Source organism: Ruegeria sp. CJ2 (assembly GCF_056536745.1).
Genome location: NZ_JBQFQF010000013.1, coordinates 1 through 100,353, shown reverse-complemented (window position 1 = coordinate 100,353; position 100,353 = coordinate 1). Strand labels below are relative to the sequence as shown.

91 protein-coding genes are annotated in these 100,353 nt (G+C 57.7%); 37 read left to right on the top strand and 54 right to left on the bottom strand.

Translation table 11 applies throughout. The features are described 5' to 3' along the window. Window positions 1-108: 108 nt before the first annotated feature. The 4 genes from ACR0MS_RS17575 to ACR0MS_RS17560 form a co-directional block, all read right to left on the bottom strand. A complete protein-coding gene (locus ACR0MS_RS17575) occupies window positions 109-888 on the bottom strand; it encodes a CaiB/BaiF CoA transferase family protein (protein WP_480576332.1) in 780 nt (259 codons plus the stop codon). Next, the gene (locus ACR0MS_RS17570; protein ID WP_480576336.1) at window positions 885-1,529 is read right to left on the bottom strand and encodes a glutathione S-transferase family protein; all 645 of its coding nucleotides are present in this window, start codon (window positions 1,527-1,529) and stop codon (window positions 885-887) included. Before ACR0MS_RS17570 ends, ACR0MS_RS17575 begins: the two co-directional genes overlap by 4 nt. A 4-nt stretch (window positions 1,530-1,533) precedes the next feature. Next, on the bottom strand, window positions 1,534-2,283 hold the full coding sequence (locus tag ACR0MS_RS17565; protein ID WP_480576339.1) for an SDR family NAD(P)-dependent oxidoreductase: 750 nt from the start codon (window positions 2,281-2,283) through the stop codon (window positions 1,534-1,536). A gap of 203 nt (window positions 2,284-2,486) precedes the next feature. Next, window positions 2,487-3,059 carry a TetR/AcrR family transcriptional regulator gene (locus ACR0MS_RS17560; protein WP_480576342.1) on the bottom strand — a complete coding sequence of 191 codons (573 nt, stop codon included), beginning with the start codon at window positions 3,057-3,059 and terminating at the stop codon, window positions 2,487-2,489. Between the two features lie 248 nt (window positions 3,060-3,307). Between ACR0MS_RS17560 and ACR0MS_RS17555 the strand changes: the two genes are divergently transcribed. The 9 genes from ACR0MS_RS17555 to ACR0MS_RS17515 all read left to right on the top strand — a co-directional run bounded on the left by ACR0MS_RS17555 (window position 3,308) and on the right by ACR0MS_RS17515 (window position 13,588). Further along, window positions 3,308-5,191 (top strand): AMP-binding protein, encoded by a 1,884-nt coding sequence (locus ACR0MS_RS17555; RefSeq protein ID WP_480576346.1) that lies wholly within the window; start codon window positions 3,308-3,310, stop codon window positions 5,189-5,191. Beyond that, window positions 5,188-5,655 (top strand): MaoC family dehydratase, encoded by a 468-nt coding sequence (locus ACR0MS_RS17550; RefSeq protein ID WP_480576349.1) that lies wholly within the window; start codon window positions 5,188-5,190, stop codon window positions 5,653-5,655. The genes ACR0MS_RS17555 and ACR0MS_RS17550 overlap by 4 nt, the downstream gene beginning before the upstream one ends. A 37-nt stretch (window positions 5,656-5,692) precedes the next feature. After that, window positions 5,693-6,559 (top strand): acyl-CoA thioesterase, encoded by an 867-nt coding sequence (locus ACR0MS_RS17545; RefSeq protein WP_480576352.1) that lies wholly within the window; start codon window positions 5,693-5,695, stop codon window positions 6,557-6,559. Between the two features lie 241 nt (window positions 6,560-6,800). Next, the gene (locus tag ACR0MS_RS17540; RefSeq protein ID WP_480576355.1) at window positions 6,801-7,583 is read left to right on the top strand and encodes a crotonase/enoyl-CoA hydratase family protein; all 783 of its coding nucleotides are present in this window, start codon (window positions 6,801-6,803) and stop codon (window positions 7,581-7,583) included. Window positions 7,584-7,614: 31 nt separating this feature from the next. Then, window positions 7,615-9,393, top strand: coding sequence for an acyl-CoA dehydrogenase C-terminal domain-containing protein (locus ACR0MS_RS17535; protein WP_480576358.1), 1,779 nt, complete (start codon window positions 7,615-7,617; stop codon window positions 9,391-9,393). Between the two features lie 17 nt (window positions 9,394-9,410). Beyond that, window positions 9,411-10,181: an SDR family oxidoreductase gene (locus ACR0MS_RS17530; RefSeq protein ID WP_480576361.1), complete on the top strand. Its 771-nt coding sequence runs from the start codon at window positions 9,411-9,413 to the stop codon at window positions 10,179-10,181. Between the two features lie 44 nt (window positions 10,182-10,225). Further along, on the top strand, window positions 10,226-10,840 hold the full coding sequence (locus tag ACR0MS_RS17525) for a DsbA family protein (RefSeq protein ID WP_480576365.1): 615 nt from the start codon (window positions 10,226-10,228) through the stop codon (window positions 10,838-10,840). 47 nt (window positions 10,841-10,887) lie between these two features. Then, a complete protein-coding gene (locus tag ACR0MS_RS17520) occupies window positions 10,888-11,616 on the top strand; it encodes an SDR family NAD(P)-dependent oxidoreductase (RefSeq protein WP_480576368.1) in 729 nt (242 codons plus the stop codon). Window positions 11,617-11,731: 115 nt separating this feature from the next. Then, window positions 11,732-13,588 (top strand): AMP-binding protein, encoded by a 1,857-nt coding sequence (locus ACR0MS_RS17515; protein WP_480576371.1) that lies wholly within the window; start codon window positions 11,732-11,734, stop codon window positions 13,586-13,588. Between the two features lie 5 nt (window positions 13,589-13,593). Here ACR0MS_RS17515 and ACR0MS_RS17510 read toward each other — a convergent pair whose 3' ends face one another. Further along, window positions 13,594-14,328: a TetR/AcrR family transcriptional regulator gene (locus ACR0MS_RS17510; RefSeq protein ID WP_480576374.1), complete on the bottom strand. Its 735-nt coding sequence runs from the start codon at window positions 14,326-14,328 to the stop codon at window positions 13,594-13,596. A 154-nt stretch (window positions 14,329-14,482) separates the two neighbouring features. Between ACR0MS_RS17510 and ACR0MS_RS17505 the strand changes: the two genes are divergently transcribed. Then, window positions 14,483-15,334, top strand: a complete 852-nt coding sequence (locus ACR0MS_RS17505) for a TauD/TfdA dioxygenase family protein (RefSeq protein WP_480576377.1) — start codon at window positions 14,483-14,485, stop codon at window positions 15,332-15,334. A gap of 42 nt (window positions 15,335-15,376) precedes the next feature. Here the strand turns inward: ACR0MS_RS17505 and ACR0MS_RS17500 are convergent, their stop codons facing one another. From ACR0MS_RS17500 to ACR0MS_RS17490, 3 genes are all read right to left on the bottom strand, one after another. Next, a complete protein-coding gene (locus ACR0MS_RS17500; protein ID WP_480576380.1) occupies window positions 15,377-15,865 on the bottom strand; it encodes an acyl-CoA thioesterase in 489 nt (162 codons plus the stop codon). Window positions 15,866-15,884: 19 nt separating this feature from the next. Then, complete coding sequence (locus ACR0MS_RS17495) at window positions 15,885-17,516, bottom strand: GMC family oxidoreductase (protein ID WP_480576383.1); 1,632 nt, start codon at window positions 17,514-17,516, stop codon at window positions 15,885-15,887. 63 nt (window positions 17,517-17,579) lie between these two features. Then, entirely contained in the window at window positions 17,580-18,641 is a 1,062-nt protein-coding gene (locus ACR0MS_RS17490; protein WP_480576387.1) for an alcohol dehydrogenase, read from the bottom strand. 441 nt (window positions 18,642-19,082) lie between these two features. On the opposite strand from ACR0MS_RS17490, the gene ACR0MS_RS17485 reads away from it, so the two are divergent. The 6 genes from ACR0MS_RS17485 to ACR0MS_RS17460 are packed head-to-tail and all read left to right on the top strand — an operon-like array spanning window position 19,083 to window position 25,783. Next, window positions 19,083-20,783, top strand: coding sequence for a class I adenylate-forming enzyme family protein (locus ACR0MS_RS17485; RefSeq protein ID WP_480755401.1), 1,701 nt, complete (start codon window positions 19,083-19,085; stop codon window positions 20,781-20,783). After that, window positions 20,780-22,075: a 3-hydroxyacyl-CoA dehydrogenase gene (locus ACR0MS_RS17480; protein ID WP_480576393.1), complete on the top strand. Its 1,296-nt coding sequence runs from the start codon at window positions 20,780-20,782 to the stop codon at window positions 22,073-22,075. The genes ACR0MS_RS17485 and ACR0MS_RS17480 overlap by 4 nt, the downstream gene beginning before the upstream one ends. A gap of 10 nt (window positions 22,076-22,085) precedes the next feature. Next, on the top strand, window positions 22,086-22,862 hold the full coding sequence (locus ACR0MS_RS17475) for an enoyl-CoA hydratase-related protein (protein ID WP_480576396.1): 777 nt from the start codon (window positions 22,086-22,088) through the stop codon (window positions 22,860-22,862). Between the two features lie 54 nt (window positions 22,863-22,916). Continuing rightward, window positions 22,917-24,203, top strand: coding sequence for an acyl-CoA dehydrogenase family protein (locus tag ACR0MS_RS17470; protein WP_480576600.1), 1,287 nt, complete (start codon window positions 22,917-22,919; stop codon window positions 24,201-24,203). A gap of 10 nt (window positions 24,204-24,213) precedes the next feature. Next, window positions 24,214-24,987, top strand: a complete 774-nt coding sequence (locus ACR0MS_RS17465) for an SDR family NAD(P)-dependent oxidoreductase (RefSeq protein ID WP_480576399.1) — start codon at window positions 24,214-24,216, stop codon at window positions 24,985-24,987. A gap of 10 nt (window positions 24,988-24,997) precedes the next feature. After that, the gene (locus tag ACR0MS_RS17460) at window positions 24,998-25,783 is read left to right on the top strand and encodes an SDR family oxidoreductase (protein WP_480576402.1); all 786 of its coding nucleotides are present in this window, start codon (window positions 24,998-25,000) and stop codon (window positions 25,781-25,783) included. Between the two features lie 42 nt (window positions 25,784-25,825). On the opposite strand, the gene ACR0MS_RS17455 is transcribed toward ACR0MS_RS17460, so the two are convergent. The 15 genes from ACR0MS_RS17455 to ACR0MS_RS17385 form a co-directional block, all read right to left on the bottom strand. Beyond that, window positions 25,826-26,839 (bottom strand): amidohydrolase family protein, encoded by a 1,014-nt coding sequence (locus ACR0MS_RS17455; RefSeq protein ID WP_480576405.1) that lies wholly within the window; start codon window positions 26,837-26,839, stop codon window positions 25,826-25,828. A 63-nt stretch (window positions 26,840-26,902) separates the two neighbouring features. Further along, window positions 26,903-28,882, bottom strand: coding sequence for an acetoacetate--CoA ligase (locus tag ACR0MS_RS17450; RefSeq protein WP_480576408.1), 1,980 nt, complete (start codon window positions 28,880-28,882; stop codon window positions 26,903-26,905). Next, on the bottom strand, window positions 28,879-30,099 hold the full coding sequence (locus ACR0MS_RS17445) for a serine hydrolase domain-containing protein (RefSeq protein ID WP_480576411.1): 1,221 nt from the start codon (window positions 30,097-30,099) through the stop codon (window positions 28,879-28,881). The genes ACR0MS_RS17450 and ACR0MS_RS17445 overlap by 4 nt, the downstream gene beginning before the upstream one ends. Further along, a complete protein-coding gene (locus ACR0MS_RS17440; RefSeq protein WP_480576416.1) occupies window positions 30,096-30,845 on the bottom strand; it encodes an enoyl-CoA hydratase/isomerase family protein in 750 nt (249 codons plus the stop codon). The genes ACR0MS_RS17445 and ACR0MS_RS17440 overlap by 4 nt, the downstream gene beginning before the upstream one ends. 132 nt (window positions 30,846-30,977) lie before the next feature. Next, window positions 30,978-31,682: an ABC transporter ATP-binding protein gene (locus ACR0MS_RS17435; RefSeq protein ID WP_217354435.1), complete on the bottom strand. Its 705-nt coding sequence runs from the start codon at window positions 31,680-31,682 to the stop codon at window positions 30,978-30,980. Beyond that, window positions 31,679-32,434 (bottom strand): ABC transporter ATP-binding protein, encoded by a 756-nt coding sequence (locus ACR0MS_RS17430; protein WP_480576419.1) that lies wholly within the window; start codon window positions 32,432-32,434, stop codon window positions 31,679-31,681. Before ACR0MS_RS17430 ends, ACR0MS_RS17435 begins: the two co-directional genes overlap by 4 nt. Then, window positions 32,431-33,717 carry a branched-chain amino acid ABC transporter permease gene (locus ACR0MS_RS17425; protein ID WP_480576422.1) on the bottom strand — a complete coding sequence of 429 codons (1,287 nt, stop codon included), beginning with the start codon at window positions 33,715-33,717 and terminating at the stop codon, window positions 32,431-32,433. The genes ACR0MS_RS17430 and ACR0MS_RS17425 overlap by 4 nt, the downstream gene beginning before the upstream one ends. Then, window positions 33,714-34,670 carry a branched-chain amino acid ABC transporter permease gene (locus ACR0MS_RS17420; protein ID WP_480576425.1) on the bottom strand — a complete coding sequence of 319 codons (957 nt, stop codon included), beginning with the start codon at window positions 34,668-34,670 and terminating at the stop codon, window positions 33,714-33,716. Before ACR0MS_RS17420 ends, ACR0MS_RS17425 begins: the two co-directional genes overlap by 4 nt. Before the next feature lie 88 nt (window positions 34,671-34,758). Further along, on the bottom strand, window positions 34,759-36,000 hold the full coding sequence (locus tag ACR0MS_RS17415) for a branched-chain amino acid ABC transporter substrate-binding protein (protein WP_480576428.1): 1,242 nt from the start codon (window positions 35,998-36,000) through the stop codon (window positions 34,759-34,761). Window positions 36,001-36,268: 268 nt separating this feature from the next. Further along, window positions 36,269-37,075, bottom strand: a complete 807-nt coding sequence (locus ACR0MS_RS17410) for an IclR family transcriptional regulator (protein WP_480576431.1) — start codon at window positions 37,073-37,075, stop codon at window positions 36,269-36,271. 10 nt (window positions 37,076-37,085) lie between these two features. Next, window positions 37,086-38,123: a phosphotransferase family protein gene (locus ACR0MS_RS17405; protein WP_480576434.1), complete on the bottom strand. Its 1,038-nt coding sequence runs from the start codon at window positions 38,121-38,123 to the stop codon at window positions 37,086-37,088. A 140-nt stretch (window positions 38,124-38,263) separates the two neighbouring features. After that, window positions 38,264-39,268 (bottom strand): NAD(P)H-dependent flavin oxidoreductase, encoded by a 1,005-nt coding sequence (locus ACR0MS_RS17400; RefSeq protein ID WP_480576437.1) that lies wholly within the window; start codon window positions 39,266-39,268, stop codon window positions 38,264-38,266. Continuing rightward, window positions 39,269-40,465 (bottom strand): acetyl-CoA C-acyltransferase, encoded by a 1,197-nt coding sequence (locus tag ACR0MS_RS17395; RefSeq protein ID WP_480576440.1) that lies wholly within the window; start codon window positions 40,463-40,465, stop codon window positions 39,269-39,271. It lies immediately after the preceding gene. Between the two features lie 99 nt (window positions 40,466-40,564). Beyond that, window positions 40,565-41,680, bottom strand: a complete 1,116-nt coding sequence (locus ACR0MS_RS17390; protein ID WP_480576443.1) for an acyl-CoA dehydrogenase family protein — start codon at window positions 41,678-41,680, stop codon at window positions 40,565-40,567. Window positions 41,681-41,726: 46 nt separating this feature from the next. After that, window positions 41,727-42,899, bottom strand: coding sequence for an acyl-CoA dehydrogenase family protein (locus ACR0MS_RS17385; protein ID WP_480576446.1), 1,173 nt, complete (start codon window positions 42,897-42,899; stop codon window positions 41,727-41,729). 142 nt (window positions 42,900-43,041) lie between these two features. Here ACR0MS_RS17385 and ACR0MS_RS17380 point away from each other — a divergent pair, with 142 nt between their 5' ends. After that, window positions 43,042-44,040, top strand: coding sequence for an NADPH:quinone oxidoreductase family protein (locus ACR0MS_RS17380; RefSeq protein WP_480576449.1), 999 nt, complete (start codon window positions 43,042-43,044; stop codon window positions 44,038-44,040). Between the two features lie 44 nt (window positions 44,041-44,084). On the opposite strand, the gene ACR0MS_RS17375 is transcribed toward ACR0MS_RS17380, so the two are convergent. Beyond that, entirely contained in the window at window positions 44,085-44,741 is a 657-nt protein-coding gene (locus ACR0MS_RS17375) for a histidine phosphatase family protein (RefSeq protein WP_480576452.1), read from the bottom strand. A gap of 91 nt (window positions 44,742-44,832) precedes the next feature. Between ACR0MS_RS17375 and ACR0MS_RS17370 the strand changes: the two genes are divergently transcribed. After that, window positions 44,833-45,837 carry an NADP-dependent oxidoreductase gene (locus tag ACR0MS_RS17370; protein ID WP_480576455.1) on the top strand — a complete coding sequence of 335 codons (1,005 nt, stop codon included), beginning with the start codon at window positions 44,833-44,835 and terminating at the stop codon, window positions 45,835-45,837. 369 nt (window positions 45,838-46,206) lie between these two features. Here ACR0MS_RS17370 and ACR0MS_RS17365 read toward each other — a convergent pair whose 3' ends face one another. From ACR0MS_RS17365 to ACR0MS_RS17355, 3 genes are read right to left on the bottom strand one after another with little or no spacing between them, the layout of a single operon-like run. Next, window positions 46,207-46,401, bottom strand: a complete 195-nt coding sequence (locus ACR0MS_RS17365; protein ID WP_480576458.1) for a hypothetical protein — start codon at window positions 46,399-46,401, stop codon at window positions 46,207-46,209. Beyond that, a complete protein-coding gene (locus tag ACR0MS_RS17360) occupies window positions 46,402-47,325 on the bottom strand; it encodes a hypothetical protein (RefSeq protein ID WP_480576461.1) in 924 nt (307 codons plus the stop codon). After that, a complete protein-coding gene (locus ACR0MS_RS17355; RefSeq protein ID WP_480576464.1) occupies window positions 47,322-47,954 on the bottom strand; it encodes a hypothetical protein in 633 nt (210 codons plus the stop codon). The genes ACR0MS_RS17360 and ACR0MS_RS17355 overlap by 4 nt, the downstream gene beginning before the upstream one ends. Before the next feature lie 79 nt (window positions 47,955-48,033). Here ACR0MS_RS17355 and ACR0MS_RS17350 point away from each other — a divergent pair, with 79 nt between their 5' ends. Then, a complete protein-coding gene (locus tag ACR0MS_RS17350; RefSeq protein ID WP_480576467.1) occupies window positions 48,034-49,101 on the top strand; it encodes a hypothetical protein in 1,068 nt (355 codons plus the stop codon). 1 nt (window position 49,102) lies between these two features. Here ACR0MS_RS17350 and ACR0MS_RS17345 read toward each other — a convergent pair whose 3' ends face one another. Continuing rightward, window positions 49,103-49,759 (bottom strand): hypothetical protein, encoded by a 657-nt coding sequence (locus ACR0MS_RS17345; protein WP_480576471.1) that lies wholly within the window; start codon window positions 49,757-49,759, stop codon window positions 49,103-49,105. Between the two features lie 1,018 nt (window positions 49,760-50,777). Next, complete coding sequence (locus ACR0MS_RS17340) at window positions 50,778-51,701, bottom strand: aldose epimerase family protein (RefSeq protein WP_480576475.1); 924 nt, start codon at window positions 51,699-51,701, stop codon at window positions 50,778-50,780. A gap of 227 nt (window positions 51,702-51,928) precedes the next feature. On the opposite strand from ACR0MS_RS17340, the gene ACR0MS_RS17335 reads away from it, so the two are divergent. From ACR0MS_RS17335 to ACR0MS_RS17325, 3 genes are all read left to right on the top strand, one after another. Next, a complete protein-coding gene (locus ACR0MS_RS17335; protein ID WP_480576479.1) occupies window positions 51,929-53,596 on the top strand; it encodes a sulfatase-like hydrolase/transferase in 1,668 nt (555 codons plus the stop codon). Between the two features lie 63 nt (window positions 53,597-53,659). Further along, the gene (locus ACR0MS_RS17330; RefSeq protein ID WP_480576482.1) at window positions 53,660-54,901 is read left to right on the top strand and encodes a DUF3179 domain-containing (seleno)protein; all 1,242 of its coding nucleotides are present in this window, start codon (window positions 53,660-53,662) and stop codon (window positions 54,899-54,901) included. Window positions 54,902-54,938: 37 nt separating this feature from the next. Beyond that, entirely contained in the window at window positions 54,939-55,691 is a 753-nt protein-coding gene (locus tag ACR0MS_RS17325; protein ID WP_480576485.1) for an outer membrane protein, read from the top strand. A gap of 69 nt (window positions 55,692-55,760) precedes the next feature. On the opposite strand, the gene ACR0MS_RS17320 is transcribed toward ACR0MS_RS17325, so the two are convergent. Together ACR0MS_RS17320 and ACR0MS_RS17315 are read right to left on the bottom strand one after the other, a co-directional pair. After that, on the bottom strand, window positions 55,761-56,207 hold the full coding sequence (locus ACR0MS_RS17320) for a hypothetical protein (RefSeq protein ID WP_480576488.1): 447 nt from the start codon (window positions 56,205-56,207) through the stop codon (window positions 55,761-55,763). A 130-nt stretch (window positions 56,208-56,337) separates the two neighbouring features. After that, on the bottom strand, window positions 56,338-57,237 hold the full coding sequence (locus tag ACR0MS_RS17315; RefSeq protein ID WP_480576491.1) for a LysR substrate-binding domain-containing protein: 900 nt from the start codon (window positions 57,235-57,237) through the stop codon (window positions 56,338-56,340). Window positions 57,238-57,419: 182 nt separating this feature from the next. On the opposite strand from ACR0MS_RS17315, the gene ACR0MS_RS17310 reads away from it, so the two are divergent. Beyond that, window positions 57,420-58,394, top strand: coding sequence for an alpha/beta fold hydrolase (locus ACR0MS_RS17310; protein WP_480576494.1), 975 nt, complete (start codon window positions 57,420-57,422; stop codon window positions 58,392-58,394). Window positions 58,395-58,531: 137 nt separating this feature from the next. Here the strand turns inward: ACR0MS_RS17310 and ACR0MS_RS17305 are convergent, their stop codons facing one another. The 11 genes from ACR0MS_RS17305 to ACR0MS_RS17255 all read right to left on the bottom strand — a co-directional run bounded on the left by ACR0MS_RS17305 (window position 58,532) and on the right by ACR0MS_RS17255 (window position 67,282). Continuing rightward, a complete protein-coding gene (locus ACR0MS_RS17305; protein ID WP_480576497.1) occupies window positions 58,532-59,089 on the bottom strand; it encodes a TetR/AcrR family transcriptional regulator in 558 nt (185 codons plus the stop codon). Window positions 59,090-59,411: 322 nt separating this feature from the next. Continuing rightward, the gene (comE, locus tag ACR0MS_RS17300; protein ID WP_480576500.1) at window positions 59,412-59,966 is read right to left on the bottom strand and encodes a sulfopyruvate decarboxylase subunit beta; all 555 of its coding nucleotides are present in this window, start codon (window positions 59,964-59,966) and stop codon (window positions 59,412-59,414) included. Further along, window positions 59,963-60,469 (bottom strand): sulfopyruvate decarboxylase subunit alpha, encoded by a 507-nt coding sequence (gene comD / locus ACR0MS_RS17295; RefSeq protein ID WP_480576503.1) that lies wholly within the window; start codon window positions 60,467-60,469, stop codon window positions 59,963-59,965. Before comD ends, comE begins: the two co-directional genes overlap by 4 nt. Window positions 60,470-60,516: 47 nt before the next feature. Further along, on the bottom strand, window positions 60,517-60,927 hold the full coding sequence (locus ACR0MS_RS17290) for a universal stress protein (protein WP_480576506.1): 411 nt from the start codon (window positions 60,925-60,927) through the stop codon (window positions 60,517-60,519). A gap of 9 nt (window positions 60,928-60,936) precedes the next feature. Continuing rightward, window positions 60,937-61,917: a zinc-dependent alcohol dehydrogenase gene (locus ACR0MS_RS17285; protein ID WP_480576509.1), complete on the bottom strand. Its 981-nt coding sequence runs from the start codon at window positions 61,915-61,917 to the stop codon at window positions 60,937-60,939. Next, window positions 61,914-62,675, bottom strand: coding sequence for an SDR family NAD(P)-dependent oxidoreductase (locus tag ACR0MS_RS17280; protein WP_480576512.1), 762 nt, complete (start codon window positions 62,673-62,675; stop codon window positions 61,914-61,916). The genes ACR0MS_RS17285 and ACR0MS_RS17280 overlap by 4 nt, the downstream gene beginning before the upstream one ends. Continuing rightward, on the bottom strand, window positions 62,668-63,975 hold the full coding sequence (hisD, locus tag ACR0MS_RS17275) for a histidinol dehydrogenase (protein ID WP_480576514.1): 1,308 nt from the start codon (window positions 63,973-63,975) through the stop codon (window positions 62,668-62,670). The genes ACR0MS_RS17280 and hisD overlap by 8 nt, the downstream gene beginning before the upstream one ends. Window positions 63,976-63,987: 12 nt before the next feature. Beyond that, entirely contained in the window at window positions 63,988-65,316 is a 1,329-nt protein-coding gene (locus ACR0MS_RS17270) for a TRAP transporter large permease (protein ID WP_480576517.1), read from the bottom strand. 11 nt (window positions 65,317-65,327) lie between these two features. Next, window positions 65,328-65,840: a TRAP transporter small permease gene (locus ACR0MS_RS17265; protein WP_171123452.1), complete on the bottom strand. Its 513-nt coding sequence runs from the start codon at window positions 65,838-65,840 to the stop codon at window positions 65,328-65,330. 86 nt (window positions 65,841-65,926) lie between these two features. Further along, window positions 65,927-67,072 carry a TRAP transporter substrate-binding protein gene (locus ACR0MS_RS17260; protein WP_480576521.1) on the bottom strand — a complete coding sequence of 382 codons (1,146 nt, stop codon included), beginning with the start codon at window positions 67,070-67,072 and terminating at the stop codon, window positions 65,927-65,929. 24 nt (window positions 67,073-67,096) lie between these two features. Beyond that, on the bottom strand, window positions 67,097-67,282 hold the full coding sequence (locus ACR0MS_RS17255) for a hypothetical protein (protein WP_480576523.1): 186 nt from the start codon (window positions 67,280-67,282) through the stop codon (window positions 67,097-67,099). A gap of 138 nt (window positions 67,283-67,420) precedes the next feature. Between ACR0MS_RS17255 and ACR0MS_RS17250 the strand changes: the two genes are divergently transcribed. Further along, window positions 67,421-68,446, top strand: a complete 1,026-nt coding sequence (locus tag ACR0MS_RS17250) for a LacI family DNA-binding transcriptional regulator (protein WP_480576526.1) — start codon at window positions 67,421-67,423, stop codon at window positions 68,444-68,446. Here ACR0MS_RS17250 and ACR0MS_RS17245 read toward each other — a convergent pair. Continuing rightward, window positions 68,443-69,414, bottom strand: coding sequence for a LysR family transcriptional regulator (locus tag ACR0MS_RS17245; RefSeq protein WP_480576529.1), 972 nt, complete (start codon window positions 69,412-69,414; stop codon window positions 68,443-68,445). The two genes, ACR0MS_RS17250 and ACR0MS_RS17245, sit on opposite strands and share 4 nt — an antisense overlap. 90 nt (window positions 69,415-69,504) lie before the next feature. After that, window positions 69,505-71,940, bottom strand: coding sequence for a GcvT family protein (locus ACR0MS_RS17240; RefSeq protein ID WP_480576532.1), 2,436 nt, complete (start codon window positions 71,938-71,940; stop codon window positions 69,505-69,507). 183 nt (window positions 71,941-72,123) lie between these two features. Between ACR0MS_RS17240 and ACR0MS_RS17235 the strand changes: the two genes are divergently transcribed. Together ACR0MS_RS17235 and ACR0MS_RS17230 are read left to right on the top strand one after the other, a co-directional pair. Next, a complete protein-coding gene (locus tag ACR0MS_RS17235) occupies window positions 72,124-73,641 on the top strand; it encodes a trimethylamine methyltransferase family protein (protein WP_480576535.1) in 1,518 nt (505 codons plus the stop codon). A 60-nt stretch (window positions 73,642-73,701) separates the two neighbouring features. Further along, window positions 73,702-74,670, top strand: a complete 969-nt coding sequence (locus ACR0MS_RS17230) for an agmatinase (RefSeq protein WP_480576538.1) — start codon at window positions 73,702-73,704, stop codon at window positions 74,668-74,670. Here ACR0MS_RS17230 and ACR0MS_RS17225 read toward each other — a convergent pair. From ACR0MS_RS17225 to ACR0MS_RS17205, 5 genes are all read right to left on the bottom strand, one after another. Beyond that, on the bottom strand, window positions 74,667-75,641 hold the full coding sequence (locus tag ACR0MS_RS17225) for an arginase family protein (RefSeq protein WP_480576541.1): 975 nt from the start codon (window positions 75,639-75,641) through the stop codon (window positions 74,667-74,669). The two genes, ACR0MS_RS17230 and ACR0MS_RS17225, sit on opposite strands and share 4 nt — an antisense overlap. Window positions 75,642-75,689: 48 nt before the next feature. Next, entirely contained in the window at window positions 75,690-77,279 is a 1,590-nt protein-coding gene (locus ACR0MS_RS17220; RefSeq protein WP_480576544.1) for an ABC transporter permease, read from the bottom strand. Further along, complete coding sequence (locus ACR0MS_RS17215) at window positions 77,272-78,309, bottom strand: glycine betaine/L-proline ABC transporter ATP-binding protein (RefSeq protein ID WP_170385692.1); 1,038 nt, start codon at window positions 78,307-78,309, stop codon at window positions 77,272-77,274. The genes ACR0MS_RS17220 and ACR0MS_RS17215 overlap by 8 nt, the downstream gene beginning before the upstream one ends. 84 nt (window positions 78,310-78,393) lie before the next feature. Continuing rightward, a complete protein-coding gene (locus ACR0MS_RS17210) occupies window positions 78,394-79,344 on the bottom strand; it encodes an ABC transporter substrate-binding protein (RefSeq protein ID WP_480576547.1) in 951 nt (316 codons plus the stop codon). A 222-nt stretch (window positions 79,345-79,566) separates the two neighbouring features. Next, window positions 79,567-79,956 (bottom strand): winged helix-turn-helix transcriptional regulator, encoded by a 390-nt coding sequence (locus ACR0MS_RS17205; RefSeq protein ID WP_480576550.1) that lies wholly within the window; start codon window positions 79,954-79,956, stop codon window positions 79,567-79,569. A 124-nt stretch (window positions 79,957-80,080) separates the two neighbouring features. Here ACR0MS_RS17205 and ACR0MS_RS17200 point away from each other — a divergent pair, with 124 nt between their 5' ends. Next, entirely contained in the window at window positions 80,081-80,689 is a 609-nt protein-coding gene (locus ACR0MS_RS17200) for an NAD(P)H-dependent oxidoreductase (protein WP_480576553.1), read from the top strand. Continuing rightward, window positions 80,676-81,401 carry a glutathione S-transferase family protein gene (locus ACR0MS_RS17195; RefSeq protein WP_480576556.1) on the top strand — a complete coding sequence of 242 codons (726 nt, stop codon included), beginning with the start codon at window positions 80,676-80,678 and terminating at the stop codon, window positions 81,399-81,401. Before ACR0MS_RS17200 ends, ACR0MS_RS17195 begins: the two co-directional genes overlap by 14 nt. Here the strand turns inward: ACR0MS_RS17195 and ACR0MS_RS17190 are convergent. Further along, a complete protein-coding gene (locus tag ACR0MS_RS17190; protein ID WP_480576559.1) occupies window positions 81,398-82,267 on the bottom strand; it encodes a LysR family transcriptional regulator in 870 nt (289 codons plus the stop codon). The genes ACR0MS_RS17195 and ACR0MS_RS17190 overlap by 4 nt on opposite strands. A gap of 101 nt (window positions 82,268-82,368) precedes the next feature. Between ACR0MS_RS17190 and ACR0MS_RS17185 the strand changes: the two genes are divergently transcribed. The 5 genes from ACR0MS_RS17185 to ACR0MS_RS17165 are packed head-to-tail and all read left to right on the top strand — an operon-like array spanning window position 82,369 to window position 88,120. Next, window positions 82,369-83,814: an aldehyde dehydrogenase family protein gene (locus tag ACR0MS_RS17185; protein ID WP_480576562.1), complete on the top strand. Its 1,446-nt coding sequence runs from the start codon at window positions 82,369-82,371 to the stop codon at window positions 83,812-83,814. Beyond that, window positions 83,814-84,791 carry a membrane dipeptidase gene (locus tag ACR0MS_RS17180; protein WP_480576565.1) on the top strand — a complete coding sequence of 326 codons (978 nt, stop codon included), beginning with the start codon at window positions 83,814-83,816 and terminating at the stop codon, window positions 84,789-84,791. The genes ACR0MS_RS17185 and ACR0MS_RS17180 overlap by 1 nt, the downstream gene beginning before the upstream one ends. Beyond that, entirely contained in the window at window positions 84,788-86,473 is a 1,686-nt protein-coding gene (locus ACR0MS_RS17175) for a hypothetical protein (RefSeq protein ID WP_480576568.1), read from the top strand. The genes ACR0MS_RS17180 and ACR0MS_RS17175 overlap by 4 nt, the downstream gene beginning before the upstream one ends. Beyond that, on the top strand, window positions 86,470-87,099 hold the full coding sequence (locus ACR0MS_RS17170; protein WP_480576571.1) for a DUF3726 domain-containing protein: 630 nt from the start codon (window positions 86,470-86,472) through the stop codon (window positions 87,097-87,099). The genes ACR0MS_RS17175 and ACR0MS_RS17170 overlap by 4 nt, the downstream gene beginning before the upstream one ends. 10 nt (window positions 87,100-87,109) lie before the next feature. Next, window positions 87,110-88,120, top strand: a complete 1,011-nt coding sequence (locus ACR0MS_RS17165; RefSeq protein ID WP_480576574.1) for an Ldh family oxidoreductase — start codon at window positions 87,110-87,112, stop codon at window positions 88,118-88,120. Between the two features lie 18 nt (window positions 88,121-88,138). Here ACR0MS_RS17165 and ACR0MS_RS17160 read toward each other — a convergent pair whose 3' ends face one another. The 4 genes from ACR0MS_RS17160 to ACR0MS_RS17145 all read right to left on the bottom strand — a co-directional run bounded on the left by ACR0MS_RS17160 (window position 88,139) and on the right by ACR0MS_RS17145 (window position 92,820). Beyond that, window positions 88,139-89,872 carry a pilus assembly protein TadG-related protein gene (locus tag ACR0MS_RS17160; RefSeq protein WP_480579000.1) on the bottom strand — a complete coding sequence of 578 codons (1,734 nt, stop codon included), beginning with the start codon at window positions 89,870-89,872 and terminating at the stop codon, window positions 88,139-88,141. A gap of 289 nt (window positions 89,873-90,161) precedes the next feature. Then, complete coding sequence (locus ACR0MS_RS17155; RefSeq protein WP_480576579.1) at window positions 90,162-91,514, bottom strand: sensor histidine kinase; 1,353 nt, start codon at window positions 91,512-91,514, stop codon at window positions 90,162-90,164. Next, entirely contained in the window at window positions 91,511-92,170 is a 660-nt protein-coding gene (locus ACR0MS_RS17150; RefSeq protein WP_480576582.1) for a response regulator transcription factor, read from the bottom strand. Before ACR0MS_RS17150 ends, ACR0MS_RS17155 begins: the two co-directional genes overlap by 4 nt. A 38-nt stretch (window positions 92,171-92,208) precedes the next feature. Continuing rightward, complete coding sequence (locus ACR0MS_RS17145) at window positions 92,209-92,820, bottom strand: hypothetical protein (protein WP_480576585.1); 612 nt, start codon at window positions 92,818-92,820, stop codon at window positions 92,209-92,211. Between the two features lie 173 nt (window positions 92,821-92,993). Between ACR0MS_RS17145 and ACR0MS_RS17140 the strand changes: the two genes are divergently transcribed. From ACR0MS_RS17140 to ACR0MS_RS17125, 4 genes are all read left to right on the top strand, one after another. Further along, window positions 92,994-94,040 carry a hypothetical protein gene (locus ACR0MS_RS17140; RefSeq protein WP_480576588.1) on the top strand — a complete coding sequence of 349 codons (1,047 nt, stop codon included), beginning with the start codon at window positions 92,994-92,996 and terminating at the stop codon, window positions 94,038-94,040. Between the two features lie 1,846 nt (window positions 94,041-95,886). Next, on the top strand, window positions 95,887-99,093 hold the full coding sequence (locus ACR0MS_RS17135; RefSeq protein WP_480576591.1) for a caspase family protein: 3,207 nt from the start codon (window positions 95,887-95,889) through the stop codon (window positions 99,091-99,093). Next, window positions 99,074-99,478, top strand: a complete 405-nt coding sequence (locus tag ACR0MS_RS17130) for a hypothetical protein (protein ID WP_480576594.1) — start codon at window positions 99,074-99,076, stop codon at window positions 99,476-99,478. The genes ACR0MS_RS17135 and ACR0MS_RS17130 overlap by 20 nt, the downstream gene beginning before the upstream one ends. Further along, on the top strand, window positions 99,478-100,035 hold the full coding sequence (locus tag ACR0MS_RS17125) for a hypothetical protein (protein WP_480576597.1): 558 nt from the start codon (window positions 99,478-99,480) through the stop codon (window positions 100,033-100,035). The genes ACR0MS_RS17130 and ACR0MS_RS17125 overlap by 1 nt, the downstream gene beginning before the upstream one ends. The last annotated feature ends 318 nt before the right edge of the window (window positions 100,036-100,353 follow it).

The window sequence follows — 100,353 nt, the reverse complement described above, 5'->3', positions numbered from 1 at the left end:
CCCACAGTGCACTGGGCTATCGCCCGCCAGCACCTGAAACCATCATCCCAATGGATTACAGGCCGACGATGCACTAACAATCAATTTGGACCAGTCAGATGAGGCTGCTCAGCACAGGCCGACCCATTCCTTGTTCGAAATCGCCCCGATCGTGACAAAACCGTCAGCGGTGGGAAAGATCATGTCATGGGGTGTATTGCTGGGCTCTTCTTCCTGACCCACGACCGAGATCGTCGTCATTCCGTCAATCCAGTTGTAGTTCAGCATCGCATCCAGCATCGCTACCTGAACATGTTGACCTTCCCCGGTCTGTGAACGACTGAACAAAGCAGCGGTCGCGGCTTGTGCAGCATAAAGCGCCGTCGTCTTGTCGGCGATAACACTGCGGATCATCTTGGGCCGTTTGGTCAACGGGTCCTGTTGAATATCAGCCAGCCCCGACAGCGATTGCACCACCGGATCATAAACGCGCTTACCCACATACGGCCCACTGTCCCCGACACCACTGATGGACAGATAGATCAGGCGCGGGTTTCGCTTCAGCGCCTCGTCCACACCGAAACCCAACCTGTCGATCACACCGGGGCGGAAGTTCTGCACGAAGACATCCGCGTCTTCGATCAGCTTCCAGAGGATTTCTTTCGCTTCGGGTTTCTTGAGGTCCAGTGTGACCGACCGCTTGCCGCGATTGCAGGACACAAATGAGGGCGTAAAGCCCGAAACCTTACCACGGGCGCGCATGATATCGCCGCTTGGGGGTTCGACCTTGATCACCTGCGCCCCCTGATCGGCCAGCATCCCTGTTGCGCATGGGCCAGAGATCACGCTGGACACATCGACCACTTTCACGCCTGCCAGCGGCCCCTTGCCATTTGCTTGTTCTGTCATGGGTAATTTGCCCTTTCTGCGGCCTGAAACACGGGCCGTTCCGCCAGCATTTTGAAATAAGTGTCGAACTCCGCCGGACGCTGCACGCCCATTCGGTCGGCAAATCGCAGACAGGTAAACAGCAGAATGTCCGGCAATGTGAACTGATCACCCAGTAGGTAGCGCTGACCCGAAGCCAGCACCCGGGCTGGCTTCTGCACCATTCGTAGGAAATAGTCCCCGGCAGAGTCCACAGCGATGGGCGCGCTGCCATAGATATGCTCAAGATCCTGATGCTTGCGGATGGTATAAAGAGAAGCCGCATCCAACTCGGTCGAGATGAACGACATCCATTCGAAAACCCGCGCCCTTTGCATTCTGTCTTTGGGGATCAGTCCCGGCGCACGGTCTGAGTAGGTTTCCGCCAGATAGATCATGATCGCGCTGCTTTCCACCAGCGTCAGATCGCCATGTTGCAGCACCGGAACTTTCTTGTCCGGATTGACGGCCAGAAAATCGGCCCTTTCCATCGTGTCGGTGCGGGGTTTGACGGCCTGGGTTTCATACTCGATGCCAAGCTCGTTCAGCACCCAATGCGCCCGCAGGGTGCGTACCGTGCCGACCCCCCACAAAAGCGGTTTGCTCAACATATCACGGGCCATCAGATCACCAGTTTTCCCCGTATGGCCGCAGATCCAGCTCGTGGGTCCATGCATCCTTAGGCTGCTGGACGAGCATATGGAAAGCCTCGGCCACGCTGTCGGGTTTAACGAGAATATTCTCTTCATCCACGTGGTCATCCCCAAATTTCTTGCGGCGACGTTCGTGAATGGCGGGCATATCGACCCCGGCATCAATCACCAGATGCACCACGTGAACACCTTTGGGACCAATCTCGCGGGCAAGGCTTTGCGCCAATGCCCGCAACCCATGCTTAGCACTGGCAAATGCACCAAACCCCGCCTTGCCACGTAAACTGGCAGAGGCACCGGTCACCAAAATCGTCCCCTTGCCGCGCGGCACCATTCGGGCTGCGGCTTCGCGCATGGTCAGGAAGCCGCCGAAACAGGCCAACTCCCAGATTTTGCGAAAGATTACTGGGTCGGTTTCCAGGAAAGGAAACGGAGAATTCGACCCGGCGTTGAACAGGACCACCTCGATTTCCCCAACCTCTTGCTCAACCTTGTCAAAAAGCGAGGAAAGCTGTTGAGGGTCACGGGCATCCAGCGATACCGCCTGCATACTGTGGCCCTCGGCCGCCAATGTATTGATCAGGCCCTCGGATTTACTTGCATCCCGGCGCGCGACGACGACGCTGTAACCGCTGCGGGCAAATTTTCTGGCAAAGGCCGCGCCAATCCCGTCTCCGGCGCCAATGGCCAAAGCCACCGGCTTGCGTTGCGTGTCTGAACTCATGATGACCCGTCCTCCCAACGGTATGTGTCAGGCCCTAGGGTATGGCAGGCGGGTCGATCATGAGAACCGCAAAGAACCAATACTTACGATGCAAAAATGCATGAATGAAGAAGGTGTTGGGACGGATGGCAAGGTCTGCACCGCAGCACTGACCCTATCCACGCAATTTTCATCAGAGCTATGGGTAAGAACGAAAGCTGGGCTCAACCCTGTTTTTCGTCATCCTCAAGCGCCAGCAAATAGGCCTTGGTTGCTTTCAGCATTTCTGACGCTTTGGCTTCATCCGTCATGACGCGGGACAGGGCAATCGAGCCGACCATGGCCGCCACCGCCACATTTGCTTTGCTGCGGTCCCCTTCAAGATAATCGGCCACGGTATTCACAAAGTCATCTATATGGCTTTGCATGATGTCCCGCGACGCTTTGGGTCTGCGCGACACATCCGACACAAGCGCGGGGATCGCGCAACCGCTGCTTTTGAGATCGCGATGCTTCGGGCTGACATAGCTGCCGACAAAGCGCGCAAAGGATGGCTTTTTCGGGCTTGCGGCCAGCTTTTGGGTCAGACGCCCTTCGCACAGCGCACGTTCAAGCGCCTGATCCAGCAAATCTTCCTTGTTGTCGAAATGACCGTAGAACCCCCCGTGCGTCAGCCCTACAGATTTCATCAATGACACGACATTGATCGCCGAAAATCCACCGCTACGCAGTTGCTCTCCTGCGTTCGAGAGGATTTCTTCGCGATGACGTTCCTTTTGCGCTTGAGAATATCCCATTGTTACTGGCCTTCGGAATCCATTGCCTCGGTTCGTGCGTCGATGGCCCCAGACAGGGTCATTCTGCATTGGACTCATAATACAGAATTCCGCTCTGCGGTCCAGTTTTCGCGCGGTATTCCGGCACCCATTGACTTGCATGATGCCTATCATACACAATCCGCACGCAGATAAGGCAGCATGGCGGTGATTTCTGATTGCACAGCGCCATGCGGCCTGCCCCGAAGATACCAAAGCCAGGACATGCCGTGATCACCAATACAACGACCGACAGAACTCTCAGCCCGTCCGGCGAATTGGAAACCCACGAAGACCCGGTTTTTGGACCTCTGACCTATCTCCCGGCAAAACCAGTTCTGCGGCGGGGTGACGACGCCATTTATCTTCGTCAGGATTACAAACTGCCGGACTATCCAACCAGCATCATCGACTATCTGATGGCGGCGGCACACGCCCACCCGGACCGCATGGCCCTTGCGGAACGACAGGAACAGGGCTGGGAAGGTCCTACGTTTCGACAATTGAAAGCGAATTGCGAATCCATCGCACAGGCATTGCTCAACCGCGGTTTGAAACAGGGGGATTGTATCGCGGTCCTGTCCCGCAACAGCATTATCCACGCCCAGATCCTGTTCGGGGCAATGATGGCGGGCATCACTGCCGCGTCGATCTCGCCAAGCTATGCCAAGTTCACAGAAGCCTTTCCGCGTCTACAAAGCACCTTTGCCCAGTCCAAAGCGAAGCTCTTTTTTGTCGACGACGCGAAAACGCTATCGGCGGCGTTGGACAAGCTTGATCTGAGCGGGTGTGAACTGGTGTCCGAGCATCCCAGATCTGGGGATACCGAAGTCGCAGAGTTGCTGAGCACGAAGGCCACAGACGCCGTTGCCGCCGCCCATGCAGCGGTGACCGCAGAGACCGTTGGCAAGATTCTGTTCACCTCTGGCTCGACAGGCAATCCCAAGGGCGTAATCAACACCCAGCGCATGATGTGCGCAAACATCGCCATGTCGCAGACGGTCGGCATCCGCATTCCACATGCCCATCGGCGGCGGCTATGCTGGTTGCCATGGCACCATACGTTTGGGGGCAATCATATCCTGCACGAAATGCTGTTTCACGCCTCAACGCTGTATATCGACTCGGGCCGTCCTGTGTCCGGGCCAGATTTTGAACGCAGCCTGACCGCTATCCGCGAGGTTCGACCGACCAATTTCTCGAACGTGCCCTTGGCTTACGGCATGTTGGTGGATGCAATGGAACAGGATGCAGAACTGGCCGAGGCGTTCTTTTCGAACCTGACCTTTGTTCATTATGGCGGAGCAGGATTCCCCGGTGAAACCTATAAACGGCTGCAAAAACTGGCCGTGACGCATCGCGGTTATCGAATTCCGCTTGCCGGGGGGTTTGCCATGACCGAGGCGGCGCCTTCGGTCACGACGGTGCATTGGCCTTATGACGGGGTTGGGCGCATCGGCATGCCCGCGCCCGAAGTGGAAATCAAGCTGATCCCGCTTAGCGATGACCGGTATGAGCTGCGGATCAAGGGGCCGAATGTCTTTCCCGGTTACGTCGATCAGCCCGAACTGAACAAACGTCTGTTCGACGATGAGGGGTTCTTTATCACCGGTGACGCGATCCGCTTTGATGACGTCGACACCATCGCCAATGACCTGCGCTATGCCGGGCGGGTCAGCGAAGACTTCAAGCTCGACAGCGGTACATTTGTGCAGGTTGGGGCGATCCGCACGGGGTTGAATCTGGAATGCGGCGGGCTGGTGCGCGACACGGTAGTCGTTGGTGAAGGCCGTGCGCATATCGTCGCGATGGTCTGGCTGAACGATGCGGCGCGTGCCAATGCTGCAAAGGTGGATGGGGCGCTGATTGAACCTGCACCCGAAGACCTTGCGCAGTTGCAGGCAGCCTTGGATCAGTGGAACCGGAACAATGGCGGTTCAAGTCGGCAAGTGCGCGCGATAGGCATATTGGCAGAGCCTCCATCCCTGTCGGAAAACGAAATCAACGACAAAGGTTACGTCAACCAGCGCCAAGTTCTAAAACGCCGCGCAGACACGGTTGACGCCCTTTACAACGGGACCTGCGAAGAACTTCTGGTGGTGGCGCAAAAATGAAAGAGACATCTTTGGAAGTCAGCCTCGACGCCTATCGCGAAATGGTCGGAACAGAGATTGGCGTGTCAGACTGGCTGACGGTGGATCAGGCGCGGATCGACAAATTTGCAGACGCGACAGAAGATCACCAGTTCATTCACGTGGACCCGGAACGGGCCGCAAAAACGCCTTTTGGCGGTACGATCGCGCATGGGTTTCTGTCGCTGTCACTATTGGTTCCGCTGGTGCAGAACGCCGTCCCGAGGATCGTGGGCCGGACGATGGGCGTGAACTACGGCTTCAACAAGATCCGCTTTGTTGCGCCGGTGCGCGCAGAGGCACGTATTCGTGGACGTTTTCACCTTGCGGGACTGACGGACAGGGACGATGGATCCATCCAGACCCGAATGAACGTCACGGTCGAAATCGAAGGAGGCGACTCGCCCGCATTGGTCGCCGAATGGCTTGGGCTGTCCTATTTCTGACCCGTTCTTTCACCGCACATCCCATCAGGAACCCAAGATGACGCAAATGCCTTCTCTGGCGGATATACTTCAGCCGGAACAAGTTGAGCAGGACCTGTTTCGCGCGGCCGCCTTTTCTGGCAAGGCCGTTCCCACGCGCCTTTTTGGGGGGCAGGTCATTGCTCAATGCCTTGCGGCGGCGCGCCATACTGTGTCGGCAGACCGGCGCTGCCATTCCATCCACTCTTACTTCCTGCGCGCGGGCGACCCAAGCCAACCGATAATGTTTCATGTCGAAAATGCACGGGACGGTGGATCGTTCAGCACGCGCCGGGTCATCGCCACGCAGGGCGGCCGGCAAATACTGAATTTCACAGGGTCATTTCATGTGCCTGACGAGGGCTGGGACTACCAGCACGAAAGGCCGGACGCTCCGGGGCCACAAGATTGCGCCCCCGACCAGAGCACATCGGCCGCCCGATCAACGAACGGCTCGGCCGAAGCGGGCAACAGGAGCATCCATCGGGCGCAGTTCGAAATTCGCGACGTCGATCCGATGAATGAGGCCAATCCCGTGCCCGTCAGTGATCGACACGGGTTCTGGTTTCGTATGCCCGCTGCCGAAAACGGCGAAGCCAGCTTGCAGCAGCTTTACCTGACCTATGCCTCCGATGTTGGCTTGATGAGTGTTGGGTTGCGCGCCCATGGGCTGACCTGGTCACAGAACAAGGCGCAAGGTGCCAGTCTGGACCACGCGATCTGGTTTCACGCACCTGCCCGTTTGCAGGATTGGCACTTCTACGCGATGGATGGCCCCTGGACGGGCAGCGGCCGCGGACTGGCCCGCGGCATGATCTTTTCCGAAGACGGCAAGCTGGTCGCAAGCACGGCCCAGGAATCGCTCCTGCGGCGTAAGCGAAGTTAAGCCACGTCATATTTGAATGACGACCCCTTTCAACACCTTGGGCGGCTCACCGTCCGTGTCACATTCCTGATGACCACCGGGTTTCATCTGGAATCTGCATGACAGCTATAATCTTAAATCGCGCGATCCCACAAGGATCAGCAACACTGTAGACTTGACATCTGTATGATGGTCGTCATTCTGACAGGGCTCAAACGAGGCGGATTGCCGACCTTGTTTAACGGCAGCGGAGGAGGATGGAATGCAAGACGTTCAGGGCACAGTCAGACACGAGGTCCTGGGCCGTGTGCTCAAGATCACCATCGACAACCCGGCAAAGAAAAACGCCTTTCACCCTCAGATGATGGAGCAGATGTCAAACGCTCTGACCCTGCTCGAGCAGACACCCGACCTGTGGGCAGGCGTTATCTGTGCCGAAGGCGACGACTTTACAGCCGGGCTGGATATGCCGAAGTTCTTCGGCCCCAAAGGAAAGCCTGCAGACATCCCCGAGGGAAATATCGACGCGTTCGGCCTGCGCAAACAGTGCAGCAAGCCGGTTATCACCGCCGTAAAGGGGATTTGTTACACAGTTGGGATCGAAATGATGCTGGCCGGAGACATCGTCGTTGCGGCCGATGACACCCGGTTTTGCCAACTGGAATCGAAACGCGGCATCGCACCGTTTGGTGGTGCGCATTTCCGATATATCAGCCGGGCCGGTTGGGGGAATGCCATGTATCACCTGATGCTATGTGACGAATTCAGCGCGGAAGAAGCCCATCGCATCGGTCTGGTTCAGGAAGTTGTGGCCAAAGGGCATGAAACCGCACGCGCATTAGAGATCGCCGAAACGATCTGCCGCAATGCTCCGCTTGGCATTCAAGCCATGAAAGTGGCCGGTCGCAAATTCATTGAACACGGGGAACAAGCTGCGATTGCCTGCATACCGGAACTTCGCGAACGCATGCTTGCGACCGAGGACATGCGAGAAGGCATAGCGTCGTTCGTGGAGCGGCGCGAGGCCGTTTTCAAGGGCCGCTGACGCAGACGCACTTAGCTTTCGGGACAAAAACATGACTCTGACTTACAAGGCTCCGGCCGAAGATTACGGGTTTTTGTTGCGCCACGTATTCGCGGTGGCGGACCCGGATGAGTGCGACGCCGTATTGACTGCTGCGGCGCGCTTTTTTGAGCAAGAGGTCGCGCCGACAGTTGATCTGGGCGACACTTTGGGCTGCCGCTTTGAGAACGGCCGGGTCCATGTGCCCGAACCGTTCCACGCAGTCTATGAGGCCACGCGCGCAGCGGGCTGGAATGGAACTGCGGATGAAACCGGTCTGCCCAACACGGTCCACACGGCCATTAAGGAATATTTCTCGGCCTCGAATATGGCGCTGGCGTTGTATTTCACGCTCACCAACGGGGCAAAGGCGGTGCTAAACCGCACTGGTACCGAGTGGATGAAGACACATGTTGTGCCGCGCATGTCCAGCGGCGAATGGGCCGGCACGATGTGCCTGACCGAACCTCACTGCGGCACTGATCTGCGGCAGATGAAAACCCGCGCAGTGCCAAACGGTGACGGAAGTTACAGTATCTCGGGCACCAATATTTTCATCACTGGCGGAGATCAGGATCTGACCGGCAACATCGCCCATCTGGTTCTGGCCAAGTTACCGGACGATCAGGGGGCTTATCACGATGACATCTCAACCGTTGCGCTGTTTCTTGTACCCAAGCTTCTTGTGGACCCTGACAGCGGAGAGTTGGGCGCGCCCAACGCGGTAAAAACCGGTGGAATCGAACGTAAGATGGGCATCAAGGGCAGCGCCACGTGTGTGCTGAATTTCGAGGGGGCAACCGGCTATCAGTTGGGTCAATCCCGCGCCACGAACGAGGCGGGGCGCGCCTCCAAAGGCGCGCATATGAGCGGGATGTTCGACATGATGAACAACGCGCGCCTTGGGACAGGGCTTCAGGGGGTGGCGCTGACGGAACGCGCCTTGCAGAACGTAGCCGAATACGCCCGCGAACGGGTTTCCGGGCTGGCGATTGACCCGGCAGACCGCACAGGCGGCGTGGCTGATCCGATCATCGTGCACCCCGACATTCGGCGAACGCTGCTAGGCATGGCCTCCTTCGTTGAAGGCGGGCGCGCATTGACAACTTGGGTCAGCGGACTTTTGCACAGTGAGGATGACGGGACTGTCGAGGATGGCGCGCGCGTCGGAGCGGTGCTTACACCCGTAATCAAGGCATATCTGTCCGATCGGGGTTTTGAGGCGCTCAACGCAGGTTTGCAGGTTCTGGGTGGCCATGGGTTCATTGCCGACAACGGCATCGAACAGCTTGTGCGCGATGCCAAAATTCTGCAGCTCTACGAAGGCGCAAATGGCGTGCAGGCTTATGACCTGATCGCCCGCAAGCTGCCGCTGGGCGGCGGGAAGCCCTTTGAAAGCCTGTGCAGCCAGATCCGTCTTGAGGTAAAAAACAGCGCCGCCCTGTCCGAACTGGCCGACTACGCCCAACAGTTGGATCGGGCGCTTGATTTGATGAGCGAAGGCGCAGCGCATCTGACATCAAACCAGGCCGGAACAATCTACGATCCAGCGGGGGCGGCCTATGACTTTCTGAACATGATGGGCATCACGGTCCTTGCGTTCATGTGGTTGAAATCCGCACGGGCCGCGCTTGGTGCAAGGGAAACCGGACTGGCAGAGGATTTCGTTCAACGAAAGCTGGTTCTGGCGCGCTACTGGTTCGAACGCGAATTACCCAAGACCGAATTTCTGAACACCCTCGTCCACACGCCCGCGCAAGGGCTGATGGACCTGCCCGCCGACGCGATCTGACGAAAAAGGAAAGAAAGATGACCAAGGCAAATGAGCTTTTCGACCTGAGCGGCAAGACCGCCCTGATCACAGGCGGCTCGCGTGGGCTGGGCCTACAGATCGCCGAAGTGCTGGGTGACAACGGCGCACGGCTGGTGATCTCGTCCCGCAAGGAAACGGATTTGCTGGAAGCCAAGGCACACCTTGAAGCACGCGGGATCGCCGTGGACTATATCGTGGCGGATAACCGCAAAGATGAAGACCTTGAGGCATTGTCCGCTCAGGCCATCGCAAAGCTGGGTCGGGTCGATATCCTGGTCAACAATGCAGGGGCCACCTGGGGCAGCTCTGCCGTCGATTATCCGATGGAAGCCTGGGACAAACTGATGGACCTCAACGTCCGCTCAGTCTTTCGCCTCAGCCAGTTGATTGCACGGGACTCGATGATCCCGAATGGCGGTGGCCGCATACTGAACCTTGCGTCGATCGCCGGGCTGAAGGGCAACAAGGGGGTCGTGGCATACAACACCTCTAAGGCGGCTGTGGTGAACCTGACCCGCGCATTGGCCCATGAATGGGGCGAGCATGGCATCACCGTGAATGCGCTGGCACCTGGCATGTTCGAAAGCAAGATGACCAAGGGCACGCTGGACGCGCTGGGGCGCGAAAATGTTGCCGCCAAGAACCCGTTGGGCCGGATTGGTGGCAGTGAAGACCTTAAAGGGGCAGCACTGCTTTATTGCTCGGACGCAGGCAGCATGATCACCGGCACCACGTTGGCGGTTGATGGCGGGCTGACCGCGATCTGAAAACGCCCGGCCCACCCGTTGGCCATTTGAAAAAGGAAAGTCTGATGCAAAAACAGGTCTCGTTTCATTTCGATTTCGGCAGCCCGAACTCTTATCTCGCGCATCTTCTGATACCCGGGCTCGCGCAGACCTATGGCGCCACGTTCACTTACGTGCCTGTGCTTTTGGGCGGCATCTTCCGAGCGACCGGCAACCGGGCGCCGGGTGAGACCAATGCCGGGATCGAGAACAAGCTGCGGTATGAACGGCGCGACCTGTTGCGCTTTACCGAACGCAACGGGATCGCCGACGAGTTCGCGTTTAATCCCTATTTCCCGATCAACACCTTGCAAGTGATGCGCGGTTGCATAGCGGCAAAACAGTTGGACGTATTCGAGCCGTATGTGGAACACGTCTTCCGTGGCATGTGGCAGTTCGAACAGAACCTGGGCGACCCCGAAGTGCTGGCACGTTGGCTGACTGAAGGTGGACTAGACGCTGAACCGCTGCTTGCGCTGACGCAAGACCCAGAGGTCAAAGCGCAATTGATTTCGAACACGGAAAAGGCAGTTTCCGCTGGCGATTTTGGCGCACCGACCTTTCACTATGACGGTGAAATCTATTTCGGAAAGGATCGTATCCGCGATCTCGAGCAGCATCTGGCCGGTCTGGACAACTGACAAATGAATTTGGGTCAGCCGACCCACCCTAAAGAAGGACACTCCTCATGGAACAAAGAGCAGAAACCGTTGTCGTTGTCGGAGCCGGTGATTTCATCGGCGCGGCCATCTGCAAGGCCTTTGCCGCCGAAGGCTTTACGGTGATTGCCGGTCGCCGCAACGGGGACAAGCTGCAACCGCTGGTGGATGAGGTCACTGCAGCCGGGGGCCGCATGATCGGCAAAAGTCTGGATGCTCGCGACGAAGATCAGGTCATCGACTTCATCAAATCCGCCGAAGAGGTTGGCCCGATCGAAGTCTGCATCTTCAATGTCGGCGCGAATGTGAATTTCCCGTTCACGGAAACCACGGAACGGGTTTTCCGCAAAGTCTGGGAAATGGCCTGTTACGCCGGATTTCTGACCGGGCGCGAAGCCGCCAAAGCGATGCTGCCGCGCGGAACCGGGAATATCTTTTTCACTGGCGCGACCGCCGGACTGCGCGGCAATCCAGGCTTTGCCGCCTTTGCCAGCGCCAAGTTCGGTATCCGTGCCGTTGCCGAATGCGCCGCGCGTGAATTGATGCCCAAAGGCATCCATGTGGCGCATCTGGTCATTGATTCCGGAGTTGATACCCAATGGGTGCGCGAGATGATCACCGCCCGCGGAGGCGACCCAGATGACCGGGTTCTGATGAATCCCGAGTCTGTGGCCAAAACCTATATCCAGCTATGGAAACAGCCCAAGGACGCATGGATGTTCGAAACGCAGATACGCCCAAGCTCGGAAACATGGTAAAGCGGAAAGCGTCGTAACAGGCGAAAGGACCAAGGCGGTCGTGGTGCGTTTGTGTCGGCCAGACGCGAAGAAAATAGCAGGGAGGCCCGCACACAGAAGGCGCGGGGTGGCGACTATGGATAGCAGGCAAGCGCTGGAGGACGCGAAGGCGCTGAAACGCCAGTTGGAAAGTATGCCACCTGAAAAGGCAGTGGGTCTGACGTCGACCTACGACCTTTTGTGCCAATCGGCACGGAAATACGGACCGCAAACCGCCTTGCGATTTCTGGAAACGGCCGAGCCCGGCGGCACCAGCCGGACATGGAGCTACTCTGAGCTTTTGTCCCAATTGCACCGCTGCGCGAATGTCCTGACTTCGCTTGGGGTCGGACCCGACGATGCGGTTGGACTCATGCTGCCCGGATGTCTCGAGTATTACTCGGCGCTGTGGGGCGCTGAGGCGGCGGGCATCGCCGCACCTCTCAACCCGATGCTGAAGGCTGAAAAGCTGATCAGCCTGCTGCGCGCGGCGCAGGCAAAGGTCTTGATCACCTATGGCGGGCAAGGTGATTGCGGCTATTGGGATAAGGCATGCGCCATTCAAAAGGCCCTGCCCGACCTGAAGATCCTGACCGTTGCGCCTTTGGGCGAACCAGATCTCGGCGCAGAGTTGGCCACAAGTTTTACGCGAGCCTGTGCTGCCGCACCGGATGACAAATTGATTTCAGGCCGCCAGATTTCCGGCGACGACATCGCTGCCTATATCCACACGGGCGGCACCTCAGGGACGCCGAAACTGGCAAAGCATACGCATTTCGGGCAGGTTTGCGTGACGTGGGCGCATGCTTCCCTATCAAAAATCCCTGAAAGCGGATGCATGATTGCAGGCTTCCCCATGTACCATGTCGCCGGGATCTTGCCGAACGGCCTGTCCCTCCTCTTTCGCGGTGTCGAAGTGATCATCCCCACCCCCCTTTTGATGCGAAACAAGGGGATGGTCCGCAATTTGTGGAAACTTGTTGAGCGTCACAAGATCACCGGCTTCACTCTTGCGCCAACATCCTTTGCCGCTTTGTCCAATGTGCCCGTGGGTGACGCCGATATTTCCTCATTGCGCACAATTCGCACAGGTTCTGCTGCGATCCCCGCTGAACTGGCCACTCGGTTTCGCACGCAATTCGGGCACTCGATCCTCGAAGCCTATGGCATGACCGAAATGACCGGCCTTTCGGCTTTTGTACCTGCCGGAGTTCTTGCCCCGCCCGGATGTTGTGGATTGCCCCTGCCCTTTGCGCGGATACGCATCGGCGACATGGGTTCACGGCAAGGGAACAGCTTCCGGGACGCCCCGCAGGGCGAGACCGGCATGATCCTGTATAGTGGGCCCTGCACCTTTGCCGGATATGTCGATGACAGTATGAATTCCGAAGCATTCACGCCTGAAGGCGAACTGATCTCGGGCGATCTTGGGTTTTTCGACGAAAACGGGCTGCTCAACATCACCGGGCGTGCCAAGGATCTGATCATACGCGGTGGCCACAATATCGAACCCAAAATGATCGAAGACGCCATGTGCCGTCACCCGGATGTGGAACATGCGGCTGCCGTCGGCGCGCCGGACGCTTATGCCGGGGAACTGCCCGTGGTATTCGTAACCCTGCAGGAAGGCGCGACGGCGACCGAAGCCGAGTTGCTGGAATTCGCGCGTGCCGTTGTCGATGAGGGCCCGGCCCGACCCAAATCTGTGACCGTTTTAGAGGCCATGCCGATGACGAATGTTGGCAAGATCTTCAAGCCCGAGATCCGCGAAAAAGCGGCCGCAAACGTCGTGCGCACCATATTGGCCACTGCGATGGACCCGAATGACGTTCCATCTGTCACAGCACAGATTGATCCCCGCGGCCGGATGCAAGTGCAGCTTCAGGGTACGCCGGTCCCGGCAGACCTGATGGAGGAATTGCGCAAGCTTCCGGTCGTCCTTAATCAGGACTGAGGCCTTTAGTGCGGGGCTGGCGGCTTTAGCAACACCATCGCGGCGTCCTGAGTGCGGGCGACCTGTTCGTCTATATTAATCGTGTCCGGCTCCAGCAGCGCCTGCATGGTCACACCACGCAGCAAACCGACTATTGCGATGGCTGCATTTTGAATGTCGATATCGCCTGGGTATTCACCGGTCTGAATCCCCGCCTCGATCAGGTTGGCGATACGCAGGCGAAACAGCCTGTTTGCCTTGACAATATCGCCCTGAATTTCAGGCACGGCCCCCAATGCTTCGCCCATGATCACATGCAGGGCCCGCACCCTGCTTTGTTTGCGCACCACATCCCCAAGGTAAAGCCGGATGAACGCGCGCATCAATTGCTGGGCGGAATCATTGCTGGCACGGGTCTCACCAAACCCGGTTCGTTTGGCGTGATCCAGTGCAGCATCCTCAAGTGCGGCAGGATCCGCGCTTTGATCCTCACCGGTGAACATGTCTTCGACCTGCTGCACATAGGTGGGGTTATTGGCAAATCTGTTCATGATCGTTGCAAGCACCGCCCTGAGCAAGCCAACCTTCGATCCGTATCGCGTGCTTATCAGGGCCCCGGTGCAGCCTGCCGCGTCGCCAATCTGATTCAGGGTCGTTTTCATATAGCCCTGCCGGGCATAGAGCTCGATGGCAGATTCGATGATCCGGGCGTCGCTTTGCGAGCGGCGTTCTTTCTGGGTGAGTTTTGGTTGATCATTCATTTGGATATCAGTGCTCAGATCCTGAAACTTGTCTACCGCTTGGGCCACTATTTGTTTGTAGCTGGGTTACCAGCATCATTATCACAATAATAGTTGTTGGCCAACAACTATTATTGTGATAATGTGCGCTCCATATCAAAAAGGGAAGCCACAGATGATTGAAATTGTTCCTACCGGCGCACCATGTGGTGCCGTGGTAACCGGAATTGACCTTTCGCAACCGCTGGACAAAGACAGCCTGAACAAGCTGCGCGAGGCATGGCTGGAACACCATGTTCTGATCTATCCGAACCAGAAACTGCAGCCTGAAGAATTCGAAGCCTTCGTCGAACAATTCGGCCCCATCGCCGACGACCCGTACATCAAGCCGGTGCCCGGTCAGAAACGCATCGCGGCAATCCAGCGCAGGGCCGATGAAACGGGCGGGATTTTCGCCGATGTCTGGCACGCGGATTGGAGCTTTAAGCCTGTGCCGCCCTCTGGCACGTTTCTCTATGGCATCACCATTCCGCCCAAAGGGGGTGACACGCTGTTTTGCAACGAACAGAAAGCGGCGCAGGCCATGCCAGCAGAACTGCGTGCCAAAGTCGAGAAACTGAGTGGCATTCACTCAGCCCGCAAAGCCTATTCGCGGACAGGTGGAAAATACTCCAACTACACGGGCTCGATGCAGGTGACCACTTCGGACGATGCAGATACCGAGGTAAAGCACGACATCCTGCGCCAACACCCTGAATCAGGCGCCGAGGGCCTGTTCGTCGGTTCTTACCTGCTGGATGTCGTTGGGTTGTCAGAAGACGAAGCCACCCAACTTATCGCCGAGGTCAACGCATGGGTTCAGCGCCCCGAATTTGTCTACACCCACAAATGGGAAGCGGACATGTTGGTGCAATGGGACAACCGCGCTGTTCTGCACAAAGCTACAGGCGGGTTTGAAGGGTACGATCGGCTTTTGCATCGGCTGACGGTTGAAGATGACAAAAGCTATCACGTCACTGCCGCGTAGTGCCGTCACAGGGGCATTTTTGTGCCCCTGTTGACCACAGCTTTAGCGGAGTTGCGCCCCGTCTCTCTCGATCATGTGGCTACGCAACACTCCTGGAAGGCCCGACTTTGCCCCATGTTGGTCCAGAAAAACCAGAACCGCCGTAGCTGTGGCGATCTGGCCACCTCCCCAGATCGCATACTCCATCGTACAGCTTGATCGCCCCACCTGCGCAGTACGACCTGTCACGATCACGTCGTCATCCAGATGAACCGGTTTTAGATAGTCGATCTGAAACCGGCGGATCACCATCAAACTGGCCCCCGGCGTCGCGTATTCCGGCCAGCCATAGGCGCGCAGATAGGCCATGCGGTACGCCTCGATCCAACGCAGGTATTTCACGTTCGAAACATGGTTCTGCGCATCCAAATCCCCGAACGTCGCCCGAAACCCAACCCCAAAGCTCCAAGGCTCGGGCACCCCGCAACCGCGCAACTCGGCGGCTTGCATCGGCTCATAATGCTTTGAAATTCTGAACTTTTGCTCGCTCATAACTTACTGTCTTTGCCTGTTATTCTGCCATTATCATTCTGCTGGCCTTCTCTGCGATCATGATAGTCGGTGCGTTGGTATTGCCCGAAATCAGCTCGGGCATGATCGAACAATCGACGACGCGTAACCCCGCAATCCCGTGCAGTTTCAACTGCGCATCCACCACGGCATCCGGCCCCGGCCCCATCTTGCACGTCCCAGACGGATGGAAGATCGTCACCGCGTGACCGCGCGCCCAGTCCAACATCGCGTCGTAATCGTCGCTTTCGATCGTGCTGCCCGGCTGGAATTCGGACGCAATATAGTCCGCCAGCGGTGATTGCGCCGCAATGGAACGGGCGATGCGAAGTCCTGCGACCATTGTGCGGCAATCGGTTTCCGTCGACAGATAGTTGGGGTGAATTTTAGGATAAGTGGCAGGGTCAGGACCGTTCAACAGAATCTGTCCGCGGCTTTCGGGGCGCAACTGGCAGACGGTCGAAGTAAAGCCGAAGAAGTCGTGCAAGTTCCCTTCCACATCATACGAAAAGGGCTGGACGTGAAACTGGATGTCCGGCGTTTCCAGATCAGGGTGCGTTTTCAGAAACGCGGTTGCATCTGCCGCAGGCATCGACAAGGGCCCGTTCCGGCCCGAAAAATAGTATTGGACGGCCACGACCGCCTGACGCAGCAGCGAAGTCCCCTCGCGGTTATAAGTGGGCACCGACATCCGATGCACCATCTTGGCCTGTAGATGATCCTGCATCGCCTGCCCGACGCCCGAAAGCTGATGACGAGGTTGCACCCCGTTTTCAGACAAGTGATCGGGGTTTCCGATCCCGGACAACATCAATATCTGAGGTGAACCGATCGACCCCGCCGACAAGATCACCTCTCGTCCGGCCCTGAGCGACATCACTCTACCCGAGCGATCCTTGTAAGTAATGCCGGTACAGCGTTTACCGTCCAGATCCACGTGCTGCACAAGGGCATGAGTGATCACGCGCAGATTGGGGCGCGATCTGATCGGTTTCAGAAAAGCACTCGCCGTTGAATGACGTTTGCCATAGGCGATGGTTGTTTGAAAAAAGCCGACCCCTTCCTGCTGCTCTGCATTGTGGTCAGGGTTGAAAGGGTAGCCCGCCGCAATAGCGGATTCGACCCATTTCTCACTCAGCGGATGGCGCGAACGCGGGGTGCTGACCGTCAACTCTCCTTCACTCCCCCGCAGGTCAGAGCTGTATTGATCCTCCGCACCGTCCTCGCGTCCCTCGGTCGCCTTGAACAATGGCAGAACGTCATCCCAGCCCCAGCCTTCGTTGCCCAATTGCCGCCAACGGTCATAGTCGGATGGCTGCCCGCGCACGTACAGCAACCCGTTGATTGACGATGACCCGCCGAGCGTTTTGCCGCGTGGCCAGAAAAGCCGCCGCCCGTTTACGCCGGGATCAGGCTCGGTTGAATAGCACCAGTTGTATTTCTCATTGCGCAGCATCTTCACAAAGCCCGCAGGCGCATGAATGAACGGGCTGTTATCCTTCCCCCCGGCCTCCAGCAAAATGACCTTGTTTGTAGGGTCTGCACTCAGCCGGTTGGCCAGCACACAGCCCGCTGAACCTGCCCCAACGATGATGTAATCAGCGTCCACTTGTCCGGCACCTCCCAATACCATCCAATGAAACTCGGCACGAAGGCTTGTTCAGCCTTAAAGCTGTGGGTCGCGTTCAGGCCAAAGTCACGGAGTCAGGACGACCCGACCGATAACCTTCCCGTCCTTGAGGTCCATCAGCGCATCATTGGCGTCCTGCAGCGGACGGCGCGTCACTGGCGCCAAGTCCAACTTGCCAGATTTGGCCAGTTCAAGCAGTTCGGACAGTTCGTTCAGATTGCCCACATACGACCCGATCACCGCCATGGCGCGCATCGGGAAATAGACGGTGGGGATTTTCACCTGACCGCCAAACAAGCCGACCACGACAATCCGCACGCCCTTGCGCCCAGCAGCCAGTCCCAAATTGATCGTGGTCTCGGCCCCGACCAAATCCAAAACCAATAGGGCCCCACCCCCGTTGGCGGCTTTGATCTGCTCGTCCGCATCCGGCGCATTGGCGTCAATGGCAGCAAGCGCCCCGGCCTCGAGCACGGCCTTGCGTTTCGCCTCATCAAGATCGACGAAAATGGCCCCTTTGCCCCCAAGTGCACGGATCACCCGAAGCGCCATATGTCCAAGACCACCCGCGCCCAGGATCACCACCGGCGTGTCGCGGATATCGTCCCCGAATTTCTTGAGCGCACTATAGGTGGTGACACCGGAACAGGCCAAAGGCGCGGCTTCTGCCGGATCAAGGTCCCCAAGCGCCAGACAATATTTGGCGCGGGGCACCACCACGTATTGCGCGTACCCACCGGGCGTGAATATCCCCAAGGAACGCGGCGCATTGGGGCACAAATTCTCCTGATCCTTTGCGCAGGTTTCACAGGTGCCGCAACCCAGCCAAGGATGCACCAGATAGCTTTCGCCCAACTCCAACCCCTGCGCGTCAGGACCCAGTGCCACCAGTTTGCCGACAATCTCATGCCCCATGGTCAGGGGCAGTTTCACGCCCCGGTCGGACAGGTTCATTTCTTGGTTGTCGCCCAGATCATAGCCACCTTCCCAGAAATGCAGATCAGAGTGACACACGCCCGAGGCGCGCACTTTCAACAGCACTTCGTCGCCCTTCAACTCAGGAACGTCCTGTACAATTTTCTGTAGCGGCGCCCGGTGTTCCGTCACGCAATAGCACTCGTTCTTCATGGTCTGGCCTCTTGTCGTTGATGTCGCAATCGCTTGGAAATGTTACCATCCAGCCGCATCTGTATGATGGCCATCATCCCACCAAGCCTGCCCGGATGTCAACAAAACTTGACCACCATTGCTGTTGGCCCAATGCGACCTGCATGATGTACGTCATGCATTTGGATTGACGGACGACCCTAGGGTTTAAGGGGCCGCCTGCCGACCCAGCGCATGCAGAAAGCGTCACAACCGCAAAAAAAAAATAATGTTTTTGCGAAACATTGTTCTGCACAGCGGTCTTGGCATAGCTAAAAAACCGCTCTAACATCCTCCGAGGAGGAGTCGTGGGCCTGTCCAATTGGGAGGCCGCGCATATGGGAGGATATCGCTTTGATTTTGACAGGCGCGGTTGATGCGTGGCTAAAAAACTATGCGCATGGCAGTGCCGGAACTTCGGCTATGACGCCTGAACAGGCCGTTCATTACCTGATCGCAAATGAACCGATATTCGAACTGACCCAAACCCGGATTCGCGGGGTCGAGACCCGCATATTCAAAAACATTCCCGGTCACATCCGCGCCCTCATGCAACTCAGCAGGGCAGATCAGGGCGACGGCACGGCGGATTATCTGGTGTTTGGCGACGAGCGCTGGACCTATGATGAGTTTTGTTCCGAAACAAACAGAATGGCGCACGCCCTCACAACCGAACTTGGGGTGCGCAAGGGCCAGCCGGTCGCCATTGCAATGCGCAATTGTCCCGAGTTTCTGTTTCTGTTCACAGCGATCGCGTCGATTGGAGCGGTGACTGTCTTTCTGAATGGCTGGTGGACCACCGAAGAGCTGGATTACGCGCTGCAAGACAGTGGTGCAAAGATCGTGTTCGGCGACCGAAAAAGAGTCGAACGCCTGCTGCCGTTGCAATCCGCAAGGGATGTTCAGGTTATCGGGGTACGGGACGGCAACGATCTCACACCGGTCAGCTACGACACATTGCTGGCCGCCAGCTCAGACGATAACTGGCCAGATGTTGAAATCGACACCGATGATGACATGGGGATTATGTACTCATCGGGGACAACCGGCCACCCAAAGGGCGTTGTTCTGACCCATCGCGGCGCGATGAGTGCCGTGTTTTCCTGGTTGATGGTCATGACTGCGGCCCCGCTGGTCACGCCCCCCGACGCAGATGAACCCGCGCCTTTGCGCCCGGCCACCTTGGTGGTGACGCCGCTTTTCCATGTCACCGCAACCCATCCGGTTTTTCTGTATTCAATTCCGGCCGGGGCCAAGCTTGTGGTGATGGAGAAATGGGAGGCCGACCGCGCCGTCCAGTTAATTCAAGAAGAACAGATCACCCGGTTTCTGGGCGTTCCGACCCAAACCCACGATCTTATGGAGGCCGCTGTGCGCACGGCGCAGCCCCTCGAAACGCTGGACTTTATTAATTCGGGCGGTGCCAAGCGGCCCCCGCCACAGGTGGGTGAGCTGGCTCAGGTCTTTCCCGCTGCTCAAATCGCAACCGGATGGGGCATGACCGAGACCAACGCCCTTGGGATGGGCACCGCAGGGGATGACTATGTCGCGCGCCCCGGATCGGCGGGTCGGCTGTATCCCCCCGTGCAGGACCTGCGCTTTCTCGACGACGACGGGCAGGATGTGCCGCCCGGCGAGATCGGAGAGATCACCGTCAAGGGCCCGACGATCATGCGCTGTTACCTCAACAAACCCGAAGCCACCGCCGAAGTGCTGAACGAAGGCTGGCTGCGCTCGGGCGACCTGGGCTTTATTGACACCGATGGGTTTGTCACCATCGTGGATCGCAAGAAAAACATCATCATCCGCGGGGGCGAAAACATCGCGTGTCTGGATGTCGAAGGTGCCCTGCACAAACATCCCGCTGTGGCCGAAGCCTGCGCGTTTTCCATACCGCATGAAAGGTTGGGCGAAGTCGTAGGCGCCGGGGTGCAGCTGCGCGCTGGCCATCACGCAACGGCGCAGGACATTCAGGACTATCTGGCAGAGCACATCGCCGCGTTCAAAATACCGGAACACTTGTGGCTGCATTCCGACCCCCTGCCGCGCGGTGCCACGGACAAGCTCGACCGGCGCGCTTTGCGCGCTCAGTGTATTAATTCATTAAATGGAACAGATGCATGAACACCCAAGACGACCTCGTCACGTATCACGCCTCGGCAGGCAAAGCTGCCTGGAATGTACCCGATATTGACGCCGCAACGCCCAGACGCCCGGTAAAGACCATCGGCATCATCGGTGCAGGCACAATGGGCGGCGGGATTTCCATGAATTTCGCCACCGCAGGCTATGACGTAAAGATCGTCGAAACCCGGCAAGAAGCATTGGACCGTGGCCTAGCCGTGGTGCGCAGCAACTATCAGCGCAGCGCCGACCGGGGCCGGTTCCCTCAGTCTGAGGTCGACATCCGTATGGCGCGATATGACGGTTGCCTGTCGCTGGAGGATCTGGCCGATTGTGATCTGGTGATCGAAGCGGTGTTCGAGGACATGGAGCTGAAACGCAAGATCTTCACCGATCTGGACCGGATCATGAAACCGGGCGCGATTTTGGCCACCAACACCTCGGCGCTGGACATTGACGAGATCGCCTCGGTGACCAGTCGCCCCCAGGACGTGATCGGGCTGCACTTTTTCTCACCCGCCAACGTCATGAAACTGTTGGAGATTGTTCGAGCAGAGCACACGGCACAAGACGTTCTGGCCACCTGTCTGGATGTCGCGCTTGAAATCAACAAGATTGCCGTTGTCGTGGGCGTCTGCCCCGGATTTGTCGGCAACCGGATGCTGTTCAAACGGCAGGATCAGGCGATGAAGCTGGTCTATCGCGGCGTAATGCCCTGGGATGTCGACGCGGCGCTGAACGCCTTCGGCTTCAAGATGGGACCGTTTCAGATGGCGGACCTTGCGGGCTTGGATATTGGCTGGTCCAAGGGGGCCACAACCGATAACCCGATCCGCGATGCGCTGTGCGAACTGGACCGTCGGGGACAGAAAACCAAGGCCGGGTATTATGACTATGACGAAAGCCGCACGCCGCTGCCCTCGGATGTGACCGCGAAAATCATCTCGGACATTACAGGGGCCGAGCCTTCGCAAATGTCGCAGGACGACATCATTGATGTCTGTATCTGCCCGATGATCAATGAGGCGGTAAAAATCCTTGAGGAAAACAAGGCGCAGCGTCCGTCGGATGTCGATGTGGTCTGGATCAACGGCTATGGCTGGCCCGCGGATAAGGGCGGCCCGATGTATTACGGCGACATGATCGGCGCGGCCAAGGTGCTGGAGGTTATGGAAAAACTGGGGGCCGAAGACCCAGATTTTGCGCCTGCTGAAATGCTGGGACAGCTTGCCGCCGATGGTGGCAAATTTACTGAAATTGATACCGGTGGTCTGAAAACCGCACGCGTCTGAAGGAGACATCATGTCATACGAATTCATCACCACCGAACAGCGGGGTCATGTCCTGCTGGTCACCATGAACCGCCCCGAGGTTTACAATGCCGTCCATGCGCCGATGCATCACGAAATGGCCGATTGCTGGGACAAGTTTGCCGCCGCCGAGGATCAATGGGTCGCCGTTCTGACCGGCGCAGGAGATAAGGCGTTCACGGCGGGCAACGACCTGAAATTCACCGCCAAACATGGGCCGCAACCGATCCCCGAGACCGGGTTTGCGGGGCTGGCAATGCGCTATGACCTGGAAAAGCCGATCATCGCTGCCGTTAACGGCTTTGCCATGGGTGGCGGGTTTGAAACCGCGCTAAGCTGCGACATCATTCTGGCCTCGGACCGCGCGAAATTTGCGCTGCCAGAGGTCAAGGTCGGCTTTTTCGCCGCGGCCTCAGGCGTGCAACGTCTGAGCCGTTATATCGGCCGCCTTGCGGCGCAAGAGATGATGATCACCGGCCGGACCATTGACTCAGACGAAGCCCTGAAACTGGGCTGCGTGAACGAGGTTGTCCCCCATGACGATCTGATGACCCGCGCCATGGCTCTGGCCGAAGACATCTGCAACGTGTCGCCATCGTCGGTCAAAGCCACCAAGCGGGTTCTGAACCGCATGGCGCAGATCGAGGGCTTTGCCGAAAGCATGGAACATTCGCGCGAAGTGCTGAAGGATCTGGCCCAAACCGAAGATTTCAAAGAAGGCGTGCAGGCCTTTGCCGAGAAACGCAAGCCCAACTGGGTCAACCGCTAAGCGAGCCACGCTCGTCAATACAGGAGACCTGACATGGTCCAAACCGTTGCAGATATGAACAACCTGGAAATGTCCGAAGGCGCCAAGCCGCTTTTGGAAAAGGTGATCAAGCATATCGCCGAAAACGTCGATCCCATCACCGAGGAATATCATCGGCTTGGCCACGGCCGCGCCGACCGCTGGTCCTATGCCCCCGGTCAGCTTGAATTGCTGGAAACCGCCAAGCAAAAGGCGCGTGATGCGGGGCTGTGGAATTTTTTCCTGCCCAATGCCGAAACCGGCGAGGGCCTGTCGAACCTCGACTATGCCTATATCGCCGCTGAACTGGGCAAAAACCCCTTGGCATCAGAGACGCTGAACTGCTCGGCCCCCGACACCGGAAACATGGAAGTTCTGGAACGGATCGGAACCGAGGAACAGAAGGAAAAGTGGCTGAAACCCCTGTTGGCCGGAGAAATCCGGTCGGCCTTTGCGATGACCGAACCGGACATGGCCTCGTCTGATGCGCGCAATATCAGCACCCGTGCGGTACTGGAAAACGGCGAATGGGTCATCAATGGCGAGAAATACTATATCTCGGGCGCGGGCGATCCGCGCTGTAAGATCATGATCGTGATGGTAAAAACCTCGCCCGAGGCTGAAACCTTCCGTCAGCAAAGCCAGATCCTTGTGCCGATGGACACACCGGGTGTCGAAATCGTCGGACCAATGCATGTCTTTGGTCAGGATGACGCCCCGCACGGGCATATGCAGATCCGGTTTACCAATGTGCGCGTCCCTGAAAGCAACATCCTTTGGGGCGAAGGACGTGGGTTCGAAATCTCGCAACTGCGGCTTGGGCCGGGGCGGATTCACCATTGTATGCGCTCGATCGGGCAGGCGGAAAAGGCGCTGGACCTGATGATCGCGCGCGGCATCAGCCGCGAGGCGTTTGGCAGAAAACTGCTGGACCTGGGCAAGAACATGGAAACCCTGTCACGCATGCGGATCGAGATCGAGGCGATGCGCCTGATGGTGCTCAAGGCGGCCAAGGCGATGGACACGATGGGCAACAAAGAAGCGCGCATCTGGGTGTCGATGATCAAGGCAATGGTGCCGGAAAAGGCCTGCCAGATCATTGATCAGGCCATACAAATCCACGGTGCGACCGGTATTTCGCAATGGTCGCCCCTGTCCGAGATGTATACCGGCCAGCGCACCCTGCGTTTTGCTGATGGCCCGGATGAAGTCCACCACGCCGTGGTCGCGCGGGCCGAGGTCAAGGATTACCTGGCATCAAACGAACGTCAGGCCGGGGCTTCGTCTGTCACGAAAGGCGGACGTCAGTTCGAGGGACCATAAGGAAAGAACGATGAACAACATGTTTGACCTGACTGGGCGCAACGCCCTGCTGACCGGTGCGTCCCGCGGGATGGGGCTGGAAATGGCCAAGGGACTGGCGCAGCAAGGTGCCAATGTGGTGATCTCGGCGCGAAAGATCGAAGCGCTAGAGGCCGCCGCCGCCGAAATCAACGACGCCGTGGGGCGTCAGGCCGCAACGCCAATGACCTGCAATATCGGCAACAGACAAGAGGTCGAGGCACTGACCAAGGCCGCCCGTGATGCGGTGGGACCGATCTCGATCCTGATCGGAAACGCAGGGGTAAACCCGTTTTACGGCTCGATGCGCGATATCCCGGATGAGGCCTATGAGAAGACCATGCAAGCCAATGTCCAGTCCAACCTGTGGCTGGCCAATGCAGTCTTTCCGGATATGGAGGGGTTGGGCGGTGGCTCGATGCTGTTCACCTCGTCCATTGGTGCGTTCAAACCCTCTGACACGCTGGGCACCTACAACATCTCGAAACTGGCGCTGATCGCTCTGGTCCGCAATCTGGCGATGGAGATGGGTCCGGCGGGGGTACGGGTCAACGCGCTCTGCCCCGGCGTGGTCAAGACCGAGTTCGCGCGCGCCTTGTGGGACAATCCGAAAACGGCCGAGTTCTACCTGCGTCAGGTGCCCCTGCGCCGACTGGGAGAGCCAGAGGATTTCACCGGTATCGCCGCGTTCATGGCCTCGGACGCCAGCCGCTATATCACGGGTCAGGCACTGACCGTGGATGGCGGTGGCGTGATGTGGACGTAAGGGGTAAGCCATGGAGATCGAAGGACAAATCGTCGTCGTTACCGGGGCTGCCAGCGGCATCGGCAAAGCTTTGGCTGCGGCCTTTGCCGAAGCCGGAGCCAGATCGGTCATTTGCGCCGACCTGAACCTGCCCGGCGCGGAAGAGACCGCAAACCAGATCGGCGGCATCGCCATGAAAGCAGATGTCTCGAAGGAGGATGACATCGCCGCGCTGATCGACAGAACCGAAACCGAGATTGGACCCATCGGCATCTTCTGTTCCAACGCGGGCATCCTCAGCATCGGCGGGCCTGAAACCGACAACGACGTCTGGCAAGGTATGTGGGAAGTCAACGTGATGTCCCATATCTGGGCCGCGCGCCATGTGGTGCCGCGCATGATCGAACGCGGAGGTGGGTATCTGCTCAACACCGCCTCGGCCGCCGGATTGCTCAATCAGGTTGGCTCGATGGCTTACGGGGTTACCAAACACGCCGCGGTCGGGGCGGCGGAATGGCTGGCCTTTACCTATCGCGATCAGGGTATCGGGGTATCGCTGCTCTGCCCGCAGGCGGTTCGGTCCGAGATGACACGGGGGCGCGAGGACAGCGTTGCCTCACAGGACGGTCTGTTGGAGGCCGAACCTGTCGCCGAAGCCTGCCTGCAAGCCATCCGGGACGAAACTTTCCTGATCCTGCCCCACCCCGAGGTGCTGGGCTATATGCGCAACAAGACTGACAACTACGACAAATGGCTGGGGGGCATGCGCAAACTCAATCGGTTTTACGGCGCGGCCATGACCCGAGCGCCAAAGTAAAGCCCCCCTCTGACGCCGGGCGATCGGCGTAAGGAACGCCGGTCAGAGATCGTAAACCCTGCGGGCCGTGCCGCTGAACAGCGCGGCCTTTTCTTCTTCCGCGTAGTCCTCCGCAATCTTCTTGAGACCGTTCCACAACACCGAATAGCTGATCGAGATACGGTCAACGGGGAAGTTGCTTTCGAACATGCAGCGCCGGGGCCCGAAACAGGCGATCATATGGTGATACCAGGGGGCCATGACTTCGGCGAATTCATCCGAACCCGGTGGTTGGCTGCGATCATGCCAGCCCCACCCATTATCGGGCATGGCCATACCACCCAGTTTGGCAACCACGTTGGGACAGGCCGCAAGTGCTGCGATGTCATCTTTCCATTGCGCAAAGATGCTGTCGCGTTGGCCAGAAAACCGACCCACACCCAAAGGCACAGACAGATGATCCAACACCAGCGTGGTACCCGGAACCGCTTGGGCCAGATCCGTGAAGGCGGGCAGTTGGTGATGATATTGCCAAGTGTCATAGGTCAGCCCCCGCGCGCCCAAACGGGCCACGCCCCTGCGAAACTCCGGGTCCGAATAAAGGCCTTCCTGCCCCCGGCCGGGCAGGAACAACTGGTCGGGCTCGGCATCTCGGGCTCCGGCGTGGCGGATACCTTTGAACAACCCCTGCCCCTCAGCGATATGAGCATCCAGAACGGCGTCCAGATCAGGGTTCCGCAGATCGGCAAACCCTACAATCCCAGTCAACGGCGCCGGGCCGGTATGGGCGCGGGCCATCGCTGCCACCTGCCGGGTTTCACCGACCGGGGCAAGCGGGTCTGGTGATGTTGGATCGTAGTAAGACCGGCATTCCACATAGACGGTTTCAACCACGTTATGTCCGCTGGAGGTATCGGCCTGCAATTCGGCCATCTCATAGACATATCCGTGCCGGTCCCACAGGTGGTGATGCGGATCGACGATTTCGCGTGCGGGGTCAATGATGTCTTCGGTGACTTGCGCCAGCCAGTCGTCGCGCGCGGCCATACGGGGAATCCATGCTATGTCGACTTTCATGACGCCTCCCTAATTGCAAATCTTCTCGTTCTTCACTGCAGGCTAACCCCGTTTCGCGCAATATCACCCCTGCAACAGATATTCCTCGCGCAGTTTGGTGTATGCGACAAAGAAATCGAAACTGTCAGGGTTCGACATGGAATCCCGGTTGACCACATCGCCCGGGTCACCACCCAGCAGCAGCTTTTTCACCGGAACTTCCAGCTTTTTGCCCGACAAGGTGCGCGGCACTTCGGCGATTTGAACGATCTCATTGGGGACAAAGCGCGCGGATACCGCAGAACGGATTGCACCGTTGATCTTGTCCTTCATAGCGTCGTCCAGCGTCTGACCCTCGGCCAGCACCACGAAAAGCGGCATGAAACTGTCGCGGCCCAGAAACTCCAGATCGACCACAAGTGAATCCATCACCTCTGCCAAGCCCTCGACCGCCTGATAAATCTCGGACGACCCCAGCCGCAGCCCCTTGCGGTTGATCGTGGCATCCGAACGGCCATAGATGACCGACGCACCCTCGGGCGTGATCTCGATCCAGTCGCCGTGGCGCCAGATGCCGGGGTAGGTGTCGTAATAACTGTCATACAGACGCGATCCGTCCTCATCCCCCCAGAAATACAGCGGCATAGACGGCAGCGGTTCCGTGCAGACCAGTTCTCCGACCGTGTCGAACACCTCATTGCCGCCCTCGTCAAAGGCGCGCACGGCATTGCCCAGCATACGGCACTGCATTTCGCCTGCGCGCACAGGCAGCATCGGATTGCCGCCAACAAAAGCGCTGGCGATATCGGTCCCGCCCGAGATCGGGGCCAGCCACAGGTCGGATTTCACGTTGCTGTAAATCCAGTCATAGCCGTCGGCACTCAGCGGCGATCCGGTCGAGCCCAGACCGTTGAGCGAAGACAGGTCCAGATCGGCAGGGCGTATGCCTGCCTTGAGGCAGGCCTCGTAAAAGGCCGCCCCCGCCCCGAGAAAAGACAGCCGATGCCGGGCGGCAAAACGCCAGAAGGCCATCATGTCCGGGTGGTTGGGCGCGGCATCGAACAAGGCGGCAGTCGCCCCTTGGCCAAGTGCAGACAACTGTGTGTTCCACATGATCCAGCCGGATGAGGTCATCCATGCATAGCTGTCGGTCCGCGTCAGGTTCTGGTGCAGGCTGCGCTTGGCGCTTTCAAGCAGCACGCCGCCATGACCATGCACGATGGGTTTGGGATTGCCGGTCGTGCCCGAGGAATAGACGATCCACAGCGGGTGATCGAAGGGAACGGGCGTGCTTTGATACGTCGCGTCGCCTTGCGTCAGCGGGCCGAAAGCGAGCGCATCTTCGGGCACTTCGCCAGCGACCGGCACCCAAAGCGTGTGCTGTACCGAAGGCAACCCGGCGCGGATCTCTTGCAGCAGGGAGCGGCGGTCGATTTCTTTCCCCGCATGGGTATAGCCGTCCTGCACGATCAACACTTTGGGTTCGATCTGTCGGAACCTGTCCAGAATGGCAACACGCCCCATGTCGGGCGCGCAAAGCGACCAGATCGCGCCCAGACTGGCCATTGCGAGACAGGCAATAAGCGCCGTTTCGGTGTTGGGTAGAACTGCGACCACCCGATCACCCTGTTCAACGCCCATTTGTCGCAGGTTCGCCGCAAGGTTCGCCACGCGATCGCGCAGCTCGGCCCATGTCAGGCTCAATGCCCCAAAAGTTTCAGACTCGACGATCAGTGCCGTCGCGTCTGGTTGGACCTCTGCCCACCTCAGCACCTGATCGCTGTAGTTCAGCATCGTTCCCGGGCACCAAACCGCACCGGGCATCTTGCGCTCGGCCATGAATGTCGTGGGCTCCACGCTGGCGCGCAGATCGAAGAACGCCCAGATAGCAGACCAGAACCCCTCAAGATCGGTGACGCTCCAGTCCCAAAGCGCGGGGTAGTCGGCAAATTTCAAACCCCGCTCCGCCTCAAGCCAGCGGATAAACGCGGCCATGGTGGTTGCCTCGGCCTGTTCTGGCGTGGGTTGCCACAGGATCGGACGGCCCGTGTCTTGTGCGGTCATGCGATCAAAGCTCCGTGGATCAGGGCACGCAACTGGGCGCGCGATGGATAGGAAGAACTGGGCGAGAGCTGGGTGAAGAACACGACGCTCAACTTATGCACCGGGTCGACCCAGAACGCGGTCGAGGCCATGCCGCCCCAGGCAAAATCACCAACGCTGCCGGGCACACCGACCCGACCGGGGCTTAGCGTCACTGACCCGCCGATGCCAAAACCCGTGCCCACCATTGGCTGTTCGGCAAAGCTGGGCATTCCCATTTCGGCGATATCACCTTTCAGATGGTTCGACATCATGAAGGCCAGCGTCTTGGGCGACAGGATGCGGTGATCGCCCGCATCGCCGCCACGCCGCAGCATCTCGGCGAAAGCCATGTAATCGTCGATCGTGCCAACCAGCCCGCCCCCGCCCGAGCGTTGCTGGGTGGTGAGGTAGGGCGAGGTTTTGCGATCATCGGTCAAACGCAAGCTGTCCCCTCCGTCCTTGGTCGCATTCAACGCCATCGGATCGTCCAGCGGCGTATAAAGGTTGGCAAACCGGTCGCCCGCATCCGCAGGCACGTTGAACGCGGTTTGCGTCATGCCAAGGGGCTGAAAAATCTCTTCATCAAAGAACTGGTCCAGTGTCTTGCCCGAAACGACTTCGACCACGCGACCCGCAATGTCGATGCCGACCGAATACATCCAGCGTGAACCGGGCTGAAACGCCAGAGGCAGGGCGGCGACCTTGTCGACCACCTCTGCCAGAGTTCCGCGTTTAGGCGTGAAATCCAGCCTTTGGTCCGCCATCGCCTCGGCCACCAGACCGGGGTTAAAGGAATAGCTCAACCCGCTGGTATGGGTCAGCAGTTGCTGCAACGTAGGCGCAGGGGCGGGTTCAGTCTGATCCAAACGCGTGGCACCGGGGATCAGCGCCTGCATCTGTGCAAAACCGGGAATGAACTCGGACACCGGCGCGCCCAAATGGATCAAGCCCCGTTCCACCAGTGTCATCAGCGCCACCGAGGTCACCGGTTTGGTCATCGAGTAGATACGCGCGACGGTGCCGCGGGTGAAGGGCAGGTTCTCTTCGATGTTGCGCTGGCCGCAATCGGCATAGAACACCTCGGCCCCGTTGCGCCGGACCAGAACCGAAGCGCCGGGGTATTTGCGCGCCTCAACATAGCTTTGCATCCACGGCCGGATACGCTCCAGCCGCGCCATGTCGAACCCTTCGGTCATGCCAGCATCCTTTGCATTGCGTCGCGGGTTTCTTCGTTGAACCAAGACCGCTCGTTATCACCTGCCAACCGCTTCATTTCGGTCTCGATCACTTCGATGGCCGGGGCGCGAAGCTGGCGCTTGACCCGGCCGTAGGTCAGTGCGGGCAGGCTGGCCAACTCACGCGCCTTGCTCTGTGTGGCGTCCAACAAGGTTTCAGCCTCGACCAGTTCATCCACAATCCCCTGCGCTGCGGCCACTTCTGCGCGGATCGGCTGGCCGGTCAAAAGAAAGCGACGCAGCGTGTTGGGATCAAGCGTTGCGCGGGCGATCTCAAGCGGGCCTATGGGCAGGTCAGCCCCGACGCGGATTTCGGCCAGACCAAAACTGGCTCGTGGGCCGGCCACGCGCCAATCGGCAGCGAGGACGAAGAAAAAACCACCCGCAATAGCGGCCCCGTTCACGGCCGCGACCAGAGGTTTTGGAAAACAGAACTGGGTCAGAAATGCATGGTTCAACGCATCCACCAGACCATTTTGCGCGTCCCGATCCAGATCCAACGCTTCCTTGAGGTCCAGACCGGCGGAAAAAACCTTGCAGGCACTGTCCAGGACCACGGCGCGCACATCGTCGCGCGCGGCAAAACCGTTTAGCATGTCGACAAAGTCGTACAGCAAATCAGGGTCCAGCGCGTTCACCGGGCCCCGCGCCAGCGTCAGTGCCATCACGCCATCGCCCAGGTCGCGGCTTTGCAAATATTCGGTCATCTTTCCCTCCTTCAACGGGATCAATTCCTGGGGCCTACAATCGGCAAAGAATCTCTACCTGGTTTGCCCCGCAATCAACGTGAAAAAGAGGGCCTCTATCGCCCTCTTTTTCATTCTCGCAGCGTGATGCGCTCAGACCTCCAGCCATTCCTTGCGGATATCGTCGCGCTGTTTCAACTCTTGCGGCGTCCCTTCGAACACCACGTGGCCATGACCCATCACATAGACCCGGTTGGCAATGTCCAAAGCGATGTCCAGCTTCTGCTCGACCAACAAGGTCGAGATGCCGCGCCCGGCGATTTCCTGCAACAGTTCGGCCACGCGTTTGACCATCTGCGGCGACAGCCCCTCGGTCGGCTCGTCGATCATCACCAGATCGGGATCGCCCATCAGGGTCCGGCACATGGTTAGCATCTGCTGCTCTCCGCCGGACAAAACGCTGGCCTCAACGTCGGCGCGGTTATCGAGGTTTTCGAACATATCGAACATATTCTGCATCGACCAGCGGCCTTCACCGTCCTTCTGGCCGGGTTTCAGCCCAAGGATCAGGTTTTGCCGCGTGGTGAGGCCGGGAAAGATATCGCGGTTTTCCGGCACATACCCGATGCCCAGATTGGCAATCTCATAGGCCTTTTTACCGGCGATCTCCTGCCCTTTGAACCGCACAGATCCATGCGGTTCGACATCACCCATCACCGCCTTGCACGTCGTGGACCGCCCCACCCCGTTGCGCCCCAGCAGGGCAACAATCTCACCTTCGGCGATGTTCAGGTTCACACCCTGAAGGATGTGACTTTTGCCGTAATAGGCGTGCATATCCCTGACTTCGAGCATCAGTGATCCTCCATCGCGGTGCCCAGATAGGCTTCTTGAACACGGGGATTGCCGCGCACCTCTTCCGGGGTGCCGGTGGCGATGATCTCACCATAAACCAGAACCGAGATGCGGTCGGCCAGACCAAAGACCACCCCCATGTCATGTTCCACCATCATCAGCGTCTTGTTTTCGGTCACCTGCCGGATCAGATCGACGATATAGTCGGTTTCCGAATGGCTCATGCCTGCGGTGGGTTCGTCCAGCATGATGACATCCGCCCCGCCCGCGATGGTGATCCCGATCTCCAGCGCGCGCTGCTCGGCATAAGACAGAACCCCTGCTGGCAAGTCCCGGCGGTTGGTCAGGTTGATCTGCGCAAGGATTTCATCGGCCGCGTCGGTCAGATCCTGTTTGCGCGACACAAGCGTCCAGAAGGAATACTTGTACCCCCGCGTCCACAGGAGCGCGCAGCGAATATTCTCGAACACCGACATCTTGGGAAAGATGTTGGTGATTTGGAACGATCGGCTGAGCCCAAGGCGGTTGATCTGAAACGGCGCCTTGCCGCGCAGATCCTGCCCGTGCAGTTGCACGGTGCCCGCAGTCTGGGCAAAGCGCCCAGTGATCAGGTTGAACAGGGTGGATTTTCCGGCGCCGTTTGGCCCGATCACCGCGTGGCGTTCGCCCTTGCGCACGCTCAGGTCCACGCCCCGGATGATCTCGGTCTGGCCAAAGCTTTTCCGCAAGTTGGTTATTTCAAGAGCGGAATTCATGCGCCACCTCCATCCAGGCTGGTTGCCGCGTGATAGCTATTGGCCATATCCGGCGCGAACCGTTTGGCCAGCCAGCCGCCGCCGATCAGCATCGCCGCTGACACCGCCCAGGGCAGGACCGTGTGGCTGTCAAAGCTGATCCAGAACAACGTCATCTGATGATCCCCAGCCGGGGCATGACGCAGGTGGAACACCATCTCGATCAGACAGGCCGCGCCGATGATTGCAAACGCGCCGGGGATCAGCACCTTGGCATAAGGCAAGGCCAGCGACCCCAGCCGCTTCATCTTGACCGCAGGCATATGCATCATCAAAAGCCCCGCCAGACCGCCGGGGAAATACATCACCGTGACCAGAAACAGCAGACCGACATACAGCGCCCAAAGTTCAGTTTCCAACCCCAGCACCGTGCGCAGCAGCGTAAACACGATGGCCCCGATGATCGGGCCGAAAAAGAAGCCGACCCCACCCAGAAACGTCACCAGAAGGATCTCGCCCGAGGTGGCGAGGTTCAGGTTCTCTTCCGTCAGGATTTCGTAGTTGACCGCAAACAGCGCCCCTGCAACCCCGGCAAAAAACCCCGAGGCGACAAAGCTGTGGAACCGCACCCACCGCTGGGAATAGCCCAGAAACTCGGCCCGTTCGGGGTTGTCACGCACCGCGTTGGCAATCCGGCCAATGGGCGTGCGCGAGAACAGGAACATCAGCAGCGCCGACAGCATCAGCCAGAAGGCGGTCAGGTAGTAGACCTCGATCTGACGCAGGAATTCGATGCCAAAGAACGGCAGGCCATAGGTCCGGTCGCCGCTGATCCCCTCTTCCCCGCCGAAAAACACGACGATGATGATCGAACAGGCGGCGATCAGCTCGCCCACACCAAGCGAGATCATGGCAAAGACCGTGCCCGAACTGCGGGTCGAGAAACTGCCCACCACAATGGCAAGTGCCATACCCACCAGCCCGCCAAAGATCGGCAAAACCGGCAGCGGCAGCGCGGCAAAGAAGTCGGACATGTTCATGATATGCATACAGGCGAACCCGCCCACACCCATATAGACCGCGTGGCCGAAACTCAGCATACCGCCCTGCCCCAGCAACATGTTGTATGCCAGCGCAAAGATGATGGTGATGGCCATCTGGTTCATGACGGTAATGGCGGAATTGGCCGTAAACACCATCGGCAACAGGATCAGCGCGACGGCGGACAGAAGCCACGGCATTACAACGCCCAGCGAAAGGCCCGGTGCCTGAGTGTTGGCAGAGATTTGAGATGTCTGTGTCATGCCTGCCGCTTTCCGAAAAGACCATAGGGCCGGAACACAAGGATCAGGACCATCAGGATATAAGGCAGAATGTCCGCGATCTGCGGTGAGGTCAGCGTCCAGAGATCGCGCCAGGAGCTGTCCCAGATCGGCTCGGGCTTGGTAAAGCCGATGCCGGTCAGGATATCCTCCATGCGCACGTTATATGCCTTCGAGAATGTGGTCAGCCAACCGATGATCAGTGACGCAACCAACGCACCACCTAGGCTGCCCAATCCGCCGATAACGATGGTGACAAACACGATCGAGCCCAGCACAAAGGCCATGCCCGGGAAGGTCGACAGAACCGGCCCGGCAATCACTCCGGCCACACCAGCCAGCGCCGTGCCAACGCCGAACACACCCATGAAGACAAGCGGCACGTTGTGCCCCAGTGCCTCGACCGTCTTGGGATAACTCAGGGCGGCCTGAATGATCAGACCCACCCGCGTTCTGGTCAAAATATAGAGCAGCACGAGGAAGATCGCGACCGAGGTAAAGATCATGAAAATCTTGTAAGCCGGGATCGCATTGCCCGCGATGGAAAAGGCGGTGAATTGCAGAACCTCGGGAATTTCATAGGGCATCGCGCTTTTGCCCCAGATGAACTGCACCAGTTCTTCTATCAGCAACGCCAGACCGAAGGTAAAGATCAGCTCGGGAACATGGCCATATTGGTGGACCCGGCGCAGGCCATAGCGTTCAACCAGCGCGCCCAGCACGCCGACAATCACCGGCGCGATCAGAAGGCCCATCCAGAACCCAAGAAAGACACTGATCTGAAACGCAAAATACGCCCCCAGCATATAAAAACTGGCATGGGCAAAATTCAGAACACCCATCATGGAAAAGATGAGTGTAAGACCCGCGGACAACATGAACAGAAGCAACCCTGTCACAAGCCCGTCGATCAGGTTGACGGCAATCAATTCCATGCCTGTCCCCTTCTACGAAGAATTTGACAACATCAGACAAGACCAGCCTGCCACGTCACACGCGGCAGGCTGAAAGCACCCACGGGAGTTATGGGCGCTTCATCTTGCAGGTGGTTGCTGCATCAGCGGCGGCCATTGTGACCGTATCTTCCTTCAGCAGCCCAAAGCCCGAATTGTCATAGTCGAACTGGACATCATCGGAATGCGCCTGAATATGAACGTCCTGAATGATCTGGTGGTCGATCTCGCGCATTTTCAGCTTGGTCCCCCAGATGCTGTCATGCTCCATCCCTTCCAGAGCATAGGCGACCTGAGCCATATCCGTTGCGGTGCCCGCCTCGTTGATGGCCTTGGCCAGCATCTCGACCACGTTGGCAATCCGCGGCTGTGCCGGATCGGTATCAGGATAGGCTTCCTTGAAGCCCGTCACAAACGCGGCAGCACGATCCGAAACCGGCGGGTTGATCTGGCCTTCGCCCACGACCCGCAGCGATCCGACACCGGATTCCCCGAACGCAGCGGTAATGCCGTCAGCCGCGCCGTAATAGGTGTAGATCGGGCCATCAAAACCGTTCTCAAGAACCGACTTACCCAGGTTCAGCATGTCTGCGCCCCAGTTGCCGGTGATCACAATATCCGCCTCGGACGCCATGATCTTACGGGCATAGGGGGTGAAATCCTTGACCTTGCCAATCGGGTGCAACTCGTTCCCGACAATCTCGATATCAGGGCGCTTTTCGCCAAGGAACTTCACCGCAGCAGCGGCAACAGCCTTACCAAAAGAGTAGTCCTGCCCGATGATATACACCTTGTCGACGCCGTCATCTGCCGCGATCACATCGGTCAGCGCGTCCATCTTGATGTCTGCATTCGCATCAAAACGGAAATGCCAGAAGTTGCATTTGTCGTTGGTCAGCGCCGGGTCAACGGCCGCATAGTTCAGAAAGATGACCTGATTGTCAGGATTGCGGCGGTTATGCTTGTCGATAGCGTCTGTCAGCGCATTGGCCACACCCGAGCTGTTGCCCTGCGCGATGAAGCGGATGCCCTGGTCGATCGCCACCTGCAACTGAATAAGGGATTCCTTGGGGCTGATCTTGTTGTCGAAAGCCACGATTTCGAAATTCTGACCGTCCAGAACACCGCCTTCTTTGTTGACAAGCTCATCGGCGGCAAACTTGAAGGTCGCGAGCCCCTGGTTGCCCGTTGCCGCAAACGGGCCGGACAGTGGGTCAATAAAGGCAATCTTGATATTCTCGGCATAAACGGCAGTTGTGCTAATTGCCACTGCCAACGCAGCACTCAGGCCGCGCAGTGTAGTATTTTTCATATTTTTTCCTCCCTGATATTTCCCGGCGCTCACCTCCTCTGCGGCACCGGAGAATACAGGATTACAGTGACAGACCTCAGGCAGGAGTCAACAGTTCGTTTAAATTTTATAGCTTGTAATCAATATGTTAAGCGACACAAAGGCGCTGCCCAAAACTTGAGCAGCGTTCCGATCACCGGTGCCATTTTTTTAGTCAATGGCTCTGAAATTGATCAGGCTGGCCTTAAACAACACACGGCACTTGCCGCAAAACCTGACCCCTTAACATTCAAACTCCGAGCAATTGCGATCCCTCGGTCAGACCAAGGTTTTTTCCAGCCTGAACCAGCATTGGGCCATAGACCGTTTCCAGCTCTTTCGGCGTAATGTGAAAAGAGGGACCACCAACATTCAGACCGAACACCCGGTTGTCGATGAACGATCTGAAAGCAACGGCAATGCCGTTCACGTCGGGTCGCCAGTCTCCATAGCCGGTGCAAAAGCCCAGCCGGTCCATCTCTTCCTGTGCGGTGGCAAAGCTGCGCTGTCGAAACTCTTCGGTATCGCTGTCCTGCATCCGCGCTGTTTCAAATGCCTGGGCGCGCTCGTCCTCGTTCATGACGGTCAATATCGCCCGCCCCATGGCAGAGCGGAACAGTGGGAGGCCCGAACCCACGCGGGCGACCAATGAAACCTGCTCACGCGAGGTTTCGGTCGCCAGATAGACAGCGTTCAAACCGTGCCGTTCACCAAGAGCCACAACAATATAAGTGTTGGGGCCATTTCGCAGCTTCAGCATCTCGCGCCGTGCGCGCTCGGCAATGTCCAGACTTGCCAAAACGCCAAACCCCAAAAGCATGACCCCCGCACTTAGACGATAGGTGCCTGTGCGGGTGTCGACCTCAAGATAGTCCAGCTTGCACAGCGTGTGGGTCAGGCGCGAAACTGTCGCTTTCGGCAGACCCGTGCGTTTGGACAGATCGGTGTTGCTTAGCGCGGTGTCTCCTTCGCGAAAGCACCGCAGAACATCCAACCCCCGCGCCAACGCAGTGATGAAGTTGCGGTCCTTCAGTTCCTCTTCGGTGCCTTCGACCATCGTTTACCCTTTATGTCCAACCGCCATCCAACGCACGCAACCCATGGTCGGCAAAGATCGGAACGAACTGCCCCGACTGTCGTGCCCGTTCGGGGTTAGAGGCATTTCCATCCAGCGCTCGTTTGTAAACGCCCTGGATAATGGCGGCCATGCGGAAGAAGCAAAACGCCAGACAATAGCCGAAATGGTCAATGCCATCCAACCCGCGGCGCGCGCAGTAGGCGGCGACAAACTCTTGGTCGGTCATCAAACCTTCGGCGGCGCGATCCACACCAGCCAACCCGCGCCCCATGCCGCCCGGCGGCAACTGCCATTGCATGATCACAGCCGCCAGATCCGCGTAGGGATGGCCGATGGTCGACAATTCCCAATCCAGAACGGCCAGCACATCCGGACTGTCCCTGCAGAACAGCATGTTGTCGATGCGGTAGTCGCCATGCACCAGCGTCCGCTGGCCATCATCCTCGGGTGCCTCATCCACCAGACGCGCCATCAACCTATCCATCGCCGCGATAGTGCCGGTCTCCGAGGCACGGTACTGCTTTGACCAGCGGCCAATCTGACGTTCGAAATAATTCCCCGGCGGTCCATAATCCGACAAGCCCACCTTGCCGATATCAACGCTGTGCAGATCGGCCAATGTCTTGTTCATCGCCTTCAGGATGCCGCCACGTTCTTGCCGGGGTAGCTCGGGCAGTTCGGGAAAGTTGAAATGGCGCCCGTCCATGAAATCCATGACGTAGAACATCGAGCCGATGACGCTGTCATCCTCGCAAAGCACATGCATCTTTGACACTGGCACATCCGTGTCGGCCAACGCCTTTTGAACCCGGAACTCGCGGTCAACCGCATGAGCCGACTTCAACAACTGACCCGGCGGTTTGCGACGCAGAACATATTTGTGCGAAGGCGTACTGAGCAGAAAGGTCGGGTTGGACTGACCGACCTCGAACTTCGTGACCTCGATCGGTCCTTCGAAACCTGCAATCCTGTCAGACAGATAGTCGGCTACGGCCTGTGTATCTAACGTCTGGGTCGAATTGGACATCAAAACTCCTCAGCTTAGTGTATTCTTTTTGGCCCGCGACACAGGGCGCAGATTTGCACGTGTCCGGATCAGGCAACCTGTCATGTTCCTTTGCACCGAACAAGACGTTCGTGGCTGGCAAGCAGAAGCTCAGCCATCACTCAGCCCTGAAACTGCCGCGCGAGATTGGCGCCGGCCGCCAGATACTCATCTGCAATTCGGTCAACCAGCGCTTGGGCAGGCCCGATGCATTTGACGGCCCCGATGCCCTGCCCGGATCCCCAGATGGTCTTCCACGCTTTGGGCTTTTCCCTGTCCGCAGAAAAATCCATCGAGGTCGGGTCCGCCGTCGGCAGGTTTTCGGGGTCCATCCCCGCATTCACAATCGACCCGCGCAGGTAGTTGCCCCAGACACCGGTGAACAGCGAAGAATAGACGATGTCATCCCCGGCGCTGTCCACGATCATTTGTTTGTAACCGGGATCGGCGTTGGCCTCATCCGTGGCGATAAAGGGCGAACCGACATAGCCAAAATCAGCGCCCATCGCCAACGCGCCCAGCAGCGAATTGCCCGACGCAATCGCCCCAGACAACGCAAGCGGCCCGTCGAACCATTCGCGAATTTCACGGACCAGGGCGAACGGCGACAGTGACCCTGCATGCCCCCCCGCTCCGGCGGCCACGGCCACCAGCCCATCGGCCCCTTTCTCGATCGCTTTTTTGGCGAACTTGTTGTTGATGATGTCGTGGAAGACAACGCCACCATAAGAATGCGCGGCCTCGTTCACCTCGACCCGCGCGCCCAACGAGGTGATCCAGACCGGGACCTCGTGCTTCACACAGATATCAATGTCCCGCTGTAACCGCCCGTTTGACCGGTGCACGATCTGGTTCACCGCATAAGGCGCGGCGGGGTTGTCGGGGTTTTCCTGATTGTGCCGGTCCAACTCTTCTTTGATGCGGGTCAGCCAAGCGTCCAACAGCGGCGGCTCACCTTCGGCCTCCCGCGCGTTGAGCGCAGGAAAAGAGCCAATGATGCCCGCCTTGCATTGCGCAATCACCAAATCCGGGTTCGAGATGATGAACAAAGGAGAGCCGATCATCGGAATGCGCAAGCCCCGCAGAGCCTTGGGCAGATGTGAATCGTCGCGAGTCCAAGTGGTCATTTACAGCACCTCGAACAGGCCAGCGCCGCCCATGCCACCGCCGATGCACATGGTGCAAACCACATATTTGGCCCCGCGCCGCTTACCTTCGATCAGGGCGTGCCCCACCATGCGGGCCCCGGACATGCCATAGGGGTGTCCGATAGAAATCGCGCCGCCATCGACATTCATAATCTCGTTTGGAATGCCCAGACGATCGCGCGAATACAGAACCTGCACGGCGAAGGCTTCGTTGAATTCCCACAGGTCGATATCGTCCATGGTCAGGCCATGCGCCTCTAGCAGTTTGGGAACGGCAAAGACGGGGCCAATACCCATCTCATCAGGTTCACACCCCGCCGCCATCACACCGACGTAGCGGCCCAGCGGCTCAAGCCCTTTTTGTTCCGCAAGCTTGGCCTCCATGATCACCGAGGCCGATGCCCCATCCGACAACTGCGAGGCATTGCCAGCCGTGATATGTTTGCCTTCCTTGATATGGATACCGTCCTTGAACACCGGCTTCAGGCCAGCCAGAGACTCGGCCGTGGTCGAGGGGCGGTTGCCTTCATCCTTGTCCAGCGTCACCTCATGCTCGGAGATCTCGCCGGTTTCGCGGTTCTGGATCTTCATCACCGTGGTCATCGGAACGATCTCGGCGTCGAACCGGCCTGCCTGTTGTGCCGCATGGGTGCGCGCCTGAGACTGCGCGGCATATTCGTCCTGATATTCACGGCTCAGCCCATAGCGTTCACCCACGGTTTCGGCGGTTTCCAGCATGGACATGTAAAGTTCGGGCTTGTGGTCGACGATCCACGGATCACGCCCCACGCGCATTTCGGGCGTCTGCACCATCGAGATGCTTTCGACCCCGCCGCCAATCACCACATCCATTCCATCATGCACCACCTGTTTGGCAGCCGTGGCAATCGCCATCATCCCCGAGGCGCATTGACGGTCCAGCGTCATGCCGCCCACGGTTACCGGCAAACCGGCTCGGATGGCGGATTGACGGGCGATGTTCCCGGCCTGATGGCCCTGCTGCATGGCCGCACCCACCACGCAGTCCGCGATCTCGGCCGGTTCGACCCCGGCGCGTTGCACTGCATGTTCAATCGCATGGCTCATCAGCGCCTGCGGCGTGGTGGCATTGAAAGCACCGCGATAAGCTTTGCCAATCGGGGTGCGTGCTGTTGAGACGATCACTGCGTCACGCATTTCGGTTGTCCTTTCGACGGATTATCTTGTCAGTTTCGACGATTTCTCTTTGAGCCACCGGGGGGCGAACGCGACCCGGTGCGATTGGAACCGGAACCATCAGAACCCTCGCAACCCGGCCACGATTTCCGCGTGATAGCTGTAATCCCCTAGCCATTCCGCCGAGACCCGCGCCCGCTTCATGTAGAACCCCATGTCAAATGCATCGGTCATGCCGATGCCGCCATGCATCTGCACACCCTCGATCACCGCCAGCTTTGCGGTCTGGGTCGCGCGCGCCTTGGCCAGAGACACGGCAAGGGTGGCGTCCTTGGGGTTTTCATCCAGCTTGCGGCCCGCGTGCAAAATCGCCGAGCTGGTCACTTCGGTCTCACACCACAGATGCGCAGCGCGGTGTTGCAGGGCTTGAAACGCGCCGATTGGCACGCCGAATTGCTTGCGCTCTTTCAGGTATTGGACCGTCATGCCAAAAGCCCCGGCTGCCAGACCCGCGGCCTCGGCCGCTAATGCAGCCTGACCAGCCTCCAGCGCTGGCTTCAGGATTTCCATGGCATTGCCAACCGTGCCCAGAACATCCTCGCCCGTGGCCTCGACATCCGCAATGCTGATCCGGGCCGAGGAACGTGCGTCGATCATGTCCGAAGCCACGCGTTCAATCCCGGCGCGGTCGGCGGGGATGTCGAAAAGGGTCAACCCTTCGTCGGCCCGGGCCAGCACAAGCAACCGGTCAGCAAAGCCGCCATCCACCACAAAGCTCTTGTCGCCGTTCAGACGGAAACCGTTGCCGTCCTTGGTGGCGGCCAATGCCGTTTTGTCCGGGGCGTGTTTGCGGCCTTCGTCAATGGCCAGCGCATAGGTGCGTTCACCCGCCGCAATCGCCTGCAACGCGGCAGAGGCCCTGTCATCCGCCACTTGCCGCAATGCAGTTGCCGCCATCACTGCGGTCGAGATGAACGGCGTCACTGCAAGGGTCTTGCCCATCTCACCGGCCAGAACCCCGGCTGCGGCATGTCCCATATCCGACCCGCCCTGCGCCTCGGGCACCAGAATTCCGGCCCAACCCATCTGCGCCATTTCAGTCCAAAGCGCGGGGTCATGGGTTTCAGCCGCGTCCCGCATGGCGCGCAGCTTACTGACCGGCGCGGCCTGATCCAGAAAGCCGCGCGCCGCATCTGCCAGCATCACTTCTTCTTCGGTTTTCACCAGCTTGGTCATGCGCGCCCCTTTCTGCCCATCGTCAGCAACCGACATTCCCCCAAAATCACGACGGCAATCCCAGAACCCGCTTGGCCACAATCCCCAGCATTACTTCGGATGTGCCGCCTTCAATGGAATTCGCCTTGGTGCGCAGCCAATCGGACGGGCGCGTGCCCATCGGTCCGTCCCACTCCAGCGCGTCCGACCCGCCCGAGTCCATCAGCACTTCGAACACCCGCTTGTTCAGTTCGGTGCCCATGTATTTCAACATGGCCGAAGCGTCGCCCGCGCCTTGGCCGGCCTCGGCCTGATCCTTGTAGCGTTCCAGCGTCAGCCCGATGGCCAGCGCGTCAATCTCGGTCTGCATCGCGTCGGCGCGCAGGCTGGCATTGAGGGCACCGTCGCTTTCCTCGGTCAGCACGGCCCCCAGAGATCGGCCCGACCCCATCAGCCCCCCGGCCCCGCCCGAGATCATCTCACGTTCATGGGTCAGCAGGTATTTCGCCACGTCCCAGCCTTTGTTGACCTCGTGCACCACCTGTTCTTTGGGCACTTTGACGTCATCAAAGAAGGTCTCGCAAAACGGCGACTCACCCGAAATCAGGCGAATGGGGCTGGTCGACACGCCCGGCGTTTCCATATCAACCAGTATGAAGGAAATCCCCTTGTGCTTGGGGGCATCGCGGTCGGTGCGCACCAACACGAAAATCCAATCCGCCTTGTCCGCATATGAGGTCCAGACCTTCTGGCCGTTGACCAACCAATGGTCACCCTTGTCCTCGCACTTGGTCTGCAAGGACGCCAGATCAGACCCCGCGCCGGGTTCCGAATAGCCCTGACACCACCGTATCTCACCGCGCGCGATTGGTGGCAGATAGTGCAGTTTCTGCTCTTCGGTCCCAAATTGCAGCAGCGCAGGCCCCAGCATCCAGATACCAAAGCTTTCCAGCGGTGAGCGCGCCCCGATACGGCGCATTTCTTCGTGGAACACCTTTTCCCGCGCCCGGTCCAACCCGGCCCCACCATAGGCGCGCGGCCATGTGGGGACTGTCAGCCCCTGTGCAGCACACCGCTCCAGCCAGTCTTGCTGCGCCTGCGATTCAAACGTCCAGCGCTTGCCGCCCCAGCAGATGGTTGCTTCGCTGGAATTCCGGTCGCGCATTTCGGTCGGGCAGTTTTCTTCCAGCCACGCACGCAAAGCGGCACGGAAAAGCTCCGGTTCGGTGATATCGTGCATCAAGTCCTCCCACGGTTCGCAGAACCCAAGCCCTGCGATATCGTTCCGCTGTGCAGAATTACATTTCATTTTCGAGTTGACAACCCCTCTCTACACCCGATGATGCTCGCCAAGAGCGCACAGGCGTTGCGAGGAGGACCCCATGAAAGCCATGTTAAGCACCGCCGCGGGCGGCCCCGAAACACTGGAACTGACCGAACTGCCAGACCCGACGCCGGGCAAAGGGCAGGTTGTGATACGCGTCCACGCAGCGGGGCTGAACTTTCCCGATACGCTGATGATTCGGGATCTCTACCAGATAAAACCGCCCCGCCCCTTTGCCCCCGGCGGCGAAATCGCGGGCGAGGTCATTGCCTTGGGCGAAGGCGCAAGCAATCTGGCGATCGGCGACCGGATCCTCGCGCTGACCTCGTATGGCGGCTTTGCCACCCATGTCGCAATTGACGCGTGGCGCGCGGTGAAAATCCCCGATGCGATGCCCTTTGAAGATGCTGCCTGTTTCGTTTTCACCTATGGCACGTCCTATCACGCGCTAAAGGACCGCGGCTATCTGGCCAAGGGCGACACCCTGCTGATTCTGGGCGCCGCCGGTGGTGTGGGGGCTGCCGCGATCGAGCTGGGCAAGGCGATGGGTGCGCGCGTGATCGCGGCCGTCTCATCCGAGGAGAAGGCCGAGTTCTGCCGCCGGATCGGTGCGGATGAGACGCTGATTTACGCACGCGAGATGGACAGTCGCGACGCGCAAAAAGAACTGTCAGCACAGGTCAAAGCGCTGGCCGGACCGAATGGAGTCAACGTGGCCTATGACGCGGTCGGCGGCGGATATGCCGAACCGGTCATCCGGGCCATGGCCTGGGACGGGCGTTTCCTGGTTGTTGGGTTCCCTGCGGGAATTCCGAAGATACCAGCCAATCTTGCGCTGCTGAAAAGCTGCCAGATCGTCGGCGTGTTCTGGGGGGCGTCGGTGATGCGCGATCCTGCGGCACATGCTGCGAACATGAAAGACTTGTTCACCATGTATTCGAAGGGTGAGATCAAACCTCGGATCTCGGCCAGCTTTCCGCTGGAACAGGCTGCTGAGGCCCTCAAGCTGATGGATGATCGAAAGGCCATGGGTAAAGTTGTTCTTACGATGGATTAAGGCGCAAGGCAGGTTACGCCCTGCCCGGCCTGTCCTTTCGGGTTCTATTCAAGATGTGCCATGTCGTTATACCCGCGCACCACCATCTTTTCCCCGCGGATTACCAACCGGGTGAAAGAGCCATTGGCCGCGCCCAGAAAGGTCATGGCAGGCGCACCTGTCGCAATCGACATGGCGGCGGCAATCACGCCGCCATGGACAAACGCAGCCACCCTCTGATCGGGATGCGCCGCGGCAATCCGCGACAACCCGGCACGAACACGCCCAGTGAACTGTGCTGTGGTTTCAGCGCCTGGAATCTCACCCCATTCATGGTTGGCCTTGGCACGCTGAAAAGCCGGGTGGCGCTCGGCCGCGCGGATACGGTATTCGCCGCCATCCCAGTCACCCAGATGAACCTCGCGCAGATCAGGCTCTTCGATTGGCTGCGAAGCCAGATGCGCCAGCAACGGCGCCGCTGTTTGACGCGTGCGCCGCAGCGTGGTGACATAGACAGCCGCAAAAGGCACCGACTTCAGCCGCGCGGCAACCGCCTTAGCCTGCGCCTCTCCATTCGGATGCAGGGCCGGATCGCCATGCCCATCTTTCAACGGAAAGGGCTTGCCCGGTATCGCTGGTTCGGACTCACCATGTCGGATCAGGAGAATATCCGCTGCACCCGCAGGCGGAGCATAAACGTGCTGACGAAACTCTTTGGTCATGGCGCGCGTCCTTTTCAGCAACCCTCACGACACAACACCACCCCCGCGCCAAGCGCAACATATTGACCGCCCTCAAGAGGAGAATTTTCGAATGACCAACCGTCAGATCATCGTCCGCGAACTGCCGAAAGGCGCGCTGACGCCCGACCATTTTGAGCTGCGGGAAACTGATATCCCCACCCCCGGCGCGGATGAGGTACTGTTGCGCACCCTCCTGATGTCCATCGACGCCGCCAACCGGTCGTGGATGCAGGGGGCCACCTATCGCGAAGCGGTACAGCAAGGCGACGTCATGCATACCTATTCGGTCTGCGAAGTGGTCGAGAGCAACTCTGACACCTTGCAGCCCGGAGACATTGTCGCCGCCGAATCCGGCTGGGCCGACTATGTGGTGCGCCCCGCCAAGGCCTGCACAAAGCTGCCAAAAGTGGCGCAACTGTCCAATCTGCATTCGGCCCTAGGCATTGCGGGCAAGACCGCGTTTCACGGCCTGATCGGTGTGGGCCGCCCCGTGCCCGGCGAGACGGTGCTTGTCTCGGCCGCGGCAGGTTCGGTCGGAGGCTATGTCGGCCAGATCGCCAAGGCCATCGGCTGCCGGGTCGTGGGCATCGCCGGTGGGCCCGAGAAATGCCAGTGGGTCAAGGAGGAGCTGGGTTTTGACGATTGCGTCGACTACCGCGCGCCAAGCCTGTTCAAAGCTCTGCGCGCAGCCTGTCCAGATGGGGTCGATGTCTATTTCGACAATGTCGGCGGTGAAATTCTGGAAACCGCCCTGTTCGCGATGAACCAGAAAGGGCGCGTCGTCTGTTGTGGTGCGATCAGCCAGTATGACAGCGGCGCACCGACCGGCCCACGCAACCTGCCCGGCCTGGTGGTTGTGAAACGCCTGCGGATGGAAGGGTTCATCTTCACCGATTTCGCCGATCAGGACGCCACCGCCCTGCGCGCGCTCCAGGGGTGGATCGACAGCGGTCAGTTGAAAGTGTTCGAGGATATCGTTGAGGGCTTGGAAAACGCGCCGCAAGCGCTCATCGGGCTGCTGGCAGGCGAAAACAAGGGCAAGCGCATGGTCCGGGTTGCACCCGATCCGTCGTAAACTTCTGATATTAAAATGTATTTCTGAACGACATGGGTGCAAATTCCCGCAGCCGTGCAGAACAGACTTAATCACTTGCGAGCCTCCCAAGTACTTTGGGGGGGGCGCGATTTACATCAGAAGCGAAGCATAGCTTTCGACGGATGCCTTGTTCAGGAAGTAGGCCAACAACAGCGCGCAAACCGATATCGGTGCTATCAGTTCAATCGCTTCTCTAATAGAACTCGAGGAGCTATTCCCACGCAGACCAGAGTCCGCCGTCGTGGATTTCTGCGCTGTTGGGAACAGCTCCTGTTTAATATATTTAACCATGTTCAACTCGTTACTAACTACTTCGAATAATTTATTACCCCCTGTTTTAACCCAAAATTAACGCTGTGTTTTTTCAGGTTTTGTCATGAATTTCTCGCAAATTCCGGGGATATTAACCTGCGGAATCGCCCATTGTTGAAATAACCAGAACGGCGGCAGCGGCGAACGCCCCCCAAAAACAAAAACACCAGAAGTGTTTGCCACCTTTCTCACAAACCGTCTGGACTGCGCCAATGCCGCTGGATCGCGCAATCAATCTTGCCGGATCAGCGCGTGCAGTTCGAAGATACTGATAAGAAGCGAGACAAACAGGCCGACGATCAGGACATAGGGGCTGGCCAAGGTACTGTCGACCCAGTCCGGCTTGATCAGAGCGGGTCGCTCGAGCCCAAGAGAAGACGCGCGAATGGCATGATCTCCCAGAGACGAATGGAACACCACCTGCACAGCCTTTGTTGACTCCAAAGGCAGAGTGATATGGCCATAGCCAAGCGAGAGGGCATCGGCATCTCTGGCGTGCACCACCGCGACCTCCTCACCGCGGGTAAGATCGGAACTTAGAACCTCGTAGGTCTGCTTTCCCATCACGGACGACAGCACATGCGTCTCGCGGACGCGGTAACGTCCTTCATACAAAATGTCCTTGGAGCCTGTATTCAGAGGGCGTCCGATCGTGATTGAACCCGCAAAGCTGAGTGCGCCTATATCCTGCAAATACGCGTTTCCGAAGACTATGATAGTGTCTTTCGGAACGCTGGTGAGATCGTCCAACACACGCAGTTTCAGGCTTCCGTCATCGCCAACCCGAAGCGAAACGCGCGAGTCATCTGCCCAGCGCAGAACACTCTTTTCCGGTTCCACAATCGTGTAGGCACGCGCGTCGCAAGGGCCGTCAGATGCAACCGCATTTCGGGTTCTGCTGCGCGGCTTGGGGATGCAAAATACCGCCCCCGATATCGGCCACGCATTGTGATCTCCGGCAAAGGTGATCTCGCCACCCGAGGTGAGGGCTTCGACGACAAATGTTCTTTCCGGCTGCCAAATTACATTTCCCAGAAATGCGACAAACAGAACGGCCGCCGCCAGAAATGGCAAAAACCTGAGCTTGAATACATAGGCCAGCGCCAACCAGATCCTGCTTTCGCCGGTATTGGTCTTCAGAAATCGGAGTTTCACCCGCGAAGGTCCAGTTCAACAAATTCGGATGGAGACATATTGCCGTCGGAAATACGGATCATTTCGACTTCGATAGGCGCACTCAGATCAAAGCCCTCAAGCTCCAGTTTGCAGACCGTGTCAAACACCGTGCGGATACCTGTTTCTATTCTTGTGCAATCGACAGGGTCCGCCGACGGATCATCCCCGACATAGACGAACACTTCGTCCGCCCCGAACGAGTTCGCGTAAAGCGAGACTGTCGTTGATTGCGCGGCTTCGGTATTGCGCCATGCAATCGGCATCAAGGCCGCTTCATCCGAACTGTCACAGCTTCCGGCAGTGGTGGAAATCGCCAGGTCATCTGCCCCCAGTGACAACAACCGGTCGGCATATTCTGTCGGATATGGGATGTCAGCAACCCCACCGGCCCAATCTGATCCGATACGGTAGGTATTGCGCGCCTCATACAGCCCGTCGGCCGAGATCAGCGAAATGCACATTTCTTTTCCCTGCCAATCCTGCGGTAATGAGGCCGTCATGACAACGTGATCCGTGAACGCAGCGCTCTGCCGAATTGCACCCAGCACAAGAAGGCCAGAAATCGTTGCCGATGGTTTTAACTCTTCCTGCAGTTTTTCTTCCGACAACGAAATCTCTTCGCTATTGCCAATATTCGGCAAGCAAAGCATGGTCGCGGCAAGCAGTAAAAATCTATTGGAATCAATCATGAAGAAGAAACAGTCCCTTGGTCTTGGCATTGGTTTGATTGGTTCCCTGTGTCTGGGTTTTTGTCAAGCAGTGGCAGAGCCTGTTGCGGTCAGAGGGGCGGAACGCGGTCAGGGTCTGTTGTTTTCTCACGACAGTCATTGCTACTTGATTACCGCACGCCATGTCGTAGACAAACGACCCCGAGCTCAGGTGGTCGGAGAAGGCGCGCTGACGGGTACAGCCTCGCTGCGATTCCCGTTCTGGCAGGGCATGGACCTTGCGGTTGGGGTGGTGCGGCGCAGCATCGCCGACCGGTGCTCGGGGTCAATCGACGACCTGAAGCCACAGAGTGGTGGATTGGCGCAATCCAGCACCGCTGAACTGGTTCTGATAGATGACGAGGGGTTTGTGGATCGTCTGGAAATGCGCCTGACGGAAACGCGATACCTTGATCTGGAGGCCGCGTTCAATGAGGCGGAAAAGGACGTGGCAGCCCGCCAAGGAATGAGCGGCGGCTTCCTGTTTGTGCGCGGCAAACCCGTTGGCATGGCTCTTGAGGCATTGGAGAATGGCAACATCCGCTTCATGCGTATTGACGAAATTCATCAGAACGTCGCGCGATGGATCGGATCGCAAAGTGAAATCGTCGCTGAGGCAGAGCCAATTGAAAATCAGACTTTGGACGGCGGCTTGCCCTTGATGGTTTCATCTACGACGGCCAAAGCAGTCAACGGTGACAACCTGCCCGAGAACATGCTGTCAGAGGACGGCAGCTTTGTCTTCGAACCCATCCGCAATGCGGAGGTGATATTCACAACGACAAGTGAAGAGACCCCAACAGTATCGCGTATTGCGATTACCTCGGCAGAAGACGACGGCGCGGCAATGCCCCGTCGGATCGTGATTTTCTCAAGCCCGGATGATCAGGGACAGAACTGGCGGACATTTTGGTCCGGTGAATTGTCGCGGGACGGTATTCTGGATACAGGGCCACGAGCCCAGACCTGGGCTCGTAGAATCAAGATCGTCATTGCAAGCGCGTGGTCGGCAGAGCCAATAAAAATCGACCAGTTTCGCGCGTACTAGGTTACTCGATCAAAGGAATTGATGCAGGCAAACCGGGGGTCACCCAACCACCGTTACGGGTCGTAAAGCTGCCTTCAAGCTTACCTTCCTTTGCCAACGTAAACTCGATCCAACGCGTATCTGTATAGTTGTGGGAACTCGGCACAAACAGGCTTACGCTTGCCGCATTGACGCGAATTGCGCAGAGATCCTTGAAGTCCGATCTTGCGATGCACGACAATTCTTCATTCTTTTCGCCAACAGGGACATTGAAGGACGCGGCCTTGTTTGCCCCCAAGGTGCCTCCATGACGACGCATCACCTGATCAAATGTTTCTGCCTTATCGTCAGGCACTTCTTTTGCATCAATAAAAACAGAAAGCGTCGGGCCGCCCGCAAGGTAGCTTTTCAATGCTGTCCAACGTACATCAGGATTCGGGCTGGTCAGACCATGTTTCAATGCCATTGAAACAAGTGTTTCATCCCCCGATTCGAGCATGACCTGCAGCGCCGCCATGGATCTTTTCGGGTCTGGATCCATCAAATAATCTTCGAATCCGCCAAGAGTTTGCGCACGCTCATTCACTTTCGCCTCGAAATCTTCGAGTGAAATGCTTTGTGCGGTTACGGAAGACACCGAAAGGAATGAAGCGACTGCCGCCGCCCAGAATTTGTACATTTTGTACCTCGTAGTTTAGGTAGCCGGACCATACCGAAGGCGCATCCGAGCGAAACCACAAGGCGCGTCTTCAGCGTGCTGGATCGGCGACCTGTAACCCATTCGCAACGGGTCACCCCGTGCGGGCTTACTTACTGATATGTCGTCAATAAATCGTTAACCAAACCCATCCCAGCCACCAAAGTTCGGTGCTGCTGGACCCTGGGATTTCGTGGTTTTGTTCGACGTATTTATAGTTGGAAAAACACTGACGTTCGGCTTCGGCTGAGGCTACATCCTGAACAAGGTCAAGCTTGGGTTTCAGAACCGCCAGTGTCGTGACGCTGAATATCTGATCAATGATATTGGTTCACCTGACGCTGCATTTTGGAACACAGGCGCAGAATTCGAAAGATCGGATAGACGAGTCCGTTTGAATTCGAGGGGTCAACGAGGGGTTCGTTTTTGATCGGGCGGGACATGACGGCCTCCTAAGCTTACGCTACGTTAACTTAAGTCCTGCGTATGTTCTGTGAACAAAAGCACACAAGCCCGTGTCCCGTCCGGCATTGGCAAACGAAGCGACCCCGCATTGATCGCAATCGCGCTTGATGGGACCTCATCAGCGCGAAATCCTTTGAGCAGGCGCTTCGAAGATTGGAAAACAACAACTGACACCGGAATTTTCGCCAGAAAACCTTGTTAATTCGAAAAAATTTTGGGAGCCATCTCCAAAGCTGACGGACAAAAACACACCCGCGCTGGTGGAAACGGCTCCCATAAATTTAGTCGTACAACATTCAACTCGTTACTCAACGTGTGGAACAAATTATCATTCCCAACGTCGCTTGGAAAATAATCGACGACTTTTTTGGCAAATTGAGATGTTTTTCGACCAAAAATCAGAACAGTGGCAACGTGCATCGGCGCACTGTTTACTTTTTGAGAACGTAAGCGAGTGGAACATGCCGCCAAGCCACTGTTTTGCGCCAAACTCTAGAGAATCTGTTGGGGGCTTAACCCCGACGCCGTTTCATACCTACACCTCGGTTATTTCAAGGGTTAGCACCTGTCGATATGGCGTATCGGGTGTGTAGATGACCGAAGGGAACAACGGAACATTGACTGCGTTTGGATATCCTGACGGTTCAATGCATATCCCAGCTCGCTTGCGGAACGGCTTGGACAGTTGCGATCCGGAATAGACCTGCGCGCCAGGTTGATCGGAAAATACGGACAGACGCAGGCCGGATGCAGCGGTAAGCTCGGCCACTGCGTCCGAGGTCGGCCGGTTGCCTTCAAAGCAATAGTAATGATCCAAATCCACGCGGGCGTCGCCAACCAACTTCGATGATCCGAAATCGAGCGAGCCGCCGCCAACATCTGAGACACGACCCAAAGCAGGGCCTTGATCGTCCGTTTCAAGATACGCCTTAGCTGCGAGTTTTAATCTGAGCGCGGAAACCCCGTCCGTACAGCCCAGTGAATAGTAATTGTGCTGCGCGATGCTGATCGGCGTCGGCCTGTCCGGGACCGCATCAATCTCATAGGTCAGGCGCGGGAATTCCAACGTGACGCGCAGTCGGAATTCAACACTGCCGGGGAACCCGTTTTCTCTGTCCTGAGAGGTCAGGCTCAGAATGGCTTCTGACAGCGAAACGTCCTCAAATGCCCAGAGTTGGTGAGAGATTGCGCCTGAACCGCCATGCAATGTGTTGTCGCCCTCATTTGCGAACAGGTCAAACCTCTCGTCCCCCAACCGGAACTGAGCGCCTGCGATCCGATTAGCGACACGGCCGACAATCGCACCCATGTAATTGACGTCTGACTCATAGCTGCCCGGGTCGTCATACCCAAGGATCAACGGCTTTCCTTTGTACCACCACCCCTGCGTGACGGCCCCGTAGTTCAGCAGAGACACGCGCATGTCTCCGTCGGTCAGAACTGCTGTTTTGATGTCCATGTTAATCCTTTGGCTAAAGGTGCGAGCCGGGAGTGGAACTGCCGATAATGGTCATAAACCTCTTGTCGGAAATCTGGATGACGCTTTGCCATCGAAAGGCGAAAGATCCGTCAACTTTGGCCCCTCCCAAGGCACAAGGCTTGTCAGAATTACATAGTAATGTTTCTATGTGATCAGCACTTTAACGACAAAACAGGACTTTAGCACACACCATTGGGAGGATTCCTATGAAACTGCATTGCCTGGTCGCGTTGTCCGCGGGTCTGATTTTTTCACAGGCCACCGCACAGGAAGGACCGATTCAGCACGATGCAGAGTTCTATGTCCTCCAGGCGCAATACGCCCAGCAATGGGCGCAGGATGACGCTGCCGTAGACGAGGCGCTTGCCGCTTTTGAGGCGGGCAACGGGGGTAAGCCACCGAATATTATCAATGTGCTGATCGACGATGTCGGCTTTGGCGACATGGGCATTCCTGAACTGAATGCTGTCAGGGGATATGAAACACCCAACATAAACGACTTTTCCGATCAGGCGATGCGGATGATGCGCATGTACACCGAACCCTCGTGCACACCGACCCGCGTGGCACAGATGACCGGGCGGCTACCGGTTCGCATGGGGATGGGAAACACGTCGGTCGATATTTCGGGTTTCGGTTTGCCCGGCGACGAGGTCACGCTGGCAGAGGTGCTGAAGGGCGAAGGATACGCAACCTCTCATGTCGGCAAATGGCACATGGGCGACATTGCGGAAAGCTGGGCCATGAACCAGGGGTTTGATTACGCCCAGCATGCGGTGCACCAACAGGGACAGTTGGATATCTTCAACGATGACGGCATCCGTGAACAGGTATCGGTCGGAATAGGCGACTACGACCCCATCTACACGCTGGACAACTGGTTTCGCCCCGACCCCGCAGCGATGGTCACCGTGATCGAAGGCGAGGCCGGAGGCCCGATCCGCGAAATCCGAATGGAGCCGGGTGAACGCTGGGGCGCCGAAAAATACGACGAGATGAACCAGGCATTCCAGGACAAAACGCTCAGTGAATTGCGGCGGTTGTCACAAGGCGAAGCGCCGTTTTTCCTGCAATACTGGCCCATGATCCCGATAGACAGCACACGGACGGGGCGAACCGGCCCCGAAAGCGCCAATGCCGGGCTGTTCGTCGACAAGATGCAGCTGCTGGACCAGTGGCTTGGGGATTTGTTTGACGAAATCGACGCGCTGGGGCTGTCCGAAAACACCATAGTCGTCGTGATGGGTGATAACGGGCATTTCACCAAATATTCCCCGCAATCCGGCTTTTCCGCGATGATTTTCCGGGGCGGCAAAGGGGACACCAGCGAGGGTGGAATTCGCGTTGACGCCTTCGTTCGCTGGCCCGGTATGATCGAAGCCGATGGAATGCTCAACAGCATCGTGCATGTCTCGGACCTTTATACGACGCTTGCGCGATTTGCCGGAGCGTCTGAGCATATTCCACGTGACCGGTTGGTGGATGGCGTCGATCAAAGTGCGGCGATCCTGTTTCAGGACGAACAAAAGGCGCGTCGCGACAGCGTGATCGCCTATTCAATCCACTCGCCCGAGGCGATTATCAAGGATCAGCTCAAACTGATTTTCCCCGGCTCGCTTGAAAATGCGATCTTAGCGGATTTCTTCAATCTCTACCGGGACACACGAGAAGAATACCCCGTGTCAACCGAAGTGGGCGCATGGGGCGGGGCCGAGTTTGTTCGGATACTGAACCGGCACATGGCCCGAAAAGAGAAGTTCCCGGACACAAAGCCCGCGATTGGTGTTCCCTATGAGGGGATCGAAAACATCCGACCGGAAACTCAGCGCGCGGTCGAGGCGTTTCTCGCCAAACAAGGCTCGTCCATGCAGTAACCAGAACCCCTTCTGCCGCAACCCGGCGAAAGGCCCAAGCACAATAGACATCAAGGTACACAAATGGCTGCAAATCTAATTTTCGCTTTTGGCTTGGTCATCTCGCTTGGCATCGGGTTTCTTTACTTTCGCGATCTGGGCGACGTTTCGCAGATGCTGCTGAAGGTAAAGCGCGAAAACATGGTGCGCTTTATCCGGCATGAATACACCCTGATCGCCATTGGGTTAGGAAGTTTCGTAGTCGCAACGCTGGTGCATTTCATATTTGGCAGCGGACCGTTTTGGCTGTGGATTCTTTCAGTTCTGCTTGTGATCTTCCTTTATGGATTTCCATACGTCTGGGTTCACTTGGGCCTTAGGAACCAACTGAACGACGCCGCATTCTTTCCCATATCCGAAGCCCGGAAATACGTCGGCCCGACAGCGCCGGTTATCGTGATTGAAAACAACGGACACGCCCGTGCGCATCCCGATGCACAGATCATGAGGCCCCATCTGGCTGGCGATGTGAATGGTTTGGGCGGAGAGGACATCGTGATGACCTATTGCGCGATGGCAAATCTTGGGCAGGGTTATGCCCCCCGGATCGAAGGCAAGCGTCTGGATCTGGAAGTTCTGGCGCAGCACGGCAACAACCTGATCCTGCGCGACAATGAAACCGGAGAGCCGATCCAACACATCTATGGGTTCCGCGAAGCTGACCGGGACCCGGAGGCCGACGGGCTTGCCTGCCCTCTGCGGCCCGAAGCGCAGATGACACCTTGGCCAACGTACCGGATGACGTTTCGCGGCTTCCAGAAAGCCTTTCCCGACGGCGAAGTCTTTCTGAACCCACCCTCGCCAAACCTGGCTCTGCGTCTGCTGGACATGGTCACAGAGATCACGTTCGGCTGGGGAATCGGGCGTCAGCATCAAGAGGACGCTCCTGTCATGGACAACATGGATCGGACCGACAATCGCCTGCCCAACAAAACCTATGTTTGGGGGATCACTATCGGCAATGACGCCGCCTGCTGGACGGATGATTTCGTGGTCGACAACAACTGGATCGTCAACGCCAATGTCGGCGGGCGGGATATAGTCGTCAGCCTGGACCCCAAATACGAAAGCCTTGGCGTATGGTACAATGACAGCGGCCATCCTGTGACGCGCTGTGACTTTTGGGGGATGTCGGATCAGGGCCGCCTAAAGCGCGTCGAAACGCTGCGCGCGGGCGTGTTCTGGCATGTCTGGTCCGAGTTTTTTCCGGAAACCGATATCAACCGCGTTTCGAAGGGGGCGACCAAAAGCGAGGCGGTCGCCTGACCCGCAATTTCACGCTTTGCGATCTTGGGAGGGATCAATGGCTATTAAGAAAAAGCTTAGAAATACGGCATTGAAACTGGCATTCGTCGCGGCACTGCCAACGTCTGCTTACGCGCAACAGTCCGATTGGTCTTATCAGGCCACGATATACCTGTTTACGCCCGAAACAGAGGTGTCCCAACAAACGCCCAATGGAACAGTTGAGGGAACCCTCGCCTTCTCAGACGCGCTGGAAAACCTCGATCTGGCTTTCATGGGCACATTTGCGGCAACCAACGGACGATGGTCCATTCTGGCCGACTATAACTATACCGACCTTTCGTTCAGCAACGACACGCCCGGACAGGCCAGTTCCGGCGTCGAAACATCGCTGACCACGCAGTTCTTCAGCGGCTATCTGGGGTACAGGGTGTTGACCACAGATACCTCAACCGTTGATCTGGCCGGCGGGTTTCGATGGTTCCGCACCCAAACGGATTTTACCGTTTTGCCGGGAACCGCACCGGGACGAATGGTAAATGTCGACGAAAGCTGGACCGACCCGGTCATCGGCGTCAGAGCACGCATGAGGTTCAATGAACGATGGTCCGGAACCGGGTTTTTCGACTATGGCGGATTCACAAGCGACAGCGAAACCTGGCAAGTTCTGCTGACAGCTGACTATGAAATCAACGACCGGTGGGTGTTGAGAGGGGGGTACCGCTACATCTCGTTTGATCACGAAATTAATGGCGGCGACTTCAAGTTTGATCAATCCGGTCCGTTATTTGGGGCAACCTATCGGTTCTAGCCGGTTGCTTTGCACACAGAACGGGAAACCACGCGTCTTTACCCGCTGCAATTCCCGGTCCCGGGCGTATCAGGTCACAGGTACTTTGATGCGTTGCGGCGAGGCGCCGAAAGCGAAGGCAGGTGCCATCGTGTCAAGCGCATTCTGATGCGCAACCTGAATCCACGAACGAACCTGCAGCAAGATCACCGCTCCGCCGACAACGATCGTCGCCCCGATTATGGGAGAGGCGGCGAGCTCATAGTTTTGGGTGCTGGCGATCCACAATGCAAACCCAAGGCGGGTCACAGCCACCGCGTCGGTGACACGGGTCAGCTTAGGCAGGAAATAGGACGTGATCGCAGACGCGCAGACAATCACCCCCATATAGACAAATCCCGCCAGCACGGGCAGCGGCAGCCCCATCCGTGTGATATCGACATGCGAGTACAGGACACAACCCGCCGCGAACGCGAGGAAAGCAATAGAGTAAAGCCTACGTTTTTCTCGATTTAGATGTCCGACAATCCGTTTCACGGCGAAGTCCCTGAGCCAACTGACCTAACCTTTCTGGAACCGGATTTTGTGGTTGATCTGACGAAATCAGGGCGGAAATGAGACTTTGCCACCCGAGTGATCAATACTGATTGGTCACCTAGGCGCGGTATCAGGCAAGATGCGGGTTTGATTTCATGCGATCAGCCGCAAAATCCACAAAGGCGCGAACTTTGGCGGAAACCGTTCGGCCCTCTTGGTGAACAAGGTGAATGGGCATCGGGGGCATTTCGAATTTGGTCAACACCGGCTTCAGGCGCCCGTCGGCAATGCACGAAGCCACCTGATACGACAACAGGCGCGCAATGCCCTGGCCTTGTACGGCCAGATCAATCATGGCGTCATTCGTGTTCATGCTGACCCGCGGCGAAATCCTGACCGAGCACGGCTTGCCCTCGGACTGAAATTGCCATTGTCGCGACGACGTCAACGCGTTCGAATTGATGATCGCATGCCCCGCAAGATCAGCAGGCGTTTTGGGTTCGCCAGCTTGCTCCAAATACGAAGGGGCTGCGCAAACCACTTGCCGGACCGATCCACAGCGCCGCGCCATCAGGCTCGAGTCCCCAAGCTCACCGATCCGAACACCGACATCCACGCCTTCGTCAATCAGGCTTACATTGCGGTCCACAAACAGCGTTCTTGCACTGATCTGGGGGTGCTGCCGCAGGAAATCAGCCAGGATTGGCACAACGAACATTCGTCCGAACATGACCGAGGCCGTGATATTGAGCAGCCCCTTGGGTTCCGCATAAGCTCCGACTGCGGCACGTTCGGCCTCTTCCAGTTCCGACAGTATCCGGCGCGCATCTTCCAGAAACCTTTGACCGCTTTCCGTCAGACTTACAGACCGGGTCGTGCGCAGGAAAAGCCGGGCCCCCAGCCGATCCTCCAACATGGAAATAACCCGTGTGACCGCAGGCGGTGACATATTCAAGTCGCGGGCTGCGATGGCAAACCCACCCAAATCCGCGACCTTGATAAAGACTTGGATGGCGTGAAATCTGTCCATACTCACTATTCCATTTTATGGAATAATATATTAAATATTTTGCACATTCCACAAAAATTTCGAAAGTCTAAGTTTCGGTCAACGGCTGAAACACCTCTCTGACGGCCGTGAATTGAATGCCGCCGTCTGCCGCGAAAGCCTGTCTTTCAGGCGGACATAACCCAAGAATTAAGGAGAAACTCATGGCCTCCCCATTGAAATCAATTGTCAGCGCGGGCCTTCTGGCCCTCACCCTATCGGCCCCAACCATACCAACCATCGCGGGCGCAGACACTCTCATAACCGACGAGCAGGTAAAGTTTCGGTCCGAGGTGATCGACGAGTTGACCATCGCATATCGCGAGGCCGGTGATCCCGCGAACCCGACCGTCTTGCTGCTGCACGGCTTCCCGACATCCTCGCATATGTACCGGAACCTGATCCCCGCGCTTGCGGAAAACTATCACGTGATTGCACCGGATTATCCCGGCTTTGGCGCATCTGACATGCCTCCGGCAGACGCCTTTGAATACTCCTTTGCCAATCTTGCACGGCTGACAACCGCCCTGCTGGATCGAAAGGGCGTCGATACTTATTCGGTTTACCTGATGGATTACGGCGCACCGGTCGGATTCCGGATGTTCGCAGAGCATCCAGAACGCGTGTCTGGCTTCATCATACAAAACGGTAACGCCTACGAAGAGGGTCTGCGCGAATTCTGGGATCCGATCAAAACCTATTGGGCCGACCCAAGCGCCGATAATGGTGATGCCCTTAGGGGGTTTCTGACCCTTGACGCAACAAAGTGGCAATTCACCCATGGCGTACAGAACCCAGAGGCCATTAGCCCGGACAATTTCTGGCACGTTCAATACCTTCTCGACCGGCCCGGAAATCAGGAAATTCAGTTAGAGCTGTTTCTGGACTACGGAACAAACGTAGCCGAGTACCCGAAATGGCAGGAACTGTTTCGGGCGCACCAACCGCCGGCGTTGCTGATGTGGGGGCAGAACGATCAGATTTTCCCGGCAGACGGCGCACATCCCTATAAGCGTGATCTCGACACGATCGAGTTTCATCTGCTGGATACCGGCCATTTCGCGCTTGAAGAATACGGCCCCGAAATTGCCGAGCACATGATTGCCTTTCTGGATCGCACGACTGGCAAAACGCACTGATCCACCCTCAGCCGCGCCTGAAACAGGGCGCGGCGACTTAGTCTCGCTTGCGCCACGGAAACGGCCAGACGTTGATGCCAAAGAAAGCCAAGCTCTGGCGACGCGCAAAAAACGCGTCAGGTCATAAGCGCGCCAGTTTAATCTTCGGCAAATATCACCAGCAGCAAACGGCGAATATCCACGATAAAATCTTCCTTTGACTGGGCAACGACCAACGCGCCGCGCGCGGCGGTTATGACCAGATATGCAAGGCCTTGCGCGCGGTCCGGAGTGGATGCCAGACCTTGGCGCAATAGAAAATCACTCAGTTTGACGACATACACGTTTGGCCAGTTTTCCGGCTGCGTTGCGGCAATTTCCAACGCGTCTTCCAGCAGCTTTGCCCCATGCTCCGTTTTGGATATTTCAAACGAGTCAGTCACGACCCAAAGCAGCACGTCCTCCAGCACTTGAAGCGGCGCGCCGTCACCCTTTTCCAAAAGGTCAAAAACATACTGGTACAAGGTTTCGGTATAGGTTCTGAGCGCCCATGTATAACAGGACTCCTTCGAGCCGAACTTCTTGTAGATCGACTGTCGGGACAGCCTGACCGCCCGTGCAATATCTTCCATGGATGTCTTGCGGAATCCGTATTGCGCGAACGTGTTCATCACATCACGGGGATCAATACCCGAAATCGTTGGCGCCGTTACCATCGCTGACCTTTCCCACACCTGATCCATGACGGATGTTCAGCCCAAGACAGGCCGTGATCCGATCTTTTTCAGGCTGCATCTTCCTGTTGTGTCACAATTTGCCGGCACGTATGTGTCCGCCGCTATTTCCCGGTTGCATCTATTTTGATTTTGAACCTGAGAAACGGTCAAACACCGCGCCATATTTTTGGGAACTGGTTTACACACTTAGTCCATTTTGCCAACAGCACTTGGGGTCGCAGTTACGCTGCGACTTACCAAACAGGCAAAAAGAAACCGCCGCCAGTGAAACACAAGCGACGGTTCGGCAAATTTGGCGGTATCAGGATTGCACGGCCTTCATGAACCGGTCCCGGATGACGACGGGGTCCATCGTAATCGGAGGCATTTTTGCGTTACCGCTTTCACACTTGCTGACGATGATCGTCATTTGCCCGGCGTCCAGAGCCTCTTGCAACACGCGGCCCGTATCCTCGGCCCGGCATTCGATCACCCGTTCGCAGCCCGCAGCCTCGGCCATTTTCGCAAGCGAGGTCTTCTGCCCGGCATAGGTCGGCTGATCGCCGGTCGATCCGTATGACCCATTGTCGACAATCAGCAGGATGTAATTGTCAGCCACGTTATTTGCGATTGTGGGCAAAGTGCCAAGGTTGGTCAAAACAGACCCATCGCCGTCGATGACGATAACCGGCTTAGGTTGCGCAAGCGCCAAACCCAACCCAATGGAAGAGGCCAGCCCCATCGTGCCCAGCATGTAGAAATTGGTCGGCTGATCGTCGATTGCGTGAAGCTCCTGACTGGGGATGCCAATGTTGCAGACCACCAGTTGATCCCGCAGGATCGGAGCGATTTCTTTAAGGATTTCTGAACGGATCATTGGTCGCCGTAGCCTCCCCAGAAGTTGGCATCGGTCAGAATGGCGACCGGCTTGTTGCACATGAACGTGTATTTCAGGATTGCATCCAGTTCCTCGACATCTTCCCTGTGATGAAAGTGGTAGGTCGGGATGTTCAATTGGGCAAGCAGCGCCTTGGTATGCACCGCCATTTCAACCTGACAAGCGATCGGTTCGCGCAGTTCTCCCCGGTACGAGATCAACATGGGCAGAGGCATCCGATAGTACTGAATCAACGTCGCAAGCGTGTTGATCGTCACGCCGATTGCCGTGTTCTGCATGATGATAGCCGGGCGTTTCCCCCCCATCCATGCACCTGCGCACAGGCCCATCCCCTCATCCTCTTTGTTCGAGGGGATGTGGTAGATGCCGTCGCGCTCATCAATCTCGGCAATGACGCCCGCAAGTTGCTTGCACGGAACGGTGGTGACGAACGAGATATCGTTGGCCATCAGATCATCTGTGATCTTCTTGTCTATGTTCATGTCCGGTCTGTCAGTCCTGATTGGGGCGCGAAGGCGCGATTGATGAATTACGGCCTGCGATGCACATGCACGGCACAGGCTGCATGACGGACGACGCGCGAGGCGGTCGACCCAAGAAAATAGTCGCTGAGGCCAGGCTTGTGCGACCCTATGACGATGCATTCAATGTCGTTGTCACTGGCATAGTCGATAATGGTTCGCGCCGTGTGACCCTTGATGATATCGCACTTTACCCCATCAATATCCGACACTTTTTCCCGCAACAGGGTGCGCGCAGCACGAAACCCTTCGGCAACCACGTCTTTGTCCAGATAGGCACTGACCGACCCTTGCGGCATTTCATAGACATGCAGGGCTATGATCTCGCCGTCTTCGGCAGACAAGGCACGCGCGACCTGCAATGTGTGCGGTGACAGCCCATGATCCAGCGCCATCGGCACGAGAATTTTCTTGTACATAAAAGCCTCCTATTCCCATGGCGCGAGGATGATTTTGGGCGCAGCGACTGCACCCTGCCGCAGATCCTGGAATGCGCGCGCCCCCTCGGACAACGCGCGCGCTTCGACCCAGTCAAGCGCACCCAGACGGCCATCAAATATGGCCTGTGCGGTTTCTCGGAAATCCTCCGCCGTATATGTATAGGTGCCGAAAAACGTGATTTCCTGCAAGGTCATACGACGCACATCCAGCCCGCCGCTATCCTCGCCCAAACCCGCATGGGCGATCACCCCACCCGGTTGTGCCAGAGCGGAGGCCGTCGCGCGGGTCGCTGCAAACCCGACAGCGTCAACGATCAGCGGGAACGCGTCGGCAGTTTCAGCAACGACCTCAAAAGGGATCGCATTTTGCAGATATGCGCGTCGCAACGTGTTGGGCTCAACAATCCGCACCTCATCAAGCCCCATCGCAGACAGGGCCAGCGCCGCTGCAACCCCGATGGCGCCGCCACCCAACACCAGCGCGCGGCGTTCCATAGACGAATGCAATGCCTCAAGCCCAAGGCGCGCCGCATGCCACCCCACGGCCAGCGGTTCAGCCAAGGCAGCCTGCGCGAGACTGACATGCTGCGGCACCTCAACCAGATTTCTGTCTGGCATGACGACAAACTGGGCAAAGGCCCCTTCGCGCGGCGGCATCGAGATAATCTGACGGTCCGGGCACAGGTTTTCGCGCCCGGCACTACAAGCATCGCAGCGCCCACAAGCGACCAGCGGATTTATGGTGACCCGCGCACCGTCACGGGGGCCACCCATGATAACACCCGCCGCCTCATGACCAAGGATCAACGGCGCGGGCCGGCGGGCATCATGGCCCAGATAGGCGTGCATGTCGGACCCGCAGATCCCAACCGCCTCGATCCGAACGAGGTGTTCGCCCGGATTGGGCTTGGCATCCGGGACATCCCGATAGGCCACGTGTTCGACACCTTCATAGACCAAAGCCTTCATTTTGCGGTGAACCCCCCGTCAACCATCAGCACCTGTCCGGTGACATAATCCGACGCGCGTGAGCACAGAAACAGGATCGGGCCGTTGATGTCTGCCATTTCCCCATTGCGTTGCATACAGGTCTGGGCTGCGTTGCGTTCAGCGCGCTCTGGATCGTCAAAGACAGCCCGCGTCAGTTCAGTCGGGAAGAACCCCGGACCGATGGCATTGGCCGTGATACCGAAAGGCGACCATGCCTCGGCCATTGCACGGGTTAGCTGGCCGATTCCGGCCTTCGTCGCGCCATAGGCAACCCCGCCCGGAAAGGCGCGTGTGGTCTGGAGCGAGGCGAAATTCACGATGCGGCCCCACCCCTTTTTCTTCATTTCAGGAACCATTGACTGGCTTAGAAAAAACGGCGCGCTAAGGTTCACCGCCAGCGTTTGATCCCACCCTTCGGGGGTCACGTCATCGGCGGCCTCTCGGGTGTTCAGCCCGGCCGCGTGGACGAGGATATCCGGCGTGCCAAACTTGGCCGAGACGTCCCGCGTCAGCGCATCGACGCGCGATCTGTCTGAGATGTCCGCGACGACCGCATCGGCCTTTTCGCCTATTTCCTCAGTCAGTTCTACCAACGCCTCGGGTCGGCGCGCGACGCCCACTACGCGCGCACCGGCGGCCGCCAGAACCTTGGCCACCTGCCGCCCAAGGCCCGAGCTTGCCCCCGTCACACAGGCAACCCTGCCCTTCAGGTCAAATAGCGCGCGCGGGTCATCCATCGGCGGTCAGGTCAAATTGTTCGTCAGGGAAATACTTGGCCAGCCGCACATCTGCGGCACGCGCATGGCCTTCCATCCCTTCCAGCCGGGAAATGCGGGCGGTTGCAACGGCAATCGGCTTGGACCCTTCCCGCGTTGCGCGCTGCCACGTGACGATCTTCATGTACTTGTGGACGCTCAACCCGCCGGTATAGCTGGCCGCGCCCGAGGTCGGCAGAACATGGTTCGTGCCCGTTGCCTTGTCCCCATAGGACACCGTGGTTTCTTCGCCCAGAAACAAAGAGCCATAGCAGGTCAGCCGATCCAGCCACCAATCCAGATCCTCGGCCTGAACGGTCAGATGTTCGGGCGCATAAGCGTCGGAACAGGCGGCCATTTCCTCACGATCCGAGCAGACAATCACTTCGGCATAGTCCCGCCACGCGGCAGAGGCGTTTTCGCGGTTCAATTCGGGCAGGTCTGCGATCAGGGTTGGAACCAGTTCCATCACCTTTTGCGCCAAAGCCCGATCATCCGTCACCAGCCAGACGGGTGAGTTGTACCCATGTTCGGCCTGACTAACCAAATCGGTTGCCACCACATGCGCGTCGGCGGATTTATCCGCAAGGATCAGGCTGTCGGTCGGTCCTGCGATCATGTCGATGCCGACCTTGCCATAGAGGATGCGCTTGGCCTCGGCCACGAACTGATTGCCCGGACCCACAAGAATATTCGCACGCGGCAGATCGAACAGGCCATAGGTCATCGCGGCCACGCCCTGCACCCCACCCATGGCCAGAATGCTATCGGCCCCGCAGATATGCGCGGCATAGACAATGGCCGGGGCGACACCTTCTCCGGGTTTTGGAGGAGAACAGGCGGTGATATGACGGCACCCGGCCACTTTTGCCGTCGTCACCGTCATGATCGCGCTGGCGATGTGGCTATACCGTCCGCCGGGCACATAACACCCCGCCGCATCCACCGGGATCGCCTTTTGGCCTGCGGTCACGCCTGGTACGATCTCAACCTCGACGTCCGACACGGTCGCTTTCTGGGCCTCCGCAAAGCGGCGCACGTTGTCATGGGCAAAGCGGATATCGGCCTTCAGCTTTTCGGGCACGCGCGCGATGGCCGCATCAATCTCGGCCTGAGTCATCAGCACGTTGCCCTCGAACTTGTCGAACTTTGCCGCGTATTCCAGCGCCTTAGCGTCGCCACCCGTTTCGATATCGGCTAGGATTGTCTTCACCGTGTCATGCACCTCGGTTGCATGGGACTGCGGGGTTAGCGTCGCTTTTTTCAAATACTCGCGCGGCATGGTTGGAAAACCCTATTGGTAGATGGCAGGAAGCAATGTCGTCGACACCGCCGGGACATAGGCGATCAGAATAACCACGATCAGCATGGTCAAAACAAATGGAACGGCGCGCGCCGCGATTTTTAGGATTGATTCTCCGGTTATCCCGGAAACAACGAACAGGTTCAGACCCAACGGTGGGGTGATAAAGCCCACACCCAATGCGGTGATCATCATGATGCAGAACTGGATCTCGTTCATGCCGATATTGTCCGCCAAAGGCTTCAGGATCGGCGCAAGGATCACGATATTGGGCGTCGTTTCCATGACGCAGCCTGCGGCGATGAGGATACCGATCATCAGCAAGATCAGCAGATAGGGGTCGTCAGTCAACGAGGTCACGGCCGTCACGAACCCCTGCGGCACACCCATGATCGCCAGCGCCTCGGCCAGCGGTGCGGAAAAGGCGATGATCGGCAGGATCACCCCGTTTACCTTGGCGGAACTGACCAGCATCGACGGGAAGTCAGCAAGCGTCAGCGTACGCAGGATGAAGCCCATGATGATGGTGACGACCACGGCCGTCGCGCCAGCCTCGGTCGGGGTCAGGCGACCCGAGAAGATGCCGTAGAAGATGATACCCGGCACAATGAACGCATACCAACCGGATTTCAGCGCCTTGCCCAGATTGGCCAGCCACTCGCCCATGGTCATCATGCCGCCACCCTCATAGGCGTAGATGCGGTTCATGATGATATTGGTCACAAGGATCGAGATCAGGATGGCCAAACCGGGGATAAGCGCGGCCAGAAACAGGGTCGAGGCGGAAATCCCCAGCACAAGGCCGATGATGATATAGGCAATCGAAGGCGGGATCAGGATGCCGGTACAGGCCCCTGCCGCGACCAGCGCACAGGCATAGGGGCGCGGATAGCCGCTTTCGACCAGTCGGTTGATCGTCATCCGCCCCACCGCCGCAGCGCCCGCCGCGTCCGAGCCCGAGATCGCGGCGAACATGCCGCAGACCAAAACAGTGGCCGAGCCAAAGCCGCCCTTGGCGAAACAAGTCAACGCCTCGGCCACGTCCAGGAATTTGCGCGACAACCCCGTTCGGACCAGCACGTCGCCCGTCAGGATGAACAGCGGGACAGCGGTCAGGGCAAAGGCGTCGATCCCGGTAAACAGGCTTTCACCCACAAGGCTCAGCGGCAGGTCGCCCGACATGATCAGCATCACGATGGCCGCTGTGCCGATGGCTGCCCAGACGGGTACGGCCAGTGCAATCAGGCCAACGAACAGGATCACAGGTAGGTAGAAATCCCACCCAAGTTCAACAGTTTGATTGAGAGAACCCCAAAGCATCGCGTGTCCCCTCAGTCAAACAGCTTGTCGCCTTCGAAGACGGGCTTGCCGTCCCTCAGGCATTTCAAATCGCGCATCAACGACTGGATCAATCGCCAGATCATCAGCGCAAACCCGGTGGGCACGGCCATCAGGAACCAGACCTTCGATACCCGCAGCCCATCCGTCACCGAACCGAACTTGGCCGAAACATGCACCGCCTCATACGACCAATAAAGCGCGATGACGGCCACGCCGAACATCACCAGATCGCCGAAGATATACAGCAACGCCTTGGGACGCGGCCCGAGGTAATGCATGATCACGTCGATACGGATATGGGCGCGTTCTTTGACCGCCGCCGCCGCGCCAATCCACGCGAGGTAGATAAAGGAATAGCGGACGATCTCTTCACCCCAGATCGACGAATACGCGAATATCTCGCGTCGAAGGACCTCGATGGCCATGGTGATGACCAGCATCACGTAGAACACCAGCAGCAGCCAGCGCTCGGCGTTGCGGTCTATGTTTTGAAGTAAGGTCATCGGTTCCCTCGGCGTGCAGGCAGTCAGGCGTGCGCCTTCTGGTCCGGGCGTTTACCGGCCTGACTGCTTGAAGGTGTGGTGGTCGATCAGGCGTCGTGGACGAAATACTTGCCTTGCGTCCCCGCGGCCTCGACCAGCTTCTCGAAGGCGTCCATCGACCCGGCGAGTTCTGTCTTGAACGGGTCCCAATCGACGTTCTGATATCCGCCGACGCTTTCCCATTCCGCCAACTGGTCAGAGCTGAGCGAGTGGAACTCGACACCCGCCTTGTTCAGTTCCGCCATGGCATAGGCGCGGGCCGAGGGCACTTTGGCAAGGTTCTGATGGCTCGTCATTTCGGACGCCCACATGATACCTTCCTGCACGTCCGCCGGCATCGAGTTGAACCATTCCAGATTACAGGAATAGACCTGACTGTCCGGCACCGCCTGCGTAAAGGTCACATGGCTGAGGATATCTTTAAAGCCAAAGACGAACAGCGCGCCCACGGATGGATCAAGCGCATCCGCGACGCCCTGCTTGATGGCCGAGGGGGTCTCACCCCAAGCAACAGGCGTCGGGTTTGCGCCGACCATGCGATAGTATTGCTGCAACATCTTGGACCCCGGCACCCGGAACTTGATACCGCTCATGTCACCCGGAGTGATAACGGCATTCCCGCCCTGCCGCACAGCAACGACGCGCGGGTCGATCACAACGTAGAACAACGCCTTGAACCCGGCGGCCTCGACCTTGGGATGGACTTCGTTTTTCCAGGTGTCCGAATTCACAAGGTTGGTGAATTTCTGGTTCGAACCGCACAGATACGGCATGTTGATCAAATCAACGGTCGAGGCGAAGGGCGCAAAGTTCGACAGCGAATGCTGCGCCGCCTGAATGGTGCCGCCCTGCACTTTCTGCACCAGCGATCCACCCGCGCCCAACTGTCCACCGGGGGCCAGCTTGACATAGACCTTGCCGTTGGTGGCGTTCTGAATGTTTTCCTTCAGGTCCAACTGCATGATCGGATAGCTGCGTGATGCGCCCAGCACATAGGCTGTGGCAACAGTCATCACATGCTCTGCCGCCTGCTCACGCTCGCGTTCTTCCTTGGCGGTCTGCGCTGCGGCCTCTGACGACCAGAGAACCCCACCGGCCCCTGCAACCAAGGCCGCGGTGAACGCGCCGCTTGCGCTGAGTTTCAGGAAATTGCGACGTTCTTCCGACGCAAGCTCGTTTCTGTCGTTGTTCATCTATTGCCCTCCCAAGCAAAAAATTCAGCTGTCGCCTTCTTCGTTGCGGTCAGCCTCCTTTTTCAGAATTGCGACAACGAACAGGATCGACGCCGCGAACAGGACCAACATCTCACCCACGTCCCCAAGAAATGCGCTGCTTGCAAAGGCACCCAAAGCCACGTTCGCAAAGTAGATGACAAACACGATGATGGATGCGGTCAGAAACACTTTTCCGGACTCCCTTCGGATTCGGCCCAAAGTCATTTGTAAGCGCTTACATCAAAAATGCAAGCGCTTACATATCTGCTTTCCTTAGAGGTCGGATAAGACTAAGCTTATTGGAAAAAGTGAATTGCGGGTTTGAGAATGTCGAAACTGGGGGCGGCCCCTACGCTGGATGATGTGGCTAAGATGGCAGGTGTTTCGACGGCAACTGTCTCACGCTGCCTCAACACCCCTGACCGCGTCGTCAAGGCAACGCGTGAACGTGTCCAATCGGCCGTTGATGCCCTAGGCTACACGCCGAACTTTGCCGCACGGGTGATGGCCGCCAAGCGCACCTTCACCATTGGTGCGATCATTCCGACAATGGAAAACGCGATTTTCGCGCGGGGAGTGCAAGCCTTTCAGGAAGAGCTACACCAGCACGGATATACCCTTTTGGTGTCAAGCTCGGCCTACAAACCAGACATCGAAGAAGAGCAGATCAGGACGCTGGCGGCGCGGGGCGCGGATGGGCTTTTACTGATTGGCCATGACCGCGACCCAAAGATTTATGAGTTTTTGGAGCGTCGAAAAATCCCCACTTTGGTGGCGTGGTCTTTTGCGCCTGATGCGCCGATTCCCTCGATCGGCTTCGACAACCGCGCGGCGATGAACGCGTTGGCAAGCCGTGTGATTGCAATGGGCCATACTCAAATCGGGGTAATTTCCGGCATCAGCGCGGGCAATGATCGCGCGCGCCTGCGGATCGAAGGTGTGAAGGACGCCGCGCGGCAAAACGGATTGCACACTGAGAATCTGACAATCATCGAAACCCCTTACGAGATTGAAAACGGCGCTGCCGCCTTTTCCAAGTTGATGGGCCAGGCCACGCGCCCGACGGCGATCCTTTGCGGCAACGACGTTTTGGCGGTCGGCGCGCTGCGGCGGGCTCAGGATATCGGGCTACAGGTGCCCAGGGATGTCTCAATCACCGGTTTTGACGACATCGAACTGGCTCGCATTGTAAGCCCGGCCCTGACGACCGTGCATGTCCCGCATCGCGAGATGGGTCGCAAGGCCGCCTTGCAACTGGTCGAGATGGTCGAAAAACAGATCACTGGCCAAGGCGAACAACTCGCAACCGGTATCATCGACGGTCAGTCGCTTGGACCGCCGGACGGTATTTAAGCGGCCTCGGCTTCCATCGTTCTGAATTCGTTTTTCAGCCAGATATGTTTTTTGCACATCGGCTCGGTAAAGTGTTGCCGTATCAGCTTTTCCAAAACCTTTTGGATCAAAGCCGATGTCGTTTCGGGATAGACCTCGGTGGTGAACAAAGACACGGTCCGCACAAAGTTCCGTCCAGGAAACGGCATCGCTTTGACGCTGTCGTGAAACCGCTGCGCGCGGTGGAAACACGCAGCAGTGGTGATTGCCCATCCTGCGCCCTCGGCCACCAGTCCAATGATCGACTGGTTGCATTCCAACTCGAACCGGTTTGGCAGATTGTACTTGCTACGGGTCAACTGAATTTCGATCTGTTTACCGATCATATAGTCCCGCGAGTACCTCAACAGCGGAAGGTTCGCATCCGGCTCAAAGAGCTCTTCGGGCTGGCCTTCAAAGCTGTTTGGCAGGATGACGATAAACGGATCGCGCATCAGCGGGTATTCAATCAACCCTTCTGTGCGCTCTGACGGGCGCGTGGCGACACCTGCGTCCAGCTTATGTTCTTGAAGTTTGGCGATAATCTCATGGCTGGGTCGGGTGTAGTGGCGAAAATTGCAGCGCGGCAGAGCCTGGGCCAGAAACCGAAACAGATCGGGTGCGATCTGGTTATCGAAATCGTCGATCAGGGCCAGCCTCAAATCCGTCGCGTGACGCCAGTTGCCTGTACGGATTTCGGCCTCACCCCGTTTCAGTACCGTCAGGCCATCTCGGACATAGCGCGCGAAGACCTCTCCGGCCGGGGTCAGCCCCATCGGACGGCGACCATGGTCTACCAGTTCAATGCCAAGCGCACGCTCAAGACTGCGCAGGTGGTTTGAGACCGTACTGATGGACAGTCCCGTTTCCGACGCGACCTGTTGGATCGACCCTGACTTGGCGATCAGTTGAAACACTTCCAGCCAACGCAGGCTTAGAGATTTTGACACGGCAACCGTCCGTTGTTTCGATTACATCGAAACAAGCCAAGCAGAGAAATGCAGGTTCGGCAATGGTGATGTTGTTAAAACGGCCCTGATCTAAGACCGGACCCGGTCAAGATTTGGGTCGTAGGGCGAGGCCGGGACGACGGTGGCCACCACAAGCTCACCACAGCGGTCCAACACCATTTCGCTGCCGATTTCGGCCAGTTCCGGTTCGACAAAGGCATGCGCCAGATTAAGGCCGGTTCGATGCCCCCACTCGCCGGACGTAACCGTACCAACAACCCGATCGCCCTGCATGAGCGACGCTCCGGGATGCGCAGGACCTTGTGTAGTGTGCACCTGCAAGGCAACCAGCTTTTTGCGCGGGCCTTCCGCTTGGCGCGCCTCCAACGCTGTGCGCCCGATAAAGTCACCCTTGTCGCGTTTCACGAACCGGTCCAAGCCGGTTTCAAAAGGGTCAAACTCGGTAATCAAATCGGATTTCCAATGCAGGAAGCTTTTCTCCATACGCATCGAGTCGACGGCGCGTGCGCCGAATAGCTTCATGCCCAAGGGCTCTCCGGCCTGACGTAACGCCAAATATGCAGCGTAAAGCGACGCGTTAGGCACGTGGATTTCATAGGCCAGTTCGCCCGAGAAACTAACACCCATAACGGTGGCCGGAGCAATCCCCACAAAGCATTCGCAAACGCTGAGCCATGGGAATGCCTCGGCCGACCAGTCGCCGCGCGCGCAGGCGGACAGGACATCCCGCGCCTTGGGGCCAGCAAGGATCAGGATGGTCTGATCGTTGGTCAGACTGCGCAGGTGAACGTCTTCGTCAGGCCGCAAATGGCTGGTCAGCCAGTCCATATCGTGAAACTCACTGGCCGCGGCTGAGCCGTACCAGATACGCACAGGTCCCCGGTCACTGGCGGGTAAATTGGCCACCGTCGCCTCGGCCTTGACCATACCGTGATGGTTCAGCAAATAGCCCAGCCCCACGCGCCCATCGCGGCGGGTGACCGCGCCGCAGAACATCCGATCCAGAAAAGCGTGACGGTCCGCACCCGTGATCTCGATCCGGTTGAAACCGTTCACCTCGGCCAACCCCACATTGGTCTGCACATTGGCAACCTCAGCGGCCACCAAATCAAAGGTTTCGTCAAAATCGAAACTGTGAGTGGGTGCGAAATCGGACGATGGCTTGATGTAATCCACCCTCTCCCACCCGTTGACGACCGTGAACTCGGCCCCCTCCGTCGCCAAAACCGGGGTCAGAGGGGTCGTCTTGGCGCGTCGCCCTGCAGGGCGGTGTTCGTGCGGGAAGTGAAAGCGGAACTCGTTCTGATAATCCTCGATAGCCTTCAGCGCCGTCAGTTCGACATTCGCGTGCCCTGTGAACCGACGCGGATCAAGGCACCACGTGTCATAGCACGCCTCACCATGCACGATCTGCTGCGCCAGCAGCCAGCCGTGCCCGCCGCCCTCACCCAGACCGGCGCGCAGGCCGATGATACAGAACGCATTGCGCTTGCCCGGGATCGGCCCGACCAGAGGCGCGCCGTCAATCGTATAGGTGATCGGGCCATTGACCACCGTATGCACCCCTGCCTCCATCAGCGCGGGCATCCGGGCAAAAGCGCCCTCCAGCACATCCGTCACGCGGTCCAGATCATCGGGACACAGCGCATTGACAAAGTTCGGGTCGATCCCGTCCATACCCCATGTCTTGCAGTCCTGTTCATAGAACCCCAGCAGCAGCCCGTTCTTTTCCTGACGGCAATAATAGTCACTGATCGGGCAGCGCAGCAGAGGCATCCTGTGGCCCGCATCCCGGATCGCCGGAATCTCTTCGGTCAGGAAATACTGATGCTCCATCGAGGCGACCGGGTGATGCACCCCCATCATCGCGCCCACCTCATTCACACGGTACCCGCCCGCGTTGACGACAATATCGCAGTCGATATCACCATGCTCGGTCTGTACGGTCCATGTGTCATCGGCGTGTTGCTCCAGCCCGATGACCGGCGTGTTGCGATACACCTCAGCGCCCGCCTTGCGCGCCCGCCGCGCCAGTGCCTGACACAGTTGCGCGGGGTCGATATCCCCATCCATCGGGTCCCACAGCCCACCGATCAGGTTCTCGGTCGAGATCAGGGGATGGCGGCGCGCGCATTCTTGGGCGTCTATCACCTCGAACTGCACATCCATCCCGCGCGCCATGGACGCAAAATGGCGATAGCCCTGCATCTGCGCCTCGGTATTGGCCAGCCGGATACCGCCGTCGCCGTGGTGGTAGTTGATCGGATAGTCCGGGTCCTCGGCCAGTTCCTTGTACAGCCGGATCGAGTGCGATTTCAGCCCGACCATCGTCTGGTTCATCCCGAAATTCGTCACCTGCGCCGCCGAATGCCACGTGGTGCCCGAGGTCAGCTCGTTCCGCTCGACCAGAACCACATCGCTCCACCCCTCCTGCGTCAGGTGATAGAGGGTCGAGCAGCCCGCAATCCCGCCTCCGATAACAACGACCTTGGTCCGAGATTTCATGGGCGCGGCTCCTGCTTTGTTCCGCCTAAGTCTTGCGGAACAATGCCTGCGCGCGACAAGCCGCCGGGCGTTTGTATTGAAAAATCGAAACCGCGATTGCGGATTCTGATAATTACACTTGGGCTTTGCGTGGGGCGCAAACCCGCGCTTAGGGTTCCAGTGAAGCGCCACGAAAGGAACCGGATGAGTTCGGGTAGTAAACGAAGCGGCAGACGCGCCCGGCACGCGCAACGCGCGGCGGCCCCCGTGATTGATCCCTGCCCGCCCGGTCAGGTCGGCGGGGCCTTCAAGCCCCTAACCAAACCCGAGATCGCGCAGATTTACGACACCGCCCTGAGCCTGTTGGAAACGCTGGGGATGGGCGAGGTGCCGGACCGATTGGCCCGCGACCTGCGCGCGGTAGGGGCGCAACCCGGACCTGACGACCGATTACTGTTCCCCCGCGCCATGGTCGAACAGGCCATTCAATCCGCGCCCAAAGAGTTCACCTTTCACGGCCGCGATCCCGCACGCTCAATCGAGGTGGGCGGCGACCGCGTGTTCTTTGGCACCGGCGGCGCAGCGGTTCAGACGCTGGATATCGACACGGGGCTCTATCGTCCCTCAACCCTGACCGATCTGCATGACTTCACCCGGTTGCAGGACACGCTGGCCAATGTCAGCTGGTTCACCCGCTGTTGCGTGGCGACCGACGTACCGGACAATTTCGATCTGGACGTCAACACCGCCTACGCGCTGGTCCGCAACACCACCAAGCCGATTGCCACCTCTTTCACACTGGCCGAACATGTCGCGCCCATCGTCGAGATGCTGGATATCGTGGCGGGCGGCCCCGGCGCATTTGCCGCGCGCCCGTTTCTGAAGGCGCATATCAGTCCGGTCATCTCGCCCCTGCGCTATGGCGAGGATGCGGTGGATGTGGTCTATGAATGCATCGCCCACAATATTCCCATGTCCTGCATCACCGCAGCCCAAGCGGGCGCGACGGCCCCGGCGACTCTGGCCGGGTTTCTGGCGCAATCGCTGGCCGAGACACTAGCCAGCCTTGTGATGGTCAACACGATCAAACCGGGCTTTCCGATGGTGTTTTCCAACTGGCCCTTCATCGTGGACTTGCGCACCGGGTCTTTTGCGGGCGGCAGTGGTGAGACTGCGATCCTGAACGCGGCCTCGGCGCAGATTTCCAACTGGTTGGGGCTGCCCTCGGGTGTGGCGGCCTCGATGACCGATGCCAAGGCGATTGACGCGCAATACGGGGCTGAAAAGGGCATCACCTCACTGGCGGCGGCGCTGGCGGGCGGGAACCTGATCTATGAAAGCTCGGGCATGACCGCATCGCTGCTGGGGGCCAGTTTCGAGGGCTTTGTGTTGGACAATGAAATGCACGCCCACACCTACCGCGCCCTGCGCGGGATCGAAGTGAGTGAGGAAAACCTCGGGTTCGAAGCGATCTGCCAGTCGGTTCTGGGCGACGGGCATTTTCTGGGCAGCGCCCATACCTATGACGCGATGGAGCGCGACTATTACTACCCCGAGCTTGCCGACCGGACCGAGCCGCGCACCTGGGCGGATGAAGGCGCAACCGACGCATGGACCACCGCCCGCGCCCGCGCGAAAGAGATATTGGCGACGCACCATCCCCAATATCTGACCGCCGAACAGGATGCGGAAATCCGCGCCCGGTTTCACATCCTTGATTGACCTTCCCCAAGCGCCCCCCGGCAGCTAGGGTCAGCGGGACTTGCGACGAATGAGGCCCCGATGACCGATCCCTTCTTTCAGCCCGTCTCAGCCATGGAACTGGCGCGGTTTGCGGGTGTTCCCACCTTTATGCGCCTGCCCGGTATGACGCTGGATCACGCGCGGATTACCGAGGTTGATATCGGGCTGGTCGGCATCCCATGGGACGGCGGCACCACGAACCGCCCCGGCGCGCGCCACGGGCCGCGTCAGTTACGGGATTACTCGACCATGATCCGCGCGATGAACCCTGTGACCGGGGTTGCGCCATTTGCGATGATGAACTGCGCCGATCTGGGCGACGTGGCCCCGAACCCGGTGGATATCGACGATACGCTGAACCGCGTGACCTCGTTCTACACCGACCTGACCGCGCGTGACATCACCCCCCTGACCGCCGGAGGGGATCACCTGACCACCCTGCCCGTTCTGCGCGCGCTAGCCAAATCCGGCCCGCTGGGACTGATCCAGTTCGACAGCCACACCGATCTGTTTGACAGCTATTTCGGTGGGCATAAATTCACCCACGGCACCCCCTTCCGCCGCGCGGTCGAGGAAGGCTTGGTCGATCCCAAACGCTTTGTTCAGGTGGGCATTCGCGGCACCGCATATAACACCGAGGATATCGAATGGGGCGAGGCGCAGGGCATCCGCATCATCCGCATCGAGGAACTGTTTGACCGGGGCATCAACGATGTCATGGCCGAGGTGCGCGGTATTGTCGGCGACGCGCCGACCTATTGCACCTATGATATCGACTTCGTGGACCCCACCTATGCCCCCGGCACCGGCACGCCCGAAATCGGCGGCCCGAACAGTTTTCAGGCGCAGCAGGTGATCCGCCAGATGGCCGGAGTGAACCTTGTCGGGGCCGATCTGGTCGAGGTCTCACCCCCCTTCGACGCCTCGGGCGGCACCGCGTGGCTGGGGATTTCACTAATGTTCGAGCTGCTCTGCGTGCTGGCGCAGGCTGTGGCCGCGCAGCGCTAACTGACGTTTTCGGCGATCATCGAGATCATCTCGAACATCACTGCGGCTGCCGTCAGCGCGGTGATATTGTTAGGGCTGTCCTTGGTGGGCATCATGCAGACGACGTCTCCGCCCACGATATTCAGCCCGCGCGCGGCGCGCAAAATCCCCACGGCTTCGTCAATGTCGAAGCCCTTCTCGCCGGGTTCCAGATTGGACACCGCGGGCGCGACGGTCGGGTCGAGGCAATCCAGATCGAAGGTGATATAGACCGGACGGTCGCCCAACACTTCACGCGTCTGCGCCACCACGTCCTCCAGCCCGCGCTGGCGGAATTCGCGCATTGTAACGATGTTGTAGCCATAGTCGTAAGACGGTTGCAGCCAGTCCAGACTGCGCGGATGTCCCCGCAGACCGATTTGCATGGATCGCGTCGGATCAACCTGCCCCTGATCGGCCAGATACGCGCCCCAATGGGCCGCCGATTTCTTTGCGCCCAGAAAGTGATCAACCTTGGTAAATACATCCGTATGCGCATCCAGATGCAGGAAGCTGATCGGCTCGCCCTTGGCCAGTTGACCACGTCCCAGCGCCTGCACAATGCCGCCGGTGATCGAGTGATCGCCGCCCACCGACACGGGCCGCGCGCCTGCCGCGTCGATGTCCCTGTAAAAAGCCGTGATACGCTCGATGCAGTCCTCGTTGTCATTGGCGCGCAAAAAGGGCACGTCTCCCACATCTGCGATCTTGGCGCTGCTCCACGGGTCGATCTCAAACACAGAATGGACGCGCCGTTGCACGGCCGAGACATGGCGCAACGCGCGCGGGCCCAGATGCTGATCCCGCTCGGTCGTGCCGTTGCCGGTGGAATGCGGCACGCCGACCAGGGCGATGTCCTGCCCCTCGGGGCCTACATTCGGGCAGCGGAACAGCGTCGGTACGCCCCACCAATACAGGTTATCCATCATCGACTGTTCATAGCGGTCGGTCATCTGCATCCCCTTCAAGAAAACGCCCCCGGCTGGCGGGGGCGCATAAGTTCAGATTTTCTCGTCTTCTCGCCGGAAGGCCCCCTGCACGATCCGGTCGATGACCATGGCACAGAACAGGATGGCAAAGCCGCCCAACAGACCCGGACCCTTGGCCGCATATTGCAACGCCTCAAGGATTTCCTTGCCCAGACCGCCGCCGCCGATCAGCGAGATGATCACCACCATCGACAGACACATCAGAATGGTCTGGTTTACCCCGGTCATGATCGAAGGCAGAGCGAGCGGGATCTCGACATCCTTCAGCAACTGCCATTTCGAGGCACCAAAGGCGACCGCAGCCTCTTTGATGCTTTCCGGTACACCGCGCATCCCCAGTGCCGTCAGGCGGATCACCGGCGGCATCCCGAAGATGATCGTGGCCAGAATGCCGGGCGGGTTGCCGGTGCCAAAGAAGGCGATGATCGGGATCAGGTAGACGAAGGCAGGTAGCGTCTGCATCAAATCCAGCACCGGCTCTGCCGCACGATAGGCGCGCGCCGACTTGCCAAACCAGATGCCCAGAGGGATACCGAAGACCACGCACAGCAGCACAGCAGCCCCCACCAGCGCAACCGTCTCCATCGCCACATCCCAGTACCCAAGAAGCGCGATATAGGCCAGCGACGCGGCGGTAAAGATCGCAACGCGTGGACCTGCCGCACGCCATGCCGTAACGCAGATGACCAGCATAACAACGGGCCACGGGGACCCGATCAACGCAATCGTCAACGCATCCAGAACCGACCGAACGCCAGCCACGATGCCGTCAAAGACGTCCCCACCCGCCGCTGCAGCGGCGTCAATCTTGGCTTCCATCCAACTGGCGAGGGCGGAAAACAGCGTTCCGTTGCCTTCACCAAGAAAGATTGCAGAAACCTCTTGTTCCGGGAAGGCATCCAGCAAAGGCAGCGACGCGTTGACCGTGAACTTGTACACGATCAAGGGCCCGATCGCCGCGATGAGGACAGCGCCCAGCACGGTGTTCCTTCGGGACTGTCCGCTTTCCGTACTGTCTGGATCAATCCGCCAGTTCGAGTATTGCTTTTCGTAAACCCGATCTGCGTAGAAACCCTGCACCAGTTTGAAAACCAGCAACATCAACAAACCCGTGATCAGGATCCCTGCCGCTTCGGATTGCGCGGCAGCGGCCCTTTCTAGGCTGGTATCTGCCGCTTTCTGGATGTTTTCGGCCAGCTTGGTAAAGCGGTCGATATCCGCCTTTTCCGTCGCATCCGCCGCACGTGCCATCAACTCGGCCGCCCGTTCCTGTTGGCGCGCGGCCCTCTCCGCAAAGTCAGCGCCGGGATTGCCCCATGCACCTCGACCGATTTGAACCCACGCGATGATCTCAAGGATCAGGAAGGTCCAGAACATCCCCCAGATCGCGCGTGAGGCCGACCAGAACGGCCCCAGCACTGCCGCCCACAGGTTGAACGTATTGGGTACGGGGCTGGTCGCGTCATGGATTTTGTGAAACGCATTGACGTAATAGTCGCCGTTTGGTCCGGCGAATTCCTTGATCGAACGGTCCAGCGCCTCGCGGTCGACTTCGATGTCAGAGGCGGCTGTAACTTTCAGCTCTGTGGTTGCGTCAGTCATTTTTGCCCCCCTGAATACCACGCAGCAGGCGCGGCTTGGTCACGATCCCCACATCATTGCCTGCGTCCGTTATGACCACCGGCATCTCGGTATTCACCGCAAGGTCGATCAACTGGTCCAGATCCGCGCCCTCATCCGCGCGCGGCGCGCCGTCGAGTGACCCGGAATAGCTGCCCATCGGCTCCATGATCGAGTGCGCCTTGACGAGTTTGAGTTTTGAGATGCCCTGCACAAATTCACGCACGTAATCGTCGGCGGGGTTCATGACGATGTCTTCGGGCGTGCCGATCTGAACAATCACACCGTCTTTCATGATCGCGATGCGATGTCCGATCCGGATCGCCTCGTCCAGGTCGTGCGTAATGAACAAGGTCGTCTTCTTGAGCTGCGCAACCAGCGCCTTGAACTGATCCTGAAGTTGCAACCGGATCAGTGGGTCAAGCGCCGAGAAGGGCTCGTCCATCAACAGGATTTCCGGGTCCGAGGCCAATGCGCGGGCGATGCCAACGCGCTGCTGCATTCCGCCGGAAAGCTCTTTGGGCAGGCGATCTTCGTAACCGGTCAGGTTCACGAGGCTGAGCGCATGGTCGGATACCGCCCACCGCTTGGATTTCGGCACCTTTCGGATTTCCAGGGGATACGCCACGTTGTCGCGCACCGAACGGTGCGGCATCAGCGCCATGTGTTGAAAAACCATCCCGATCTGCTGCGCCCGGATGCGGCGTAGTTCGGACTCGGATATCTTTGAGACATCCCGCCCCAGAATTTCGATCTTGCCCGCGGTCGGCTCAATCAGGCGATTGATATGACGCACCAGCGTCGACTTGCCCGACCCCGACAGGCCCATGATACAGAAAATCTCGCCACGCGGTACTTCAAAGGTTGCGCCCTGTACGCCGACAACGCAGTTGAAACGCTCCAGAACTTCAGGTTTTCCTATGCCTTCGCTGCGCACGGCGGCCATGGCCTCTTCTGCCCGTGCGCCGAAGATTTTCCAGACATTTTCCAGTTTTACGACAGGTTCGTCCATTTACCCCTCATGTGCAGGGCTTTGCCCCGGCAAATAAGAAAAGGGCCGCCGCGAACTGTCGCGACGGCCCTCCGATATTGGATGTTAGTTGGTGAGCCAACCGATGACTGTGTCTTCGTTATCCGCCACCCACTGCCGGGCGAAATCCGCCGCTTCGACATTGTCGACAGCCAGCGCCTTGCCCATCGCGCTCAGGTCGTCACCCTGCATCTGGTAGTTGCGGAACAGGGCGGCCACTTCTGGATAGTTTTCCTCCAGCTCCTTGGCGTAATGCAGATGGAGCGTCGCGCCATTCCACGCCGAAGATGCCTCGGACTTGGCCAGCCAATCCGGGTCATCGGTGGGCTGAACGATGGTCCACGTAGCCGGATCATGCGCGGGCTCTTCCAGAACTGTCAGATCCTGCGTCACAAAGATGTAGTGCGGGCTGTAGCAGAACCCGATCCACGGATCACCCGCCTTGGTCGCATTGGCGAGATTGGCGTAGGCAATCGTCTCTTCATACTCGGTCAGATCGAAAACCTGGTCATAGCCGTAAGACTTGGCCCGGATCTTCTCGACCACGGTCGAGGCCCAGCCGGGCGCGCCGATCCAGACCTCAGGTGTGCCGTTACCGTCCGTGTCAAAGATCGCTATTTTGTCGGGATCGCTCAGATCATCAATAGATTTGATGTCGTGCTGTTCGGCGATATAGGTCGGAACACACATACCCTGTTCGGCCTGCACAGGGTTTTCGTTCATAATGACTGTGCCGTTATCCTTGACGTATGTGTCATGCAGGTTTTGCTGGTTCGGCATCCAAACCTCGGGATGGACATGCATCGACCCGCTGTCCATAGCCTCAAAAACGATTGGGTTGGTGCCGTTCTGCAATTCCACATCAAGGCCGAGGTTTTCCTCGATTACGACTTCCAGGATATGCGCGGTGGCATTTACCGATGCCCAGTTCGGCACGCCGATCACGATATCCGCAGCAATGGCGGGACCGGCTGCGACAACTGTCGCGCTTCCCAATAGCGTGGCTAGTTTCTTCATCAGGTATCTCCATGTTGGGCGTTCACGGTGCTGTTTTCTGTCCGACCTCGGTCGGCGTCGCACTTGGCAAACAGGATCAAAAAGCAATGGCTTTCCGGTTTTTTTAACCAGCGGCTCGCGGTGCCGGATTGGTAAGAAAACTCAAGCACGCAAGCGCGCCACCCATCAAGAGTTACCTAAGCCAAAACCGTGTATGCGAAATTATCATAGATTAGTTTCGGTTTATTGCGATCTGGTTGGCTCGGGATCGGTGACAGTCTGCGGCAGAGTTTCGCTCCACTGGCGCAAGTCTTCCAAAATTCCCAATGCGGTCTGCCCAAGTGTCGTCACCGAATATTCTACGGAAACAGGTGATGTTTTCAACACGTCCCGTCGCACCAGACCTTGGGCTTCCAGTTGCCGAAGCCGCTCGGCAATCATCTTTTTGCTCGCCGCACCGATCATTCGCGAAAGGTCGTTGAACCGCACCGGACCATCTTTGAGGTGCCACAGGATGGACCCCGTCCACTTGCCACCAATGATCCGCATACCACGTTCAATAGCACAGGGTTCTGCGCAGGCGTCTGAGACCCGTTTTTGGCCTTTCGCATCTTCCTGGATACTTGACTGCATCTTGCATTCTCCGTCCGGCCCTAGGTTACGAAAAGTATACTGGTTGCATTTCGTAACTTAAACCCCAATTTCATGCTACGGCCAACAAATACCACGTGGCTGGAACCGCAATCAGGATAGAGATATGAGCAAAATCCTTATCGTAAACGGCACCCAGCCGTATGACTTCGCCCCCGGAAAATTGAATGCCAGCCTGACCCGGCAGGCAGCAGACACATTAACGCGCTTGGGCCACGATGTCCGCGTCACGACAATCTCTGACGGCTATGATGCCAATTCCGAGGTAGATGCCCATGTTTGGGCTGACGTGGTTATCATGCAGTACCCGGTGAACTGGATGGGCGTTCCCTGGTCCTTCAAGAAATACATCGACGAGGTTTATACAGCCGGTATGGATGGTCGCCTTATGATAGGGGACGGTCGGACATCCGAAGCCCCCAAAGCCAATTACGGAATGGGTGGCCGGTTGACCGGAAAGAAATACATGCTGTCTGTCACGTTCAACGCGCCAGAAGAAGCATTTGGCGACCCGTCAGAGCCCTTTTTCTCGGGCGACAGTGTCGATGATCTGTTGAAACCCATGCACCTGAACGCAAAGTTCCTGGGAATGGAGCCTCTGCCGACATTTGCAGCTTTCGATGTTATGAAAAACCCCACAATCGAGGCAGATTTCTTACGGTTTGAAGCCCATCTGGACCGTTTATTCGCAGAGGTAGACCATGTCGCAGCCTGACATTCATCTTTACACCGCCGGAACGATGAACGGATACAAACCCGTTATTTTTCTGGAGGAAGCTGGCGTTCCCTACGATCTGACGCATATCAACTTCTCAAAACAGGAACAAAAGACCAACGAGTATCTGGCGCTGAATCCCAATGGAAAGATTCCCACGATCTTCGACCGATCCGAGGGACGCGCCATCTTTGAAAGCGGCGCGATCCTGTGGCACTTGGCCGAGAAATACGGAAAGTTCCTGCCAGCCGATCCGGTCAAACGGTCCGAGGTCATGCAGTGGGTGTTCTTTCAGGTGGGTCATATTGGTCCAATGATGGGCCAAGCCATGTATTTCCAGCATATCGCGGCACCGAACGGCCACGAAGAACCCTTTTCGATCCGCCGCTATGTCGACGAAAGCCGCCGCTTGCTTGAAGTCATGAACACCCGGCTGGAAGGGCGCGACTGGATCGCCGCGGACGAATATACAATCGCCGATATGATGCTGTACCCGTGGGCGCGCGCCTATGTCTGGGCCCGGGTCGAGGTCGATGGCTTGCCGCATCTGAATGCCTGGTTCGACCGGATCGACGCACGCCCCGCTGTTCAAAAGGCGCTGACAATCCCCAAGGCAAACCCGCAGTTCTGGGACGCGGCTGCTGATGCTTCGGCTTTTGCCAAAGAAAACGCCGCGCGCTTTGCCGGTGATATGAAGGCAGACTCCGACTAGGTGCAGTGCGACAGAATAAACTCGGTCGTCGCACTGGTCAGAGCAGGAAAGCGAGACCTGTCGCTGACGTACAAATAGACCTGCCGCTGTTCCGGCAGGTCATCGATCAGGCGAAACGCCGTTGCCTCGGGAATGAAATCGGCGACGGTTTGCGGTAGCACCGTTACCCATCCCCCAGTTCGGACCATAGTGATCAAGGAATGCGTGTTGTGAATGGTGATATCCGCCTGTCCGATCACCTCGTGCAAACGCGGTGATTGGATCAAGTCACAAAGCGCGTTCCGAATGAAAGGCACCGATAGGATATCGTCGATCACCAAAGGGTTTGCTCGTGTCATCAACGGGTGGTCCACGGCAGAGACAAGGCCAAACCTGTCTTCAAACAGCGGCAGAGCCGTCACACCATTCAACACATGATACCCCGAAGCAATGCCGATATCTGCCTTTCCTTCGGTCAGCGCATCCAGCACTTGCGCGGTATCCGTATCCCGCAGCTCGACCTTCACGCCCGGATAGCTCTGCGTCATGTGCTGCAACACTTTGGGGAACACGATTGCCGCCACCGAAGGCACGGATACGATGCGCAACAATCCGTGTTCAGCGTTCACAGCGGTTTCTATATCCAGAACCGTCTGATCGAACTGACGCACCTGTTTCAAACTCAATTCGAACACCTGCTTGCCCAATGGGGACAGGCGGTTCTTGCGCTCACCTTCGAAAAGCTTTTTGCCAAGGTGGTCTTCAAACTGTTTCAGCGTCATTGAAACAGCAGACTGGGTTCTGCCCAGCCGGTCGGCGGCTTCCATAAGGTTGCCGGTTTGCGCCACGGTGCAAAAGCACCGCAATGTCTCAATCTTGATCGCCATACTTCAGATTTTCTGAATTTTATTTAATTTATTTGAGTTTGACTGATGCGACAAGACCCCCGCACACTACGCGCGACCAAAATACGACTCTGGGGCGCATTGTGACCAAATTGAATCTGATTGCCGGCGAATGGCTGGCAGGTGAATCCGAAATCGAAAACCGCAACCCTTCGGACCTGAGCGATCTGGTCGGCACCTTCGCGCAGGCCAGCGCAGATCAGTTGGAAGCCACGCTGGATCAGGCGCGTGCCGCGCAGGTCGAGTGGGCCGCCTACCTGCCCGAACGCAAGCAAGCGGTTCTGAACGCCATTGGCACCGAACTCATGGCCCGGGCCGAGGAACTGGGCACGCTTCTGTCGCGCGAAGAGGGTAAACCTCTGGCCGAAGGCAAGGGCGAGGTCTATCGCGCTGGTCAGTTCTTTACCTATTACGCTGCCGAGTGCCTGCGTCAGATTGGTGAGAACGCGGATTCTGTCCGCCCCGGCGTTGAGATTGACGTGCGGCGCGAGGCCGTGGGCACTGTCGCCATCATCAGCCCGTGGAACTTTCCGACCGCGACCGCCTCGTGGAAGATCGCACCGGCGCTGTGCTTCGGCAACGCGGTGGTGTGGAAGCCTGCGAACATCACCCCGGCCTCGGCCGTGGCGCTGACCGAGATCATCGAACGTCAGGATATCCCCAAGGGTCTGTTCAGCCTTGTGATGGGGTCCGGGCGCAGCATCGGGCAACGGCTGGTGGAAAGCCCCAAGGTGAACGCGATCTCTTTCACCGGGTCGGTGCCGGTGGGCAAGGGCATTGCGGCAGCGGCCATTCAGAACCTGACCAAGGTGCAGATGGAGATGGGGTCCAAGAACGCGCTGGCCGTGATGGACGATGCCGATCTGGACCTGGCGGTGACACTGGCGCTGGGTGGTGCGTTTGGTGGCACCGGACAGAAATGTACGGCCTCGTCGCGGCTGGTGGTCCATGCGGGCATCCATGATGCGTTCGTCGAGAAACTGGTCGCCGGTGCGCAAGCCATGAAGGTCGGGCACGCGCTGGAAGACGGCACTCAGATGGGACCGGTCGTCAGCGAGCAGCAGTTGCAGGAAAACCTCGCCTATGTCGATCTGGGCAAGTCTGAGGGAGCGGAACTCGCCTGCGGGGGCGCGCGACTGGAGATGCCGCATGACGGGTTCTATATGTCGCCCGGAGTGTTCCTGAACACCACCAACGACATGCGCATCAACCGCGAAGAAATGTTCGCGCCGCTAACCAGCGTCATCAAAGTAGGCAGCTATGAGGAAGCGCTGAGCGTCGTCAACGACACAAATTTCGGCCTGACCTCGGGCATCGTCACCCAAAGCCTCGCCCGCGCCACCCATTTCCGCCGCAACGCGCGCACAGGCGTCGTCACCGTGAACCTGCCCACGGCGGGCACCGACTATCACGTGCCCTTCGGCGGGCGCGGCGACAGCTCTTACGGCCCGCGTGAACAGGGCAAAGCGGCGGCGGAATTCTACACCACCGTCAAAACCGCTTATATCAGCGCAGGAACCCCGGTCTGATGCGGATCGACGGGCTGCAATACGCGAATTGGTCGGAAAAGATATTCCGGCAACTGCGCGAAGGTGGTGTGGACGCCATCCACGTCACCATCTCCTATCATGAAAACTTCCGCGAAACGGTTCTGAACTTTGAAAAGTGGAACCGCTGGTTCGAGCAATTTCCGGACCTGATCATGAAAGGCCGTTGGGCCAGCGACATCGACACAGCGCGCGAAACCGGGCGGACGGCGGTGTTTTTCGGCTTTCAGAACCCCTCGCCCATCGAAGACGATATCGGTCTGGTCGAAATCCTGCACGATCTGGGTGCCCGGTTCATGCAGCTCACGTATAACAACCAATCCCTGCTGGCGACCGGCTGCTATGAGGCCGAAGACACCGGCATCACCCGTATGGGCAAGCAGGTGATCAAAGAGATGAACCGCGTGGGTCTTGTGGTCGACATGAGCCATTCAGCCGATCGTTCGACCATCGAGGCTGCTGAATTGTCCGAGCGCCCAATCGCCATCACGCACGCCAACCCCCATGATTGGGCCCCCGCCCTTCGCAACAAACGCGACGCAGTAATCCGGGCGGTAACGGAAAACGGTGGGATGCTGGGCTTTTCGGTCTACCCTCATCACCTGAAAGGCAAATCCGCCTGCACGTTGGAGAGCTTTTGCGAGATGATCGCCCGCACCGCCGACAGATACGGGGTTCAGCATCTGGGGATCGGCACCGATCTGTGTCAGGACCAGCCCGACAGCGTGGTCGAATGGATGCGCGTCGGACGCTGGACGAAAGAGATCGACTATGGCGAAGGCTCGGCCTCGGCCCCCGGCTTTCCGCCGATGCCCGGCTGGTTTCAGGACAACCGCGATTTCGGAAATATCGAGGCCGGACTGCGCGCAGTTGGCATGAACGCAGATGAGGTTTCGGGTATCATGGGCGGGAATTGGTACCGCTTCTTTGATCAGAATTTCGGACCGCAGGGGAAATGAACGAATCCGGCCACCATATCGCCCGCAGAGACCCCGCTCAGGTCATGCGCCTGTCGCGGCTAGGGTCCCTGCACCAATGCCGCCTCAGCTTTATGCGGCAGTTGACGCGACGCATGGCGCGCGAGGAATGGTCCTTTACCCGACCTGTTTTTGACATCGACGCAAACGGGGTCGGCCACGCCGTCTATGCCGCACAAGGCCCGGACCATGCCTATTCGCTGGTCGCCTTCGCACATGACCTGCCCCCCGAACAACGATCTGACCGGGTGATTGCCGAAGCTTGGGACGCCACTTTCACTTTGTTCGACGGCGTTCCGACCGCGCAGGATATCGAACGCCTTGCCCAGAATGTTCCCTTGCAGGAGGCTGGCCGCGTCAGTGAACGGGAATTGTCCCTGTCGCGCGCGAACCGCTCTGTGCGCTTATGGGCGCATGTCGTCGACAGGCTGGCCGATGGCCAACAACCGGACCTCGATCAAATTTACGACGTCGGCTACCTGATGCGCACGACGGCTGTGTACGGCTCTGGCAAATTCGGCGCGGCGGACCGGGAAAAGACCGCCGACCGCCCGGAATTGAACGCCCCGTTCCAGACCGAAATGCTTTCGGTCTACCTGACCCGCACATTTGTCCGCGATCTGGTTCAGCACATGGCCCGCGTCAAAGGCGGAGAGAAAACAGCCGATCTGGACCCTGCCATCGCCCGCTGGCTGGGCATCGGCAATTCGACGGGGCTGGGTATGGCGCCGTTTATCGTGAACCATCCGATCCTGTTCAACAACTGGATCATGGTGCGCGAAGAGGCGATCGCGCGCGTGCGGTCCTTGCCCAGAGCCTCTGACGTGGAAATCGCGCAATTCCAGAGCATTTTTGACCGCAGCAAATTGTCGTTGTCGTGGTGGCAATCCGAGCATCCTGTCCAAATCAGGAAGCTGGCGGCGTTGACGTCAGACATTCAGGAAATCTCGAACCATCTGGACGGGGATGTCCTGACGCAGGACAACCCGTGGGACCGCCTGATCTTATGGGCGGAGGACGCGCTGAGCGAGGAAGGTCAGGAATTGCTCGCATCGCTGATGCTGGAGCCCTATGGCGATCTGGTGGACGGGTTGGCAAGTTGCATGGCTGACAACAACCTGAATGCGCAAATCATCGACGGTGCGATGCCGGTGTCCGAGGTCCGCGATCTGATCCTGAGCAACTTTGAATGGGCGCTTGAACTGGATTGGGCGGCCGAGCCGAATTGCGCCCGCGCCTGGTATGTGTCCGAAGAAAAGCTGGAACCCAGATTGGGCGAACGGTTTGAAGAACCCATCGCCGAATACGAACAACCCCTGGCCCCCGCGCGGGACGCAGCGGCGGCGTATAAGGTGCTTGCTGACTGGCACGGCGAGACTCCAATCCGCGATTTCCTGTTGCAGCACCCGGAACATCGGCACACCATCCGGCGCGCACAGATTGGACGTGTCGCCCCCTACGGAGAAATCCGCGACAACACGATCAGCGCCGAAGTCATGCCCATCGACATGCTGCGCGCCAAGCTCTCGTTCTTTGGCGCAACCCATTTCGACCCACGTTCTGATCGTTGGGTTCGGATCTGCATGTATGCAGGCGCGCCCTATCCCGAAGAACTGTCTGATGACACGGCGGATACTTGGGTCTACCCGGAGCCTGCAGCATGAGCTTTTCGCTAAACGAGATCGAAGCGACCGCCAAACGTGCCGCCCGTGGCGCAGGTTATACTTGGGGGCATGCGGAAGAGGCGGGAAAGGCGACCCGCTGGCTTTGCGCCCAAGGGTTGGACGGCGTGGCGGCGCTTGCATCTTTGCTGCACCAGAATCTGGCACACGCGCCTGAGAAACACGCGCCCTGTATTTCCGGTGAAACCTGGACCGGAACGGATGTGCTGTGCCCGCTTGCCACTGGCTGTGCGCTTTCTGACAGTGCGGGAATCTTAGGGGCAGCCCCCGTCACGATAACCAATGTTAGTGCTCCCACATTGCTGCTGCCCTTCACATCCAACGCCGCTCGCATTTTGAACCGAGGCGTCGCGATCACGATCGACGGCGCAGAGGCGCAAACAGATGGGATTGCCCTGCACCTGACCGGGGCGATGCCGGATCAGGCCCAATCCGTTACTGTGCGGTTAGCAGAGGTTGCGCCCCTGCCTCATCAGCGGCAGTCACGCGCAACACCTGATCCGGCGGCTTGGTCCGCCCTGACCCGCTTTGCCCACCGCACCTATGCTCCCGCAACCGAAGAGTCCCGCCTGCGTGGTGCTGGCGCGGGTCTGTCCGACAACGATTAAAGAGATTGAAATGGTTGAAACCCGCACCCTGACCCTGACCGAAATCGAAGACCTCGCCTTTCGCGCCCTTGTTGCCGCCGGTACAAGCGAGGCCAACGCGCGCCCTCTGGCCGTTGCAACAGCCGCGACCGAGGCGGACGGAGTCGCCAGCCACGGCCTCGCCTATATCCCGATCTATTGCGAGCATGTTCAGTGCGGCAAGGTCGATGGAAAGGCCCAGCCGGTTCTGGCGCGCCCCCGACCCGGTGTGGTTTCGGTGGATGCCGCCACTGGTTTTGCGCATCCGGCCATTGACGCCGGGTTTGATGCGCTGATCCCTGCCGCGCGCGAACAGGGCATTGCGGCGCTTGCCATCCGCAACAGCTATAACTGCGGCGTTCTCGGCTATCACACATATCGCCTTGCACAGGCTGGGTTGGTCGGGCTGGGCTTTACCAATGCTCCAGCATCCATCGCACCGTCGGGTGGCTCCAAACCCGTGGTTGGAACCAACCCATTCTCGATCGCTGCCCCCGGCACGGACGGCCAACCTGCGCTTTTGATCGACCAAAGCGCCAGCACCATTGCCAAGAGCGAAGTTATGAAACACGCCCGTGAAGGAAAACCCATTCCGGTTGGCTGGGCGCTGGACGCTGACGGAAACCCCACGACCGACCCGAATGTCGGCCTGAAGGGATCAATGGCACCTTCGGGGGGCTACAAGGGAGTGGGCGTCGCGTTGCTTACGGAAATCATGGCGGCCGCTTTGACTGGGGCCACTTTGGGCCTGAACGCGTCACCCTTTTCCGGAACGGCCGGAGGGCCACCGAAAACCGGGCAGTTTTTTATTGCAATCGACCCTTCGGCCACGTCCGAGGACGCGTTTGCATCAGGTATCGGCGAACTCGTCTCTGCGATCCGTTCACAAGACGGGGCGCACCTGCCCGGGGACGGGAGGTGCGCCAAACGCATTGCTGCGCAGGATACTGGAGTAGCAGTCAACGTCGCCACGCTGGGCAAGATCGAAGCAATCCTCCAGTAACCGACCTTTACTTTGACCTCACTGGATGAGTCGCAGTTTCTGGATCGAGCCCGCGATGGACACGAACGAGTCGATGATCTCATCACCCGTTACTTCGTAGTAGTGAGACGGCGATGAGGCGCATGCCCTGATTTCGGCTGCTGCCTGATCGGACGTTTCGAAAGCAACGGCATAGATAATCACGTTGTTCGCTTTGGCCAATTCGCACTGCTGCTTGAACAGTTGAAGGTTCGTCGTCTGCGAAGACGTAATGGTCGTGTCTTCAGACGGGCGGGATATCAGTTCCGTCAAACCGTTTTCCTCTTCCATCTGGTCGGTGGGACGAACCTGCGGGCTGGTGCGGCCGTCCGTCATGATCACGATGTATTTCGAGGTGTCCTCGTGATCCCAATTCAGCGGACGGTTCGCGAACTCTGCCGGGATTTCACCTGCTGCGCTGAGATGCGCAAAGGCGTCACGTGACGAGGGATCCAGCAGTGCCAGCGCGTATTTCAGGCTGTAGTTGGTCCCCGTACCGTCGAACAGGCGCAGATTGTCGATGAAGTTGTTCAGCAAAAGCTCGTCGTTCTGGGCGTATTTGATGCTCATCTCATCATCAGGGCACCAACCCCAATTCTGAGTGGTCTCATCATAGTCCCAGTTCACGAAGTAAGGCACCTGAACATTGGAAGCCGACGGGAGCTGAGAGGTCATGAAGTCCGAATACTCCATCTCAAGACAGGACGACACATTGTTTGGAATGGTCGAAACGTAGGAGTAGAACTCGTCGAATTGATACTCCAAATCCACCTGATTGAATTTGGTAGACCCGTCAGTCGTAACCGTACGATCAATACTGAAGTACTTCGTGGTCTGTTTACCACCTTTGATGGACGCCCCCAGCATCTTGGCTGTGTCCGGTAAAGCTTCGGTTTTCGAGATGATGAAATCCTTCACGTAGTGATGGTAGGTATCCACGTCATCCTTGTTGAAAAGCTCAACATCGTTACCCGGATACCCTTCGATCTTCGCTGAGAAATCCGCGACACCATCACTTGGATTATCTGTGTCGAACCAGAAGACGACGTTCGACACGTCCTGCTCCCATTCCTGGAAGTAGTCTTCTTCGGTCGTTGTCCCGAAACGCTCGCCACCCAAGTATTCAAACATTGTGGCGCCCGGGTTGGTTTGACCTGCGAACGGAACCACACTGATCGAAGTTTGTTTATCAGATTTTTGACCAGTGCTTGGGTCCTCGTTCCTGCTCAGGCTTTTTGTGATGAAAGCCTTGGCCGCTGCCTGCATTAGCTCCATGCGGTTGTTGCTTCCCATACTGCCCGAAATGTCGATCACCAGGGAAATTTCGGTATGTGGGGCAGCTTCATTTGCCGCAGATGATACGTTCAGCGGCAGCGAATCCACACCGCTGAACTGCATGAAATTCGTAGAGAACTCTTTCGACAAGCTGGCGGTAACGGTACGATCCAGATAGTCATCCTGAACGCTGATGCTGCTTTGGTACGCCCCCAGCCCGCGCACGTCCAAATGGGCTTGTACCACCTCAGCCGGATCCAGCTTTTGCTCAAGGCTGGCCGCCGAAAGTACGGCATTATCAAGCGTCCACTGAAGATTGGCGCGGTCGCGCTCATAGTTCATGACGTCGACGGCAATACCCGTCAAAGCAAAAATGGTAACAAACATGAGCAAGGCAAAAATTGTTAACCCGCCATCTTCCTGCGTCGCGAAAGATTTTGACTGTTTATTACGCAACATAAAGCGTTGCGATTTCGAAGACCCCCAGACACGTCCTGACGACATTTCGCTCTCCATTGCATCAAGATATTTGTGACACGATGCAGGATGAATTTGCCGTCAAGAAGTCGTCGAGTTGGCATTTAGGCTACTCGAAATTAACCGTTAATTAATCAAAGATGAATGTGTTTTTTACCTAATATGAACGTGCGGGCTTGAGACCTTCGGCGGGCAATTACAATTCCAAACGCGGCAAATCCAATTGTGGGTTCATTTCAAATGGACCGCCGAGTTTTTGCCACTCAAAGACTCAGGACACTGTTTTCTTGCTTCCGGAATAAACAGTCACGCGGCACTCCAACCCCCCCATCGACTTGGACCTTCCCAAGTCCAGTTTCGCTCCGTAGGCGTTAAGCAAATCGACTGCGATCGCCAGTCCCAGGCCACTGCCTGTCACCGAAGTGTCCAACCGCCCCCCGGATCGCAAAGCTTCGCGCCGATCTTCCTCGGTTATTCCCGGCCCGTCGTCTTCAATGCAGATTTCGATGGTCTTTGATTTTGATGTGGCCGACACCCGCACCGACGACTTGCACCACTTCAGGGCGTTATCCATCAGATTGCCCAGGACCTCTTCGATATCCTGCGGGTCCATGCGCACCCACAGCCCCGAGGGGCGCGCAACCTCGAATGTCTTGCCTTCTCTTTCCGCCATGGACGAAAACAAACGCGCGAGCCGGTCGATCGAGTTCGACAGGTCCGTTTGCAAATGGCTCAGTTCCGCGGTGTTCATTGCCCGCATTCTTGCCAATGACCGGCTGAGCTGCGCATCAATTCTACCCAAGGCTTCTTCGGCGATTTCCGTCTCGGAACCGCTTTCGGATAGGTTAATCAATTCGTTGCGCAAAATGGCCGTTGGTGTCTTTAAAGCATGGGCAAGATCCGCAGACTGCCGTCTTGACCCCGCGACAATATCGCGGTTTCGCCGCGACAACTGTTTGAGTTCCTCAACAAGCGGCGACACTTCCTCGGGATAGTCTTCCGGCTTCAAACCTTCATCCGTGTCCCAGCGATGCGCCACATCATTCCGAAGTTTCTGCAAAGGGCCCATGATGACCGACACCAGCAGCAACGACCCTGCAACGCCGATCAGCCCAAGCAGTGCAAAGGCGGGCAACAGGCTGCGCTGTGCTGCGCGCCTCTCTTCAAAAAGTTGCGCGCGGCTTTCGGCGACGCTGATCCCCCAGATGGTTCCGTCTTCGTAGGAAATCTCCTGGTAAATACTCCGAACAGCCTCTCCGTCCGGGCCTGCCGTATTCCACAGGGCTGGCTCCTCTGACGCAGTTGCAGGTTCGGCCAGCGTTTCGTCAAACAAAGAGGACGAGGTATAGGTTTCGCCGTCACTTCCCGTCACTTGCCAGTACCGACCTGAATACGGCGTGCTATAGGCCGGATCAAACATCAGATTGCGCAGTGCATCGGGGTTTTCGGTCGTCACGCTCAGACCAACCACAAGTTGAGTATGGCGGTCGCGCAGCGCGGTATCGAACTGGTCTGACACTCTGGCGTTGATATAGGAAAATACGGCCAGAGTGCTCACTACGACGGACACAGCGCCGGACAGCACTCCTCCCAACAATGCCCGCTCACGAAGTGAAAACATCATTCGCTGTCGATCATGTAACCTCGGCCCCGGACGGTCTTGATCAGGTCGGACCCCAGCTTCTTACGCAAGCGCGTAATGAACACGGCAATCGTGTTCGAATCCCGATCTCCGTCATATTCATAGATATGTTCCGACAGCTCCATTCTGGAGATCAGGCGGCCGCGATTGTGACAAAGATACCCAAGCACCGCGATTTCCTGAGCGGTCAATTCGACGGGAACGCCTTTGACGGTCACGCGCCCGTTCTTCGGATCCAGAACCACATCGCCCATTTCGATCAATGGATTAAGTTGCCCGCTTTGACGACGCAGAATTGCACGTATCCGCGCGGCCAATTCCGGCATGTGGAACGGTTTGACCATATAGTCATCAGCGCCCGCATCCAAACCATCAACGCGATCGCTCCAGCCATCGCGGGCGGTCAGGATCAAAACAGGGGTTTTTACGCCTTCATCACGCCATTCGCGCAGAACCGAGATCCCGTCCCGTTCTGGAAGGCCAACGTCCAGAATGATAACGTCGTAAGGTTCGGTGGAGCCCAAATGAAGGGCTTCCAGCCCAGTATGGGCAATATCAACCACGCGCCCTTCAGCATTCAGGAGCTTCTTTATTTGTGAGCACAGGTGCGGCTCATCTTCTGCCAGTAATATTCTCATGCGAAAAAGTTACAGGTATCGTCGCGATTGTTCATCAATTATCTCTTCCCGCCGCCACTGTTTCCGTTTCCGCCACCATTGCCGCCGCCGTTGCCACCGCCACCGTTGCCGCCGCCGCTTCCACCACCGTTGCCGCCACCGCTGTTTCCGCTGCCGCCACCGCCACTGTTGCCGCTATTACCGTTGCCGTTACCACCGCTATTGCTGTTGCCGTTACCGCCGCTATTCCCGCTTGCGCCACGGTTGCCAACACCACGGTTTGCTGAAAGACCATTCAGGTTAGCCTGCGCTTTCGCGGTTGCCGAGTTGCCAAGATTGGATCGCGCCGCTTCCTTTATCTGCCGGCCGAGGCTGGACTTGTTCGGCACCACAAACCCGGTCTTTGCATCCACTATCACACTGATAATGCTACCATTCGTCTTTTTAACCAAGATGCGGTAATAGATCCCTTCGGCCTCGAATGCGCGCGCGTCGACAGGTGTCCCTCCGAATATTTTCTCGACACCTTTGATCACGTTTTTCAGGCGAATTGCACCACCTGATCTTGTGACTTTTCGCAGTTCCGAATGCTTAAGCTCGCGTGGCGCAGCATCCCCTTCTCCTACAAGGAGAAGAGAAGCACAGACCACTATCGCAAAATGCTTCATCATCGACGTCACTCAAAATCGCGCTCGAGAGCGTAAAGCCTAAAAAAAACAAAGTGAACCGTTGATTAACAATCGGTTTCGCGTGTGTTCAGCCTACATCAGTTCAAATGAGTGCATCAGGTGATTCTGTTACGATTGACTACGTTTTTGAAAAGAGATTTGCACGAGAGCTCAAAATGAAAACCAAAACCGCCAGCCTGCTGAAAGCCACATCAATCGCAATCGCCCTTACAGGGTCTGTTGCAATCGTGGGTGTGATTGCCGTTCCTGATGCCGCCATCGCAAAAGAAGGCAATGGTAACGGCGGCGGCAACGGCAATGGTGGCGGCAATGGTAACGGCGGCGGCAATGGTAACGGCGGGGGCAATGGCGGCGACAAAGGGAAAAGCGGCGGCTCCGAGAATGGTCGCAAGGGTCAGGGTGCATCAGGGGCGAACAAGGGCCAGGGGTTTGGCCTTTCCGGTCGCGGTTTCGCCAAGACGAATGGCTCCGGCTCGAAATCGGGAACAGGCAAAGGCTTTTCTCTGAAAAGCTTCTTTGAAGGCACCAAGACTACGAAATCCAGCCGCAAAGCAACTTCAACATCGTCGAAACCGGCTAAGAATGTAGAAGTGACCCAGTCCATTCGTCCAACTGCTCGCACGGCTGGGAATAAAGCGGCTGCGTTGTTGGCCGCGCATCCATCAGAGCTGGGCGCGTTGAACGCCGCAAATGCAAGCGAAACCGCGCTGCTGAACGCCTCGCCAAACTCGCGCGTGGGACGGATAGCCGCGTATCGTGACACGGTTCTTGCGGGGGAAGAATTGCGCGAAGACCTGGAGGAAGCCCAAGAATTTCTGGATGGCCTCAAGACACCGGAACGCCCAATCGACTTGATCGAAGATGATCTGGAAACCGCTCTTTCCGAGGTACAGGAGAACCAGGAAATCGTTGATGGCCTTCAGGAACAGGTGGACGAAACCGACGAACCAAGCGACGAGTTGCTGGGGCAGTTGGAAGCCGCCCAAGGTGAATTGGACGAGTCAATCGACGAAGCTCAGGCCCTGAACGATGAGCTTCAGGCCGCCAACGAATACGAGGACGCGGTGGAAGAGGTCGACGACCTGACCGAGCAAGTCGAGGCACAACCTGAGCTAGAACGTGAGGCGTTGGAAAACGCCGCGAACAAACCTGTAACTGACGAAGTGGAGGCAACGGTCAAAGCCATGCTTGGCCTCGAATAAATTCTGAACTCCTTGCCCAAATACTCACGGAGGCAACGAGTGCCGGGCCAGCCTATACATCCACCTACATGAACTCAGGCTGGCCCGGAAACCCGAACAAAGATTTTTACCGGAAGCGTCTTCATTTTTTCGAAGCGCGCATATTACTTACTCTAGAAGCGAAGAAAGCCCGCCCCTTATTGGGGGCGGGTTTTCACTTTGTCTGAGTGTCAAAGTAATAGCCTTGGCAAAACTGGCTATTTGTACGCGTAAAATAGTTAACAGCTCTTCGAGAGCCTTCAACGAAACCGAAAAAATCAAAGCGTTGGATTTTAAAATGGTGCCGGGGGCGGAATCGAACCACCGACACGAGGATTTTCAATCCAATTTGGTCAAACGTTCACTTGAAAACGGCTGCCTATTTTATTGGGCCTTAGAAGATCAAGGATTTGTTTTTAAGAGATTTTTCAATCTTCCGTAGGACTTCCTTAAGCTCATGCCCGAAGAACTTCTCGCCCAGATCGAGCTTTGTCCACTTTTTTTGCGATGGTACAGAAGTGGTACAGGAAGAAACATTCGGATTTTCCATCAATTTCGTCATTGTTTCACGCTGCAAGTACAACGGCCTCTAGGATAACGCCTAGAAACAAAAAAGGTACTCTGGCCCTTACTACTCTTTTTCAAAGCTGCGCAGATTGCGTACTCAGTTCAGATCGGCGTGGATCGTTCTTGGGCCGGTTTGGCGCCATGGCCTCGACAGATCGGACTTTAATGCTGGGCGCTTCACTAGCACTGGCATGGCGTGAGGGTAAAAGGCGGAGCAACATGATGAAACTAACCGGTTACGAGCAGTGGATACCGAGTTCACGGCACTAAGTGCTGTTTTAGTTTTGCAACAATTGGGGTGATAAAGGAGATTTGGTCTAGAAACTTTTAGTCACGCCGATAGTGATGTTATCAGGTTTCTCCTCAAGATTGAAACGGCCCAAAGAATCTAATGATTTCAAAAAAATACTTATCCAAGCTCGCTGTTGCTTCAGCGTTTTTGTTTCCTTGTTCTTCAGAAGCTGTCGCTCAGGGCTCAAGTTGGACTGTCCAAAACGATGAAGCGCGTACGTGCAACCCAAATCGCCCGGACAACTGCATTGCCCTTCGGTGCGCATCCGGCAACAATTATGTGCTCAATGTAACGGGCGCTGGAATTCGAAAGGGCATCGGTCAGATTTCAGTCGATGGATATCGCTCTGGCCGGGGCGAGTTCGTCGAGGATCGCGGTGGCGCTTCTATTCTTGTGGATCGCAACTCAGGCGTCGTTTCCGATATGCGCAGAGGTTCCAAGATGCGCGCGAGTTTCGGATTTCGGGCTGTCACAGTCTCGCTCCGCGGGTCCTCCGCGGCCATCAAGTCCCTTAAGGCGATTTGCTCGGGTTCAGGCCAAGCGAAAGACGCTAGTTCGGGCTGGTCAGCGGGGTACAAGCGCAGAACCGATGAGTCCACATTTGAGCTGGACATGGATCCGGTGCCCTTCAATGCGTTCGGTAAACGCTTTGCGGCTGACATCCCGGGTAATGACCTTCGAACCCCTTTAGACCGGAGTTTGATGCGAGATCTGTCCAGAAATCAGTGCGAGGCACTTTGTGCATGGACAGAGAATTGCCGTGGGTACACCTGGAACGAGGACGCCGGGCGCGTCTGTTTGTTGAAGTCCCGGGCTGGAAAAATGGTTTCGTTCAAAGGCGCCGCTTCCTCTCATATCCAGATAGAAAACAAATCGATACCATACCCACCGACACGTGGACCGCTGCCGAAAGTCGACGCAACGGTCACCTGGAAAGAAGGGGACACAGAAGAAGGTTTTGTATCGCGTGTGCGAAAAGCATCGGCAGGGCTGGGGCAGTCGTGCAATGCCGAAATGGAGGCCTTGGAACGCCTGGCTTCATCGCTTCAGATCAGTGTCCCACAGAAGACCCAGCGCGTGGGTGCGCCGGTTGAGATAGAGTGGTCCGGCAATTCGCTGGAAGACCGCATTCCCGTCTGGATCGTGGCGAGTTCACCTGACCATTTTCGAACCAGGGGTTTGGGTGTTATGACGCTTGGGCCCGAGGCGCTTGGCCCATTCGGCCTAAGCCACGCGAAGCAACAAACCCGCGCCTTTGTACCCCTGTGGGCCAGAGGCACCGGGACATCAGGTAAAGTCGCCATCGAGCCACTCAAAGCGGGAAAGCTGGAGCTGGATGTCGCTCTTATCGCTTACCTGCGTGCGTGTGACAAAGAGGTTGTTCTGGATACGCAGTCATATGCAATGCCAGTCAATCCCAAGCCGGCGCAATTGGTTGTCGGAACGGCGGAAAGCCAAAAAGATCTGACCCATTACGTCGATATTCCACAGTTTGACCGAAGAGTTCTTGCCGGAGAGAACAGGTTTCGCATCATAAGTTCCGCCACAGGGTCCGAGATTGTTGAGAGAGCAGGTTCAAACGCCACCTTGTCTCCGACTGGGCGGTTTTTGATCGTGCTGCATGACGAGCATCACGAGTTGATAGATGTTGTCGATGGGGAAACGGTCGGCAAACTCAGAATCTATAAAGACACGCTCTATTGGGGAGCTGCCGACAGTTTTGTATTCGGCTCGAATGCGCCTTGGGGAAAAGTTGAGGCGGCTCTAACATTTAGCAATCGAAAGGTGGTGGAAAATCAACTCACAGGTCCCGCCTGCTGCGTTGCCAATCCGGATGCAACGCAAGTCCACTTCAGCACTGAAAACGCGTTGGTAGAGGTCAGGGGATCATTGGGGTACGCCCTAAGCCCGTTGCATGGAAGTGTTTTCGCACGCGAAGGCGTTGGTACGGGTTATCTGTCCACACAAGATTGGTCACCCGCTTTGCAAGTGACCCTGTTGCGAAGCGTTGGGCTTGTTTCACCGGTTTCTACCGAGCCAGGGTTCAGTGCGACGAATCTTGCCAAAGCCGAGCAGAAGCCGATTGTCGAAATCGGAGTGGCGGTCAACAATCAGGTTGCTGACGAAAAAATCCAGATGGCTTCTTTGTTCAGAGGTGCTGGTGGTGCAGAAGCAGGCGCCGAAGGTGCTTTCGAGAGGATAGGAATCTCTCTGGCGCAAGGAACAAGAGGCGAAAGACTTGTTGAGCCGGAAGAGACACCTCTTGGTGCCGAAGGGTCGACGTACAGAAACGCGCAAGAGTTGAAGACACTTAAATCAGCCCTTCAGGATGTGACCGCAAATACGAACTGGCGCGTTGAGTTGCTTCCTGAACCGGCCAAAAACCTGTCCGCGGGATCATGCTTCGATTACCTTGGCTCACGCCGAAACGATGGCTCGCTCAGTTTGCCTGTAGAGGCTGACATAACAGAGCAAACGGTTTTGCCGACTCCGGGATATTTGGCAATTCCAGAGAACATTGCTCAATTGGACAAAATCTCATTCCGGGGTGGAAGCGTTCTGGTCGGGCGTGCGTATTGTGTTTCGGGTGCAACCGGTGGATCGCTAAGAGGCAGCGTGCATCTGTTTGTTTTGAACACGACAGATGAAATGAACGTTCAGGTTCTCGAAGACGCTTCGATTTCGCAAAACCACTTCTTGGGGGCAAACTACGTCCGCAGTTTTGAAGAGAACATATTCGACGCGGTTCTTTTCGGGGAAACACTTGTATTGCTGGCACCTGGAAATGGCCGGATGATTGCCTATGACCTCAAATCCGGCAAGGTCGTGCGCGAGTTCGAAGATTTGCCTTCCGGCGACCTTTTGGTCGACGTGGCCCTGACTGCCGACGGCTCTCATATCATCCAGATAAACAGCGACGGCAGTTTCTATGGGTGGAGCATCTCGTCCGGCGAACAAGCTTTTGCAGGCAGGGTGGTTGAAGACGAGATAGCCGTATGGTCGCCCGAGTATTTCTTTGACGCCACGGCAGAAGCCGCCAGCCTGATTGACCTCAGATTTCCCGGGTTGGATGAGCAGTTCAGCTTGGACCGGTTCAGCGCCAAGCTTTACCGGGACGCGTTGTTGCCATCCCTTCTGGGGGCTGACGAATTTGAACCTGTGGAAATCTTAATTCCGCCTGCGTTGTCTGGCCAGCTTACGACCGATGGGGCACAAATCCACGCGGAAATCGAATTGCAACCGGATCGACAAGCCACCCTGCTTCAGGTCTTTCAGGATGGGATTTTGACCAATGAACTTCAGATTAAGGAAACGGACTATTTCGTCGACACAACGTTTGACCGGCTTGCAGGTGCACAACATGCATCAATCATTGCCGTGTCAAAGGAAGGGCTTGCCAGCACCCCGCTGACCGTCGACTTGGGCAAGCCTCTTGTTGCGGCGGAAAACCGGGCCCTGGCAATAGCCGTCGACCGCTACAAGCACCCCCGGTTGGAAAACCTGAACTACGCCAAAGCAGATGCCGACCGGATCCTGACAAGCCTGGCCGGAATTCCGGACGGGGACCTTGCCTTTGACAAGGCAAATTTCATCGGTGGACGGCGTGCAAAGCCGGATGAGGCGCTCACAGGTATTCGAGACTTGTTGAACGGTTTGGACAAGACCGGAAATGCGGTTTTGTTTCTTGCCGGTCACGGGCTTCAGGGCGACGACGGGTCCTTTTACCTGGCAATGCACGACACGGATCCGAGTGATCTTAAGAATACGGCCCTCAACTTCGAAGATGTCGCGGCGATGCTTCGGCAGACCGAGGCGCGCATTACAATACTCATCGATGCGTGTCATTCAGGGGACGCCGGGTCCGGCATGTTTGCGACCAACGACGGCGCCTTGAACGGCCTAACGAACCTTCCGGAAAACATCACCATCCTCGCAGCCGCGAAAGGGCGCCAGTTTTCCATTGAATCCGATGAACTGGAAGGAGGACTTTTTTCAGTTGCCGTGGAGCGGGTCATTAACACCCAGAGGGACGCATACGATTTGAACGCGAACGGGCGCATCGAGTCTTCAGAATTGGCCAATGGAGTCAAATCCATCGTTCGCGCCCAGAGCGAAGGCCGTCAAGTGCCCTGGATGACGAGAGGGAGAGTCATTGGTGATTACTCACTATTTTAGTTCAGCCGCAGTTCTTGTCTCAATAACACTTGCACCATCGATAGCGATGGGAAGCTGCTACATTTGCGATGAGGTTGTCGAAGTAAATGACGTGATCGCGGACTGCGTGATATCCGAATATGAAAGCATCGCGAACGAGGTTTCGAGGAGCGAGAACGGAAGATCAACCATTGATCTGGCAGCATGTAGTGCGTCCGCGAAAGACGGGGTGAAAAACCGGGCGCTTTCGTCTCTGCCGGAACTCGGACATGCTCACGAAAGCTCGAACCTGAAGACCGTCTACATTTTGGACGAATTCGGCCTGAACTGCCTGAAGGAATTGATCGAGAGCCACAGTGGGGAATTCGATCCTACAGTCACTTTTGACCTGTTTGAGAGCTGTTAATGTCCAATACCGAAGATGATCCCAAGCTTTTTGGGATATCGATAACATTCCTTGACGGACTCGCCGCACTTTTGACGATCATCGGATCGCTTGGGATCGTCGTCGCTGCTTTTCAATATGTTAGTGATGCCAAGGGTTTGCGTGTCGAGAGAACGCTCACCTATATCGAAAGATGGGAGAGCGATGGGGCAAAAGATGCATATGATCTTTTGGCCAGAGCCCTTGCTCTCGAGTTTGAAAAGATACCGGCCAACGAAATCCACAATGCCCGCGAGAACGGTGCGTTTCGCAAATTGCTGTTGACGCGCGTGACAGAGAACATCCTCGTGGATTCCGAAAACCAGAATGCCTTTGAAACAGTCACCTACTTCTTCAACAGCCTGGGCCTCTGCCTGGAAGGAAGAATATGTGACAAAAAGACAGTTCAAATATTCTTCGGAGGGACCGCTGCTCAGTTCATGGAGTACTTTGCCGAACCACTCGACGGCATAGTCGAACCTGATCATGGCTATGGGTCAGGATTGTCTAAACTGAGAAAGATAATAGATAGACGCTGATTTTTGCCAAATAGATATGTGCTTTGGACCTGTCCCGTCGTTGAGCCGCCCCAAGTGTTCAATTAGGCCACCTTCCGCCCGAATGCGACCGGGATTTTCTTTCCGAATGTGAGTGCGCCGGCGGGGAATGTAGAAACTGTTGGTGTATTCTGAGCTATTAAGCACACGAACTGATCTGTCATTTCTGCCTTTTTGGGGGCGCCGGAATGAGCAGCCTCATCTGACTGGTCCAAATTGATTGTTAGTGCATCGTCGGCCTGTAATCCATTGGGATGATGGTTTCAGGTGCTGGCGGGCGATAGCCCAGTGCACTGTGGG

Bases quoted from the DNA above. Each gene is read 5' to 3' on its own strand.
- ACR0MS_RS17455 (WP_480576405.1), bottom strand. From the start codon at position 26,839: ATGAAAGTCGACATAGCATGGATTCCCCGTATGGCCGCGCGCGACGAC.
- ACR0MS_RS17375 (WP_480576452.1), bottom strand. From the start codon at position 44,741: ATGACCAAAGAGTTTCGTCAGCACGTTTATGCTCCGCCTGCGGGTGCA.
- ACR0MS_RS17575 (WP_480576332.1), bottom strand. From the start codon at position 888: ATGACAGAACAAGCAAATGGCAAGGGGCCGCTGGCAGGCGTGAAAGTG.
- ACR0MS_RS17220 (WP_480576544.1), bottom strand. From the start codon at position 77,279: ATGACTGACGCAACCACAGAGCTGAAAGTTACAGCCGCCTCTGACATC.
- ACR0MS_RS17400 (WP_480576437.1), bottom strand. From the start codon at position 39,268: ATGACCACTTGGACTCGCGACGATTCACATCTGCCCAAGGCTCTGCGG.
- ACR0MS_RS17170 (WP_480576571.1), top strand. From the start codon at position 86,470: ATGAGCTTTTCGCTAAACGAGATCGAAGCGACCGCCAAACGTGCCGCC.
- ACR0MS_RS17210 (WP_480576547.1), bottom strand. From the start codon at position 79,344: ATGAAGAAACTAGCCACGCTATTGGGAAGCGCGACAGTTGTCGCAGCC.
- ACR0MS_RS17140 (WP_480576588.1), top strand. From the start codon at position 92,994: ATGAAAACCAAAACCGCCAGCCTGCTGAAAGCCACATCAATCGCAATC.
- ACR0MS_RS17490 (WP_480576387.1), bottom strand. From the start codon at position 18,641: ATGAAGAACGAGTGCTATTGCGTGACGGAACACCGGGCGCCGCTACAG.
- ACR0MS_RS17290 (WP_480576506.1), bottom strand. From the start codon at position 60,927: ATGTACAAGAAAATTCTCGTGCCGATGGCGCTGGATCATGGGCTGTCA.
- ACR0MS_RS17325 (WP_480576485.1), top strand. From the start codon at position 54,939: ATGGCTATTAAGAAAAAGCTTAGAAATACGGCATTGAAACTGGCATTC.
- ACR0MS_RS17425 (WP_480576422.1), bottom strand. From the start codon at position 33,717: ATGACACAGACATCTCAAATCTCTGCCAACACTCAGGCACCGGGCCTT.
- ACR0MS_RS17370 (WP_480576455.1), top strand. From the start codon at position 44,833: ATGACCAACCGTCAGATCATCGTCCGCGAACTGCCGAAAGGCGCGCTG.
- ACR0MS_RS17155 (WP_480576579.1), bottom strand. From the start codon at position 91,514: ATGATGTTTTCACTTCGTGAGCGGGCATTGTTGGGAGGAGTGCTGTCC.
- ACR0MS_RS17265 (WP_171123452.1), bottom strand. From the start codon at position 65,840: ATGACCTTACTTCAAAACATAGACCGCAACGCCGAGCGCTGGCTGCTG.
- ACR0MS_RS17340 (WP_480576475.1), bottom strand. From the start codon at position 51,701: ATGGACATCAAAACAGCAGTTCTGACCGACGGAGACATGCGCGTGTCT.
- ACR0MS_RS17380 (WP_480576449.1), top strand. From the start codon at position 43,042: ATGAAAGCCATGTTAAGCACCGCCGCGGGCGGCCCCGAAACACTGGAA.
- ACR0MS_RS17565 (WP_480576339.1), bottom strand. From the start codon at position 2,283: ATGAGTTCAGACACGCAACGCAAGCCGGTGGCTTTGGCCATTGGCGCC.
- ACR0MS_RS17485 (WP_480755401.1), top strand. From the start codon at position 19,083: ATGACGCCTGAACAGGCCGTTCATTACCTGATCGCAAATGAACCGATA.
- hisD (WP_480576514.1), bottom strand. From the start codon at position 63,975: ATGCCGCGCGAGTATTTGAAAAAAGCGACGCTAACCCCGCAGTCCCAT.
- ACR0MS_RS17195 (WP_480576556.1), top strand. From the start codon at position 80,676: ATGTCGCAGCCTGACATTCATCTTTACACCGCCGGAACGATGAACGGA.
- ACR0MS_RS17495 (WP_480576383.1), bottom strand. From the start codon at position 17,516: ATGGTATTGGGAGGTGCCGGACAAGTGGACGCTGATTACATCATCGTT.
- ACR0MS_RS17345 (WP_480576471.1), bottom strand. From the start codon at position 49,759: ATGTACAAATTCTGGGCGGCGGCAGTCGCTTCATTCCTTTCGGTGTCT.
- ACR0MS_RS17570 (WP_480576336.1), bottom strand. From the start codon at position 1,529: ATGGCCCGTGATATGTTGAGCAAACCGCTTTTGTGGGGGGTCGGCACG.
- ACR0MS_RS17270 (WP_480576517.1), bottom strand. From the start codon at position 65,316: ATGCTTTGGGGTTCTCTCAATCAAACTGTTGAACTTGGGTGGGATTTC.
- ACR0MS_RS17225 (WP_480576541.1), bottom strand. From the start codon at position 75,641: ATGACCGACCGCTATGAACAGTCGATGATGGATAACCTGTATTGGTGG.
- ACR0MS_RS17445 (WP_480576411.1), bottom strand. From the start codon at position 30,099: ATGACCGAAGGGTTCGACATGGCGCGGCTGGAGCGTATCCGGCCGTGG.
- ACR0MS_RS17230 (WP_480576538.1), top strand. From the start codon at position 73,702: ATGACCGATCCCTTCTTTCAGCCCGTCTCAGCCATGGAACTGGCGCGG.
- ACR0MS_RS17550 (WP_480576349.1), top strand. From the start codon at position 5,188: ATGAAAGAGACATCTTTGGAAGTCAGCCTCGACGCCTATCGCGAAATG.
- ACR0MS_RS17405 (WP_480576434.1), bottom strand. From the start codon at position 38,123: ATGTCCAATTCGACCCAGACGTTAGATACACAGGCCGTAGCCGACTAT.
- ACR0MS_RS17545 (WP_480576352.1), top strand. From the start codon at position 5,693: ATGACGCAAATGCCTTCTCTGGCGGATATACTTCAGCCGGAACAAGTT.
- ACR0MS_RS17335 (WP_480576479.1), top strand. From the start codon at position 51,929: ATGAAACTGCATTGCCTGGTCGCGTTGTCCGCGGGTCTGATTTTTTCA.
- ACR0MS_RS17125 (WP_480576597.1), top strand. From the start codon at position 99,478: ATGTCCAATACCGAAGATGATCCCAAGCTTTTTGGGATATCGATAACA.
- ACR0MS_RS17165 (WP_480576574.1), top strand. From the start codon at position 87,110: ATGGTTGAAACCCGCACCCTGACCCTGACCGAAATCGAAGACCTCGCC.
- ACR0MS_RS17560 (WP_480576342.1), bottom strand. From the start codon at position 3,059: ATGGGATATTCTCAAGCGCAAAAGGAACGTCATCGCGAAGAAATCCTC.
- ACR0MS_RS17260 (WP_480576521.1), bottom strand. From the start codon at position 67,072: ATGAACAACGACAGAAACGAGCTTGCGTCGGAAGAACGTCGCAATTTC.
- ACR0MS_RS17510 (WP_480576374.1), bottom strand. From the start codon at position 14,328: ATGAATGATCAACCAAAACTCACCCAGAAAGAACGCCGCTCGCAAAGC.
- ACR0MS_RS17235 (WP_480576535.1), top strand. From the start codon at position 72,124: ATGAGTTCGGGTAGTAAACGAAGCGGCAGACGCGCCCGGCACGCGCAA.
- ACR0MS_RS17175 (WP_480576568.1), top strand. From the start codon at position 84,788: ATGAACGAATCCGGCCACCATATCGCCCGCAGAGACCCCGCTCAGGTC.
- ACR0MS_RS17330 (WP_480576482.1), top strand. From the start codon at position 53,660: ATGGCTGCAAATCTAATTTTCGCTTTTGGCTTGGTCATCTCGCTTGGC.
- ACR0MS_RS17285 (WP_480576509.1), bottom strand. From the start codon at position 61,917: ATGAAGGCTTTGGTCTATGAAGGTGTCGAACACGTGGCCTATCGGGAT.
- ACR0MS_RS17520 (WP_480576368.1), top strand. From the start codon at position 10,888: ATGGAACAAAGAGCAGAAACCGTTGTCGTTGTCGGAGCCGGTGATTTC.
- ACR0MS_RS17150 (WP_480576582.1), bottom strand. From the start codon at position 92,170: ATGAGAATATTACTGGCAGAAGATGAGCCGCACCTGTGCTCACAAATA.
- ACR0MS_RS17515 (WP_480576371.1), top strand. From the start codon at position 11,732: ATGGATAGCAGGCAAGCGCTGGAGGACGCGAAGGCGCTGAAACGCCAG.
- ACR0MS_RS17240 (WP_480576532.1), bottom strand. From the start codon at position 71,940: ATGAAATCTCGGACCAAGGTCGTTGTTATCGGAGGCGGGATTGCGGGC.
- ACR0MS_RS17420 (WP_480576425.1), bottom strand. From the start codon at position 34,670: ATGGAATTGATTGCCGTCAACCTGATCGACGGGCTTGTGACAGGGTTG.
- ACR0MS_RS17305 (WP_480576497.1), bottom strand. From the start codon at position 59,089: ATGGTAACGGCGCCAACGATTTCGGGTATTGATCCCCGTGATGTGATG.
- ACR0MS_RS17470 (WP_480576600.1), top strand. From the start codon at position 22,917: ATGAACAACCTGGAAATGTCCGAAGGCGCCAAGCCGCTTTTGGAAAAG.
- ACR0MS_RS17465 (WP_480576399.1), top strand. From the start codon at position 24,214: ATGAACAACATGTTTGACCTGACTGGGCGCAACGCCCTGCTGACCGGT.
- ACR0MS_RS17475 (WP_480576396.1), top strand. From the start codon at position 22,086: ATGTCATACGAATTCATCACCACCGAACAGCGGGGTCATGTCCTGCTG.
- ACR0MS_RS17310 (WP_480576494.1), top strand. From the start codon at position 57,420: ATGGCCTCCCCATTGAAATCAATTGTCAGCGCGGGCCTTCTGGCCCTC.
- ACR0MS_RS17450 (WP_480576408.1), bottom strand. From the start codon at position 28,882: ATGACCGCACAAGACACGGGCCGTCCGATCCTGTGGCAACCCACGCCA.
- ACR0MS_RS17205 (WP_480576550.1), bottom strand. From the start codon at position 79,956: ATGCAGTCAAGTATCCAGGAAGATGCGAAAGGCCAAAAACGGGTCTCA.
- ACR0MS_RS17535 (WP_480576358.1), top strand. From the start codon at position 7,615: ATGACTCTGACTTACAAGGCTCCGGCCGAAGATTACGGGTTTTTGTTG.
- ACR0MS_RS17430 (WP_480576419.1), bottom strand. From the start codon at position 32,434: ATGAATTCCGCTCTTGAAATAACCAACTTGCGGAAAAGCTTTGGCCAG.
- ACR0MS_RS17180 (WP_480576565.1), top strand. From the start codon at position 83,814: ATGCGGATCGACGGGCTGCAATACGCGAATTGGTCGGAAAAGATATTC.
- ACR0MS_RS17250 (WP_480576526.1), top strand. From the start codon at position 67,421: ATGTCGAAACTGGGGGCGGCCCCTACGCTGGATGATGTGGCTAAGATG.
- ACR0MS_RS17540 (WP_480576355.1), top strand. From the start codon at position 6,801: ATGCAAGACGTTCAGGGCACAGTCAGACACGAGGTCCTGGGCCGTGTG.
- ACR0MS_RS17410 (WP_480576431.1), bottom strand. From the start codon at position 37,075: ATGGTCGAAGGCACCGAAGAGGAACTGAAGGACCGCAACTTCATCACT.
- ACR0MS_RS17505 (WP_480576377.1), top strand. From the start codon at position 14,483: ATGATTGAAATTGTTCCTACCGGCGCACCATGTGGTGCCGTGGTAACC.
- ACR0MS_RS17500 (WP_480576380.1), bottom strand. From the start codon at position 15,865: ATGAGCGAGCAAAAGTTCAGAATTTCAAAGCATTATGAGCCGATGCAA.
- comD (WP_480576503.1), bottom strand. From the start codon at position 60,469: ATGAACATAGACAAGAAGATCACAGATGATCTGATGGCCAACGATATC.
- ACR0MS_RS17280 (WP_480576512.1), bottom strand. From the start codon at position 62,675: ATGGATGACCCGCGCGCGCTATTTGACCTGAAGGGCAGGGTTGCCTGT.
- ACR0MS_RS17200 (WP_480576553.1), top strand. From the start codon at position 80,081: ATGAGCAAAATCCTTATCGTAAACGGCACCCAGCCGTATGACTTCGCC.
- ACR0MS_RS17480 (WP_480576393.1), top strand. From the start codon at position 20,780: ATGAACACCCAAGACGACCTCGTCACGTATCACGCCTCGGCAGGCAAA.
- ACR0MS_RS17215 (WP_170385692.1), bottom strand. From the start codon at position 78,309: ATGGACGAACCTGTCGTAAAACTGGAAAATGTCTGGAAAATCTTCGGC.
- ACR0MS_RS17440 (WP_480576416.1), bottom strand. From the start codon at position 30,845: ATGACCGAATATTTGCAAAGCCGCGACCTGGGCGATGGCGTGATGGCA.
- ACR0MS_RS17395 (WP_480576440.1), bottom strand. From the start codon at position 40,465: ATGCGTGACGCAGTGATCGTCTCAACAGCACGCACCCCGATTGGCAAA.
- ACR0MS_RS17530 (WP_480576361.1), top strand. From the start codon at position 9,411: ATGACCAAGGCAAATGAGCTTTTCGACCTGAGCGGCAAGACCGCCCTG.
- ACR0MS_RS17390 (WP_480576443.1), bottom strand. From the start codon at position 41,680: ATGACCAAGCTGGTGAAAACCGAAGAAGAAGTGATGCTGGCAGATGCG.
- ACR0MS_RS17415 (WP_480576428.1), bottom strand. From the start codon at position 36,000: ATGAAAAATACTACACTGCGCGGCCTGAGTGCTGCGTTGGCAGTGGCA.
- ACR0MS_RS17350 (WP_480576467.1), top strand. From the start codon at position 48,034: ATGAAGAAGAAACAGTCCCTTGGTCTTGGCATTGGTTTGATTGGTTCC.
- ACR0MS_RS17145 (WP_480576585.1), bottom strand. From the start codon at position 92,820: ATGATGAAGCATTTTGCGATAGTGGTCTGTGCTTCTCTTCTCCTTGTA.
- ACR0MS_RS17460 (WP_480576402.1), top strand. From the start codon at position 24,998: ATGGAGATCGAAGGACAAATCGTCGTCGTTACCGGGGCTGCCAGCGGC.
- ACR0MS_RS17525 (WP_480576365.1), top strand. From the start codon at position 10,226: ATGCAAAAACAGGTCTCGTTTCATTTCGATTTCGGCAGCCCGAACTCT.
- ACR0MS_RS17160 (WP_480579000.1), bottom strand. From the start codon at position 89,872: ATGTTGCGTAATAAACAGTCAAAATCTTTCGCGACGCAGGAAGATGGC.
- comE (WP_480576500.1), bottom strand. From the start codon at position 59,966: ATGATCCGTTCAGAAATCCTTAAAGAAATCGCTCCGATCCTGCGGGAT.
- ACR0MS_RS17190 (WP_480576559.1), bottom strand. From the start codon at position 82,267: ATGGCGATCAAGATTGAGACATTGCGGTGCTTTTGCACCGTGGCGCAA.
- ACR0MS_RS17315 (WP_480576491.1), bottom strand. From the start codon at position 57,237: ATGGACAGATTTCACGCCATCCAAGTCTTTATCAAGGTCGCGGATTTG.
- ACR0MS_RS17385 (WP_480576446.1), bottom strand. From the start codon at position 42,899: ATGCACGATATCACCGAACCGGAGCTTTTCCGTGCCGCTTTGCGTGCG.